This window comes from Flavobacterium hydrophilum, from assembly GCF_003202405.1.
In the GTDB taxonomy this organism is placed as follows: Bacteria; Bacteroidota; Bacteroidia; order Flavobacteriales; family Flavobacteriaceae; genus Flavobacterium; species Flavobacterium hydrophilum.
On sequence record NZ_QJHL01000006.1, the window covers coordinates 57,672 to 173,014 of the forward strand.

Annotated in this window: 109 protein-coding genes (2 of these 109 cut by a window edge); 69 read left to right on the forward strand and 40 right to left on the reverse strand. The window is 33.2% G+C overall.

The features are described 5' to 3' along the window. The 25 genes from gltB to DMB68_RS20295 all read left to right on the forward strand — a co-directional run. Positions 1-514, forward strand: partial view of a glutamate synthase large subunit gene (gene gltB, locus DMB68_RS20175; RefSeq protein ID WP_110348443.1) — the end only. It extends 4,001 nt beyond the left edge of the window; only the last 514 of its 4,515 coding nucleotides appear in the window; its start codon lies off the left edge, out of view; the stop codon is at positions 512-514. A gap of 4 nt (positions 515-518) precedes the next feature. Next, the gene (locus DMB68_RS20180) at positions 519-1,979 is read left to right on the forward strand and encodes a glutamate synthase subunit beta (protein ID WP_110348444.1); all 1,461 of its coding nucleotides are present in this window, start codon (positions 519-521) and stop codon (positions 1,977-1,979) included. Between the two features lie 212 nt (positions 1,980-2,191). After that, a complete protein-coding gene (gene lysA, locus DMB68_RS20185) occupies positions 2,192-3,409 on the forward strand; it encodes a diaminopimelate decarboxylase (RefSeq protein ID WP_110348445.1) in 1,218 nt (405 codons plus the stop codon). Between the two features lie 258 nt (positions 3,410-3,667). Continuing rightward, on the forward strand, positions 3,668-4,894 hold the full coding sequence (locus tag DMB68_RS20190) for an autotransporter outer membrane beta-barrel domain-containing protein (protein WP_110348446.1): 1,227 nt from the start codon (positions 3,668-3,670) through the stop codon (positions 4,892-4,894). A gap of 445 nt (positions 4,895-5,339) precedes the next feature. Next, positions 5,340-6,287 carry a phosphatase PAP2 family protein gene (locus DMB68_RS20195; protein WP_110348447.1) on the forward strand — a complete coding sequence of 316 codons (948 nt, stop codon included), beginning with the start codon at positions 5,340-5,342 and terminating at the stop codon, positions 6,285-6,287. A 748-nt stretch (positions 6,288-7,035) separates the two neighbouring features. Further along, positions 7,036-7,485, forward strand: coding sequence for a hypothetical protein (locus DMB68_RS20200; protein WP_110348448.1), 450 nt, complete (start codon positions 7,036-7,038; stop codon positions 7,483-7,485). Positions 7,486-7,550: 65 nt separating this feature from the next. Beyond that, complete coding sequence (locus DMB68_RS20205; RefSeq protein WP_110348449.1) at positions 7,551-8,036, forward strand: DUF1572 family protein; 486 nt, start codon at positions 7,551-7,553, stop codon at positions 8,034-8,036. A gap of 169 nt (positions 8,037-8,205) precedes the next feature. Continuing rightward, entirely contained in the window at positions 8,206-9,387 is a 1,182-nt protein-coding gene (locus DMB68_RS20210; protein ID WP_110348450.1) for a hypothetical protein, read from the forward strand. A 140-nt stretch (positions 9,388-9,527) separates the two neighbouring features. Continuing rightward, positions 9,528-9,854 (forward strand): ArsR/SmtB family transcription factor, encoded by a 327-nt coding sequence (locus tag DMB68_RS20215; protein ID WP_110348451.1) that lies wholly within the window; start codon positions 9,528-9,530, stop codon positions 9,852-9,854. Next, the gene (locus DMB68_RS20220; protein ID WP_110348452.1) at positions 9,844-10,347 is read left to right on the forward strand and encodes an SRPBCC family protein; all 504 of its coding nucleotides are present in this window, start codon (positions 9,844-9,846) and stop codon (positions 10,345-10,347) included. The genes DMB68_RS20215 and DMB68_RS20220 overlap by 11 nt, the downstream gene beginning before the upstream one ends. A 217-nt stretch (positions 10,348-10,564) precedes the next feature. Next, the gene (locus tag DMB68_RS20225) at positions 10,565-12,943 is read left to right on the forward strand and encodes a TonB-dependent receptor (protein ID WP_110348453.1); all 2,379 of its coding nucleotides are present in this window, start codon (positions 10,565-10,567) and stop codon (positions 12,941-12,943) included. Positions 12,944-12,980: 37 nt separating this feature from the next. Then, on the forward strand, positions 12,981-13,799 hold the full coding sequence (locus DMB68_RS20230) for a DUF4249 domain-containing protein (RefSeq protein ID WP_110348454.1): 819 nt from the start codon (positions 12,981-12,983) through the stop codon (positions 13,797-13,799). A 9-nt stretch (positions 13,800-13,808) separates the two neighbouring features. Then, a complete protein-coding gene (locus DMB68_RS20235) occupies positions 13,809-14,288 on the forward strand; it encodes a GyrI-like domain-containing protein (RefSeq protein WP_110348455.1) in 480 nt (159 codons plus the stop codon). Between the two features lie 3 nt (positions 14,289-14,291). After that, positions 14,292-14,735, forward strand: coding sequence for a DinB family protein (locus DMB68_RS20240; RefSeq protein ID WP_110348456.1), 444 nt, complete (start codon positions 14,292-14,294; stop codon positions 14,733-14,735). Between the two features lie 115 nt (positions 14,736-14,850). Continuing rightward, a complete protein-coding gene (locus tag DMB68_RS20245; protein WP_110348457.1) occupies positions 14,851-15,513 on the forward strand; it encodes a thiamine diphosphokinase in 663 nt (220 codons plus the stop codon). 112 nt (positions 15,514-15,625) lie between these two features. Continuing rightward, positions 15,626-16,300: a tRNA (guanosine(37)-N1)-methyltransferase TrmD gene (trmD, locus tag DMB68_RS20250; protein WP_110348458.1), complete on the forward strand. Its 675-nt coding sequence runs from the start codon at positions 15,626-15,628 to the stop codon at positions 16,298-16,300. A gap of 220 nt (positions 16,301-16,520) precedes the next feature. Continuing rightward, positions 16,521-16,871: a 50S ribosomal protein L19 gene (rplS, locus tag DMB68_RS20255; protein ID WP_110348459.1), complete on the forward strand. Its 351-nt coding sequence runs from the start codon at positions 16,521-16,523 to the stop codon at positions 16,869-16,871. A gap of 276 nt (positions 16,872-17,147) precedes the next feature. Beyond that, entirely contained in the window at positions 17,148-19,370 is a 2,223-nt protein-coding gene (locus DMB68_RS20260) for an NADP-dependent isocitrate dehydrogenase (protein WP_110348460.1), read from the forward strand. Between the two features lie 284 nt (positions 19,371-19,654). Next, entirely contained in the window at positions 19,655-20,554 is a 900-nt protein-coding gene (locus DMB68_RS20265; protein ID WP_110348584.1) for an SDR family oxidoreductase, read from the forward strand. 46 nt (positions 20,555-20,600) lie between these two features. Then, positions 20,601-21,521 (forward strand): helix-turn-helix domain-containing protein, encoded by a 921-nt coding sequence (locus tag DMB68_RS20270; RefSeq protein ID WP_196783713.1) that lies wholly within the window; start codon positions 20,601-20,603, stop codon positions 21,519-21,521. Between the two features lie 103 nt (positions 21,522-21,624). Further along, positions 21,625-22,638: an aldo/keto reductase gene (locus tag DMB68_RS20275; protein WP_110348461.1), complete on the forward strand. Its 1,014-nt coding sequence runs from the start codon at positions 21,625-21,627 to the stop codon at positions 22,636-22,638. Positions 22,639-22,653: 15 nt separating this feature from the next. Continuing rightward, positions 22,654-23,550, forward strand: a complete 897-nt coding sequence (locus DMB68_RS20280) for a helix-turn-helix domain-containing protein (RefSeq protein ID WP_110348462.1) — start codon at positions 22,654-22,656, stop codon at positions 23,548-23,550. A gap of 113 nt (positions 23,551-23,663) precedes the next feature. Beyond that, complete coding sequence (locus tag DMB68_RS20285) at positions 23,664-24,254, forward strand: TetR/AcrR family transcriptional regulator (RefSeq protein ID WP_110348463.1); 591 nt, start codon at positions 23,664-23,666, stop codon at positions 24,252-24,254. A 12-nt stretch (positions 24,255-24,266) separates the two neighbouring features. Then, complete coding sequence (locus tag DMB68_RS20290; RefSeq protein ID WP_110348464.1) at positions 24,267-24,491, forward strand: hypothetical protein; 225 nt, start codon at positions 24,267-24,269, stop codon at positions 24,489-24,491. A 6-nt stretch (positions 24,492-24,497) separates the two neighbouring features. Next, the gene (locus DMB68_RS20295) at positions 24,498-25,766 is read left to right on the forward strand and encodes an MFS transporter (protein WP_110348465.1); all 1,269 of its coding nucleotides are present in this window, start codon (positions 24,498-24,500) and stop codon (positions 25,764-25,766) included. Between the two features lie 137 nt (positions 25,767-25,903). On the opposite strand, the gene DMB68_RS20300 is transcribed toward DMB68_RS20295, so the two are convergent. The 3 genes from DMB68_RS20300 to DMB68_RS20310 form a co-directional block, all read right to left on the reverse strand. Then, the gene (locus tag DMB68_RS20300; RefSeq protein WP_110348466.1) at positions 25,904-26,215 is read right to left on the reverse strand and encodes a hypothetical protein; all 312 of its coding nucleotides are present in this window, start codon (positions 26,213-26,215) and stop codon (positions 25,904-25,906) included. A 121-nt stretch (positions 26,216-26,336) separates the two neighbouring features. Further along, entirely contained in the window at positions 26,337-27,872 is a 1,536-nt protein-coding gene (locus DMB68_RS20305) for a YifB family Mg chelatase-like AAA ATPase (RefSeq protein WP_110348467.1), read from the reverse strand. A 96-nt stretch (positions 27,873-27,968) separates the two neighbouring features. Next, positions 27,969-28,943 carry a Gfo/Idh/MocA family protein gene (locus DMB68_RS20310; RefSeq protein ID WP_110348468.1) on the reverse strand — a complete coding sequence of 325 codons (975 nt, stop codon included), beginning with the start codon at positions 28,941-28,943 and terminating at the stop codon, positions 27,969-27,971. Positions 28,944-29,250: 307 nt separating this feature from the next. Here DMB68_RS20310 and DMB68_RS20315 point away from each other — a divergent pair, with 307 nt between their 5' ends. Then, positions 29,251-30,576, forward strand: coding sequence for an ammonium transporter (locus tag DMB68_RS20315; RefSeq protein WP_110348469.1), 1,326 nt, complete (start codon positions 29,251-29,253; stop codon positions 30,574-30,576). Positions 30,577-30,821: 245 nt separating this feature from the next. Here DMB68_RS20315 and DMB68_RS20320 read toward each other — a convergent pair whose 3' ends face one another. From DMB68_RS20320 to rlmF, 5 genes are all read right to left on the reverse strand, one after another. Then, positions 30,822-32,900, reverse strand: a complete 2,079-nt coding sequence (locus DMB68_RS20320; protein ID WP_110348470.1) for a protein-disulfide reductase DsbD family protein — start codon at positions 32,898-32,900, stop codon at positions 30,822-30,824. Beyond that, positions 32,897-34,210, reverse strand: coding sequence for a tRNA lysidine(34) synthetase TilS (gene tilS / locus DMB68_RS20325; RefSeq protein WP_110348471.1), 1,314 nt, complete (start codon positions 34,208-34,210; stop codon positions 32,897-32,899). Before tilS ends, DMB68_RS20320 begins: the two co-directional genes overlap by 4 nt. A 66-nt stretch (positions 34,211-34,276) precedes the next feature. Beyond that, a complete protein-coding gene (gene uvrB, locus DMB68_RS20330) occupies positions 34,277-36,268 on the reverse strand; it encodes an excinuclease ABC subunit UvrB (RefSeq protein ID WP_110348472.1) in 1,992 nt (663 codons plus the stop codon). A gap of 65 nt (positions 36,269-36,333) precedes the next feature. Then, positions 36,334-37,272, reverse strand: a complete 939-nt coding sequence (locus DMB68_RS20335) for an alpha/beta fold hydrolase (protein WP_110348473.1) — start codon at positions 37,270-37,272, stop codon at positions 36,334-36,336. Positions 37,273-37,381: 109 nt separating this feature from the next. Continuing rightward, on the reverse strand, positions 37,382-38,332 hold the full coding sequence (gene rlmF / locus DMB68_RS20340; RefSeq protein WP_110348474.1) for a 23S rRNA (adenine(1618)-N(6))-methyltransferase RlmF: 951 nt from the start codon (positions 38,330-38,332) through the stop codon (positions 37,382-37,384). 187 nt (positions 38,333-38,519) lie between these two features. Here rlmF and DMB68_RS20345 point away from each other — a divergent pair, with 187 nt between their 5' ends. Then, on the forward strand, positions 38,520-39,389 hold the full coding sequence (locus DMB68_RS20345; protein WP_110348475.1) for an archaemetzincin: 870 nt from the start codon (positions 38,520-38,522) through the stop codon (positions 39,387-39,389). A gap of 27 nt (positions 39,390-39,416) precedes the next feature. Continuing rightward, on the forward strand, positions 39,417-39,938 hold the full coding sequence (locus DMB68_RS20350) for an NADPH-dependent FMN reductase (RefSeq protein ID WP_165830178.1): 522 nt from the start codon (positions 39,417-39,419) through the stop codon (positions 39,936-39,938). A 3-nt stretch (positions 39,939-39,941) separates the two neighbouring features. On the opposite strand, the gene DMB68_RS20355 is transcribed toward DMB68_RS20350, so the two are convergent. Next, a complete protein-coding gene (locus DMB68_RS20355) occupies positions 39,942-40,970 on the reverse strand; it encodes a hypothetical protein (RefSeq protein WP_110348476.1) in 1,029 nt (342 codons plus the stop codon). A 278-nt stretch (positions 40,971-41,248) separates the two neighbouring features. Between DMB68_RS20355 and DMB68_RS20360 the strand changes: the two genes are divergently transcribed. The 12 genes from DMB68_RS20360 to DMB68_RS20415 all read left to right on the forward strand — a co-directional run bounded on the left by DMB68_RS20360 (position 41,249) and on the right by DMB68_RS20415 (position 51,709). Further along, positions 41,249-41,764: an RNA polymerase sigma factor gene (locus DMB68_RS20360; protein ID WP_110348477.1), complete on the forward strand. Its 516-nt coding sequence runs from the start codon at positions 41,249-41,251 to the stop codon at positions 41,762-41,764. 49 nt (positions 41,765-41,813) lie between these two features. Next, positions 41,814-42,713: a FecR family protein gene (locus DMB68_RS20365; protein ID WP_110348478.1), complete on the forward strand. Its 900-nt coding sequence runs from the start codon at positions 41,814-41,816 to the stop codon at positions 42,711-42,713. A gap of 90 nt (positions 42,714-42,803) precedes the next feature. Next, positions 42,804-45,248 (forward strand): TonB-dependent receptor plug domain-containing protein, encoded by a 2,445-nt coding sequence (locus DMB68_RS20370; protein WP_231131702.1) that lies wholly within the window; start codon positions 42,804-42,806, stop codon positions 45,246-45,248. A 129-nt stretch (positions 45,249-45,377) separates the two neighbouring features. Beyond that, the gene (locus DMB68_RS20375) at positions 45,378-45,767 is read left to right on the forward strand and encodes an OB-fold protein (protein ID WP_110348480.1); all 390 of its coding nucleotides are present in this window, start codon (positions 45,378-45,380) and stop codon (positions 45,765-45,767) included. A gap of 10 nt (positions 45,768-45,777) precedes the next feature. Next, the gene (locus tag DMB68_RS20380) at positions 45,778-46,641 is read left to right on the forward strand and encodes a DUF5777 family beta-barrel protein (RefSeq protein WP_110348586.1); all 864 of its coding nucleotides are present in this window, start codon (positions 45,778-45,780) and stop codon (positions 46,639-46,641) included. Between the two features lie 27 nt (positions 46,642-46,668). Next, a complete protein-coding gene (locus tag DMB68_RS20385) occupies positions 46,669-47,016 on the forward strand; it encodes a hypothetical protein (RefSeq protein ID WP_110348481.1) in 348 nt (115 codons plus the stop codon). Between the two features lie 12 nt (positions 47,017-47,028). Further along, positions 47,029-47,574 (forward strand): YceI family protein, encoded by a 546-nt coding sequence (locus DMB68_RS20390; RefSeq protein ID WP_110348482.1) that lies wholly within the window; start codon positions 47,029-47,031, stop codon positions 47,572-47,574. A gap of 63 nt (positions 47,575-47,637) precedes the next feature. After that, on the forward strand, positions 47,638-48,108 hold the full coding sequence (locus tag DMB68_RS20395) for an ankyrin repeat domain-containing protein (protein ID WP_231131703.1): 471 nt from the start codon (positions 47,638-47,640) through the stop codon (positions 48,106-48,108). Positions 48,109-48,114: 6 nt separating this feature from the next. Beyond that, the gene (locus DMB68_RS20400) at positions 48,115-48,894 is read left to right on the forward strand and encodes a T9SS type A sorting domain-containing protein (RefSeq protein ID WP_110348484.1); all 780 of its coding nucleotides are present in this window, start codon (positions 48,115-48,117) and stop codon (positions 48,892-48,894) included. Between the two features lie 201 nt (positions 48,895-49,095). Beyond that, positions 49,096-49,446 (forward strand): cupin domain-containing protein, encoded by a 351-nt coding sequence (locus DMB68_RS20405; RefSeq protein WP_110348485.1) that lies wholly within the window; start codon positions 49,096-49,098, stop codon positions 49,444-49,446. Between the two features lie 133 nt (positions 49,447-49,579). Continuing rightward, the gene (locus DMB68_RS20410) at positions 49,580-50,716 is read left to right on the forward strand and encodes an MFS transporter (RefSeq protein ID WP_231131705.1); all 1,137 of its coding nucleotides are present in this window, start codon (positions 49,580-49,582) and stop codon (positions 50,714-50,716) included. A gap of 60 nt (positions 50,717-50,776) precedes the next feature. Continuing rightward, positions 50,777-51,709 (forward strand): peptidylprolyl isomerase, encoded by a 933-nt coding sequence (locus tag DMB68_RS20415; protein WP_110348487.1) that lies wholly within the window; start codon positions 50,777-50,779, stop codon positions 51,707-51,709. A gap of 118 nt (positions 51,710-51,827) precedes the next feature. Here the strand turns inward: DMB68_RS20415 and DMB68_RS20420 are convergent, their stop codons facing one another. The 3 genes from DMB68_RS20420 to DMB68_RS20430 all read right to left on the reverse strand — a co-directional run bounded on the left by DMB68_RS20420 (position 51,828) and on the right by DMB68_RS20430 (position 54,155). Continuing rightward, positions 51,828-52,223, reverse strand: a complete 396-nt coding sequence (locus DMB68_RS20420) for a GreA/GreB family elongation factor (RefSeq protein ID WP_110348488.1) — start codon at positions 52,221-52,223, stop codon at positions 51,828-51,830. Positions 52,224-52,587: 364 nt separating this feature from the next. After that, positions 52,588-53,142, reverse strand: a complete 555-nt coding sequence (locus DMB68_RS20425) for a thioredoxin family protein (RefSeq protein WP_110348489.1) — start codon at positions 53,140-53,142, stop codon at positions 52,588-52,590. A 119-nt stretch (positions 53,143-53,261) separates the two neighbouring features. Next, entirely contained in the window at positions 53,262-54,155 is an 894-nt protein-coding gene (locus DMB68_RS20430; protein WP_110348490.1) for an alpha/beta fold hydrolase, read from the reverse strand. A 125-nt stretch (positions 54,156-54,280) separates the two neighbouring features. On the opposite strand from DMB68_RS20430, the gene DMB68_RS20435 reads away from it, so the two are divergent. Continuing rightward, entirely contained in the window at positions 54,281-54,616 is a 336-nt protein-coding gene (locus tag DMB68_RS20435) for a tRNA-binding protein (protein ID WP_110348491.1), read from the forward strand. A gap of 47 nt (positions 54,617-54,663) precedes the next feature. On the opposite strand, the gene DMB68_RS20440 is transcribed toward DMB68_RS20435, so the two are convergent. The 5 genes from DMB68_RS20440 to DMB68_RS20460 all read right to left on the reverse strand — a co-directional run bounded on the left by DMB68_RS20440 (position 54,664) and on the right by DMB68_RS20460 (position 60,643). After that, complete coding sequence (locus tag DMB68_RS20440; RefSeq protein ID WP_110348492.1) at positions 54,664-55,209, reverse strand: RBBP9/YdeN family alpha/beta hydrolase; 546 nt, start codon at positions 55,207-55,209, stop codon at positions 54,664-54,666. Positions 55,210-55,230: 21 nt separating this feature from the next. Next, positions 55,231-56,061, reverse strand: a complete 831-nt coding sequence (locus DMB68_RS20445) for an alpha/beta hydrolase (protein WP_110348493.1) — start codon at positions 56,059-56,061, stop codon at positions 55,231-55,233. Positions 56,062-56,073: 12 nt separating this feature from the next. Further along, on the reverse strand, positions 56,074-58,215 hold the full coding sequence (locus DMB68_RS20450) for a glycoside hydrolase family 3 N-terminal domain-containing protein (RefSeq protein WP_196783714.1): 2,142 nt from the start codon (positions 58,213-58,215) through the stop codon (positions 56,074-56,076). 213 nt (positions 58,216-58,428) lie between these two features. Beyond that, positions 58,429-58,797: a PUR family DNA/RNA-binding protein gene (locus DMB68_RS20455; protein ID WP_110348587.1), complete on the reverse strand. Its 369-nt coding sequence runs from the start codon at positions 58,795-58,797 to the stop codon at positions 58,429-58,431. Positions 58,798-58,864: 67 nt separating this feature from the next. After that, the gene (locus DMB68_RS20460; protein WP_110348495.1) at positions 58,865-60,643 is read right to left on the reverse strand and encodes an ABC transporter ATP-binding protein; all 1,779 of its coding nucleotides are present in this window, start codon (positions 60,641-60,643) and stop codon (positions 58,865-58,867) included. A 203-nt stretch (positions 60,644-60,846) separates the two neighbouring features. Here DMB68_RS20460 and DMB68_RS20465 point away from each other — a divergent pair, with 203 nt between their 5' ends. The 3 genes from DMB68_RS20465 to yajC all read left to right on the forward strand — a co-directional run bounded on the left by DMB68_RS20465 (position 60,847) and on the right by yajC (position 63,405). Next, positions 60,847-61,953, forward strand: a complete 1,107-nt coding sequence (locus DMB68_RS20465) for a Glu/Leu/Phe/Val family dehydrogenase (protein WP_110348496.1) — start codon at positions 60,847-60,849, stop codon at positions 61,951-61,953. A gap of 217 nt (positions 61,954-62,170) precedes the next feature. Next, positions 62,171-63,082 (forward strand): transcription antitermination factor NusB, encoded by a 912-nt coding sequence (nusB, locus tag DMB68_RS20470; RefSeq protein WP_110348497.1) that lies wholly within the window; start codon positions 62,171-62,173, stop codon positions 63,080-63,082. 44 nt (positions 63,083-63,126) lie between these two features. After that, entirely contained in the window at positions 63,127-63,405 is a 279-nt protein-coding gene (gene yajC, locus DMB68_RS20475; RefSeq protein WP_110348498.1) for a preprotein translocase subunit YajC, read from the forward strand. 304 nt (positions 63,406-63,709) lie between these two features. Here the strand turns inward: yajC and DMB68_RS20480 are convergent, their stop codons facing one another. The 3 genes from DMB68_RS20480 to DMB68_RS20490 all read right to left on the reverse strand — a co-directional run bounded on the left by DMB68_RS20480 (position 63,710) and on the right by DMB68_RS20490 (position 66,835). Next, a complete protein-coding gene (locus DMB68_RS20480) occupies positions 63,710-64,297 on the reverse strand; it encodes a YdeI/OmpD-associated family protein (RefSeq protein ID WP_110348499.1) in 588 nt (195 codons plus the stop codon). Beyond that, positions 64,298-65,575 carry a peptidase T gene (gene pepT / locus DMB68_RS20485; protein ID WP_110348500.1) on the reverse strand — a complete coding sequence of 426 codons (1,278 nt, stop codon included), beginning with the start codon at positions 65,573-65,575 and terminating at the stop codon, positions 64,298-64,300. Positions 65,576-65,695: 120 nt separating this feature from the next. Beyond that, the gene (locus DMB68_RS20490) at positions 65,696-66,835 is read right to left on the reverse strand and encodes a formylglycine-generating enzyme family protein (RefSeq protein ID WP_110348501.1); all 1,140 of its coding nucleotides are present in this window, start codon (positions 66,833-66,835) and stop codon (positions 65,696-65,698) included. Positions 66,836-67,170: 335 nt separating this feature from the next. Here DMB68_RS20490 and DMB68_RS20495 point away from each other — a divergent pair, with 335 nt between their 5' ends. After that, positions 67,171-68,205 (forward strand): quinone-dependent dihydroorotate dehydrogenase, encoded by a 1,035-nt coding sequence (locus DMB68_RS20495; RefSeq protein WP_110348502.1) that lies wholly within the window; start codon positions 67,171-67,173, stop codon positions 68,203-68,205. On the opposite strand, the gene DMB68_RS20500 is transcribed toward DMB68_RS20495, so the two are convergent. Together DMB68_RS20500 and DMB68_RS20505 are read right to left on the reverse strand one after the other, a co-directional pair. Beyond that, a complete protein-coding gene (locus DMB68_RS20500; protein WP_110348503.1) occupies positions 68,191-68,907 on the reverse strand; it encodes a DUF3307 domain-containing protein in 717 nt (238 codons plus the stop codon). The two genes, DMB68_RS20495 and DMB68_RS20500, sit on opposite strands and share 15 nt — an antisense overlap. Further along, a complete protein-coding gene (locus DMB68_RS20505; RefSeq protein WP_110348504.1) occupies positions 68,904-69,518 on the reverse strand; it encodes a SatD family protein in 615 nt (204 codons plus the stop codon). The genes DMB68_RS20500 and DMB68_RS20505 overlap by 4 nt, the downstream gene beginning before the upstream one ends. Before the next feature lie 326 nt (positions 69,519-69,844). Here DMB68_RS20505 and DMB68_RS20510 point away from each other — a divergent pair, with 326 nt between their 5' ends. From DMB68_RS20510 to guaB, 4 genes are all read left to right on the forward strand, one after another. Continuing rightward, a complete protein-coding gene (locus DMB68_RS20510) occupies positions 69,845-70,711 on the forward strand; it encodes a hydroxymethylglutaryl-CoA lyase (RefSeq protein ID WP_110348588.1) in 867 nt (288 codons plus the stop codon). 82 nt (positions 70,712-70,793) lie between these two features. Next, a complete protein-coding gene (locus DMB68_RS20515) occupies positions 70,794-71,354 on the forward strand; it encodes an AccI family restriction endonuclease (RefSeq protein WP_110348505.1) in 561 nt (186 codons plus the stop codon). A 1-nt stretch (position 71,355) separates the two neighbouring features. Next, positions 71,356-72,756 carry a DUF5723 family protein gene (locus DMB68_RS20520; RefSeq protein ID WP_110348506.1) on the forward strand — a complete coding sequence of 467 codons (1,401 nt, stop codon included), beginning with the start codon at positions 71,356-71,358 and terminating at the stop codon, positions 72,754-72,756. Between the two features lie 206 nt (positions 72,757-72,962). After that, a complete protein-coding gene (guaB, locus tag DMB68_RS20525) occupies positions 72,963-74,435 on the forward strand; it encodes an IMP dehydrogenase (RefSeq protein WP_110348507.1) in 1,473 nt (490 codons plus the stop codon). Between the two features lie 65 nt (positions 74,436-74,500). Here guaB and DMB68_RS20530 read toward each other — a convergent pair whose 3' ends face one another. The 14 genes from DMB68_RS20530 to DMB68_RS20600 form a co-directional block, all read right to left on the reverse strand. After that, complete coding sequence (locus DMB68_RS20530; protein WP_110348508.1) at positions 74,501-75,382, reverse strand: L,D-transpeptidase; 882 nt, start codon at positions 75,380-75,382, stop codon at positions 74,501-74,503. A 72-nt stretch (positions 75,383-75,454) separates the two neighbouring features. Further along, positions 75,455-76,402, reverse strand: a complete 948-nt coding sequence (locus tag DMB68_RS20535) for an alpha/beta hydrolase (protein ID WP_110348509.1) — start codon at positions 76,400-76,402, stop codon at positions 75,455-75,457. Between the two features lie 58 nt (positions 76,403-76,460). Continuing rightward, entirely contained in the window at positions 76,461-77,045 is a 585-nt protein-coding gene (locus tag DMB68_RS20540; RefSeq protein WP_110348510.1) for an NUDIX domain-containing protein, read from the reverse strand. A 49-nt stretch (positions 77,046-77,094) separates the two neighbouring features. Further along, a complete protein-coding gene (locus DMB68_RS20545) occupies positions 77,095-78,366 on the reverse strand; it encodes an adenylosuccinate synthase (protein WP_110348511.1) in 1,272 nt (423 codons plus the stop codon). A gap of 97 nt (positions 78,367-78,463) precedes the next feature. Next, a complete protein-coding gene (locus DMB68_RS20550) occupies positions 78,464-78,922 on the reverse strand; it encodes a Fur family transcriptional regulator (RefSeq protein ID WP_110348512.1) in 459 nt (152 codons plus the stop codon). 88 nt (positions 78,923-79,010) lie between these two features. Further along, positions 79,011-81,230, reverse strand: coding sequence for a RelA/SpoT family protein (locus tag DMB68_RS20555; protein WP_110348513.1), 2,220 nt, complete (start codon positions 81,228-81,230; stop codon positions 79,011-79,013). Positions 81,231-81,460: 230 nt separating this feature from the next. After that, positions 81,461-82,249 (reverse strand): TrmH family RNA methyltransferase, encoded by a 789-nt coding sequence (locus tag DMB68_RS20560; protein WP_110348514.1) that lies wholly within the window; start codon positions 82,247-82,249, stop codon positions 81,461-81,463. 108 nt (positions 82,250-82,357) lie between these two features. Continuing rightward, positions 82,358-82,708 carry a hypothetical protein gene (locus DMB68_RS20565; RefSeq protein WP_110348515.1) on the reverse strand — a complete coding sequence of 117 codons (351 nt, stop codon included), beginning with the start codon at positions 82,706-82,708 and terminating at the stop codon, positions 82,358-82,360. A gap of 37 nt (positions 82,709-82,745) precedes the next feature. Continuing rightward, entirely contained in the window at positions 82,746-84,077 is a 1,332-nt protein-coding gene (locus DMB68_RS20570) for a DUF58 domain-containing protein (protein ID WP_110348516.1), read from the reverse strand. Between the two features lie 23 nt (positions 84,078-84,100). Beyond that, positions 84,101-84,877 carry an SPFH domain-containing protein gene (locus DMB68_RS20575; RefSeq protein ID WP_110348517.1) on the reverse strand — a complete coding sequence of 259 codons (777 nt, stop codon included), beginning with the start codon at positions 84,875-84,877 and terminating at the stop codon, positions 84,101-84,103. Between the two features lie 214 nt (positions 84,878-85,091). Beyond that, positions 85,092-86,105 carry an AAA family ATPase gene (locus DMB68_RS20585; RefSeq protein ID WP_110348519.1) on the reverse strand — a complete coding sequence of 338 codons (1,014 nt, stop codon included), beginning with the start codon at positions 86,103-86,105 and terminating at the stop codon, positions 85,092-85,094. 37 nt (positions 86,106-86,142) lie between these two features. Further along, on the reverse strand, positions 86,143-87,351 hold the full coding sequence (locus DMB68_RS20590; protein ID WP_110348520.1) for a DUF4350 domain-containing protein: 1,209 nt from the start codon (positions 87,349-87,351) through the stop codon (positions 86,143-86,145). Further along, positions 87,344-88,117 (reverse strand): DUF4129 domain-containing protein, encoded by a 774-nt coding sequence (locus tag DMB68_RS20595; protein WP_110348521.1) that lies wholly within the window; start codon positions 88,115-88,117, stop codon positions 87,344-87,346. Before DMB68_RS20595 ends, DMB68_RS20590 begins: the two co-directional genes overlap by 8 nt. A gap of 26 nt (positions 88,118-88,143) precedes the next feature. Then, positions 88,144-89,109 carry a stage II sporulation protein M gene (locus DMB68_RS20600; RefSeq protein ID WP_110348522.1) on the reverse strand — a complete coding sequence of 322 codons (966 nt, stop codon included), beginning with the start codon at positions 89,107-89,109 and terminating at the stop codon, positions 88,144-88,146. A gap of 20 nt (positions 89,110-89,129) precedes the next feature. Between DMB68_RS20600 and DMB68_RS20605 the strand changes: the two genes are divergently transcribed. From DMB68_RS20605 to DMB68_RS20645, 9 genes are all read left to right on the forward strand, one after another. Next, positions 89,130-89,876, forward strand: coding sequence for an RDD family protein (locus DMB68_RS20605; protein ID WP_110348523.1), 747 nt, complete (start codon positions 89,130-89,132; stop codon positions 89,874-89,876). A 20-nt stretch (positions 89,877-89,896) separates the two neighbouring features. Further along, entirely contained in the window at positions 89,897-90,322 is a 426-nt protein-coding gene (locus DMB68_RS20610; protein WP_110348524.1) for a PH domain-containing protein, read from the forward strand. 28 nt (positions 90,323-90,350) lie between these two features. Then, positions 90,351-90,953 (forward strand): trimeric intracellular cation channel family protein, encoded by a 603-nt coding sequence (locus DMB68_RS20615; protein ID WP_110348525.1) that lies wholly within the window; start codon positions 90,351-90,353, stop codon positions 90,951-90,953. Between the two features lie 8 nt (positions 90,954-90,961). Then, positions 90,962-91,909, forward strand: a complete 948-nt coding sequence (locus tag DMB68_RS20620) for a GNAT family N-acetyltransferase (protein ID WP_110348526.1) — start codon at positions 90,962-90,964, stop codon at positions 91,907-91,909. Then, the gene (locus DMB68_RS20625) at positions 91,909-93,000 is read left to right on the forward strand and encodes a DegT/DnrJ/EryC1/StrS family aminotransferase (RefSeq protein WP_110348527.1); all 1,092 of its coding nucleotides are present in this window, start codon (positions 91,909-91,911) and stop codon (positions 92,998-93,000) included. Before DMB68_RS20620 ends, DMB68_RS20625 begins: the two co-directional genes overlap by 1 nt. Before the next feature lies 1 nt (position 93,001). Further along, entirely contained in the window at positions 93,002-94,276 is a 1,275-nt protein-coding gene (locus DMB68_RS20630) for an O-antigen translocase (protein WP_110348528.1), read from the forward strand. 100 nt (positions 94,277-94,376) lie between these two features. Then, on the forward strand, positions 94,377-94,562 hold the full coding sequence (locus DMB68_RS20635; RefSeq protein ID WP_110348529.1) for a hypothetical protein: 186 nt from the start codon (positions 94,377-94,379) through the stop codon (positions 94,560-94,562). Continuing rightward, positions 94,563-95,936: a class I SAM-dependent methyltransferase gene (locus tag DMB68_RS20640; RefSeq protein WP_231131707.1), complete on the forward strand. Its 1,374-nt coding sequence runs from the start codon at positions 94,563-94,565 to the stop codon at positions 95,934-95,936. A 392-nt stretch (positions 95,937-96,328) separates the two neighbouring features. Next, complete coding sequence (locus DMB68_RS20645) at positions 96,329-97,381, forward strand: hypothetical protein (RefSeq protein WP_124019458.1); 1,053 nt, start codon at positions 96,329-96,331, stop codon at positions 97,379-97,381. Between the two features lie 97 nt (positions 97,382-97,478). Here DMB68_RS20645 and DMB68_RS20650 read toward each other — a convergent pair whose 3' ends face one another. Next, positions 97,479-98,621: a glycosyltransferase gene (locus DMB68_RS20650; protein WP_110348531.1), complete on the reverse strand. Its 1,143-nt coding sequence runs from the start codon at positions 98,619-98,621 to the stop codon at positions 97,479-97,481. Between the two features lie 45 nt (positions 98,622-98,666). Between DMB68_RS20650 and DMB68_RS20655 the strand changes: the two genes are divergently transcribed. The 3 genes from DMB68_RS20655 to DMB68_RS20665 are packed head-to-tail and all read left to right on the forward strand — an operon-like array spanning position 98,667 to position 100,991. Next, on the forward strand, positions 98,667-99,503 hold the full coding sequence (locus tag DMB68_RS20655; RefSeq protein ID WP_110348532.1) for a glycosyltransferase: 837 nt from the start codon (positions 98,667-98,669) through the stop codon (positions 99,501-99,503). Next, complete coding sequence (locus DMB68_RS20660; RefSeq protein WP_110348533.1) at positions 99,496-99,894, forward strand: sugar 3,4-ketoisomerase; 399 nt, start codon at positions 99,496-99,498, stop codon at positions 99,892-99,894. Before DMB68_RS20655 ends, DMB68_RS20660 begins: the two co-directional genes overlap by 8 nt. Beyond that, positions 99,891-100,991: a glycosyltransferase family 4 protein gene (locus DMB68_RS20665; protein ID WP_110348534.1), complete on the forward strand. Its 1,101-nt coding sequence runs from the start codon at positions 99,891-99,893 to the stop codon at positions 100,989-100,991. The genes DMB68_RS20660 and DMB68_RS20665 overlap by 4 nt, the downstream gene beginning before the upstream one ends. On the opposite strand, the gene DMB68_RS20670 is transcribed toward DMB68_RS20665, so the two are convergent. Next, on the reverse strand, positions 100,965-101,873 hold the full coding sequence (locus DMB68_RS20670) for a glycosyltransferase family 2 protein (RefSeq protein WP_110348535.1): 909 nt from the start codon (positions 101,871-101,873) through the stop codon (positions 100,965-100,967). The genes DMB68_RS20665 and DMB68_RS20670 overlap by 27 nt on opposite strands. A gap of 103 nt (positions 101,874-101,976) precedes the next feature. On the opposite strand from DMB68_RS20670, the gene DMB68_RS20675 reads away from it, so the two are divergent. Continuing rightward, the gene (locus tag DMB68_RS20675) at positions 101,977-102,813 is read left to right on the forward strand and encodes a class I SAM-dependent methyltransferase (protein WP_110348536.1); all 837 of its coding nucleotides are present in this window, start codon (positions 101,977-101,979) and stop codon (positions 102,811-102,813) included. Positions 102,814-102,818: 5 nt separating this feature from the next. Here DMB68_RS20675 and DMB68_RS20680 read toward each other — a convergent pair whose 3' ends face one another. Further along, on the reverse strand, positions 102,819-103,502 hold the full coding sequence (locus tag DMB68_RS20680) for a cell division ATP-binding protein FtsE (RefSeq protein ID WP_110348537.1): 684 nt from the start codon (positions 103,500-103,502) through the stop codon (positions 102,819-102,821). Between the two features lie 286 nt (positions 103,503-103,788). On the opposite strand from DMB68_RS20680, the gene DMB68_RS20685 reads away from it, so the two are divergent. From DMB68_RS20685 to DMB68_RS20695, 3 genes are all read left to right on the forward strand, one after another. After that, positions 103,789-106,803 carry a tetratricopeptide repeat protein gene (locus DMB68_RS20685; RefSeq protein ID WP_110348538.1) on the forward strand — a complete coding sequence of 1,005 codons (3,015 nt, stop codon included), beginning with the start codon at positions 103,789-103,791 and terminating at the stop codon, positions 106,801-106,803. Between the two features lie 87 nt (positions 106,804-106,890). After that, positions 106,891-107,754 carry a PhzF family phenazine biosynthesis protein gene (locus DMB68_RS20690; RefSeq protein ID WP_110348539.1) on the forward strand — a complete coding sequence of 288 codons (864 nt, stop codon included), beginning with the start codon at positions 106,891-106,893 and terminating at the stop codon, positions 107,752-107,754. Positions 107,755-107,898: 144 nt separating this feature from the next. Next, positions 107,899-109,653 (forward strand): TonB-dependent receptor, encoded by a 1,755-nt coding sequence (locus DMB68_RS20695; protein ID WP_110348540.1) that lies wholly within the window; start codon positions 107,899-107,901, stop codon positions 109,651-109,653. A 63-nt stretch (positions 109,654-109,716) separates the two neighbouring features. Here DMB68_RS20695 and DMB68_RS20700 read toward each other — a convergent pair whose 3' ends face one another. Beyond that, the gene (locus DMB68_RS20700) at positions 109,717-110,262 is read right to left on the reverse strand and encodes a DUF2911 domain-containing protein (RefSeq protein ID WP_110348541.1); all 546 of its coding nucleotides are present in this window, start codon (positions 110,260-110,262) and stop codon (positions 109,717-109,719) included. A gap of 178 nt (positions 110,263-110,440) precedes the next feature. Here DMB68_RS20700 and DMB68_RS20705 point away from each other — a divergent pair, with 178 nt between their 5' ends. From DMB68_RS20705 to gyrB, 4 genes are all read left to right on the forward strand, one after another. Then, entirely contained in the window at positions 110,441-110,890 is a 450-nt protein-coding gene (locus DMB68_RS20705; protein WP_110348542.1) for a hypothetical protein, read from the forward strand. Positions 110,891-111,424: 534 nt separating this feature from the next. Continuing rightward, the gene (asnB, locus tag DMB68_RS20715; protein WP_110348544.1) at positions 111,425-113,101 is read left to right on the forward strand and encodes an asparagine synthase B; all 1,677 of its coding nucleotides are present in this window, start codon (positions 111,425-111,427) and stop codon (positions 113,099-113,101) included. A gap of 203 nt (positions 113,102-113,304) precedes the next feature. Beyond that, positions 113,305-114,921 (forward strand): asparagine synthase B, encoded by a 1,617-nt coding sequence (asnB, locus tag DMB68_RS20720; RefSeq protein ID WP_110348545.1) that lies wholly within the window; start codon positions 113,305-113,307, stop codon positions 114,919-114,921. 262 nt (positions 114,922-115,183) lie between these two features. Further along, a protein-coding gene (gyrB, locus tag DMB68_RS20725; protein WP_110348546.1) for a DNA topoisomerase (ATP-hydrolyzing) subunit B crosses the window boundary here: on the forward strand, positions 115,184-115,343 show its beginning. 1,781 nt of this gene lie beyond the right edge of the window; the window shows 160 of its 1,941 coding nt (coding positions 1-160); the start codon lies at positions 115,184-115,186; its stop codon lies beyond the right edge, outside the window.

The following is a 115,343-nucleotide window of genomic DNA, read 5'->3' on the forward strand; positions in this document are numbered from 1 at the left end:
AAAAGCAACTTTTGTAGCTGAGAATAATATCATTGTTGGAAACGTTTGTTTATTTGGTGCAATCGAAGGAGAAGCTTATATCAACGGTATAGCCGGAGAGCGATTTGCAGTACGTAATTCTGGAGCGATTGCTGTAGTGGAAGGTGTGGGAGATCACGGTTGTGAGTACATGACCGGAGGTAAAGTTGTAGTACTGGGTAGTACAGGACGTAACTTTGCTGCAGGTATGAGTGGTGGTATCGCTTATGTCTATGATCCAGAACACAAGTTTAAAAACGGATTGTGTAATACTGAAACGATTGAATTTGAAACGGTAGAAGGCGCTGATGCTGACGACTTAAGAAGTTTAATTGAAAGACACGTTCTGTACACGAACAGCAGCAGAGGGACAGCATTATTAAACGATTGGTCAACTAGCTTGGACAATTTTGTAAAAGTAATGCCTACAGAGTACAAAAAAGCGTTGAAACGTCTGGAAACAGAAGAACAAATGGTAGAAGAATTAACAGCATAATACAATGGGAAAAGTAACAGGTTTTAAAGAATTCGAAAGACAAGACGAATCATATCTAGCGGTTAAAGAACGTGTAGAAAATTATAATGAATTTACGATTCCTTTGAGTGAAGCTGAAATTACTACTCAGGGTTCTCGTTGTATGGATTGTGGTATTCCTTTTTGTCACAGTGGTTGCCCTCTTGGGAATTTGATTCCCGATTTCAATCACATGGTATATCAGGAAGAATGGCAAAAAGCCTCATGGATTTTGCATTCAACCAACAATTTTCCAGAATTCACAGGACGTTTATGTCCGGCACCATGCGAAAAAGCATGTGTTTTGGGATTGATTGAAGAGCCAATCGCTATTGAAAATATAGAAAAAAATATTGTTGAACGTGCTTTCAAAGAAGGATGGATTAAACCACAGCCGCCAAAAGTAAGGACTGGTAAAACAGTTGCGGTTGTAGGATCAGGTCCTGCAGGTTTAGCAGCAGCTCAGCAATTAAACAGAGCAGGTCATACTGTAACTGTTTTTGAAAGAGATAATGCAATTGGAGGTTTATTACGTTATGGTATTCCAAATTTCAAATTAGAAAAAGGAATTATCGACAGACGTGTAGCGATTTTAGAGGCAGAAGGAATTACCTTTAAAGTAAATGCAAACGTTGGTGTAAACTATTCAATTGAAGATTTAAAAGCGTTCGATTCTATTGTGCTTTGTGGAGGTGCTACAGAAAGAAGAGGTTTGCCTACTCCTGGAGCTGATGCTGATGGTGTAGTTCAGGCAATGGATTTCTTAACACAGCAGACGAAAGTGGTTTTTGGAGAGAAAATCGAGAATCAGGTTTTAGCTACCGGAAAAGATGTAATTGTAATTGGTGGTGGAGATACAGGTTCTGACTGCGTTGGAACATCAAACCGTCATGGAGCAAAATCGGTAACTAATTTTGAAATCATGCCTAAGCCAACAGTTGGCAGAAGCCCGTCGACTCCTTGGCCTTATTGGCCACTGCAGTTAAAGACTTCTACTTCTCACAAAGAAGGTTGTGACAGGAACTGGCTTATTAATACAAAAGAATTTGTTAAAGATGCTAATGGTAAATTAATCGCTTTAAAAACGGTTAATGTAGAATGGAAACTGGTTCCGGGAAAAGCGCCTCAATTAATTGAGGTTGAGGGTTCTGAAAAAACATGGCCATGTGATTTAGCCTTATTAGCTTTAGGTTTTACCGGACCTGAAAAAACATTAAGCAGTCAATTAGGTATTGAGCTTGATTTCAGAAGCAACTATAAGGCAGAATATGGTAAATACCAAACTAATGTTCCTAATATCTTTACAGCTGGTGATATGAGAAGAGGGCAATCATTGATTGTCTGGGCTATTTCTGAAGGTAGAGAGGCTGCTCGTCAGGTTGATATCTACCTAATGGGTAAATCAGATTTGCCTACAAAAGAAGGAGGAGATTTACCAGGCGTATAATTATATGCATAAAATTATAAAACGGCTGTCAATATAGACAGCCGTTTTGCTTTTTCTATATGTAATATTTAATAAATTTTGAAAATGTTTAAAATTTAAATAAAACTAATAAAAAGTTCAAAAAACAAACAATTTGTTATAATTTGTTATTTTTCTGTAATTTATTTGTAGAGTATCAAAAGTGTAATACATTTGCTCAAAATAGTTTAATAATGCAAGCAAAAGATTTACTGCAGTTAGCAGACCAATTTGGAAGTCCATTATATGTTTATGATGCCGAAAAAATCCAATCACAGTACAACAGATTAACTAAAGCTTTCTCTAAGGTAGAAAACTTAAGAGTTAATTATGCCATGAAGGCATTGTCTAACGTTGCGATTCTTCAGTTATTAAAGAACATGGGGTCAGGCTTAGATACTGTATCAATTCAGGAAGTTTTATTAGGACTTCATGCTGGCTATGATCCTGACAAAATTTTCTTTACACCAAACGGCGTTTCTCTTGAAGAAATCGAAGAAGTTGCTGCAATGGGTGTACAAATCAATATTGATAACTTATCAATTTTAGAGCAATTCGGAACAAAATATCCTCAAATACCAGTATGTATTCGTATTAACCCACACGTAATGGCGGGTGGAAATGCAAATATTTCTGTTGGGCATATTGATAGTAAATTTGGAATCTCTGTTCATCAATTACCGCATTTATTGCGAATTGTTGAAAATACAAAAATGAATATCGTAGGTATTCACATGCATACAGGATCTGATATTTTGGATATCGAAGTATTCTTGTATGCAGCTGAGATACTTTTTGATACAGCTAAACATTTCAAAGATTTACAATTCTTAGATTTCGGAAGCGGATTCAAAGTTCCTTACAAAAAAGACGATATCGAAACAGATATTGAAGAATTAGGTAAAAAATTATCTAAAAGATTCAATGCCTTCTGTACAGAATACGGTAGAGATTTAACGTTGATTTTCGAACCAGGAAAATTCCTGGTAAGTGAAGCAGGTCATTTTTTAGTAAAAGTAAACGTAGTAAAACAAACAACTTCTACAGTTTTTGCTGGAGTTGACAGTGGTTTCAATCACTTAATTCGCCCGATGTTATACGGATCTTCACACCATATTGAAAACATCTCTAATCCAAAAGGAAAAGAGCGTTTTTACTCTGTTGTAGGATACATTTGTGAAACGGATACGTTTGCAAATAACCGCAGAATTCCGGAAATTACCGAGGGGGATATTTTAGCGTTCAGAAACGCAGGAGCTTACTGTTTCTCTATGTCTTCAAACTACAATTCAAGATACAAACCTGCTGAGGTTTTATGGATGAACGGTCAGGGAATCCTGATTCGTCAACACGAAACATTTGAAGATTTGCTTAAAAATCAAATTCCGTTGCCTGTTGAAGCAACAGTTTAAAAATAAAAAAAAAGAGAATATCAATGAAGAAGTCCCATTCCTGAAAGGTGAATGGGATTTTTTTGTCTAAATTTTCAGACAATTAAAAGTCAAATTCCAAATGTATAAATAAATTTATTATATATTTGAACACTCACTTGTAACAATTAATTCTTTTTAGTGTAAGTTTTTTTTCCAATTATATCTACTGGAAACTCAGCCTAAAATAATTGTTACCAAACTCAATAAATAAAAACCAATATCCCCAAATTAATTTTAATGAAAAAACACGTTTTATTTTTAACCATTGCTTTTGTTTTAAGTATTAATTCTTACTCGCAAATCGTTTTTGAAAATGGATATTTTGTCACTGATAATGATAAAAGGACAGATTGCTTAATTGAAAATATTGACTGGAAAAATACACCCGTTGAATTTAAATATAAATTATCTCAAGGTGAGGATGCTGTAACTGAAAATACTAGTACTGTAAAAGAATTTGCAATAAATGGTCAGAGTAAATTTATTCGTTCAGTAGTAAAAATAGACAGATCCAGTAAGATTATTGAGTATATGAGTAAGGAAAAAAATCCTGTTTTTAATGAGGAAAAATTATTCCTTCAAGTGCTTATAGAAGGAAAAGCAAAATTGTTTTTGTTTGACGGTGCAGGCGTAAGACGTTTTTTTTATAAAATTGATGATTCTGAAATAAAGCAATTGGTTTATAAACCTTATTTGGCACATGAGGATTCTATTGCTCATAATAATTATTTCAGAGAGCAGCTTTATATTGATTTAAAATGTGAAAATATAGAGCAGAATGAATATGAGAAACTAAATTATAAGAAAAACGATTTAACTCGCTTTTTTTTGAAATATAATAAATGTAATAATTCTGAAGTTGTTGATTTTGAGAATAAGGAAAAGAAAGATTTGTTTAATTTGACTATTAGGCCAAGATTAAATAACAGCTCATTGACAATAGAGAATTCAGGTTCAGATTTTCGTGATTTCGATTTTGGATCTAATTCATATTTCACATTAGGGGTCGAGGCCGAATTTATTTTGCCGTTTAATAAAAATAGATGGGCAGTTATAGTAGAACCTACCTATCAGTATTTTAAAGCAGAAAAATCTAAATCTAATTCTAATGTTGTAGGAGGGAAAATCTTGGGAAAAGTAGATTATAAGTCTATTGAATTACCTGTAGGCATACGACGTTATTTTTTTGTGAATAATGCCTTTAAAATTTTTGCAAATACTTCATTGGTACTTGATTTTAGTTCAAGTTCTAAAATTAATTTCACTAGAAATGACGGTTCGGAATTAAGCTCTTTGGATGTTTCATCAGCATTGAGTCTAGGGCTTGGAATAGGCTGTAAATTTAAAGATAAATATTCTGTAGAAATGAGGTATTTAACGGCAAGAGGACTTTTGAGTGATTATTCTTTATGGAATTCTTCATATAAAACGGCTTCATTGATACTTGGATATTCATTCTTTTAAAAAGTTATAAATAGATAGTAATCTTCAAACTCCTTTATAAGAGTATTTTAAAATAATGCCATTCCCGAAATGAAATACCTTTAATAGTGTCTAACTTTTTTTGGTAGTTCAAAGGGGAATGGTTTTTTTGCTTAATCCTACAGTGCGAATTGTTTTTTGATCTTTTTAAAGTCAAAAACATTCTCTTATTTTTTAAACTTGATTTGTATATTTTAAGATGTAATTTTTCAAAGACATTGGATTTCTGTAAAATTTAAAGTTTTAAATGTAAAAATGTAAGATAAATTTTCTATAAATTTATGCAAATGTGGTTTGTTACTTATTTTTCTATTTTGTGTTTGAAGATGATGACCTACTTATTTTGTAGAAAATTAAAAGCCAGCGAATTTAAATATTTTATATTCTCACTATAAGCTGAAATAAAATTTAATTTAAAATTGTTTCTATGAAATTCTACACTATTATTCTTTTGAGCATATTTTCAATTCCCAGCTTTTCTCAACATGACAGCCTAGACGTAAAACATGACAGTATAAAAATAAAAAAAGACAATCGCTTCAAAGTAGCGGGGTCAGTAATTGCAGACAGTTTTCTTAGTGTTCCCGGCGATTTTTCGGCCATGGGACATACAATATCAAGTGACTGGAAAAGAACAGCGCTTTATACCGCAGGAATAATAGGTTTAATAGCTGTTGACAAACAAACTACGGGTTTTCTGCACGATAAGATAGAGCCCAATATTGATTATAGCTTACCGGAAATTAAAAGTGCAATACCTCATGTAATCGGAACAGACTCTTACATTGTTTATCCAATCATTGGGCTATATGCAGGCTCTTTACTTATTAACAACGAAAAAGGACAAGTTGTTGCGGTTAATGCTGCTAAATCTTTAGCGTACTCTTATGTTATAACTCAAATCGTTTTAAAAACATTGTCATCAAGAAACAGACCTCAAAGAAAAATAAATGATGATAAACCTGTCGTAGAGCCCTTTACAAAAAATCCTTGGGATTTTGGAAATTACGACAATGTTCACTTTGGGCATGGAGGTACAGGTACGTCATTTCCTTCTTTTCACGCTACTTCGTATTTTGCTGTTGCAAAAGTATTTCAAATGGAGTACAACAACTATTGGATACCTTATACATTTGTAACCGCAGTATTTCTTTCAGATATAAAAAGCCATGAACATTGGGTTTCAGACTTATTGGTAGGAGGCTTAGTTGGTACAATAATAGGGCGGTCTATAGTAATTAGCAGTCGCAAGCAAAGAGCAAAAAGAGATTCCACTGTTTTTAAAGATGATCCTAAAAAATTCACAATGCAGAAACAATTAATTCCTCAAATTTCAAATTCTATGGTTGGTTTTCATTTTATTGGGACTTTTTAGACTTCAAAAAAATATGAATTTTCCGATTTCCGAAAGCTGAATAGGATTTTTTGGGCATCACCCTCCGGGTCGGGCTTTTGGCTAAATCTTTTGCTACGTTTCACTACACAAAAGGATACCGCCTCTATCCCTGATGCGATTCTCGGAGACTTGTTGGTTATAGTAATTGTAATTGACACAAGAGACATGGAACAATTCTATAAACGATTTGCTTAATGACCATGAGTGAGACATTTATTTTTATCATGCGTTATCCCAATTGCAAAAGTGTAGCAAGAAATAGTATATAAATTTTAAAATTTTGATTTATATGAAATTACGTATCGAAAATACATAACTACAAACTATAAATAGTAAGCATAATGAAATAATAATGAAGCTAATTGTTATAAGTATTATTTCTTTATTTTTTTTGCGGTCTGTTTCTTCATGATTTTGTAATAATTCAAATTCATGTCTTCTTAGGTGATATTTATGAGTCATGATTCAAAAGTATGAGGTTAGTAATAGAGTTATTTACGAAAAAAACGAATACTTGGTTTTTTGTTGTGTATTGATAAACAGTTGTTTAGGTGCTGTTTTTCCAGAGAGAGCAAATTGCATAAGGTGTTTTTTGCTCTTTTAAATCAGATGAATTTCAATAAAACTCAAATAAAATGCTATTTTAGCTTAATTCAAATTTAGTAATTGCAAAAGTAGTTGTTGAAAATTTGCATCAACATAATTCCAAATCTAAACATTCGAATCAATGAAAATTACAATTTCCCTGTCGGTAGTATTAATGTTGCTTACTACTAATTTATTCGGCCAGACTATTGCCGATTTGAAACTCAAAAACAAAGAAGTTCCCAAAGGTTATTCATTAAGCGATGGCAACAATTGTGTTTCTGTTCAGGCTTGTACTTTTTATAATGATATTGAAACATACAGCAACATTGTTGGAACCGTGAAGAGTAAAGCAATGCAAAGTTTTAAAAGTAGACCGGATAGCGGCTCAATTATGTATTTCGAATTTGAACATGTATTTAAAGGAGAACGTTTTCTACAGGGATTACTGTGGGGAAAAGGCGGGCAGCCTACAGATGAGCATCCTGAAGAATATGTTGTAAAAGGAAAGTTTCTAATCATTTGGAGTTTTCGTCCTGACAGTCCTGTCAGGGAAAAATCAGAAGCTAAAATAGATGCGGTTTTGCCCTAAACTAGTAAACAACGATTATGAGGGATTTAGTAGGGTAAAAATTTAATTTCTAAACTATTTTGGCTATGAAAAACACATTAGAAATTGCAAATCGTTTTAGGGAGATTATTTTAAATGGAACGTGGGTTGCCAATACAAATTATAAAGATCAATTAGAGAATCTGGATTGGAAAATAGCTGTTACCCCAATACAAGACTTAAATACAATTGCAGTTCTCGCTCAGCATATTCATTATTATATTAAAGGTATAAATAATGTTTTAAAAGGTGGAACTCTAGATATAAAAGATAAATTTAGTTTTGATTTTCCTATTATTCATTCATCTCAGGAATGGAAAACATTTTTAACCAAATTTTGGACTGATGCCGAAGAATTTGCTCTTTTGATAGAACAAATGAATGATGAAAAATTAAATCAGAGTTTTGTTGATAAGCAGTACGGCACATATAAAAGAAACATTGAATGCATGATTGAGCATAGTTATTATCATTTAGGTCAGATTGTATTAATAAAAAAGCTGATAGTTAATAAAAAAGTTCTGTTTAAATAAAATTAACTGATTTATTAATTCTCCTCTATTATATTTTTAATTTGAAGAGATAAATTGAAAACAGACCATGCGTAGTAAAAGTAGAATATTTGTTCTCAAAATTAAATTTCAGATAGGCATAGTTGTTGAAAGTTAAAAAAGATATATTTACATCTTCAAAACGATTCCTATGCAAAAAATTACTTTATTAGTTTCTATATTATTACTAGCGTTATCGTGTGGCGTAAAAACGACACAATCACTTATCAGTGATGGTAATTATGATGCTGCGATAAACCGTGCTGTCGAGGCATTAAAAACGAATAAGGATTCCAAAGGAAAACAAGATTATGTGTATTTGTTAGAAGAAGCTTTTGCTAAAGCAAAAGACCGGGATTTGAGAAATTTAGAAATGATGCAAAAAGAAAAAAATCCTGCTAATCTGGAGCTAATCTACAATACTTATGTACAGCTAAACAATCGTCAGGAAAAAATCAGGCCAATATTGCCGATTCGGTTATTGAAGCAGGGAAAAGATGCTCAATTTGTTTTTGATAATTATTCGGATCAGATTGTGAGCAGTAAAAATGCTTTGTCTAAGTTTTTATATGAAAACGCGCAGGTTCTCTTAAAATCATCCAATAAACTTGATGCAAGAAAAGCATATGATGATTTAGGTTATATAGAAAGCATTAATCCAAATTATAAAAATGTCAAAAAATTAATGGGTGACGCCCAATTTAAAGGTACAGATTTCGTAAATGTTTACGCTGTTAATGAAACCAATATAATTATTCCGAAGCAATTGCAAAACGATTTATTGGATTTAAGTACTTATGGGTTAAATGATAAATGGACAATTTATCATAATGCAAGACAAAAAAATGTCAATTACGATTACGGTCTGATTTTAAACTTCAGGGAAATTTTCATTTCGCCGGAACAGATAAAAGAAAAGGAATTCATTAAAGAAAAAGAAATTAAGGATGGTGTTAAAACGCTTTTAGACAGTAAGGGCAAACCTGTAAAAGACAGTTTAGGGCGTCCGATAAAAGTTGATAATTTTAAAAAGATCAAAATCAGAATTTTCGAATTCAGGCAATTTAAAGCCTGTCAGGTAACTGCTAAAGTGGATTATGTAGATTTAAAAAGCAATCAGTTATTGCAATCATTTCCTTTGGCAAGCGAATATGTTTTCGAAAATGTTTATGCAACCTATCGGGGTGACAGAAACGCATGCGATGAAAATTATTTAGGTTATTTCAATAAGCGGGCAGTACCTTTTCCAAATAACGAACAAATGGTTTTTGATACAGGAGAAGACCTAAAAGCTAAATTTAAAAATATTATAGTTAGAAACAGGTTCAAGTAACAAGAAATATTTACAATCCTATTTGTCATCATTCGATAAATAGGATTTTTTTTGATTATAAAAAGAACAAAAAGAAAATGCGAAACCAAAAAGTTGTGTATATTTGCAACTAATTGATTGCGTATTTAAATAATGTTATAATGAAACGAGATATTTTTCAGGCAATTGCCGATCCAACCCGAAGAGCGATTTTAGTATTGATCTCATCAACTGCGTTAACACCAAATGCAATAGCCCAAAAATTTAATACAACAAGACAGGCAGTTTCCAAACATATAAAAATTCTTAATGAATGCGAATTATTGGAAGAAAAAAAAGCAGGAAGAGAAATATATTATCAGCTTAAAATTGATAAGATGAAAGAAGTAGATCAATGGCTGGAACAATTTAAACAAATTTGGGAAAAACGTTTCGATCAACTGGATCAGATATTAATTAATTTAAAAGCGAAAGAAAATGAAAACTAATCTTTTAATGAATTTTACAATAGACAAAGAAAATAGCACGGTTAATGTAAAACGTGAATTCAGGGCTACAATTCCCAATGTTTGGGCTGCATGGACAGAGCCTGAAATCCTTGATCAGTGGTGGGCACCAGCTCCTTGGAAATCCAGAACTAAAAGTATGGATTTTAAAGAAGGAGGTCAGAGGATTTATGCAATGATAGGGCCTGCGGGGGAGGAACATTGGGCCTTAGCTGACTATAAATCAATAACACCTAAAACGAATTTTAAATATCTTGATGCTTTTTGCGACAGCGAAGGCAACTTAAATCATGATTTTCCGCGATCAGACTGGGATGTAACTTTTTTAGAGGAAGGTAATTCTACCTTTGTTGAAGTAGTAATTAAGCACGATAAATTATCTGATTTAGAAATGATTATAGAAATGGGCTTTAAAGAAGGATTTACAATTGCAATGGAAGGTCTGGATGAAATCTTTAAATCAAAAGGGCTATAAATTTGTGTGATTATATAATTTAATAATGCAAATAAGAAATCTCTACAGGTTATTTACTGCAGAGATTTCTTTTTATAAGTAAGTATATTAAAGGAGAAAAATAAAAAAATAACAATAAAAAAACCTAAAAGGCACAAATTTAAATTTTTTGAGACAAACAAAATGATTTCTAAAATCTATCTTTGTTAGTTTAATAAACTATATTTAAGTACGGAATATGGCTACAAAAAAAAACAGCACACTTCTTATTTTTCTAATTACTTTAGTTTCATTTTCTCAGGAAAAATTTACATTAAGCGGTACGATTACTGACTTTAGTAATAATGAAACGCTAATAGGGGTTCATGTCTATATTCCAGCTTTGAAGATTGGAACTTATACTAATAAGTATGGGTTTTATTCGCTGACACTTCCTGCTGGTGAGCACCAATTAAAAATAAAAAATTTAGGATATCTGGATGTTGAAAAAAAAATATTTTTAGAAGAGAATACAAAAGACAATTTATCCTTAAACGAAAGCAGTGAAGAGCTACAGGAGGTTCTAATTAAGGAGGTCAGGCATAAAACTAATATTAAATCACCTGAAATGAGTGTGAATAGGCTCTCTATTTCTTCTATCAAAAAAATGCCTGTAGTTTTTGGTGAAGTTGACGTTTTAAAATCTATTTTGCTATTGCCTGGGGTAACAAGTGCTGGAGAAGGTGCATCAGGATTTAATGTCAGAGGAGGAGGTGCTGATCAGAATTTAATTTTATTAGATGAAGCGACCATATTTAATTCATCACATGTTTTTGGTTTTTTCTCTGTTTTTAATCCGGATGCTGTTAAGAACTTAAAATTATATAAAGGAGGAATTCCGGCACGTTATGGAGGAAGGGTATCTTCTGTTTTGGATATATATCAGAAAGACGGAAACAGCAAAGAATTTCATGCAAACGGAGGGATAGGTTTGATTTCTAGCAGAATTCTCGCTGAAGGTCCCATAGTAAAAAATAAAGGTTCATTTTTGATAGGAGGAAGAGCTTCTTATGCTCATTTATTTTTAAAATTATCAGAAGACCAAAAAGACAATGCAGCTTATTTTTATGATCTGAACACGAAATTAAGTTATAAACTAAACGAGAATAACAGTTTATTCTTATCAGGTTATTTTGGTCGCGATGTCTTTAAACTAAATAAAATTTTCATGAATACTTATGGGAATTCTACATTGAATTTACGTTGGAGTCATTTGTATTCAGATAAATTATTTGCAAATTTATCATTAATCTATAGTGATTATTATTACGGGCTTAATTTAAATTTTGTAGGCTTTAAATGGGATTCCGGAATTAAAAATTATACTGCCAAGTATGATTTTGAAAACTTTATTTCAGATAAATTCAAATTAACTTATGGTTTAAACGGAATTTATTATGAGTTCAATCCAGGGATAATTAAGCCTTTAACGGATGAATTTACAATCAATCCTGAGCAATTAGATAAAAAATATGCACTTTCAGTGTCACCTTACATTGGTTCAGAAAGTCAGCTTTCAAAAAGAATCACAGTTTATGCTGGATTAAGATTCAGTATGTTTTATCGTTTAGGAGCTTCGACAATTAATCAATATGAAAATAATAATGCGGTTGTGTTCAATTCAGAAATGCAGATTTATGAGAAAGGGACACCAGTTTCTACAGAATATTATAAAAAAAATAAGGTTATTGAAAGTTATAACAACTTTGAGCCCCGGTTTTCAATTTCTGTTCAACTGAATGATGATACAGCAATAAAAGCAAGTTATAACAGAATGGCACAATATCTCCAGTTAATTTCTAATACTTCGTCACCGACACCTCTCGATATCTGGATGCCAAGTGACAATTATATCAAACCTCAAATTGCTGATCAGGTTGCATTAGGTTATTTTAGAAATTTTAATGATGGGGCTTATTCATTAGAAACAGAGGTTTACTATAAAAAAGTCAAAAACAGGCTGGATTATATTGACGGGGCTGATCTGATTGCAAATGATGCAATTGAGCAGGTAATTTTAAATGGACGGATGCGGGCTTATGGGTTAGAAATTATGTTAAAAAAGAACCAAGGCAAATTCAATGGCTGGATTTCTTATACGCTTTCAAAATCAGAACAGCAAACTCCCGGCAGAACAACAGAAGAAACAGGAATTAATAATGGACAATGGTATAATTCAGCTTATGACAAATTGCATAATTTAGCTATTACTTCAGCTTATAGTTTAAATAAAAGATGGTCATTTGGTGCAAATTTTATTTTACAGTCCGGTCAGCCGGTTTCCTATCCTAATAGCCAGTATGAATATTTAGGGATAACTGTTCCTAATTATGGATTACGAAATGAAAATCGTCTTCCGGCTTATCATCATTTAGATATTTCGGCTACATTAACTCTGGAAAAAAATCAAAACAGAAAGTGGAAAGGTGAATGGATTTTTAGTATATATAATTTGTATAATCGACAGAATGCTGCTTCTATTAACTTCCGTCAAAATGCAGATACTGGTAATAATGAAGCAGTAAGAACTTCTATTTTTGGAATTGTGCCCGCAGTGAGTTATAATTTTAAGTTTTAAAAAACCATTTTCTGATAAAGAGATAAAATATAAAAGTATGAAAAAAGTAATTTTATTAGTGATGTTTTTTATATCATTATTCTTTACGGGTTGTGAAGAAGTTGTAAATGTGGATTTAAATACCGCAGCTCCAAAATTAGTAATTGAAGCGTCTGTCAATTGGAGAAAAGGAACTACGGGCGCTCAGCAAATTATAAAGCTGACCATGACAACTGGATATTTTGAAGGGGAAATTCCAATAGTTTCAGGAGCTGTTGTATATGTTAAAAACGGTGCCAACCAACAATTTAATTTTACAGAAGTGCCAAATACAGGTAGATATGTTTGCAATAACTTCAAACCGGTAATCGATGGAGCTTATACACTGACTGTAATTAGCAATGGCAATACCTACACGGCAAGTGAAACCCTAAAATCAATAACGCCAATTGACTATTTTACACAAAACGATGCAGGAGAACTTGCCGGAATTGTTGTAAGGGCTTTTTATAAAGACCCGGCAGGAGTCGATAATTATTATCTTTATAAATATGCATATTCAAATAAAGTTACGTCGACTTATTATGCTGATGAGGACAAGTTTTATCAGGGCAATGAGTTTTTTAGTTTTTCTGATGACGAGGACTTGAAAACCGGAGATGAAGTAGAGGTTACGCACTATGGTATTTCAAAACAATATTACAATTATATGAATATATTGGTAGATATTGCGGGCAGTGGTGGTGTAGGAGGGCCTTTTCAGACACCCCCGGCAACTGTTAGAGGAAATATTGTTAATACAACAGATAAAAATAACTTTCCTTTAGGTTATTTTTCTTTGAGTGAAACGGTTTCAAAAAAATATACTGTTAAATAATTCAGTCAGATGGAAGCCAGAATTGAAACTCTAACCGAGAAAAAACTCATTGGTAAACATATTACAATGTCTTTTGTTGAGAATAAAACATTTCAGTTATGGAGCAGTTTTATGCCTCAACGAAAAGAAATCAAAAATTCAATTGATTCTAATTTATATTCTCTAGAAGTTTTTTCTGTTGGGTACTTCAATCATTTTGATGCTAAAAATACTTTTCAAAAATGGGCCGCCATCGAAGTTTCTGATTTCAATGAAATTCCATCAGGTATGGAGGCTTTAACGATTCCAGGTGGATTATATGCAGTTTTCGTTCATGAGGGGCCCGCAATAGAAGGTGATAAGACTTATCGTTTTATTTTTACAGAATGGCTGCCAGCTTCAGAATATAGGGTAGACGACAGACCTCATTTTGCTGTTATGTCTGAGAACTACCAACGAGATAACCCAAATTCAGAAGAAATCTGGATTCCCATAAAAAAGAAAGTTTAAACTATGCTGATAGAAAATTTAAGGTCACTTTTTAACCGCGATCTTAACAAATTAAAAGAACAAATTGCATTGTATGAAACCGAAAGTCAGCTTTGGGTAATTGATAAAAATATTTCTAATTCTGCAGGAAATCTTTGTCTTCATTTAATTGGAAATCTCAATACTTATATCGGAGCCGAAATGGGAAAAACAGGTTATATTCGTAATCGTCCTTTGGAATTTTCGGCAAAAGATGTTGAGAAAGATCAGTTAATTAGCAAAATTGAGGAAACTATTTTAATGGTAAATGAAACTCTGGACTCTTTAGTCGAAAATGATTTAGAGACCATTTATCCGCAAATTGTCTTCGAAAAAGAAATGACTACCGGTTTCTTTTTGATGCATCTTTCTACACATTTAGCCTATCATTTAGGACAAATCAATTATCATCGCCGATTAGTGATTTGAGATTTTAGCCTAGAGGTTTTGAAAATATATTCTTATCAGAAATCTAAAATCGTTAATTAACATTCAAAATCCTTTCTTTCGTACATTTGCATCACATTTAAAATAATAATTCAGCATGTCATCACACCATATTGTTCGCGACGATCAGGAACCCGCATTAATTATTGCTAACGGAGCCGCTTGCAACGCTGAGTTATTAGGACAACTGTTGGAATGGTCACCGCTTGTAGTTGTGCTGGATTCTGCTATCGAAAGAGTTATTGAATTAGGTATAAAAGTCGATGTGCTTTTAGGAGATTTCGATCGGGGTTTTGATCCCGAAATCTACAAAACATCACAATATCCAATAGAAATTGTTTACACTCCCGATCAGGATAAAACCGATTTGGAGAAAGCTTTTGATTATCTTATCGACAAAAAAATTCCCGCTGTAAACGTTGTTTGGGCAACAGGAAAGCGTGCAGATCATACCATAACAAACCTCACGCAAATTGTTCGTTACCGCAATTTGCTTAAAATTGTTATCCTTGACGATCATTCTAAAATATTTTTGCTGCCTAATAAATTCGAAAAATGGTACACAGAACGAACTCCAATTTCGCTTATTCCAATTGGGGTGGTAAACGGCATTTCTTCGAACAATCTAAAATACGAACTGCAAGATGATACGCTCACAATGGGCTACAGGACCGGAAGCAGCAATTCCGTTGCAAAAGACGGAATAGTTACTATTACTCACAAAAATGGTGATTTGTTGCTTATGGAATGTATTGATTGATTTTTGTTTTAGATTTATTTTTAAAGTTGAAATTGAATTTTGACATTGAAATTGAATTTAATGAAGCTATTTACTTTGTATCTTTGCGCCTCAGAACTATTGAAGAAATAAAATGCGAATTGACATTATTACGATTTTGCCGGAATTGCTAAAAAGCCCTTTTGAGGCTTCGATTATGAAACGTGCTATTGATAAAGGTCTGGTAGAAGTCCATTTTCATAATTTACGTGATTATACAACCAATAAACAAAAAAGCGTAGACGATTATCCATTTGGAGGAGGTGCCGGAATGGTAATGACGGTTCAGCCAATTGACGACTGTATTGCACATCTGAAAAGCCAGCGAGAATATGATGAAATCATTTATATGTCTCCCGATGGTGAAACGTTGAACCAAAAAATGGCCAATACCATGTCAATGTATGAAAATATTATTATTTTATGTGGGCATTATAAAGGTGTTGATCAGCGTGTAAGGGATCATTTTATTACCAAAGAAATTTCGATTGGTGATTATGTTTTATCAGGAGGAGAATTAGGTGCTTTAGTTCTGTCTGATGCATTAATCCGATTGATTCCGGGAGTTTTAAGCGATGAAACTTCGGCATTAACAGATAGTTTTCAGGATAATTTGCTTTCAGGACCTATATATACAAGACCGGCAGACTACAAAGGATGGAAAGTCCCGGAAGTTTTAACCAGTGGTCATTTTGCAAAAATCGACAAATGGCGAGAAGATATGGCGTATGAACACACGAAGAACAGAAGACCGGATTTGTTGGAATAGTCTTAAAGTTTTTAAAGTCGAAAGTCATAAAGTTAACAATTTAGCATCTTCATTTTTAGATCATTAAGACTTTATAACTTTCAACTTTATGACTTGAAAAATAATTTACAATTTACAATTTATAATTCATAATTATTTTCTACATTTGCACCCGAATTAGACTAACCTCTGGCGAGATCCGTGAATGTTACTCTATCATAAACAATAATATAAAATTATCATGGCAGATTTATTAAAATTCGTTCAGGACGAATTCGTTGCTAGAAAAGATTTCCCTGTTTTTGGAGCTGGAGATACTATCACAGTTTTCTACGAAATTAAAGAGGGTGAAAAAACAAGAACTCAGTTTTTTAAAGGAGTTGTTATTCAAAGAAGAGGTTCTGGTAACACAGAAACTTTTACTATTCGTAAAATGTCTGGAGCTGTTGGTGTTGAGCGTATCTTCCCGGTAAACTTACCAGCTTTACAAAAAATTGAAATCAACAAGAAAGGTGCTGTACGTAGAGCTAGAATTTTCTACTTCAGAGATCTTACTGGTAAAAAAGCTAAGATTAAAGATAAAAGAAGATAATCATTTATCTCTTTGTTATAAAAAACTCGTTTCAGGTAATTTGAAACGAGTTTTTTTTTGGACCTATTTTTCGAAATATTAAAACCGTAATTTTTTTATATCAAAATCATCAATTTAATAATTAAAAGTCACTCAGATGACAATCTGTTAATTTCGGGATTTCTCCTGAAAACTATACCGTTTTCGGACTGTTTTTATTATATTTGCTCCGCTCATTTTGAGCCGAATATACCTTGAAATTGCTGATTTCGGCAATACAATCATAAAAAAAAAAAAATGACACAGAATTCAAAAATTTTTTACACTTTAACTGATGAGGCGCCATTATTAGCGACTTACTCTTTATTGCCTATTGTTCAGGCTTTTACTTCGACAGCAGGTATTGCTATCGAAACAAGAGACATCTCTTTGGCAGGAAGAATTTTATCTAATTTCCCAGAATCATTAACGGATGCTCAAAAAACCGGAGATGCCCTTTCTGAATTAGGACAGCTGGCAACACAACCGGAAGCTAACATTATTAAATTACCAAACGTTTCTGCATCTGTACCGCAATTAAAAGCGGCTATTGCTGAATTACAATCTCATGGTTATAATGTGCCTAATTTTCCTGAAGATCCGCAAAACGATGCTGAAAAGGAAATTAAGGCAAAGTATGCTAAAGTTTTAGGTTCTGCAGTAAACCCTGTTTTACGTGAAGGAAACTCTGATCGTAGAGCGCCAAGAGCAGTAAAGAATTTTGCTAAAGCAAATCCACACTCAATGGGTGCGTGGTCTGCTGACTCAAAAACTAAGGTAGCTTCAATGTCAAACGGTGATTTTTACGGAAGTGAACAATCTCTTACTGTTGCAGAAGCTAATGATGTAAAAATTGAATTCGTTGCTAAGGACGGAACAACAACTGTTCTTAAAGCAAGTACTCCGCTCAAAGCAGGAGAAATCATTGATAGTTCTGTTTTAAACTTAAAAGCTTTAAAATCTTTTGTTGCTGATGCAATTGCTGATGCTAAACAAGCAGGAGTTTTGCTTTCTGTGCATTTAAAAGCGACTATGATGAAAGTTTCAGATCCAATTATCTTTGGCGCTATCGTTGAAGTGTATTTTGCTGATCTTTTCAAAAAATATGAGACTTTATTTAATGAAATAAATGTTGATACAAGAAACGGTTTAGGTGATATTTATGCAAAAATTGCAGGAAGACCTGAGCAGGCAGAAGTTGAAGCTGCAATCAATCAGGCTATTGAAAACGGACCAGCTTTAGCAATGGTTAATTCTGATAAAGGAATTACAAACTTACACGTTCCTTCTGATGTAATTGTTGATGCTTCTATGCCGGCAATGATTCGTACTTCAGGTCAAATGTGGAACAAAGAAGGAAAATCACAAGATACTTTTGCTGTTATTCCGGATCGTTCTTACGCTGGAGTTTATACTGCAACAATTGATTTCTGTAAAAAACACGGTGCTTTTGATCCTAAAACAATGGGAAGTGTTCCTAATGTTGGATTAATGGCTCAAAAAGCAGAAGAATACGGATCTCACGATAAAACTTTCCAAATGAAAGCAGATGGAGTTGTTCGTGTTGTTGATAAAAACGGAACTGTTTTGATGGAGCAAAATGTTGAGACAAACGATATCTTCAGAATGTGTCAGGCTAAGGACGCTCCAATTCAGGACTGGGTAAAACTGGCTGTAAACAGAGCTCGTTTATCAAGTACTCCTGCTGTTTTCTGGTTAGATGAAAACAGAGCACACGATAGAGAATTGATTGTAAAAGTTCAAAAATATCTTAAAGATTTCGATACAACAGGTTTGGATATTCGTATTCTGAATCCTATTGCTGCTACTGAATTTACTTTAGACAGAATTATCAAAGGAGAAGATACTATTTCTGTAACCGGAAACGTGTTACGTGATTACCTGACAGATTTATTCCCAATTTTAGAATTAGGAACTTCTGCAAAAATGTTATCTATTGTTCCTTTAATGAATGGTGGTGGATTGTTCGAAACAGGTGCCGGAGGTTCTGCTCCTAAACATGTTGAGCAATTTACTGAAGAAGGATATTTACGTTGGGATTCATTAGGAGAGTTTTTGGCTCTTGGTGCTTCATTGGAGCATTTAGGTCAGACTTTAGATAATTCTAAAGCTATTGTTTTATCTGAAACTTTAGATCAGGCAAACGATAAATTCCTGGCAAATGATAAATCTCCAGCTCGTAAAGTAGGTCAGATCGACAACCGTGGATCTCACTTTTATTTAGCTTTCTATTGGGCACAGGCTTTGGCTGCTCAGACTAAAGATGCTGAATTAAAAGCAATCTTTACTCCAATTGCTGCTGAATTTGAAGCTAATGAATCTAAAATAGATGCTGAATTAATTGGTGCGCAAGGTAAAGCTCAAAATATTGGTGGTTACTACCAGCCAACGCCTGAGTTAGTAAGCAAAGCGATGCGTCCTAGTGAAACTTTCAATGCGATTATTGCCAAAATTGCATAATTAAAAGTTATCTTATTTATATATTCAAAAAAAAGACAATCAGAAATGGTTGTCTTTTTTTTATCTTATCGAATGCAAAATTGAATTAGCTACAGTAAAATGATTTCTAATTTAGGTTTTAAAGAATCTGTATCATTTAGCAAATTATTCAAAAGTAAGGCTGATATTTCTCCTTTAAAGTTTAGAAAGCCTTTTAATTAAATTTTTAGGCTACAAGAAAATACTTTTCGGCTACAAGAGTACAAAAGCTAAATCTGAACTTTGCTTTACTAAATTATATGAAAATGAAAGTATTTGTAACAGGTGCTACAGGTTTCGTTGGAACAGCTGTAGTACAGGAATTATTAGGCTCAGGTCACCAGGTTTTGGGGTTAGCACGTTCGGAAGAATCAGCAAAAAAATTAATTGCTGTCGGAGCAGAAGTGCATCGCGGCGATTTAAACGATTTTGAAAGTCTGAAATCAGGAACCGTTTCATCGGATGCGGTAATCCATTTAGGTTTTGTTCATGATTTTACACGATTTGAAGAAATGTGTATACTAGACGGGAAAGTAATTGAAACGATAGGCGAAGCTTTACTCGGAACTGACAAATCTTTTATCATCACTTCCGGAACTGCACTTTTTTCAAAAGACGGAATCACAACAGAAAAAGATCTTTCTGCTGATAATCCACATCCAAGAATAGCTACAGAAAATGCTGCCGATGCTGTAGCTGCTAAAGGTGTCAAGGTTGCTGTTGTGAGATTGTCTCCATCAGTTCACGGTCAAGGCGATATTATTGGTTTTGTACCAACATCAATAAATATTGCAAAAGAAAAAGGAAAATCTGCTATAATTAATGATGGTAATAATTTTTGGCCGGCAGTTCACCGATTGGATGCTGCAAAATTGTATCGATTAGCTTTGGAAAAACCTTTTGTGAGCGGAACAAGATATCACGCAGTTGCAGAACAAGGAATTCCGTTTAAAAATATTGCAACAGCTATCGCTGAAAGATTGCAAATTCCGGTTACTTCCCTAACAACCGATGAAGCAGCTGAGCATTTTGGCTGGTTTGCTCATTTTGCAAAACTTAACAATTTAACTTCAAGCGAAGAAACTAAAAAAGCTTTGAATTGGACACCGGAGCATCCAACATTGATGGAAGATCTGCAAGGTGCTGTTTATTTTTCTGAACTTTAATTATTTGTATCTTTAGAATATTAAAATCATTTATCAAACTTATGCTATGATACCTGAAAATAACCCAATAAGAATAAAAACCATATCTCAATTCCATACTTTACGAGGATTGCAAAAACCAAAACATCCGCTGATAAGTGTGATTAATTTTGACGATATGGAACAACCTTCAGAAAGTCTTACACAGAGTTTGATATTTGATTTTTATATGATTTCTGTAAAAAGGGATATGGATCACAAATACAAATACGGACAACAGGATTATGATTTTGATGAAGGTATTATGTTTGGAATGGCGCCTCATCAGGTATTAAGCGTGACAAGAGAAATAAACGGCAAGAATCCTTCCGGATGGATGATCATGATTCATCCGGATTTTCTTTGGAATACGCCAATGGCAACTTCCATCAGGAAATATGATTTTTTTGATTATTCTGTGAATGAAGCTTTGTTTTTATCAGAAGATGAGGAAATAAAACTACAGCAAATCATTGAAAATATTAAACAGGAATATCAAACAAACATTGATAAATTCAGTCAGAATATCATCATTTCTCAGTTAGAAACACTTCTCAATTATTCCGAAAGGTTTTATCAGCGACAATTCATTACCCGCCACAAAGCGCATCATCAATTTTTAGAACGACTGGAAATCTTGCTCGATACTTATTTTGAAGGAAATAATCTTGAAAAACAAGGATTGCCGAGCGTACAATTTCTTTCAGATGAATTTAATATGTCACCTCAATATATGCGGAACTTACTGAAATCTTTGACCGGACAAACCACGCAACAGCACATTCATGACAAACTGATCGAAAAGGCAAAAGAAAAACTTTCTACCACCAATTTATCCATCAGTGAAATTGCTTTCGAATTGGGTTTTGAGCATTCGCAGTCCTTTAGTAAATTATTTAAAACAAAAACTTTAGTTTCTCCGTTGCAATTTAGGGAATCATTTAATTGATAAAACAAAAATTACCTATCCGTAATTTGCATACAATAATCATCATTTTGCAAACATGAGATTCCTGATTTCTCTTCAACTTTGTACTATTAAAATCAATATTATGAATAAGAATAAGAATCAGGTAAAATTAGGAAGTCAGGGTTTAATCATTCCGAATATCGGTTTGGGATGTATGGGAATGACAGGTTTTGGAGATGCAGATATGTATGGTAAAAGCGATGAGAAAGAAGCCATCGCAACTATTCATCGCTCTTTGGAATTGGGTGGAAATTTCCTCGATACGGCAGATTTGTATGGTCCTTTTAAAAATGAGCAACTCATTGCAAAAGCCATCGAAGGAAATCGTGACGAATATAGTATCGCCACGAAATTCGGTTGGGAAATCGACGAAAAGGAGCAAGTAACATGGAAAATAAATGGAAAGAAAGATTATGTAAAAAAATCAGTAGAACGTTCCCTTAAAAATCTAAAAACCGATTACATTGACCTTTATTATATGCATCGTCTAGATAAAAACACACCTATTGAAGAAACAGTTGAAGCGATGTCTGAGCTAGTAAAAGAAGGAAAAGTTGGTTACATAGGATTATCCGAAGTATCTTCAGAAACTGTAAAAAGAGCCCACGCTGTTCATCCCATTACAGCTGTTCAAAGTGAATATTCTTTGTTTGAAAGAACGGTTGAGGAAAAAGGTGTCATCAAAACTTTGAATGAGTTAGGAATTGGTTTTGTCGCTTATTCACCTTTGGGAAGAGGTTTTTTATCCGGACAAATCCGTACAATTGATGATTTACCCGAAAATGATTTTCGAAGAGCAATTCCGCGTTTTCAGAAACAGTATTTCTATAAAAACATTGAACTCGTAGAAGCTGTGGAAGAATTAGCAAAAGAAAAAAATATCACCTCCTCTCAATTAGCTTTGGCGTGGATTATTAGCAAAGGAATAGTTCCAATTCCGGGAACGAAACGCAGAAAATATATTGAACAAAATATCGAAGCAAGCAAAATCGTATTGAGCGAATCTGAATTACAAAAACTGGAAAACATCGTACCTTTAGGAACTGATACCGGTGCGCCATATGACGAATTCAGTATGGGACTTTTAGATTATTAATTTAAATTTACAGTAATGAATACAATTGCCTCCATTTCCAAATTTCACAGATTGTTGTCACTTCCCGAACCGAAACATCCGTTGGTAAGCGTCATCAATCTGTCCGAAAGTATTTTTCTGGAAGATGAGATTTGGAAAGGTTTTGTAAACAGATTTTACTGTGTAGCATTGAAAAGAAATGCGACAGGAAAAATAAGATACGGACAACAGCATTATGACTACGACAAAGGTGTGCTGAGTTTTACGGCACCGAATCAGGTTCAGTATCTTGATCTGCAAAATGTGCAATGTGATTCCAATGGTTATTTACTGATTTTTCATCAAGATTTTTTATTGAAACATTCTTTAGCAAATACTATTTCTTCATATGGGTTTTTCTCTTACGCAGTGAATGAAGCTTTGCATTTATCCGAAGATGAAGAAAACGATCTGCTGGAAATACTCCATAAAATAGATAAAGAATGTCAGCATATAGACCAGCATACTCAGGAAATTATTTTGTCTCAGATTGAATTGTTGCTAAATTATTCCAAACGTTTTTACGAAAGACAATTCATTACCCGAAAAAGTGGAAGTCATCAGCTTCTGACCAAATTTGAAACGTATCTGAATGATTATTTTGAAAAATCATCATCTGGAAAAGGACTTTTAACTGTTCATCAAATTGCCGAAGGGATGAATATCTCTCCTAATTACCTGAGTGACCTTTTGAGAATCCAAACCGGACAAAACACGCAGCAACATATACACGAAAAGCTCATCAGCAAAGCGAAAGAGAAACTTTCGCTAACTGAACTTTCGGTAAGCGAAATTGCTTATGAACTCGGATTTGAACATGCGCAATCGTTTAGTACCTTATTCAAAAAGAAAACGAAATTGTCACCGTTAGAATTTAGGCAATCGTTTAACTAAATATTTATCTTTTTCATTTTTTAAAATAATCCATTTTTATGTGGGTTATTTTTTTTATAAATAAGCGAACATTCATTTATATTTAATACATTTGCTTCGTTAAAATACAAATAATGCGAACCAGAGATACAAATAAAGAGGATGTCGTAAAACAGAAAGCTATTGAAATGCTTGTAAAATATGGTATTGAAGGCTTTGGAATGAATCGACTGGCAAAAGAAAGCGGCGTTTCTGTTGCCACTTTATATATTTATTATACAGACAAAGATGATTTAATAAAGAAGATTGGAACAGAAATCGGACAGGCCTTTTTTAGTGAAATGATTAAGGATTTCTCTCCAACTATGTCTTTTAAAGAAGGATTACGAAAGCAGTGGGAAAACAGGGCTCGTTTTGCTTTAAAAAATCCATTGAAAGTTGCCTGTTGGGAAGCATTAAGTCATTCTAGTTATCGGGACTCTCTTTTAGAAGAGAGCCTTGCCGAATTTAAATCGGCAATGTGGCACTTTATAGAAAATGCTTTTGAAAGAAAAGAACTGCTTCCGATTTCTATCGAAGTATTTTGGAGTGTTGCTTATGGCCCACTATATGCTTTACTGCGTTTTGAAAATGAAGGGAAAAGCTTTAATGGTATGCCTTTTAAACTGACACAGGAAAAAATGGATGAGGCATTTGAATTAGTAATAAAAGCACTGACACCTTAATAATATCAAGATATGGAAAATACACAAAACATATTGGTATTTGCAACCAACATTAGAACCAATAACGACAAACAATTAATAAGTCAAACACTTAATGAAATTTCAGAAATTCATCAATGGAATATTGATCAGGAAGATATTGATTGCGTTTTAAGAATTGTAAGCAAAACACTTTCTGAAGAACAAATAATCAATATTGTTAAAAGACACAATTTCAATTGCACACCATTAGATTAAACTAAAATGAAAGAACAAAATCAAACGATACCTTTTACTGGTTATCAAAAATTTGCAGTTTTTATACTCGCCATTACTCAATTTACAGTAATTCTGGATTTTATGGTGATGTCTCCGTTAGGCGATATCCTGATGAAGGATTTAGATTTAAAACCCACACGATTTGGTTTGGTGGTTTCGGCATATGCTTTCAGTGCAGGAATTTCAGGGCTTCTTACCGCTGGTTTTGCGGATAAATTCGACAGAAAAAAATTATTACTATTCTTTTACATTGGTTTCATAGGCGGTACAATATTATGCGGTGTTGTGAATTCTTATCCTTTACTTGTTGCTGCCAGAATAGTTACAGGTTTATTTGGTGGTGTGATAGGTTCTATTTCTATGGCAATTGTAGCTGATTTGTTTGCTCTTCAACAGCGTGGCCGTGTTATGGGATTTCTCCAAATGGGTTTTGGGGCAAGTCAAATTCTTGGGATTCCAATTGGATTATATCTTGCAAATGCCTGGGGCTGGCACGCACCTTTTTTATGGGTAGCTGGAATGGCGGCTATAGTAGCAGGATCAATTGCTGTTAAACTGAAACCAATTAATGCACATTTGAGCTTTCAACATGATAAATCTGCTTTTACCCATTTAATACATACTATCCAAAAGAAGGAATACAGAATTGGGTTTACAGCTACGGCGTTACTTTCAATAGGCGGATTTATGATGATGCCTTTTGGAAGTGCTTTTGCTATTAATAATTTAAAAATTACTCAGGAAGAATTACCAATTGTATTTATGATTGCCGGTCTGTCTACTTTGTTGATTATGCCTATAATGGGGAAATTAAGCGATAAAATAGATAAATTTAAAATATTTACTTATGCTTCCGTATGGACAATTATTATGATTGGAGTTTATACAAATCTTAGCGTAACACCGCTTTGGTTAGTTGCAATTTTAAATGTATTAATGATGATGGGAATTATGGGTCGAATGGTTCCTTCAACCGCTTTGGTAACTTCAATACCGGCAATGCAGGACAGGGGAGCGTTTATGAGTATAAACTCTTCATTGCAGCAAATAGCGGGTGGTATTGCAGCCGCTTTTGCCGGAACAATTGTGTTGCAAAAAGATAAATTTAGTCCATTGGAACATTACAATACATTAGGATTTATCATTATTGCCATTTCGATCGTATCAATATTATTAATGTATCGTGTGAGCAAGCTTATAAAAAGAAAAACTGGAGAAAGCACAGAACCTGTTTCGGTAATTCATGAAATTTAAGAAATGTATACATTATATTTTAAGACAACTTTTTGAGTTGTCTTTTTTTTTGGATTCCAATCTTCATAGATATCAGTTGTGAACGTGTTAATTGTTTTATTTTTATGTGATTAATTGTGAAATCTAGTTTGTGTAGTTTATATCTTGTTTACGTTTAAGATATCTATTTTATAATATTCCTTATCATCAACTCTGGTTAACTCAATTGTATTGTTGTTGATTTCAAAAGTAAAATTCTCATCAAAATCTACAATAAAATATTTAAAGCAGGCAAGAACATTGTTGATAATATTATCAACATTATAAGTTGGAAGTTTTATTACACAAATATCATCTAATCTGAGATTATTTTTTATTACTGTAAGTGTTGATATATTCCAATTTGCTCTTGCTCCGTCAAAATTCCAAATGTCATCATTGGTACCATCAATTTCTATTGTGTTTTTCATTTTATTGGTTATTTAATATTATACAAAAATACAATCTCTATCAATTTTCTCCAATTATATGAAAACTATTGTAATGCTGCTTCTGTAATATTGAGTATTTTTTTTAAAACTCTTTAAATGCTTATCCCAACCACCCATCACGATCCAAACTTCTATATTGAATCGCTTCCGCAATATGCGATGAAACTATTTGAGGAGCAGTATCTAAATCAGCAATAGTTCTGGCGACTTTTAAAATTCGATCATAAGCTCTGGCTGAAAGGTTTAATCGTTCCATTGCAGTTTTTAGTAATTCTTTGGATTGTGAATCAAGGGTGCAATATTCACGGATTAATTTACTACTCATTTGTGCATTATAATGAATATTAGATAACTCTTCAAATCGAACAGACTGGATTTCACGTGCCGCTGTAACTCTTTCTCTGATTGAAACGCTGCTCTCAGCTTTATTATCGTCTGATAATTTTTCGAAAGGGACAGGGGTAACTTCAATATGAATATCAATTCGGTCTAATAAAGGGCCTGAAATTTTACTCATATACCTTTGCATTTCATGGGGAGATGAGGTATTAGGCATAGAAGGATCATTAAAAAATCCACTCGGACTCGGGTTCATACTTGCTACGAGCATAAATGAAGAAGGATAGGTCACTGTAAATTTAGCTCTGGAGATTGTTACTTCCCTGTCTTCCAATGGTTGTCGCATAACTTCTAAAACATCTCTTTTAAATTCCGGCAATTCATCCAGAAATAAAACGCCGTTATGTGCCATAGAGATTTCTCCCGGCTGAGGATAACTTCCCCCGCCAACAAGTGCTACATTCGAAATAGTATGATGCGGACTACGAAATGGCCTCTGATTCATCAAACCAACTTCTTTTAATTTTCCGGCAACGCTATGAATTTTTGTCGTTTCTAAGGCTTCTCTCAAGGTCATTGGAGGCAAAATACTTGGTAATCTTTTGGCCAGCATTGTTTTTCCTGCTCCCGGCGGACCAATCAAAATGATATTATGCCCTCCGGCTGCTGCAATTTCCATACAGCGTTTAATGCTTTCCTGCCCACGGACATCAGAGAAATCAAATTCGGGAAAATCCAGGGTTTTGTAAAATTCTGCACGGGTATCAATAATGGTTGGTTCTAAAGTTCCTTTTCCTTCAAAGAAATCAATGACTTCCTGAACATTTTCTACCCCGTAAACATCTAGCCCTGCAACAATGGCCGCTTCTTTTGCATTTTGCTTAGGAAGGAAAAAGCCTTTATAGCCTTCTTCTTTAGCTTTAATAGCAATTGAAAGTGCACCATTTATGGATTGTAAACTTCCATCCAATGAAAGTTCGCCCATAATAATATAGCGATCAATTTCGGCTGCCTTTATCTGGTCTGAAGCTACTAAAATTCCAATGGCTAAAGTCAAATCATAAGCAGAGCCTTCTTTGCGCAAATCAGCAGGTGCCATATTTATGGTTATCTTTTTACCTGGCATAGCATAACCATTATTCTTAAGGGCTGCAGCTATGCGATAACTGCTTTCTTTTATGGCATTGTCCGGCAAGCCTACCAAATGGTAACCAATTCCTTTATCCATATTCACTTCTACAGTTATAGTAGTAGCTTCAACCCCAAAAACAGCACTTCCAAAAACTTTAATCAGCATACTTTATGTCTTAATTTGTAAATATTTTTTTACTTCAGCAAAATAAAGAAATATTTTAATAAATAAAGTATTACAATTAATAAATTTTGTTGTGATTTAATCGAATTCTAAGCCAATCTCATTTTTCACTTTTTCAACTATACTGCTTAATTCTAAACTGTTTTGATGTGACCAAAGTTTGCTTTCAATTTGATTCTGTCTGATACAAAGATGACATTCAATTGCTTCATGTGCATACCCTTTTCCAATATTTGGAATCTTAAAATTTTTTTCCTGTTCTTTTTCAATAATGGAATATCCGTCTGTCATAAACCAAGGGGAATCAATGTCAATTCTTCCCCGGGTTCCACTAATAGTAGCTTTCATATCAGAAGCAGAAACTAAACCGGCATGTAAAACTGCCTGAGCCGCCGCATATTGTAAAATCATAGTTGTCTGCAAATCGACCCCGGTTGTATAATAAGTTGATTTTGCTATGATTTCTTCCGGAATTCCGAGTATAATATAAGATAGAAACAGAGGATAAACTCCGATATCATAAAGAGCTCCGCCTCCTAATTTTTTGTCTGTCAGTCTAAGTCCTAATTCATTATTATAATAAGCGAAATCAGCCTTAAGATATTTAACTTCACCTATCTCACCATTTTCCACTTTAGACAGCAGTTCTCGAATTGACGGAATAAATCGCGTCCAAAAAGCTTCCATGAAAAATTTATTATATTTTTTTGAAGCTTCAATCATTTGCACAGCATCATTATAGGATAAGGATAAAGGCTTTTCGCACAATACATGTTTTCCGTTTTTCATTGCCAGAATTGACAATTCTGCGTGTGAATCGTGAGGTGTTGCTATGTAGACAATATCAACATTATGGTCTTCAAAGAGATCATTATAGGAACCGTAAAATTTATCGCAATCATACTTTTTTGCAAATTCATTTGCTTTAGCAATACTCCTTGAAGCTACAGCATACAATTCGGCTTCTTCAATTAATTCTAAGTCGTCAGCAAACTGATTGGCTATATTTCCTAAACCAACAATACCCCATCTTATTTTTTGATCTTTATTCATCTTAAATTATAATTATAAAAAATGTTAAAACAATCAAAGATAAAGCAACCCAATCAAATATTAGATATATTTTTCACACACTATGTCCTATTTCTTACATATTATATGCAGAGAAAACGACAAAAACTTGATTTTTTTTTAAGTCAGGATTAATATTTTGTAAATTTTAGATATGTTTTAACAAATAGGTGCAAAACAAAGGGGTGTAAAATGAAAAATTAACAAAAATCAAACATTAGGTGCTATTTTTTATGGGGTGTATGTAATGATTTTATATTTTTATCAAAAATTTTAAAACTAAATAACGATGCGAAAAATTATTTTAAGTGTGATTCTTATCACAATTTTGTTACTGTCCATTTTTTCTATTTCATTTGTTACTGAATCAAAAACATTAGGAGCTCATGTTGTCGAATTGAAAATGGACACAGGGGATACCGCATGGATGGTTGTTGCAACTGCTTTTGTATTATTAATGACACCAGGTTTAGGTTTCTTCTACGGAGGTATGGTTGGTAAGAAAAACGTAATTAGTACCATGCTGCAAAGTTTTATGGCCATGGTAATTGTTACTATTCTATGGGTAGTTATTGCTTTTGGATTATGTTTTGGTCCATCAATAGGCGGTTTCATAGGAGATCCTACTTCAAATATCTTTTTTCAGGGTGTCAGTGCCAATACTGCCTGGGAGTTAGCACCAACAATTCCTTTCATCCTTTTTGCATTGTTTCAGGCAAAATTTGCAATCATTACCCCGGCCTTAATTACAGGAGCTTTTGCAGAGCGTGTACGTTTCTGGGCTTACTTGTTATTTATGGTTTTATTCATATTATTTATTTACGCTCCATTATGTCACATGACATGGCATCCTGATGGATTATTCTTCGGATGGGGAGTTTTAGATTTTGCAGGTGGAACAGTAGTACACATGAGTGCTGGTTGGGCTGCATTAGCAGGAGCTATCTTCTTAGGAAAACGTAAAGTTCAAAAAGTAAATCCAGCGAGAATTACTTATGTATTATTAGGTACAGGTTTATTATGGTTTGGATGGTTTGGTTTCAATGCAGGTTCTGCAGTTGGAGCAGGAAGTCTTGCTGCTCAGGCTTTAGGAACTACAACTGTTGCAGCTGCTTCTGCAGCAATGGCTTGGGTTTTCCTTGATAAAATATTAGGCCACAAATTATCTGCAATGGGAGCATGTATTGGTGCTGTTGTAGGTTTGGTAGCTATCACGCCAGCAGCTGGTTTTGTATCTATCCCTCATGCATTGGCAATCGGTATTATCGCTGCTGTAATTAGTAATCTTGTAGTTAGCAAATTCCCTAAAGGAAAAATTGACGATGCTTTGGATGTTTTTGCTTGTCACGGTGTTGGTGGTATGGTAGGAATGTTATTAACCGGAGTTTTTGCATCAAATACAGTTAATTCAGTAGTAGGAGATAACCAAGGGTTAATATTTGGTGATGCTACTTTATTCTTAACGCAATTAAAAGCATTAGTATTGGTTTCAATATTTGCTTTTGCAGCTTCATATGCATTATTCTTTATTGTAAACAAAATTACTCCTCTAAGAGTTACTGAAGAAAAAGAAGAATTAGGATTAGATATCTCTCAACACGGAGAATTCTTATAAGAATCAATATTCTTTGCCATATAAAAATGCCCTCTAAGCTAAACTTAGAGGGCATTTTGTTTTTGAATTTTCAGCTCTATATAATTATTAGAAGCAGTATAATTCGTTATTTTAGAATAATATTCCCTCTTTCTGCTCTTTTGTTTCGTAAACTACGCAAGGATATCGCCTCTATCAAGAATAGAATACAACAATCAGTTTTTCAAGTCTTCTATCAAAAAAACAAAATAGTCAACAAATAAAAATTACTTGAAATTTGAAATCCCTTGTTTTAACCAGGTTGAATATTCCTCAACACCAACATAACTAATAGTAGGTTTTGAATCGTTTAAATTTTTGCCATCCAAATCAGTGATTACATATAAAGGCTGGGTATTGGTTTTATATTTTGAAATCATAAACTCAGTCCATTTATCACCAATAGTTTCAATTTTTTCCCCTGAAGCAGTCATAAATTGTTTATTCTTAGGTAAAGGACGTTTATCATCAACATATAAAGAAATTAAAACCACATCATTTTTTAAGATTGGTAAAATAGTTGGATCAGACCAGACATTGTTTTCCATAAGACGACAATTTTGACAGGCATGTCCTGTAAAATCCAGCATAATAGGCTTATTTACGGATTTTGCATAAGCCAGCCCATTTTCATAATCGTCAAAAACAATGATACCATGAGGTCCTAATTTCGCCCCCCTCGGCAATTTTTTTGTTTTATTTGGAACACCTGAACTACCTATCCCAAACGGACTTTCACTATATGTGGGCGGTGGCGGAAAAGCACTAATCAATTTCAAAGGTGCTCCCCAAAGACCAGGAATTAAATAAACTGTAAAAGCCAAAGTAAGCAATCCTAAATATAATCTTCCCACAGAAATATGTTGTAATGGACTGTCATGAGGCAATGTAATTTTTCCGAATAAATACAATGCCAAAGCTCCAAAAATGGCAATCCAGATTGCTAAGAAAACTTCTCTTTCCAGAAAATGCAATTGTAAAACCAAATCGGCATTCGATAAAAATTTGAAAGCAAATGCTAATTCCAAAAATCCTAAAACTACTTTTACCGTATTCAGCCATCCACCGGATTTTGGTAATGAATTTAACCATCCAGGGAACATCGCAAATAGCATAAAAGGTAAAGCCAATGCTAATGAAAACCCAAACATTCCAACGATAGGACCAATAACTCCATTGGTTGCAGCTTCAACTAAAAGTGAGCCAACAATAGGACCTGTGCAGGAGAAAGAAACAATAGCCAGGGCCAAAGCCATAAACAATATTCCAATTATTCCACCTCTGTCTGCTTGTTGATCGACTTTATTAGCCCATGAATTAGGTAACATAATTTCAAATCCTCCTAAAAAAGAAGTAGCAAAAATGATTAATAAAACAAAGAAACCGATATTAAACCAAACATTTGTTGCCAAAGAATTTAAAGCATCTGCACCAAAAATCCAGGAAACCAAAAATCCTAATGAAACATAAATTACAATAATGGAAATTCCATAAATAATTGCATTTCTAATTCCGGAAGCTCTTGTTTTACTTTGCTTAGTGAAAAAACTTACTGTCATAGGAATCATTGGAAAAACACAAGGTGTAAGCAATGCTGTAAATCCAAATAAGAATGCTACCAAAAATACAGACCATAAACTTCTGGCTGAAGCAGGGGCTTGTGCTTTTTCTTTTACATCCAACTTCGTTTGCACTGTTTCAGTTTTAGCGGTCTTTACAGTTGTATTTAAAGTATCCACAACCAAAGCCGGCACTTTTGTTTCATCTAATTTAGCTTCAGTTATTGTCGGAATTGCAGCTTCTACTTTTGATAATGACGGAATAGCAATCGAGAATTTTTTATTCGAATTGATGCAGACTTCTTTACAAACCTGAAAATCAAATTCAGCCTCGACGGTTTTTAAATTAGGATTTATAACTTTAATTTCCTGTTCAATATGCGCTTTTCCTTCAAAAAAGGTTTCGTTTACTCCAAAAATATCATTAAAGGCAGTTTTCGTTTTTCCCTCTTTGGCTTTGCCGATTAATTCATAATTTCCTTTTTGATTTTTAAAAGCAATTTCCAAAGCCAGAGGACCGCCTTCCGGCGTAAATTGCGAATACATGTGCCATTCCTTTTCTATAATTCCGTCAAAAATTAAAACAAAATTGGTTTCAGATTTCTTTTCGATTTTAGATGTCCATTTTACAGGTTCTAAAATCTGAGCGTTTCCTTTTGCAAAAGCAAAAATAAAAACCATTAAAAATACAGTAAGTTTATTCCAAATATTCGAAATTATAACCTGACGATTTGTGTTTGACTTCATTCTTGTAATTCTATTTTAAGTATTTTATTTGAGGTATCTTCTATTTTAAATCTTTCGTCCTGCCTGATTCCAACAACCCATACAATCTGATCATTCGAACATAAAAGCCAGCTGTTTTCTTTTTCTATCAGGGATAACTTTTCATCTTTAAAAAGTTTGCTAATTTTTTTTGACTTTCCGTTCATGCCAAAAGGCTGAAAAGAATCGCCTTCCTGCCATTTTCGTAAAATCAACGGGTACTGAATTTTTTCAGCATCCACAAATATAACTTTATTTGAATCTATAGTTATGTGACTAACGTTACAAAGACTCAACTTTAAGGGAAAATTAACTTCCTGGTCACTTTCGTTGATTTCAAATTCTTCTTTTTCAGGTATCTCTGCAATCGGACTTAAAATCAATGTATCTCTGTTTTTTAGCAATCGAAATTCTGCTGAAAAAATCTGTTTACCGGATTGTCCGTCTACTAAATCATAAATATCATTCCATGCCAGAAATCCAAATTCATTAAGCCACTGGTACAAATACGGTTTATAGTTAGGTAATTTTTTAAGCTGGTTTAAATTGAAATGGATTTCTTCACCGGCTTCTTTTGCTACCTGCTGGTAAATCATAATCGAAGCGTCTTCAGCCATCTCGTTTGATTCCTGAAGATAGGATTGCGTTTTTTGAAAAGCTTTCAAAAAGTTTGGATTGATCTCTTTTAAGACCGGAACCAAATCATGACGGATTTTATTTCGGAGATATTTATTAGAAGCATTGCTGCTGTCTTCCCGCCATTCGATATTATTTTCTTCAGCATATTTTAGGATTTCTTCTCTTGAAAAAGGTAAAAGAGGTCGGATAATTTTATCATTTTCTTCCGGAATTCCCACCAAACCGTCCAATCCTGTACCACGGCTGAGATTGATAATAAAAGTTTCTAAATTATCGTCTGCGTGATGTGCTGTCAGAATATAATCGAAATTATGGGTTTCCAAAAGTTCGTAAAACCAGCTATAGCGAAGTTCACGGGCTGCTATTTGGATAGAAAGTTTATAATCTTTTGCAAAAGCTTCGGTGTCAAATTGAGTTGTAAAAATGGAGATATTATTTTCTTCACAGTAATTTCGAATGAAATCCTGATCACCAAAACTTTCCAATCCGCGAAGCTGAAAATTACAATGCAAAACGGCAATTTTATATTCTAATTGCTGAAATAAATGCAGCAAAACCATACTGTCCAATCCGCCACTAACAGCAAGAAACAGTTTTTTGTTTTCCATAAACGGAAATCTTGCCGAAATATGATTTTTAAAATTTGAAAGCATCTGTAAAATTAAAAGATGAATATTTTAAGAACTCCAAAATTAAGGCTTTTGAAATAAATAAGAAGGTTAAGAAAGTTGCTCTTGTAATTTTTTAATATCGTCACGTAATTTTGCAGCCTGTAAAAAGTCTAGTTCTTTGGCCGCTTTTTCCATCGATTTACGTTTTTCACGAATTAATTTCTCTAATTCAGGTTTTGATAAATAGGCTGTTTCAGGTTCTGCAGCAGCTGGCAACGTATGTCCCAATTCATATTCAACCAATGGATTTTTGGTAAAAGCGCTTTCAATTTTTTTGTTTAATGCCTGTGGTGTTAAACCATTCTCGGTATTAAAATTAATTTGTTTGGTTCTTCGATAATTAGTTTCATCGATTGTTTTTTGCATACTGGCAGTAATTTTATCAGCATACATAATCGCTTTTCCGTTTATGTTTCTGGCTGCACGACCAATAGTCTGAGTTAAAGATCTGTGATTACGAAGAAAACCTTCCTTATCAGCATCTAAAATAGCAACTAGCGAAACCTCCGGTAAATCCAGTCCCTCACGAAGCAGATTGACTCCGATTAATACATCAAAAATCCCTTTTCGTAAATCCTGCATAATTTCGATACGTTCCAAAGTGTCTACTTCTGAGTGGATGTAACGACAGCGCACACCTACTTTAGTCAAATATTTAGCTAACTCTTCGGCCATTCTTTTGGTTAGAGTAGTTACTAAAACCCTTTCATCCAATTCACAACGTACCTGAATTTCCTCAATTAAGTCATCAATCTGGTTTAAACTAGGTCTTACCTCAATAATAGGATCCAATAATCCGGTTGGACGAATAATCTGTTCGACATAAATACCATCTGATTTTTGTAATTCATAATCGGCAGGAGTGGCAGAAACATAGACTACCTGATTTTGCATGGCTTCGAATTCTTCAAATTTTAAGGGTCGGTTGTCCATTGCTGCGGGCAGACGGAAACCATATTCTACCAGATTTTCTTTTCGGCTGCGATCACCTCCGTACATGGCATGAACCTGTGAAACGGTTACATGACTTTCATCAATCACCATTAAATAATCACTTGGAAAATAATCCAACAGACAGAAAGGCCTTGTACCTGCTTCTCTTCCGTCAAGGTAGCGGGAATAATTCTCAATTCCGGAGCAATACCCTAATTCGCGAATCATTTCCAGATCAAAATTGGTTCTTTCTTCAAGACGTTTCGCTTCCAGATGTTTGCCTATTTCTTTAAAATAATCAACTTGTTTTACCAAATCCTGCTGGATTTCCCAAATAGCGCCCTGCAATACATCCGGAGAAGTCACAAACATATTGGCCGGATAAATCGTCAGCCTTTTAAATTTTTCAATAACCTGAGAAGTTTTTACATCAAATGATTCAATTTCCTCGATTTCATCTCCAAAAAAGTGAATTCGATAGGCGTCATCGGCATAACTTGGATATACTTCGACAATATCTCCTTTAATTCGGAAAGTACCGGGATTAAAATCTGCTTCCGTTCTGGCGTATAAACTTTGTACTAAACTGTGTAATAATTTAGTTCGGGAAATAACCTGATCTCTTGATATTTCAATAACATTTTTTTGAAATTCTACAGGGTTTCCGATACCATACAAACAAGAAACCGAAGCAACGACTAAAATATCCCTGCGTCCTGAAAGCAATGAAGAAGTGGTGCTTAAACGCATTTTCTCCAGTTCTTCATTGATAGATAAATCCTTTTCGATAAAAACACCTGTTACGGGCATAAAAGCTTCCGGCTGGTAATAGTCGTAATAGGATACAAAATATTCTACTGCATTATTTGGGAAAAATTGTTTGAATTCAGAATATAACTGTGCTGCCAAAGTTTTGTTATGTGCCAAAACCAAGGTAGGTTTCTGTACTTCCTGAATCACATTGGCCATTGTAAAGGTTTTTCCGGAACCGGTTACACCTAATAGCGTTTGGTATTTTTCACCATCAACAATACCTTGTGAAAGTTTTTGGATTGCCTGAGGCTGATCTCCTTTTGGACTATATTCTGAGGAAACTTGAAAATTCATTTTTGACTGATGAAATTAGTTTTGTAAAGATACAAAGTTTCGATTCTTTTAATGCTAAGTCGTACTTATTCTAAAAAATCAGCCATTACATCATTAACTGCTTTTGTTTGATCAATGCTTAGAAAATGTCCTGCATCTTTAATGATCTTTGTCTTGCTGTTTGGCAGAAATTCTTTTGCTTTTTCCAAACTATCTTCAGAATTAATTACATCCTGATCTCCAATAAGTACCAAAACCGGATTTTTTATGGATTTTAATTCATCATTAGAAAAAGGCGTCATTTTTAACATGCTTGAATTTGATTTGGCATATTTGTTTGCCAAATAAAATTGTCTTTTGTAAACAGGACTAATTTTTTCTGGATGAGTAGAAAAGGTTTTCAGCGTTTTTCCAAATTTCTTTTCACTTGGAAAAAGTTTCAACATTAATGCTGAGGATGTTTTACCAACTTTGTCAATAAATTTAAATGTCTGCGCAGGACTTAACAAGACTATTTTATCAATTGAATTTTTCTCCTGAACAGCCAATAATGTTGCTATCCAGCCTCCGCGTGAAGCAGCGACAATGTCAAACTTTTTTAATTTATAATGTGAAAAAATTTCGTTGTACCAGGTTACAATATCTTCTTTTGAAAGAGGTTTGGCTGTCAAATTAGATTTTCCGGGTTCCATCAAAAAATCGATGGCATATATTCGGTGATTTTTTGCTAAAGCTTTAATGTTAGGATACCACATCGTTGAGCTGGCGTCCATTCCGTGCAGAAGTATAAGGTCTTTACCGTTTTTAGGTCCTGCAACTATGACATGAGCTGTCCCGAAACTGGTTTTGACATTTTCTTCAATATATGAAATATCCCAAAGTTTTAGCGCTTTATCGTAGGAACTCAAATAGCTTTGTTCTTCTTTTTTTGTTTGAAAAACGTAGTCTTCAAATTTTGCTTTTTTAGAAGATGCACAACCAAAAAGCAAAAAGAAAAGTATAAATTTAAGGAGTATTCTTGTCATGATAGTGAAATTCAATTTACTTTTAAAGGTACTTCTAAATTGCACCAATAAAGTATCAGAATTTTAATTTAAACTATCATAATTACAATTTTAGTCATGAAGTATGAACCTAAAGTTTCCACGATTTTTGCTGTACTTCACTTAAAAAAGTCCAGGCTACAATGCGGCTTGTTTTCTGGCCCTGAGCCATATCAATTGTTTTTATCGATGCGGCATTTACTTTGTTTAGGGTTTTGTAAATACTTGACAGATTATCTTTCTTGGAAACCAAAGTAGTAAACCATTGACATTGCATAGCATATTTGGCACTTTCGTAAATCATTTGAGTTACAAAACCAATTTCGCCGCCATCACACCATAATTCAGCATTATGACCGCCAAAATTCAAAACAGGATTTGTTATTTTCTTTTCCTTTGGATTTAAGTTTGAAACTTTACGTACCGTACTTTGATTTGCATCCTGAGCAGACGCGTGAAAAGGCGGATTGCACATTGTGAAAGTAAATCGGTCTTCTGGTGTAATAATGTTTTTGAAAATAAAACGGGATTCCGTTTGTTGCTGTAAGCTGATCGCATCAATCAATTTTGGATTGGCTTCGATTATTTTACTGCAGTTTTCAATTGCTTTTTCATCGATATCTGTACCTACAAAACTCCAATCGTAAATAGCATTTCCTAAAATTGGATAAATACAATTGGCTCCGGTTCCTATGTCTAACCCTAAAACTAATGATCCTAATGGAATAACTCCATTGTTGGCTTCGGCCAATAAATCGGCGAGATAGTGAATATAATCAGTTCTTCCTGGAATAGGCGGGCAAAGGTAATTTTTAGGAATATCCCAATTTGGGATATCGTAATAGGTTTTTAGCAAAGCTTTGTTAAGCATTTTTACAGCAATCGGGTTACTGAAATCAATGGTTTCGATTCTGTGTTTGTTCACAGAAACAAAAGCTTTTAGTTCATGACAATTCGAAATAAGAAGTTCAAAATCGTATCGTGAACGATGAAGATTTCGCGGATGTAAATTATTTTTTTCTGAATTGTCTGGTGTTTTCATTTTGTAAATTTCCTTGCAAAGATAGTCATTCCTTTTAAGCATTTAGGCTACTATCTGCGGAAGTTCTACGTAATATAAATCTGAAAATAATACAATTGACACTTTGTTACTATAAGAAAATTCTATAAGAATCATTAAAATTTTGATTTCGATTATTTATTTTTGGCTTTAATAAGCCCCAAATTATATGAAAAAAATAACGTTTTTGATTATTATACTTCTCTGTACTACATGCGTTAACCAGAATGGGAATGAATATTTTGATCAAATTGAAAAAAATGATGTTGAATTAGCAAAACCTGTTGAAGGAGAGTGGTTATATTCCCATAAAGAAAGAGGACAAACTTATGAGCAATTCATAAATTCAAAACATATTGTTCCAACCAATGAATCTAATATTATTTATATCAGGCCAATTGGAAATTTTAATTCTTTACAAAACAAACAAATAGAATTGCTCAGGGAATATCTGGAAATTTTCTTTCAGTTAAAAAGCAAAACTTTGGAAACAGTATCTAATGATATAATTCCTGAGTCTGCACAAAGGATTGGACATGAAAATAACCAACAGTTTTTAGCGGGATATATTTTAGACAATGTTTTAAAAAAAGATAAGCCTTTAAAAAGAATTGCCCTGATGGGATTGACAGAGGTTGATTTGTATCCTAAACCGGAATGGAATTTTGTTTTTGGATTAGCATCTTATCGCGATAAGGTAGGTGTAAGTTCTATTTATAGATTACAGGACGGAAAACTGACTTCAGATAATTTTAATTTGTGTTTATCTAGGCTTCTTAAAATAAGTTCACATGAAATTGGTCATATGTTTGGTTTACATCATTGTATTCATGCAGATTGTGTAATGAATGGAACTAATAGTATGAGTGAAACTGACGAGAGCTCTATAAGATTATGTTCTGTTTGTCAGAAAAAATTAAATTCGGGTATTAAATACGACAATAAAAAAAGATTATTGGAATTAGAGGAGTATTTTAAAAGGAATAATTTGACAGAAGCACTGAAACTGACGCAGAAAGATGCAGTAGCTATTCAATAAACATTAAAATAAATGTAAATTCGAAGAATGAAAATTTTAGCAATAGCAGGCAGTACCAGACATAATTCAAGTAATTTTAAAATTCTGAAATTTATTTCTGAAAATATAAACAGTCAGTTTAATGTGGAAATATTTGAAGGTTTAGCTGAAATTCCTCATTTTAATCCGGATTTTGATACAGATAATCCACCGGAAAATGTGGTTTCATTCAGAGATAAAATCATGTCTGCAGACGGCATTCTAATCTGTACTCCCGAATATGTTTTTAGTTTGCCAGGAAGTTTAAAAAATGCTCTTGAATGGTGTGTTTCAACAACAATTTTTTCAAAGAAAAAGGTAGGACTCATTACGGCTTCTGCTTCAGGCGAAATGGGGCATGAACAGCTTTTGTTAATCATGAAAACCCTTGAAACTGAATTTGAAAAAGACCAGCAGCTTCTAATATCCGGTATACGGGGAAAAATGGATGCGGATGGAAAAATTATAAACAGTGAAACTGTAATTGCACTTCAAAACTTTATCCAGGACTTTGAGAATCAGTTTTTATAATGATTATTTACCGTAAGCATTTATTTTTTCAAAGTAAAGATAGTTGCTGTTACTTACATCCCGCAAGCGTGTCAGGGAATTATTAAATTCAAATAATTTCCAGTTACAGTCTAATTTGTGAAGTAAATTTGAACTAAAACTTATTTTAAATTCATTAATTCCATTCACCATTTTAGTTTCCCATTGACCAGTTTCCGAAACTCCATCTTTTGTAGCTACAACAGATTTATCGCTTTTAAAAACAAATGAATATCCGGAATATAAAGAAGTCTTATCTGAATCCTCAAAAAGATAAGGAATTCTCCAGGAACCTTTGGTTATTGTTTCAGTAAAATCCAATGATACAAGATTATTTTCAGAACAATTATCCATTGCATATTTAATTGCGTTTTCGAACTCTAAATTATTTGTAATTGATTTTGTTTGATAGTTATAATCTGTAATCGAAATAGGATAATTTAATGAGATATATTGACTTGAATTCAGATTTTTTATAAAATTAAAAAAGGCCTGATCATTAGCAATAGAAACAGAACTTGCAATCTGATTGTAACTGTTGTAAATATTAATGGTTATGGGATAATGGATGTTTAAACCATTTATTTTAGATAAAAGATCAGGGTAAAGATTCCAGTAATCAATCAATTGATCGAAATCGGCTTCATTTGGAATCAATTTTTCTGTGTAGTTATAATAAACCATGGTCACCGGAAAATCAATTTTTACGATATCATCATCGGTAGTATTTGCATTGATATTATCCAGCACTTTTTGGTAATCTGAAGTCGTATTTATAGCAATATTAACGGAATTAACGGTAACAGTATAAGGCAATTTAATGGTGCAATAGCTGGATCCGTCAATAACATTATCCTGTACCGTTTTTACCATAGCAACCCTTTGTAAATAGGAGGTAAGGGGAGAAGCATTAGTAACGGTCTGGGTATTTTGGCGCTGTTCGTCTATCTCGCTTTGACAGGAGAAAAAGAACAGTAAACACGCTATTGATAAATATTTTTGGAAGCGAAACATATTTATATTTTTACAAAGGTAATTATTTTTAGGAATTGTTGTTTTTTTTCAAATCTTATCAATTATTAAATATTTTAAAGTTTTGAGATAAATGGTATTCTTTTTATAAAAGAATGAATCGCATTAAAATTGTTCAGAGTCCAGACAGCATCTGGCTTTATACTCATCGATTATATTCTGTTCTTATACCTGAATAAAAACAATTTACTTCACATTTACCCTACTTGAATTAAAAACAAATACTTTTGTACATTCCAAATTGAAAGATTTTACTGCTAATGCCAAAAATAAACCAGTCCAATACCTGTGATGAAATAGTTTTTTCATCTTTTTTTAAAAGTCATATCAAAGCACTTCGGAATTTTCTTTTTTACAAATTTGGTAATAAAGATCAGGCAGAAGATGTTGCTCAGGAAGCGTTTATGAAACTCTGGCAAAATTGTTCTTCTGTTCCTTTGGAAAAAGCAAAATCGTATATTTATACTATTGCGAATAACAGTACTTTAAATGAAATTGCACATCAAAAAGTCGTTTTGCGCTATGAAAAAAACTTTACAACTTTAGACAGAACCAATGAAAGTCCCGAATATATTTTGGAGGAAAAACAATTTCAGGACAAACTTTTGAAAGCCATTGGAAATTTAAACGAAAAACATCGCGTTGCTTTTTTGATGCATCGGATCGACAAAAAAAAATATAGTGAGATTGCGCTTGAATTAAATATTAGCGTAAAAGCAGTAGAAAAACGCATTCATCTGGCTTTGTTAAGCTTACGTAAAGAAATTGATTTATAAAAGTAGGGTAAAGGTAACCCTGATTGTTTTAACAATATAGTACAACACAATGAAAAAGAATGATTTGTTAGCCAGATGGCTAAATGATGATTTATCTGAGCAAGAATTAGCCGAATTTCAAGCTAGTCCTGATTTTGAAAAATACCAAAAGATAAAAATCTATACTGCTCATTTAGAGGTAGATGGTTTGGATGAAGATGCAATGTTGTCAAACATTCTTCAGCAGAAAAAAATAGCTCCAAAAGTGATCCCATTATATAAAAAGTGGGCGTTTCGTGCTACAGCTATTTTTGTTTTGGCGCTTGGGATAACTTTTGCAATGAAAAATTTTGTGCCCGAAACCCAAACAGCCAATTTTGGAGAAAGAACCTCTTTTATACTGCCTGATAATTCTGAAGTTGTACTGAATTCAGGATCTGAAATTAACTATAAAAAATGGAACTGGGACAACAACAGACGTCTTGAACTGGAAGGTGAGGCTTATTTCAGGGTTTCGAAAGGCAGACGTTTTGAAGTTCAGACCAACCTTGGAAAAGTAGCTGTTTTAGGAACTCAATTCAATGTCAAAGCCCGAAAAAACAGGTTTGATGTAGTTTGTTATGAAGGCCGCGTAAAAGTAAATTATGCGAATACACAAATCATATTGACCCACGGACAAAGTGTTACTTTTGAAAATGGAAAGCAATTCGATACTCCTGTTAAGTCATCAAAACCGGGATGGATAGACAACCAGATATGTTTTAATAAAGAGAATATCAAAAGTTTGTTAGACGAAGTTCAAAGACAGTATAACATTACGATTGAATTAAATGCAAAAGATGCAACGTCGTTGTTTACAGGAAAATTGCCTGCTAACGATCTGAATGTAGCGTTACAAATTATAAGTACAATCTATCATTTAGAAGCAAAAAAAGTTTCAGAAAATAAAATAATTTTTGACGAAAAATAAATGTTGCGCCCCAAACAATTTCATTTTTCGATTTTTTCATTTTTCCTTTTCCTTAGCCTTTTTGCTCAGGACAAAGGAAAAACAATATCGTTGAAAAAAATTCTGATTGAAATTGAGCAGCGGCATCATGTATATTTTAATTATACAGAGGAGAATGTTGCAGGTGTACAATTAGTTCGTCCCAAAAAGTCACTTTCGTTATCACAAAAACTGGAATATCTTGCTGAAAAAACCAATTTGTCTTTCGAAAATCTGAATCATAAATTTATTAATATTTATAAAAAGGAGAATCATTCAAAAGTAATTTGCGGATATGTTTTTTCAAACACAGATAAAAAGCCTATTGAAAACGCAAACATCCATCTAAATGACAGTACCAGAATTGTAACAGATTTAAATGGTTATTTTGAATTTGAAAAAACCTCTGAAAACATTTTTTCAATTAGCCATATAGGTTTTATGACCAAAACTGCAACAACACGGAATTTAGATTCTAAAAATTGCCTCAAAATAATATTAGAACCTGAAATTACAGAACTTGAAGAAATCAAAACCAATGCAATTCTGGCTTCAGGAATTTCCAAAAAAAGTGATGGTTCCTTTGAAATTAAACCCAAAAAGTTTGGTATCCTGCCGGGACTTATCGAACCGGATGCTTTGCAGGCCATGCAGCAGATTCCGGGCGTAAACAGTCTGGACGAAAGTGTATCAAGCATCAATGTTCGTGGTGGTACACATGATCAAAATTTGTTTTTATGGAATGGAATACGGATGTACCAGACGGGACATTTTTTTGGTTTAATATCAGTCTTCAATCCTAATTTGGCACACACCATTTCTATTTATAAAAACGGAAGTTCTGCTTTTTACGGAGAAAGTGTCTCAAGTGTAGTGGCTATTTCTTCTACTCCGGAAAACACTGAAAAAAATACTTTTAGTGCCGGAATCAACATGATCAATGCCGATATCTATGCTAAATATAATCTTTCGAAAAAGAGTTATATTGAAGTTTCAGGACGAAAATCAATTACCGATTTTGTAGAAACTCCCACTTACAAGGAATATTTTAATAAAGTGTTTCAAAACACAACCATTACTGATTTTTCTAAAACCCAAAATATCAATTATCAAAGCGATAAAGAATTTGATTTCTACGATGCAACTTTTAAATACGTGCAAAAAATAGGTCTCAAAGATCAGCTGATACTAGATTTCATAACTATAAAAGACAACCTGAAGGTTTTCCAGAGTGCCTCTGTAAACAACATAAACAAATCGGAGGACAATATTTTGCGTCAACAAAATTATGGTGGAAATGTATCATGGAAACGAAACTGGAATAGCTTCAATACGACTAAAATCAATATTTACAATTCTTCTTATGAGCTTTTAGGTAATCAAAAAACAACTAATGAAAATCAGAGGGTTATTCAGGAAAATACAGTTGACAATAGTGGAATTAATTTAGAAAATAATCATATAATTAATTCAAAAATTAGTTTTAATAATGGCTATCAGTTTAGTGAAACAGGTGTTGCTAATTTGGAGAAAGTCAGTAATCCTGATTTCTATCGAAAAACTAAAGATGTTTTAAGAACACATGCTTTGATTTTAGAAGGAAAATACAATGATACACTTTCGGGAATCCTGTTGAATGCCGGAATGAGATTAAATTATATTGAAAAATTCAAAAAGTATATTGCCGAACCCCGTATACAATTTAATTATGGGTTCAATAAAAATTTGAATTTAGAGCTATTGGGAGAATTGAAAAGTCAAAATTCCCAACAAATTATTGATTTGCAAAAAGATTATTTCGGTATCGAAAAAAGGCGTTGGATTATTTCGAATAATTCGACAATCCCAATTCAGAGAAGCAGGCAATTATCTCTAAATTTATTCTATAAAAAGAACGACTGGCTGCTGGATATCGAAAATTTTTATAAAAAAGTAAGCGGAATTACAACTGCCAGTCAGGGTTTTCAGAACCAGTTAGAATTTGTACGAACAACCGGTGATTATGAAATTGTAGGAACAGAATTTCTGATTCAAAAAAGAATGAATCATTTTCTGACCTGGCTTAGCTATACTTATAATAATAATAATTATCATTTTGCCAATTATGAATACCCGGGTTTTCCAAATAATTTTGAGTTGACGCATACTGTATCGTGGGCTGGTATTTTTGAAAAAAACAATTTCAAAATTGCATTAGGAACAAAATGGTCCTCTGGCAGGCCAAAAACTTCTCCGGATTTATCAAGAATTGATCTTTCAGATCCAGTATTGGTTTACAACAAGCCAAACAATACAAATTTGAATGTTTTTTCGCAGGTTAATTTTTCTTCAACTTATAAATGGGAAACTGCAAAAGGAATTCAGTACAAATTAGGAATATCTATCCTGAACATTCTGAACAGGAAAAATGAAATCAGTGAATATTACAGAATAAGTTCGCTGTCAAATTCTATTGAAGAAGTTGATACTTTTTCATTGCAAAGAACTCCAAATCTGAGTTTTAGGGTTTCTCTTTAATTCAAACTTTTTTCAGGGTTTAAATTCCTAAGCATTTCTTTCAATTTTTTTTTAAAAATAATAATTCTTTGGTAGGGTAATTCGTATCAAGGCTGTTTTACTATTGAACGTTTTTAAAAAGAATAAAAAATGAAAAGAAAAATAATAGCAACAGCTTTGATAATCACTGTTTTTGGAGTTTTTGGTTACTGCTACGTATGGTATGGCGGTGCCAGAAACGTATCATCAGAAGAAGCTGTTTTTAATGTCTCCTCAAAAAGTATTATAGCTGAGTTCGATTCTGATATCGATAAGTCAAATACCAAATACCTCGAAAAAGCCATTGCCGTCAAAGGAATTGTGAGCAAAATAACCCAAAAACAAGTCATTATAGACAATACAATTGTTTGTGATCTGAAAGAATCAGACTCTTCAATTAAAAAAGACCAACAGTTAACACTGAAAGGGAGAGTAGTGGGATATGATGATCTGATGGGAGAGATAAAGCTGGACGAGTGTTCAGTAGTATATAATGATTAATAAAATTAAAATGAGGAATTTTTTAGGCTTTGTGCTTGTGTTTTTTTTAACGGGGAATCTATTTGCGCAGGACGATTTGCTGAGTCAGTTAGACACCATTAAATCAGATGAAAAACAGATTGAAATTGCAGCTTTCAAAGGGCTGCAGATAGCGAATATGCAATCTACAAAACTACCTGCAAAAGGAGAGTGGTACATGCTTGTTTCACACCGTTTCGGTGATTTGTCTGAAGGATTCAATAATTTCTTTGGTTTAGATAATGCCCTTACAAAATTTGGGGGAATTTATGGTGTAACAAACTGGTTAAGTTTTGGAGCTACACGGCACACGTACAACAAAATCTATGAAGTAACCGCCAAGTACAAAATGGCCAATCAGGAAATAAATGGGTTTCCGGTTACAATTGTAGGGTACAACACTATGGATATTAATAGTGCTTTGGAAAAAGAAATTTATCCAAACATAAGATTTTCTGATCGTTTAGCCTTTTCTACCCAATTATTGGTTTCCAGAAAGGTAAACGAAAAATTATCAGTCGAATTGGGACTGATTAATGTCTATAAAAACTTATATGACGATTCGACTGAACAGCAAAATGTATTTTCAACAGCAGCAGGATTGCGATACAAAATTGCAAAAAGAATGAGTGTTAATCTTGAATATGCCGCGCGTATCATTACTGAAGAAAAAGACATAGACCCTTACCATAATCCGCTTACAGTTGGTTTAGATATCGAAACCGGCGGTCATGTTTTTCAACTTGTGTTTTCAAACAGCCAGCCTATGAATGATGTGGCAGTATTTTCGACTGCTTCAGGAGACTGGAACAAAGGCAAGGTTTATTTTGGATTTAATATGTACAGATCCTTTTAAAAAAGAGAATTATTTAAGTAAAAAAACATGAAAAAGAGTATACTAACAGTGTTATTTATCTGTGCAGCATTTATAACATCCTGCACAACCAGAACTTACGAAGAAATTTCAGAATCGGAATCATCAAATTCACCTACGTACACAGCAAATGTTGGACCTGTCATAAAGGCTTGTGTGGGTTGCCATGCAGCAGGAAGACGATTCCCAACGTTAGAAACGTATGAGCAGGTAAGGGATGCTGCACAAAACGGGAACCTGATTTGCAGGATAGACCAGACTCAATCGTGTGGAAGCGTTATGCCTCCTGGTGAGCCTCTGCCGAGAACAACAATCGACATGATTATACTTTGGCAAAAAGAAGGATATAAAAATTAAAACAAATACAAAATGAAAGAATTAATAGTATCAGCATTGTTTTTATTGGCGGGAAATCTCGTTTTTTCGCAAAAAATGATAACCCGAACCGGAGAGGTGAAATTTGAAGCATCAATGCCTGCTTTTGAAGAAGTAGCAGCAACAAACAAAACAACTTCCTGTATTCTTGAGAAAAGTACAGGAGATTTTGTGGCATTGACTTTAATAAAATCATTCAAATTCAAAGCGCCGTTAATGGAAGAGCATTTTAATGAAAATTATATGGAATCTTCACAGTTTCCAAAAGCCACTTTTAAAGGGAAGATTTTAAATTTTGATGCCAAAAAATTATCAGCCACAAAAACTGCTTATGACTTAGAAGGTGATTTAACCATTCACGGTGTTACTAAAAAGATAAAAACTAAAATCAATCTTGTGCTAAGCGGAGCAAAAATTCTGGCAACAAGTGCAATTTCAGTTAAACCACAGGATTATAAAATTGAAATTCCAGGTTTGGTTAAAGGAAAAATTGCCGAGAATGTAAAAGTTTCAATGAATTTTATTCTTGAAGCTAATTAAGCCTATAACTTTTGAATGATGAAAAAACTATTAGTGTTAACCTTATTGTTATGCTTTTTTAATATGAAAGCACAAGACAAAAATGTTTTTGATATTGCCCGAAGCGGGACTTTAGATGAGATTCAGGATTTGAATAAGTCAAACCCGGGTTTAATTAATTCTGTAAACGAAAATAAAACAACCCCTTTGATTTTAGCCTGTTACAGAGGAAATATTGAGGTTGCCAAATTTTTGATAGAAAGCGTAAAAGATCTTAATTATAATTCTGATATGGGTACGGCACTTATGGCGGCAACTTACAAAAACCATCCTGAATTAGTAAAATTATTATTAGAGAAAAAAGCCAATCCAAATGCAACAGATGCCAATGGAACAACGGCATTGTCATTGGCTGTACAATTCAAAAACAGCTTTTTAGTGGAATTGCTTTTAGCGTATAAAGCCGACAAAACAATTAAAGATAATAAAGGAAAAACAGCATTTGAATATGCTGTTTTTTCTCAAAATGAACAAATCATCAACCTTTTAAAATAATTGATTATGAAGAAAATTACTCTTTTAGGACTTTTAGTAATTAGTCTAAGCAGCTTTGCCCAGCAAAAATCTACCGGAGATGTTACTTTGTCTACGAATATGACAGCGAATTTAACATTAAACAATACCACATCAAAAGCGACTTTAAAGCTTACCGGACCTTCAGACAGGTGGTTTGCTTTGCAATTTGGAAATTTTGGAGCAGGTGGCGGAATGGAAACCGGGGAAGATTTTGTTTATGCTAATGGAACCACATTAATAGACGGAAATCACGCCGGATATGCTCAATTTCCCAATACAGATGCCTCACAAAGCTGGACGGTGACTTCAAATACAGTAACTTCAGGAATTAGAACTATAATAGCTGAACGAAATTTATCAACCGGAGACGCAAATGATTATACCTTTAATTATGCTAATACGACTATTGATTTTGCCTGGTCACGAAGAAGTAATGCAGGATATGCGTTAAATAATCACGGAAGTGGTAATCGTGGTTATAATGTAAGTGTACCTTTGTCCGCTTCTTTAGGTGTAGATGATTTTAGTTTAAAAACTTCTGCTATTTATCCCAATCCGTCAAACGGCAATTTTAGTATTGAAACCAAAACTGGTTTAGACAAAATAAATGTCTATTCTCAAACAGGCACATTGGTTGAAACCATTAACATTGAAGGTAAATCTAATACTGTGGAAGTATCGTTGAAAAGTTTGCAAACAGGAGTTTATCTAATTGAATTGCAAAATGATCAGGAAAAAACCTGGAAAAAAATTATTATTAGATAGTTGAGAAGCTGTGCAGGAAACAGCTAAAATTAAAGATTGTTTAGTAAACGCCAGATATGTTTTTCGAATGAATAAATATGTTTGGCGTTTTTGTTTTCAGATATTGACTTGGTTTGGAGAAATGCAGTTATTATATTCAAAGTTTAATCTCTAAAAAGCACTATTTTTGCATTGTAATTAATTTTTTTAAAAAAAAACAATATGGAAGATTCAGTTGCAAGTGCCGAATTCCTTTTTGGTGAAGAAATTCAATGGGAAGTAGTTGGAGAAGGTGTAAAACGTAAAATTCTTGCTTTTGATAATCGCGTTATGTTAGTGAATGTATATTTTGAAACAGGAGCTGTAGGTGCTTTACACGAACATTATCATACTCAGGTAACTTATGTAGCAAAAGGCAAATTTGATGTTACCATAAACGGAGTAACAAAATTGTTAAAGGAAGGAGACAGTTTTTATATTCCGCCTCATGCAATTCATGGTGTTTTGTGTGTAGAAGAAGGAATGCTGACAGATGTTTTTAGTCCGATGCGTGAAGATTTCATGAAGTACTAAAATCATAAGAATTCACAAAACTTAAAATATATCGGACTCGAAATTTGAAAAATTTATACATTTTTTAAAGTTTTGATAAAGATTAGATTGGTATTTTTGCAAAATGAATTTATCCAAAACGAATGTCTTATTTATGGCAGTTTGCACTGGACTTATAGTTGCAAATCTGTATTACTGCCAGCCTTTAATTGTTTTAATTGCCAACGAATTTAAAATTCCTGAAGCTAATGCAGGCACAATAACCTACCTAACCCAGGCTGGATATGCCATTGGTTTGTTTTTTATGGTTCCGCTGGGCGATAAAATCGAACGCAAAAAACAAATCTTAATTACCACTTTTGCTTCTGTAATTGCCTTGATAATTGCAGCTACGGCAAAAAGTTTCCTGATATTGCAAATTGCTTCTGTACTTATAGGAGTTACTTCAATAGTACCACAGCTTATTTTACCTTTAGCAGCGTCATTAAGTGGTCATGAACAAAGAGGAAAAGTTATTGGAACTATTATGAGCGGCTTACTGGTTGGTATTTTACTTTCCAGAACTTTAAGCGGTTTTATTGGACAGTTTTTAGGCTGGAGATCTATGTTTTATATTGCTGCCGGAATTTGTCTTTTGATCTTTTTTGTCATTCAGAATAAATTCCCTGTCAATAAACCGCAGTTTCAGGGATCTTACGGCCAGTTAATCCAATCTCTTTTTACATTAATAAAAACGCAGCCTGTCCTGCGCGAAGCCACTTTAATAAATGTATTCAGTTTTGCTCAGTTTGGAGCTTTCTGGACTACTATGGTTTTATTGCTTTCGGGAGAGCCTTTTAATTTTAACAGTGCTACAATAGGTCTGTTCGGAATTGTTGGCGCTTCAGGAGCTTTGGCAGCGCCTTTAGTTGGAAAAATGGGAGACAAAGGAGGTTCAAGAGTAGCAGTTGGTTATGGTTGTTTATTAATACTAATCAGCTTTTTGGTTTTTTATTTTTCAATAGAAAGTGTTATCGGAATTGCTATTGGAATTGTATTTATTGACATCGGAATTCAGGGTGTTCATATTTCAAATCAAACCCGTGTGTATTCGTTACTTCCGGAAGCCAGAAACAGATTAAATACGGTTTTTATGTCGTTTAGCTTTTTAGGAACAGCAGCCGGATCAGCTTACGGGTTGTTATTATGGAAATTAGGAGGCTGGCACGCCGTAACTATCGGATGTGTGGGCTTGTCAATATTAGCCTTAACAGTTTACGGACTTACTTATAAATCAAAATCTAAAAAATAGAAAGCACAAATTGATATAAAATTAATTTGTAAATTTGCGTTCAATTAAAAAATAACAACAATGGAAAACGGAATATACGCTAAATTCAATACTAGTAAAGGTTCGATTTTAGTAAAATTAGCACACGAATTAGCACCAGGAACCGTAGGGAATTTTGTAGCTCTTGCAGAAGGAAATATGGAAAATAAAGTAAAACCTCAGGGACAAAAATTCTATGACGGTTTAACTTTTCACAGAGTTATTCCTGATTTTATGATTCAGGGTGGTTGTCCTAAAGGAACAGGAACTGGTGATCCGGGATATAAATTTGATGATGAATTTCACCCAAGTTTAAAACACGATCGTCCTGGAGTTTTGGCAATGGCAAATTCAGGACCTGCAAGTAACGGTTCTCAGTTTTATATCACACACGTTCCTACTTCATGGTTAGACAATAAACACACTGTTTTTGGACATGTTATCGAAGGTCAGGATGTTGTGGATGCTGTTGCTCAGGGAGATAATTTGGATGCTGTTGAAATTATCAGAGTTGGAGAAGAAGCTCAAAAATGGAATGCTATCGAAGCTTTTATTAGTTTAAAAGGAGCGCGTCTAAAAAGAGAAGCAGCTTTAAAAGCAGAATCTGAAGCAAAAATGGAGCAATTAGCTGCCGGTTTTGATAAAACAGATAGCGGTTTACGTTACAAAATGATTCAAAAAGGAGATGGTAAAAAAGCTGAAGCCGGAAAAACTGTTTCTGTACACTACGAAGGATCTTTAGAAAATGGAAAAGTTTTTGATTCTTCTTACCCAAGAAAAAAACCAATCGAATTCAGATTAGGTCAGGGTCAGGTTATCGAAGGATGGGATGAAGGTATTGCTTTATTACAAGTAGGAGACAAAGCTCGTTTTGTAATTCCGTCTGATTTAGCATATGGACCATCAGGTGCAGGAGGTGTAATTCCTCCACATGCTACTCTAATTTTTGATGTAGAATTAATGGATGTAAAATAAGATTTTTAGATGCATTTATAATAATGTCCCATTCGGTTTCCGGATGGGATTTTTTTTGCTTCTGTAAAAAAAATATAGAAATAAAAAAAACACCTTCATTGATGAGGTGTTTTAAAAATTAAGAATTCGATACAGAAGCATTGTTTACTTCAATGATTTTTAATGTTTTTATTCCGGCAGGTAATTCCCAGTCTACTTGGTCGTTTTCTTTAAAACCAATTATGGCAACACTTAAAGGCGCTAAAATTGATATTTTTCTCTCTTTAACATCGGATAAAGAAGGCAAAACAATTTGAATTTTCATTTGTTTATTTGCTTTTACATCCTCAATTGTTACATGCGAATTGATTCGGATAACAGAATTGTCGAGAAGACTTTCTTCACTGATAATGGCACGGTCTAACTCTTGAGAAAGCAGTCCTGCTTCTTTGGCGTTTGTGTCATTTTTACTTTTTAATATCAATTCCCGTAAGAACTGATAATCTTTTTTGCAGAAAATAGGTGTTGGTTTCATTTTTTTTATTGTTATTAATATTGATAATCAGTTTGTTGTGTAAAAATTAAGATTGCACTAATATGCAAATTGAAATCTGTGTTTCGAGTTTTGGTTGTGTGGAAATAGTTATTTTATTTGAAAGAAGAAATCCCTCAAATAGAAAAACATAATTAAAACTGTGTAAAAATCCTCCGTCTGAAAGAAGAAAATGAAATAGACGGAGGCCTAATTAATAAAGGCCTTATTGTGTGAAATAATTACAGCCGCAATTGGTTTCCTCCTAAGGGGAAACAGTAGTGTATAAGCTATAAATAATATAATATTCACCATTCTATAAAATGTACTGGAATTGTAAAGATAAGAAAACGGAATTAAATAAAATCTATTTCCATTTAATGTTACAGCCGATGCTTGGTTTTTGGGTTTCATTTAAACTTCTGTTGTAAATCAAAGCATCAATAGCACTCCGTAAATCGTTTCCGCTTAAAGGAATTCCGTTTCCGGGTCTTGAATCATCTAATTGACCTCTGTAAGATAAACGGTTTTGATTATCAAACAGATAAAAATCAGGAGTACAGGCTGCATCATAGGCTTTTGCTACTTCCTGTGTTTCATCAAATAAATAAGGAAAATCTATTTTATTTTCAAAAGCAAATTCAGTCATCATTTCTGGTGAATCCTGTGGGAATTTCTCAATATCATTACTCGAAATCGCAATAATACCAATTCCCTGAACCCGATAATCATTAGCAATCATGACAATTTCTTTGATTACATGAAGTACAAAAGGACAATGATTGCACATAAAAATGACAAGTGTACCTTTAGATCCTTTTAAATCTTCAAAAGAATATTCATGATTAGAATTGGTATCTTTTAGATAGAAGTTTGGAGAAATAGTCCCAAGCGGAATCATATTTGAAGGAGTTCGTGCCATTTTTTCTAGAGAATTAGTTATTCAAAAATAACTTTTAATTCTGTAAAAGAAAGTGACGCCTGTAAAAAATATATCCAAAGAAATTATAGAAGTAAAGTTCTTTGGATATAAATTATTTTTTATGCGTTTAAGAAGTTGAGCAGGTCCTGGTTCAAACGGTCTTTTTCTGTGTAGAATAATCCGTGCGGTGCGCCTTCATAAATTACAAAAGTATTGTTAGCTATGGCTTCAGCAGTTTTTTGAGAACTCACTTCAATTGGAACATTCTTATCATCATCTCCATGAATAATCAAGGTAGGAACTTTTATGGCTTGCAGTTCATCCCTAAAATCTGTATTCGATAAAGATTCTGCACATTTTAATGTTGCTCTTGGAGAAGCTAATGAACATAGATTTCTGTAATATTCTAATAAAGGAGTACTTAGTGGTTTGTTGATTATATTAACGCCAAAAAAAGTTTTTCCAAAATTTTCAAGAAACCCTATTCTGTCTTCTCTTATTGCATCCGCAGTTGCTTCGCCTTTTTCTTTTGGGCGCCCTTCGGGATTATCATCTGTTTTTAATAAAAAAGGAATAATTGATGAAATTAAAGCTGCTTTTGTAACGCCTTTTCCAGCATGACGGCTGAAATAGCGTACGACTTCGCCACCTCCCATAGAAAAGCCTACAAGTGTGGCATTTTCTAATTGAAGCTGCTCTATAATTTCTTTTAAATCATCTGACAATGTATCGTAATCATAACCATCCCAAGGTTGTGATGATTTACCAAAACCACGACGATCATATGCGATTACCCTAAAGTTATTCTGAACTAAAAATTCAATTTGATATTCCCACATTTCATTAGAAAGCGGCCATCCATGAATCAAAATTACAGGTTTTCCTTTTCCGTAATCTCTCACATAAAGTTTTACATTTTGGGCAGTTTCAATGTATTTATCTGTGTTTTGGAGTTGAATATCAAATTCTGAATCTCTAAGAGATATATTGGCGTGTGTTAGACTATTTTCCATTTCCGTATTTTTAGTTGGCTAATAATTTGATTTGTAAAATTAAAACCATAGCTAAAAAAAGGGTTATAGAATTAGTATCATTTAATTACAAAATTAATAGGTTTGCAAATAAACTAAGAAATAAAATGGATTTAACCTGGAACGAATTTGAAAGAAGCGACATGCGTGTTGGAACCATAATCGAGATAAATGATTTTCCTGAAGCGAGAAAACCAGCCTATCAGCTTACAATTGATTTTGGATCCGAAATTGGTATTCGAAAATCATCGGCACAAATTACAAAGCGTTATCAAAAAGAAGATTTGCTCAATCGGCAGATTGTGGCTGTTGTAAATTTTCCTAAAAAACAAATAGGAAAATTTATGAGTGAATGTCTGGTATTGGGAGCAGTAGGTGAGGAGGGAGACGTAATTTTATTAGCTCCCGATTTTAAAATAGAAAATGGTTTGCGAATAGGCTAAATAATTTTCAGTCACAGCATAAAAGCTGAGACTGAAAATCTTTAAAATTATTTTAGTTTTTCGATCAGCTTCTGCAAAATTAACTGTCCTTCTTCCCAATATTTTAAATCAGAATCAGAGTTGATATGTCCTTGCTGTCCCACATTTATAAAATCGCTTCCCCACATTTTTGCAAAATATTGTTTTCTTTCGAAAGAAGCATACGGGTCATTTTCGCTCGCCACTACAATTGAAGGAAATGGCAATTGATAAAGTGGCATTGGTGAAAAATTTCGAATAATATCTGGTGTATGTTTTGGCGAATCAACATCTGCGGGAGCTACCAGTAAAGCTCCAATTATATTTTTATTATTATTTGTTTCTGCCCAATGTAATACTAAGGAAACTGCCAGACTATGCGCCACTAAAATCGTTGGGCGTTCCAATTTGCCTATTTCTTCATTTAATCTTTTAAGCCATTCTTCCCGAACTGGTTCATCCCAATTGTCCTGAATCAAACGAATCGAGTTTTTGAATTTTTCGTGCCAAAAGGTTTGCCAGTGTTTCTCACCTGAATTTCCCAGTCCGGGTAAAATTAATAGTTGTGTCTCCATTGCCGTGGATTTTTTAAATAATTATTTTTTAGGTTGCTTTTCTTTTATAATGCGGTTTACTTCGTTTACAAGTAATGGAAAACCAGGTTCAGTCATACCATGGCCATATCCATCTAATTTGTAAAGCTTGGTTTGTTTATGTCCCACAAGTTTCATCATACGTTCCATATAAGCATTTTCTTCATATCTGCCTAACATTTCCAGTTCACGATCTCCGGTAATTAATAAAACAGGGGGAGCATCTGAACGAACATAAAATAAAGGGGCAAAAGTATCAATTGTTGGTTGTTTTTCAGGAATTCCGTTTTCTCTTCTAATTTCAAAATGGGTAATGCATTGGCTGCTAAACGGAATTAATCCTGCAATTTTATTGGCATCAATGTTTTCTTTTTGCAACCATTTTTTATCCAGACCAGTCATTAATGTAAGATAAGCGCCGGCAGAATGCCCTGATACAAAAATTAAGGAAGTATCGCCTCCGTAACCTGCAATGTTATTAAAAGCCCAGGCTACAGCTGCTGCTGCATCTTCAATACATTTTGCGGCTTTTACTTTTGGAGATAACCTGTAATTAACACCAATAATGGCAAAACCTTTATTTTTTAATGCTTCGGGTATTTCTTTGCTTCCGCCAGTTAATCCACCGCCATGAAACCAGACTATGGTGGCAAATCCTTTGATGTTTTTAGGGTAATAAATATCTAAAACGCATCTTTCATTAATGTAGGAGTCAGATTTATTGGTTGCTGCACTGTAATATTGAATGTTTTCTTTTACATCATATTCTGATTTTTGAGCAAAAGAGGAAATTCCAACAATAAACAAACTAAGTAAAAATGCTATTTTCTTCATATATAAATTATTTTATTCAATTTTAAAATCACCTTCCAAACCATTTTCAGCATGAGAAGCGATCCAGACTTTAAAATCACCCGGTTCTGTTTTCAGTTCCATTTTATCATTATAAAAAGCAAGGTCTGAAACAGGAATTGAAAATTGTACAGTCTTAGATTCTTTAGGCTTTAATTCGATTTGTACAAAATCTTTAAGTTCCCTGACAGGTCTGACAATACTTCCTGTAATATCACGAACGTATAATTGAACAGTTTCTGTTCCTGTATGGTTTCCTGTATTGGTAATAACGGCAGAAACGTTCAATTTTTCGTTGTTATTATTTTTTAGGACTGCTTTCTCGATTTTTAAAGTATCATAAGAGAAAGTTGTATAGCTCAATCCAAATCCAAAAGGAAACTGAGGCTCATATCCCGCATCCAGATAATGCGAATTATTGCCTAAAGAACTTTGCCATGCTTCGACAGGAATGTCCTGAATAGCCACAAAAGTTGTGGGATCTGCAGGTCTTCCTGTATTGGGATGATTATAATAAATAGGAATCTGACCGACTTCTTTCGGCCAGGTTACAGGTAGTTTTCCTGAAGGGTTTACAGTTCCCAAAATCACATCAGAAATTGCCGGACCAGCCATAGTTCCAGGATGCCATGCCATAATTAATGCATTTACATTTGGTAAAACAGCTCCCAGAGTTATTGGTCTTCCTGCCATTACAATTACTATTATTGGTTTTCCTGTTTTTTGTAATTCTGCTATTAATTTTTCCTGTAATCCGGGTAAATTAATATTTGCCCGTGAATGTGCTTCTCCCGAAAGAATTGCTTCTTCTCCTGCAAAAAATAAAATAATGTCTGATTTTTTAGCTTCTGCGATTGCGGATGCAAATCCTTCTTCAGATAACGAACGGCTGTGAGAAAGTCCGGAAGCATAAAATACATTATTTTCTCCAAAACTATTTTGCAAGGCTTTAAGAGGAGTTTGTGAATCTGCTTTGTTACCGTCAAAAATCCATGTGCCTAATTGTTCTCTTGCAGCATCTGCCAATGGGCCAATTACTGCTATTTTTTGATTGGTTTTTAGAGGCAAAATTTGATTTTCATTTTTTAATAGCACGCAGCTTTTACTGGCAGCTGTTCTGGCAGTTTGTAAAGCATCTGCATTTAGCAATGAAAATTTTTCACGGTCTTTAAAATAAGGATTATCAAAAACCCCGGCTCTGAATTTTATTCTCAAAATATTGCGTACCATGTCATCTAATTGCTTTTCAGAAATTTTCTTTTCAGCAATCAGCGCTTTTAAATGATTTGCATAGGACAAACTGGTCATTTCCATGTCAAGTCCTGCTGATGCAGATTTAAATGCGGCATCTTTTTCATCGACGGCATAACCATGTGGAATCATTTCAGTAACTGAATTCCAGTCACTCACAACGAAACCATCGTATTTCCATTCTTCACGTAAAATTTTCCTGAGCAAAAAGCTGTTTCCTGAAGCCGGAATTCCGTTAAGATCATTAAAAGAACTCATGAACGTTGCTACCCCTGATTTTGCTGCTGCTTCAAAAGGTTTTAAATATACATTTCGAAGTAATGATTCAGAAATGTTAACAGTGTTGTAATCTCTTCCTCCCTCAGCTGCACCGTAGGCTGCGAAATGTTTTGCACAGGCTAAAATTTGTCCGGGAACAGAAGGATCATTTCCCTGAAATCCTTTAATATATGCAGTTCCTAATCTGGATGCCAATAAAGGATCTTCGCCGGGAGATTCTGCAATTCTTCCCCAGCGGGCATCTCTGGCGATATCGACCATTGGGGCGTATGTCCAGTTAATGCATCTTGAATAGGATTCATTAGCTGCAATTTTTGATGTTTTTTCAACTAATTCTATATCCCAGGATGCAGCCAATCCTAATGGAATCGGAAAAATAGTTTTGTATCCGTGAATGACATCCCTGCCAAACAATAGCGGAATATGATTTGGACTTTCTTCTACGGCAATTTTTTGTATTTCAAGGACAAGATTGGGTTCTGTCAGGTTTAAAATAGCACCAACTAACCCCATTCGGACTTCTTTTTTAAGCTCTTCAGATAATCCTTTACTACGGCTGGAAGTCCCTTTCAGACATCCCTGACCAATTTTTTGTTCCAAAGTCATATTTTTTATGACCTTGTCTATCTTTTTTTCAATATTTAAATCTGATTTTTGGCTGTACGATATTGAACTTATGCAGAGAGAAAATAATAAACAATAAAGTAGTCTTGTGGTTAATGTTTTCAAGGTTAGCGGTTTTAAGAAATTAAATATATAAAAAAAGTCCAAAATGCAGGACATATTGGACTCGTACTTTTTGAAAAGTTTATATATAGATTAAATATCGTCAAAATCAATATCTGTAAAGCTTGATCTGTGCTCTTCCGTTTTATCAGAACTATATTCTTTCTTAAAATCTTTTTGATGTCTTTCAGATATTACTTCTTCACCTTTGTGGTTCAGTACATAAGAAGTCATTTCTTCTAAAATTTCAGCAAAAGAGCTAAAATCTTCCTTGTACAAATAGATTTTGTGTTTTTTAAAATGAAAAGAACCATCCTCTTCTGTAAATTTTTTACTTTCAGTAATCGTGATATAATAATCGTCAGCTTTAGTAGCTCTCACATCAAAGAAATAAGTTCTTCTTCCTGCTCGTAATACTTTAGAAAAAATCTCTTCTTTTTCTAACATGTCGTTTTCTCTCATAATACGTTCTATCATTTTGGAATTAATAGTAACCAAAAATCATAAAAAAATATCTATTACGCAACATTTAAAGTAATTCTTTTTCCGAAAGTTGTTTTAAATATAACGATGAATAGTAGCCTTCCTGATTTATTAATTGATTATGAGAACCTTGTTGTATAATTTTACCATCTTCCAGAATGATTATTTTATCGGCATTTTTGGCTGATGAAACACGATGACTAACTATAATAGTTGTTTTGTCTTTGCAAATTTCAAATAAATTGTTCAAAATTGTTTCTTCGGTTTCGGTGTCAACAGCTGACAGACAATCATCAAAAAGTAAAATAGCAGGATTTTTAATAATCGCCCTTGCAATAGATACACGCTGCTTTTGTCCGCCTGAAAGTGTGATTCCTCTTTCTCCTAAAATGGTATCGTATTGTTTATTAAATGCGATAATGTTGTCATGAACTACTGCATTTTTGGCTGCAGTAATTACTTCTTCATCCGTTGCATTCTGATTACCGAATTTGATATTGTTTTTAATGGTATCCGAAAACAAGAAAGCATCCTGAGGCACTATTCCGATGTTGTTTCTTAAATCGTTAAGATTCAAAGTACGGATTTCATTACCGTCAATTGTGATTGTTCCCTCAGTAACGTCATACAAACGTGAAATTAAAGATAATATAGTTGATTTCCCTGAGCCCGTCTTCCCCAAAATAGCCAGTGTTTCTCCTTTTTTAACAGTGAACGTTACATTTTTTAAAGCCTCAATATTAGTATCCTGATAAGTAAAACTTACATTTTCAAAAGCAATTGAACCCTGAATATCTGATGAATCCGGATTGTTGTTTTTAATTTCTGGTTCAATTTTCAAAAATTCATTTAACCGTTTTTGAGAAGCTTCGGCCTCCTGAACCATTGAGGAAACCCAACCCAAAGAGGCAACTGGCCAGGTAAGCATGTTGACGTATAAAATGAATTCGGCAATTGTTCCAATGTTTGGGATTGTTCCGTTAATGTACATCACACCCCCAAAATAAATAACAACCAGATTACTGATTCCGATAAGGGCAATCATCAAAGGACCAAACAGCGACTGAACTCTCGCCAGACTTAAACTTTTGCTTTTACTTTCATCAGATAAGGCAATCATATTATTCTGATGCTGATTTTCTAGTGAATACGCTTTTATTACCCGTATTCCGGAAAATATTTCTTGGGTAAAACTGGAAACTTTTGATAAATATTGCTGAAAAGTGGTACTTCGTTTATTGATTTCAGAACTCAGTTTGAAAATGCAATAGGATAGAATAGGCAGAGGAAGAAGCGTATATAAAGTTAATAACGGAGAAACATTATACATATATATAATAACAATCGCAAAACGTATAAAAGTGTTGATTGTATACATAACCGCAGGGCCAACGTACATTCTCACTTTTGATACATCTTCACTGATTCGGTTCATTAAATCTCCCGTTCGGTTTTGTTTGTAGAAATTTTGAGAAAGATTCTGGTATTGGCCGAAAACCTCATTTTTTAAATCAAATTCAATGTGCCGAGACATTACAATTAAGGTCTGACGCATTAAAAAAGTTAAAAAACCTGCTACAATTGCACTTCCTATGATTAAGAGGACGTTATGAATTAATTCCTGTCTGTAGTAGCCAATTATTATAGAAGATTTTTGATCGGTATCTGATAATTTTAGAAATTGCTCAATTACATCAAAAGACTCGCTAACTAACTTTGGTGTGAACAGGAAAAATATTTGTGCGATTATAGTGATTAAAATTCCAAAGGAAAAACTGTATTTATACTTAATGAAATATTTGTTTAAATAGCTTAATTCTTTCATTTTTTTAAGAAATGTGATATTGGATTGATTTAAAATTTTGAATTATTATGAATTAAAAGTATAATAAATTGAAATTTAATCAAAATAATTATATTGTAAAATTATTAATTTAAAGTTTAAAAATTAGCACATATGTATTTTTTATGTATGTTTGGGTTGTCTTTTTGACGAATTCATAATTTTAACTAAATAATACTAGCGCTATGGATGCAACTTTCGCAACTGGAAAGGAACTTCAAAAAATGGATCCTGTTTTTGGTCAGTTATCTTTTAACGATCACGAACAAATTGTATTTTGCAATGACAAAGATACAGGTTTAAAAGCAATTATTGGTATTCATAATTCGGTTATGGGACCGGCTTTGGGAGGTACAAGAATGTGGAATTATGCTACCGAATGGGAAGCATTAAACGATGTTTTGCGTCTTTCAAGAGGTATGACATATAAATCTGCTATAACCGGACTTAATATTGGCGGAGGTAAAGCAGTGATTATTGGTGATGCTAAAACCCAAAAAACACCGGAGCTGATGCGTAAGTTTGGTGAGTTTGTTCATTCTCTAAGCGGAAGATATATTACAGCTGAAGATGTTGGAATGGAAACAAAAGACATGGACACTGTAAGAGATGTAACCCCTTATGTTACCGGAATCTCTGAAGAAAGAGGCGGTTCCGGAAATCCTTCGCCTGTTACAGCTTATGGAGTGTATTTAGGGATGAAAGCTGCTGCTAAAAGTCAGTTTGGTTCTGATGTTTTAGAGGGGAAAAAAGTTTTGGTTCAGGGAATTGGACATGTGGGGGAAACTTTGGTTGAATATTTAACGAAAGAAGGAGCGCAGGTAACGATTACTGATATTAATGAAGAAAAATTATATCAGGTTGCTCAAAAATATAACGCAAGTATTTACACTGGCGAAGATTTATATACTGCAGATGTTGATATTTACGCACCATGTGCAATGGGAGCCACAATCAACGACGCTACAATAGAAAAAATTAAGGCAAAAGTGATTGCGGGTGCTGCAAACAACCAGTTGGCAGATGAAAATATTCACGGAGCAAGATTGCAGGAAAGAGGAATTTTATATGCTCCGGATTTCTTAATCAACGCTGGTGGAATTATCAATGTTTATGCAGAATTGGCACATTATGGAAAGGCTGAAATCATGAGTAAAACCGAAAATATCTACAATACTACTTTAGAAATTATCGATTTTGCAGCCAAAAATGGCTTAACAACGCATAAAGCTGCACTTACAATTGCTCAGAATCGTATTGATCAGAGAAAAATAGAAAACAGCAAAAAATAATTTAAACATTAGTTTAATTCTCAATCTCAGTTTTAAGTTTCAGTTTAGGCTGTTGCTTAAAACTGAGATTTTTTTTAGATTGAAACTTAATTAGGTTTTTCAAGACTTTTTTTATCCTATTAAATTTTAATATAACCTCTTTAATTCTTATTTTTGCAGACTAATTTTTAAAAGTTCTTACAAGGTGGTAAATAGAAGACACTTACGCGTTAAAGTCATGCAATCCATTTATGCAATGCATCAAAGCGGTTCTGATAATCTGGAAAAAGAAGAAAAATTTCTTTTTTACAGTATAGATAATATTCAGGATTTATATCTTATAATGCTTTCTTCATTGATTGAAATTTGCAAAAAAGAATCAGTTTTTTTACATCTTTCAAGTAAAAAACATCTTGCAACTGCAGCAGAACGTAATCCGAATGAAAAATTTATCAAAAACAAAATTTTTCAGCTTCTTGCCGAAAGCAACTCCCTTAGCATCGCTTTAGAAAATCGTAAAATCAATAATTGGTCATTGAACGATGATTATATTTTATTGCTTTTAAATGATATTAAGGCAAGTGAATTGTATACGAAATACATGAGTAATAATGTGAATACTTTTGAAGAAGACAGACAATTTGTAATTGATTTGTTTTCCGAAATTATTGTTCCGAATGAAAAATTATATGAGTATCTGGAAGATGATAAGTTAACCTGGGTTGATGATATCCCGGTGGTAAATACGCATATTATTAAACAATTAAAAGCCATTAAAACAGAAAATCCGGATGACTTTAGGGTTCCGAAATTGTACAAGGACGTAGAAGACAGGGATTTTGCTAAAGATTTGTTCAGAAGGACAGTTTTAAACGAATCAGTATTAGCAAAAGAATACGATGATAAAACGCCAAACTGGGATAGTGAAAGAATAGCTGAAATAGATACCATTATCCTGAAAATGGCAATCTGCGAATTTTTAAAGTTTCCTTCAATTCCGGTAAAAGTAACTCTTAACGAATATTTAGAAATTGCCAAAGAGTATTCTACGCCAAAAAGCAGTATTTTTATCAACGGAATTTTAGATAATCTTGTAAAAGAACTTACCGCTAATAAAAAGATGGTTAAGGTTGGAAGAGGTTTAATGTAAGATTTTAAAATATTAAATAATAAATCAAAAACAGAATTTAAATTATGGGACAATTAACTCAATTTGCGCCATTTCTATTGATGTTTGTGGTAATCTATTTCTTTATGATCAGACCACAGCAAAAAAGAGCAAAAAACGAAAAAGAATTTGAAAGCAGCCTAAAGGTTGGTGACAAAATAATTACTAAAAGTGGTTTTCACGGTAAAGTAGTTGAACTTGCAGAGACTACAGTTGTAATCGAAACAATGTCCGGGAAATTAAAATTAGAGCGTTCTGCGATTTCTATGGAAATGAGTGCTGCTTTGAATGCTAAAAAAGCTTAGTTTTTTTTAAATCCCAATAGTATATAAATCCCAAATTCCAATTTTAAAACTGGAGTTTGGGATTTTTTTAGTTTTTCCACAATCTTGTCATTTCGACCTTTTGGGAGAAATCACACTCGTGGATCGACAAAGATTGGCAAATTTCTTTGCGTAGTTTCTTGTGTGATTTCTTCCTTCGGTCGAAATGACAAAAAATAGAAAACCTTTGTCAAGGTTTCAAACTTTGACAAAGGCCTATATTGATTGGAATTTGAACACGGGCGATAGTGAACAGGCGGAGCAATTTAAAAATTTAAAATTTAACTTACCTGTATTTATCATTCAGCCCAATATTATCCAAAATCATCGGAATCACTTTTTCAATTCTTGAAAGTTTAGTTTTTTCCTGTTTCGCTGTTTCAATGTATTCTAAAAACTCATATTGTTTATAAGGAGAGAATTTCTCAAAAGCGTCTTTTAAAGCTAAATTTTGAGCCATTTCTTTTTCTAAAAGTTCAGAAATAATAATTTCTTTCTTAGAAGGTTTAATTATTTTTCCCTGCTTTTCATTCTCAATAGCTTCATAAATGTATTCTAAAACTTCTTTTTCATTTACTTCTTCCTTAGAGGTAAAACGCCACTGTCGTAAAGATTTGGTTATGTCTTCCTGAGCGTTTATCAGTTTCTTTTTTTTATCTTTTAGAAAAACGCCATTGAAAAACCATAAAGTGAAATAATCTTTAAATCCACCAAGGCCAAGAATATTTTTTTTATTGTAAACATACACCGGACCGCCCCATTTTGTGGTTTCGGTCAGTTCGGTTTTATCAATAATAGATTTGAGAAGAAGCAGTTCTTCCTCCCATTGGTCTCCGTATTTCCAAATGCCTTTATTTTCGGATTTTGATTCCAATTACTTCCTTGTTTTTGATTTTTCAGGTTTGTCAAAAGTACCTGGAATCGCAGTTAATTCAGCAATTTTTACAATTACATCAGTTGCTTTTAAAATACTTTCAACCGGAACATATTCATATTTTCCGTGAAAGTTGTGACCACCTGCAAAAATGTTCGGACAGGGCAATCCCATAAATGACAATTGAGATCCGTCCGTTCCGCCACGAATCGGTTTGATAATTGGTTTTATATTCAGTTCCCGCATTGCTTTTTCTGCAATATCCACAATATGTTTTACCGGAAGTACTTTTTCTTTCATATTGTAATACTGGTCTTTAATTTCAGTAATCACAATATCTTCGCCAAATTGCTTAGCAAATTTTTTGTTGAATTTTTTGGCAATCTTTTCAATTAAAGCTTTGCGTTTTTCAAACTTACTCTTATTATGATCACGTATAATCAATTCTAAAACTGTTTCTTCAATATTTCCTTTTATGTGATGAACATGAAAAAAACCTTCATAACCTTTGGTTTCCTGCGGTGTTTCTCCTTTTGGAAGTTCATTGATAAAATCATTTGCAATCAGCATCGAATTAATCATTTTTCCTTTGGCATAACCCGGATGAACACTTTTTCCTTTGAAAGTAATTTTGGCTCCCGCAGCATTAAAGTTTTCATATTCTAATTCACCAATTTGGCTTCCGTCCATTGTATAAGCCCATTGCGCGCCAAATTTTTCAACATCGAAATGATGTGCTCCGCGACCAATTTCTTCATCCGGAGTAAATCCGATTCTGATTTTTCCGTGTTTAATTTCAGGATGCTGAATTAAATATTCCATTGCGGAAACAATTTCAGTTATTCCGGCTTTATCATCTGCCCCTAGCAGGGTTGTTCCATCGGTTGTGATGATCGTTTGTCCTTTATATTGTAATAAATCTTTGAAGTAATTCGGAGATAAAATGATGTTTTTTTCAGCATTTAAAACAATATCTTTTCCATCGTAATTTTCAACAATCTGAGGCTTTACATTCGCTCCGCTAAAATCCGGTGAAGTATCAAAATGTGAAACAAATCCAATTGTTGGAACTTCATGCTCAACATTACTCGGCAAAGTTGCCATGATGTAAGCTTTATCGTCTATAGTGACATTCTGTAAACCAATTATTTTTAGTTCTTCGACTAATTTTTTGGCAAGATCCCATTGTTTTTCTGTACTTGGTGTTGTTTGTGAATTCGGGTCTGATTCCGTATCAATTGTTACATAACTGATAAATCGATCTATGATATGCTGCATTTCTTTTTATTTTTAGCAAATATAGCCATTTTTTCTGCGGAATAATTTAGCTTTAGTAGTATCTGTTAGTAATAAAAAAGAGATCCTAAACAGAATCTCTTTTTTGCTATTATATGATTATTATTTACTTTTTACACATCTAAAACCAACGTGGTTGGCAGCAGATCTTATTTCGCCTTTTCCTCTGGTTCCTACCATATATCTTGTGCAATATTGATCTGTGCATAAAAATGAACCACCTCGGTGTACTCTTTTTACTTCTGATGTATCGTTAGGGTCGTAATAAGCATCAGGTCCTTGTGGGTTTTTTACGGTTTTGCCACTTTCAGCTAACGATTTATAATAATCAACACTGTACCAGTCGTGTACCCATTCCCAGACATTTCCGGCTATATCATACAAACCGTATGCATTTGGTGCGTATTGTTTTGTTGGTGCAATTCCTTTAAATCCGTCTTCTCCGGTGTCACCATCTTTTATAGGGAATTGTCCCTGATAAATATTGGCCTGAAATTTTCCGTTAGGTTTTAAATTATTTCCCCATGCATACAGGTTTCCTGATTTACCGCCGCGGGCTGCGAACTCCCATTCGGCTTCTGTTGGAAGTCTTTTTCCTGCCCATTTTGCGTAAGCTTCAGCATCTTCATATACTACATGAACTACCGGATATTTTTCTTTCCCTTTAATAGTGCTTTGCGGTCCTTCAGGATGTTTCCAATCAGCACCTGGTTCGTAACGCCACCATTGAAGAAAATTATTCAGATTAACAGCAGATGGTGTAGGGGTAAACACTACTGAGCCGGTAATTAAATCTTCATCGTTTGCAGTTGGAAACTCTTCTTTAGTTGGTTTTTGCTCAGCCACCGTTATATATCCGGTTGCTTTTACAAATTTTTCAAACTCTTCGTTAGTTACTTCGGTTTCATCCATGTAATATCCGTCAACATACACACGATGAATAGGAGCGGCGTCTTTTGTAACGCCTTTTATGCTGCACAAACTTTCGTCTTCAACATTTGATCCCATTGAAAATTCACCACCCGGAATCCATACCATGCCTTTTGGAGCTTTTCCTGCAGGTTTGGTCTTGTTTTCAATGGTTGGTTTAAATGCATTTGCTTCAGAAGGGTTTGGAGTTTCATGGCATTCCTGGGCTAGAGCTTCTTTTTTGGGTACATGTACTAATTTAGTGTAACCGTATGCGATTGAAATAATGGAGATTGTAAGTAAACCGAAAATCCAAAAGGTTTTATTTTTCATTGTAATAGTTTTAAGCGTGTTGTAGTTGTAAATCAAGGAAGCAAAAGTAAAAAATTAACTTTTATAATTCTATTTATTTTATAGAATTAGTGAAATATATGATTTTGTTTGTATTTTGTTCATTTTCAATCGATAATGCTTTTCTTGTTTCTGTGTTGCGTAAATTTATTGAAAAAAAATGATTTTAGTACAGGGTTTAATTTGTTGTTTATAAATCGCGGTTACTTTTGTGAAAATCGAATAAACAAAATGAAGAGAATTTGTTTTTTGTAAAAAAGACTCATTTTCAAGTTTAATATTTAAATTTGCATCCAAAAAAATAACAACACACCCTTATGTATAAATTGATAATTCGCCCGATACTTTTTTGTTTTGATCCTGAAGAAGTGCATTATTTTACTTTTTCATTTGTAAAATTCATTTCAAAAATACCGCGAGTTTCATCAATTATCAGGTCAATTTATGAAGTAAAAGATTCCAGATTGGAAAGAGAAGTTTTCGGAATCAAATTTAAAAATCCGGTTGGACTTGCTGCTGGTTTCGATAAAGATGCAAAACTGTACAAAGAACTTGGGGATTTTGGTTTTGGTTTTATCGAAATAGGAACTGTAACTCCGGTTGGTCAGGAAGGAAATCCAAAGAAACGTTTATTCAGATTAAAAGAAGATCAGGCTATTATTAACCGAATGGGTTTCAATAACGGTGGAGTTCTTGAAGCTGTTGAACGCCTGAAAAAGAATTCGGGAGTTTTGATCGGAGGGAACATCGGAAAAAACAAAGTGACTGATAATGAAGATGCTGTTAAGGATTATATCATTTGTTTTGATGCACTTTTTAATCACGTAGATTATTTTGTAGTGAATGTGAGTTCACCAAATACCCCAAATTTAAGAGCTTTACAAGATAAAGAGCCTTTAACGGCTTTGCTTCAGACATTACAAGACAGAAATGTAGAAAAGCAAAAAACAAGTACTCAAAAAATAAAACCAATTCTTTTAAAAATCGCTCCGGACTTAACAGATGAGCAGTTATTAGATATTATTGATATTGTGAAAACGACTCAGATTGCGGGTGTGATTGCAACAAATACGACGATTTCAAGAGAAGGTCTCCAATCTGCCAATCAATCAGAAATGGGAGGTTTGTCCGGGAAACCACTAACAAAGCGTTCTACAGAAGTGATCCGTTTTCTTTCTGAAAAAAGCAATAAATCTTTCCCTATTATTGGAGTAGGAGGAATTCATTCTGCTGATGATGCTATTGAAAAGCTGAATGCAGGTGCGAGTTTAGTGCAATTGTACACTGGTTTTATTTATGAAGGACCGGCATTGATAAAAGCAATCAATAAAAAAGTTTTACAACAGTTGTAAAAGAAGAGACTGCACAATTAAACCGATTAGTATTGCAATTCCAAAGCTGATTAAAGTTCCGATCATTACGTATTCGGTAAGCTTTCGGTCTTTGGCTTCTTTTAAATCACCAAACCTGAAAATAGATTTGGCAGCCAGTAAAAAACCAATGGCTTCGAAGTGTCCCGTTAATATAAAGCAAACTACAAATAGTCGTTCTAAAATGCCAATGTAATTTCCTGCATTGGAAAGCGAATTGTCTTGATGACTGTTTTGACTTTCAGGGCTCCAGATCGAAATAATGGTTTTTATAAAAATAGAAGTAGGTTTAGTTATTATTATAATCCCGGTTGTCAGAATCCAGAATCGGTTATCAAATCCAAGAAAGCTTAAGTTATCTTTTTGATAAAGAAGTACGACACCAATTAGAATTAATAGATGTGCTATTTGATCGATAACAAACCAGATACGTTTGGTTTTGTTTTTCTGAAAGTTCAATTTAATTAGATCTACTATACCATGTGTGACGGCAATCAAAATAGCATAAGGTATGAAACTGATTTCTCCAACTACTATTACTGCCAAAAAAACATGAAGTAAAATATGCAGGTATAAATATATACTTTTATGTCTATTGGCTTCCTTGTGTATTATCCATGAAGTCGGCTGCCAGATAAAATCGCCTAACAAATGTGCCAAAAACAGTTTAATAAATAAAATCATAATGACGTAAGTTGTTTTATTTGTTTTCTAAAATAGCGGTCTAAATTCATAACCAAATCAAATTGGGCACGTTTTTGTCTTCTGCTCACAGCAGCCTGATTAATACCTAATTTTTGCCCTAATTCTTCCTGTGATAAAGTTGGATTTTCTATTGCGACAGCTACAAATTCAGCCGATTGTACCAGCCAGCTATCCATAAAAGTCAGTGCCAGCTGAATCATAAGGTTCAATTTTTCATCTATCTCATCATTACCGGTTCGCATAGCCAAAGTGACTTTTTGCTTTTTTAAAGTTTCAAAAAGTTCTCCTGAATGTATAAAAGCAGATCCGTTACTTTCGGATATTTTTTCGGCATCATGTATTTTATCACCAAAACCAATACTCATACGGGCATCAGATTTTATTGCTCTTAAATGGGCTTTTATTAAAATAACAGTTAATAAAGCTTCTTCCGGATTTTTTACTTCAATTTGAAATTCATCTCCCCTGTAAACTTCCCATTGACTAGGTGTTTCGCCAAACGGGACTAAGATTTTTTTTAAGTCTTCAATCCAATGTTCAGATTCCTGTTGTCTGGAACCTATTATATCACCTGTAATTATACTAGTCATAATCAAATATAATTAAAAATTATACACTTTCTATTACAAATATAAGTAATAATTTTTATTATTACATTTTTTGGTAATAACTTAGTTTATTACGGATTTTGGTAATTTTTTAAATTATTACAGATTTAGGTATTATGTTCTAAAATTACCGATTTTGATAATATTATTCATTATTACAATATTGTGTAATGCGTCAAACCCGTAAAGTGATTTTCTGTTGGTAAATAGATTTGTCAATTGGGTCGTTTCAAAAAATAATTCAGGAAAGAGTTAATTTTTATTTCTTTAAAAAACAAACTAACTTAGCCTTTACAAAAGAGAAAGCTTTGAATAAAGAAATCAAAATCATCGAATGTCCACGTGATGCCATGCAGGGTATCAAAACTTTTATTCCTACTAAAAATAAGGTTTCTTATCTACAGGCTTTGCTTAGGGTTGGTTTTGATACGATAGATTTTGGAAGTTTTGTATCTCCCAAAGCGATTCCTCAAATGCAGGATACGGCAGAGGTTTTGGCACAGCTTGATTTATCTCAGACAACAAGCAAACTTTTGACGATTATAGCCAATACACAAGGGGCGCAAACTGCTGCAGAACATGAAGCCATTCAGTATCTGGGATTTCCTTTTTCGATTTCAGAGAATTTCCAAATGCGAAATACGCATAAAACCATTTCACAGTCTTTGGTTACTCTCGAAGAGATTCTTGAAATCGCAGATAAAAAAAATAAAGAAGTTGTAACCTATCTTTCTATGGGTTTTGGAAATCCTTATGGAGACCCTTGGAATGTTGAAATCGTAGGAGAATGGACAGAAAAATTAGCCAAAATGGGTGTGAAAATCCTGTCGCTTTCTGATACCGTTGGAAGCTCAACGCCGGAAGTGATTACCTATCTTTTTACACATTTAATCCCAAAATATCCTCAAATAGAGTTTGGTGCGCACCTGCATACAACGCCAAACAGCTGGTTCGAAAAAATCGATGCTGCACACAAAGCAGGCTGCACTCGCTTTGACGGAGCTGTTCAGGGATTTGGAGGATGCCCAATGGCTACTGATAAACTGACTGGTAATATGCCTACAGAAAAACTCATTTCTTATTTTACTGCCAACAAAAAAACTACCGGTTTGAATTCTTTAAGTTTTGAAAGTGCTTATAACGAAGCATCAAAATTATTTGGTAAATTCCACTAATATTTTTTGTATATTTATTGTAATTGTCACAATAAGTGATTGTTAAGAGACGTTGTTTTTTAATAACTTAATTTTTTTAGTTATGAAACAAGCAGGTATAAGTAAATTTTCGACACTTTTAGTTTTTGTATTCCTGAGTTTTTCCTGCTCAAGTGATTTAGATTTTGATCAGATTGATGATTTAAAATTAGAGCCTGTTGTAGTAGCAAATCTAACTTACTTTAATATTCCGGCAAAAGATTTTGTAGATAACGGAAATGAACAAAATATAGCTTTTGATGCTCAGGACTTTAATCCGTTCAGGAACTCGCTCATGCGGGAAGACCTGATAAAAGCTGAATTTGGTTTTGAAATAACAAACACAATCAACAGGGCGTACAAAATTGATTTAGTACTTATTGATTCCCAAAATAATACTATTGAAACCTTGAGTTTTAATGTGCCTTCTTATACGGGTACTAATAACGTCCTTAGTTTTACTGAAGTTTTTGAAAATCAGCGTTTAGTTAACCTTAAAAGGCTGCAAAAAATAGGGTTTGTAATAACCATGGCTGCTGGGCCTCCATTAACCGAAAACAGTCCGGGGAACTTAAAACTTCGTTCAGCAGGAATACTAAATTTTGATATCGAAATAGCCGATTGATATGAAAAGAGTATATCTAATCCTATCGGTTCTTGTTCACATCATTTGTTTTTCGCAAAACAAACAAATCCTGTACAATTTTACTTCGATTCCGCAGTCATTACTTGTAAATCCTGGTGCCGATGTATCCTATAAATATTTTTTCGGGATTCCGGTATTGTCCGGTATTTCGGCAAATTTTGGTTCGAGCAGTTTTTCAGCATATGATTTGTTTGCAGATAATGGAGTCGATTTTAATGATAAAGTGAGGGATGTTGTCAATAAATCATCTAACAAAGACAAAATATATACCAACCAGCAACTCGAATTGTTTTCCGGAGGATTCAGGATTGGAGGAGAAGAAAGCAGATCGTACATTTCATTTGGAGGCTATCAGGAATTTGATTTTTTAATGTATGTCCCAAAAGATATGGCAATTTTGGCTTTAGACGGAAATCGGGACCACATCGGAAAATCTTTTAATTTAGCTGATATAAATTTACGTGCCGAAATACTTTCAGTTTTTCATATCGGATTTCATAAAAAAGTAAATGATAAGTTCGTTTTGGGCGGTCGTATCAAATTATATTCCAGTGGCGCCAATGCAAATTCTACTAAAAACTCCGGCTTCATTTATACCACAAACGGAACAGCTGATCAAAATATTTATTATCAATATATTTCTTCTGATTTAGAGTTGCAGACCTCAGGAATTGCTGCTTTTACAAAAGACGAATATGATGGAAACATAGCCAATGATCTTATTCACAATACATTCTTTAACGGAAGCCTGGGACTCGGTTTTGATGCGGGCATAACTTATTATTATAAAAAAAATCTTCAGTTTACGGCAAGTATTATTGATGTTGGTTTTATCAGGCATACAAAGGATATCGAAACACTTACCTATAAAGGGAATTATGAATATAATGGTGTAAACCCAGGTTTTGATTTTACAAATGAACCCGAAAATGTTTTGGATGATTTTCAAAAAGCTATTCCACGCGATACGATTTATAGTAAATACACCACCTGGAGGCCAGCTAAATTCAATGCTTCTGTAGAATATTCATTTGGAGAATCCAGATTCGATGATGATGAATGCAGTTGCAAAGCGCCAGATGAGCGACTATATGTAAATGCGCTGGGGGCACAGCTTTTCGCCATGACCATGCCAAAAGATCCTTTTGTTGCTTTTACAGCGTTTTATAAGCGAAGACTTTTACGAAAGTTAGAACTCAAGACAACTTATACAATTGATTCGTTTTCCTATAAAAACATTGGTTTAGGAGTAGCAGGAACATGGGGAAAGTTAAATATGTATTTCCTTGTCGACAATGTATTAGAGTATAAGGATATCACCAAAGCCAATAGCGCAGCGTTCCAGTTAGGTGTCAATTTTATTTTTCAGGATTCCGACTAGTTTTGGAATTTGACATTGCCATTGAATTTTGGAATTGATATTGAATATTTATTTCGTTTTTACCTCTCATGGCTTTTCATTACGATCGGGGCTAGGGCAGTAAGGTAACGATTTCGTTTTAGGATCAAAAAAAATCTGAATAAGTTAATGAACAAGTTTCCAATTTATTCACTATATTTGCACGCAATTCAACTACAAATTGCAACATGATAGCACACAACTCCAAGATCATCGGCGAAGGTTTAACTTACGATGATGTATTATTAGTACCTAACTACTCGAATGTGCTTCCACGCGAAGTGAGTATCAAATCAAAATTCTCAAGAAACATAACATTAAACGTTCCAATCGTATCTGCTGCTATGGATACAGTGACCGAAAGTGCAATGGCAATCGCTATGGCACAAGAAGGCGGAATTGGTGTTTTACATAAAAATATGACCATCGAACAGCAAGCTGCGAAGGTTAGAAAAGTGAAGCGTGCAGAAGCAGGAATGATTATCGATCCGGTAACATTACCAATGACTTCGACTATTGCAGATGCAAAAACGGCAATGAAAGAATTTGGAATTGGAGGTATTCCAATCGTTGACGAAAACAGAATTCTAAAAGGAATCGTTACCAACCGTGACCTTCGTTTCGAAAAAAACAGCTCAAGACCAATCGCTGAGGTTATGACAAGTACTAATCTTGTTACTGTTGCCGAAGGAACCTCATTAGAACAGGCCGAAGTAGTTTTACAAGGACATAAAATCGAAAAACTACCAGTTGTAAATGCTAAAAACGAATTAGTTGGTTTAATTACGTTTAGAGATATTACAAAACTGACTCAAAAGCCAATTGCAAATAAAGATTCATTTGGACGTTTAAGAGTTGCTGCTGCCATTGGTGTTACTGGTGATGCTGTAGAAAGAGCAGGTGCATTAGTTGCTGCCGGTGTAGATGCGATCATTATTGATACCGCTCACGGACATACTGAAGGTGTAGTAAATACATTAAAAGAAGTAAAATCAAAATTTCCACAAATAGATGTTATTGTTGGAAACATTGCAACTCCTGAAGCTGCTAAATATTTAGTAGAAAATGGTGCTGATGGGGTAAAAGTAGGAATTGGACCTGGTTCTATTTGTACAACCCGTATTGTTGCAGGTGTTGGTTTTCCACAGTTTTCAGCAGTTCTTGAAGTAGCTGCGGCTATTAAAGGAACAGGTGTTCCAGTCATTGCTGATGGTGGAATTCGTTATACAGGTGATATTCCTAAAGCAATCGCTGCTGGTGCTGACTGTGTAATGTTAGGTTCATTATTGGCCGGAACAAAAGAATCTCCGGGTGAAACTATTATTTTTGAAGGAAGAAAATTCAAATCTTACCGCGGAATGGGTTCTGTTGAAGCGATGCAGACAGGTTCAAAAGACCGTTATTTCCAGGATGTTGAAGATGACGTTAAAAAATTAGTTCCGGAAGGAATTGTTGGGCGTGTTCCTTACAAAGGAGAATTAAACGAAAGCATGCTTCAGTTTATTGGAGGTCTTCGTGCCGGAATGGGATACTGTGGTTCAAAAGATATTCCGACTTTACAGGAATCTGGACGCTTCGTGAGAATCACATCAAGCGGAATTACTGAAAGTCACCCGCATAATGTAACTATTACTAAAGAAGCTCCAAATTATTCGAGATAATTTTTAGTTTTTGATATAAAAGAAGAAGGCATAAGATTTATTGTTTCTTATGCCTTTTGTTTATTTTATAATGAAGCAGTATTTTTCTCGGTTTCTCTTAATGTCTGATTTTCTAAAATCTCCTGCATAAAAGGTTTTGTTTGCTTTTCGATTTCAGCTTCAGGAATATCTAACACTTTCGGATTAGAAGCGAGTTGTAGCCATGGTTTTGGCCCGTCAAAATCATAACTTCCGAAAACGACTACAGGAGTGCCTTTTACTTTTACATTTTCCTTATCTTTTAAAATCCATTCGTCGGCGAATTTGTAGAGATATTTAGCATCTTTTTCTAATAAACGCAGACAGGAATGTGAAGCAGGATATCCCGGTAATTCATATTGATGAAAACCAACTCCCAGTTTATTTTCAATATTAAAATTCCATTTTAAATCCCATTCGTCATTAAACGTACTTGTTGTCTTTTCGGCTTTCCAATTAGTAAAAAATAATCCGGTTGGAGTAGGATCAGCTTTTCTTCCCATATTGGTTGGACCGGTATAAACTAATTCTCCGTTTTCATAAGCTGCAAAAGTTTGAGTTGAATAGGAGAAGATAATAATTTTTGAAACTTCTTCCAAAGCATTTATATGTAACGGAAATGGAAGATAATAAACCAAATCACCGGAAAAGTCAGCCGGAATCACAACTGAATCTAGTTTTTTGAAATTGGCTTTATCGGTTCTGTTTAAAGCATAAACAATATTAAGTTTGATACTGTCGGATTCATTGGTTTTAAGCCATTCTTTAGTATTTTGAATTTGGTAAGAAACTGATTTTGGTTTCTTGTATTCTATTGTTTTCTTAGGCTTTTTGTTTTCAGTAATATTGGTGTCAGTTTTTTTACATGAAACCATTAAAGCTAAAATCAATACAAGTAGTGCGTTTGCTATGTAATATAACTTTTTCATAATTTGGTATTTTTGATTATGGTAAAGTTCTATTTTTATTATCAGCTCGCGTTATAGAATTTTTGTGATTATTTATTGGATTTTCATTACAAACGAAGAAATACTTTTAGTCCATTCCTCTTTGTTTTTGATTAAATAATTTTCATGACCAGTGTTTTTGAAAATTTTTAATTCTTTCATTCCTTTTAAGTTCAAATAAATTTCATGTGTTTCATTTCCGCTGACACTTTTGTCGTTTTCGCCGTAGAGCAATAAACTAGGGCAATTTATATTTTTTGCATATTCTGAAGGGTTGTGACCAAATCCCCAGAATCCATTTTGAATTCCACCCCAAAAAAGTAAAATTCCAGCCATAGGAAATGTTGGAGCGTGCATTTTTTTAAATCTGGCACAGACTGTTTGATACATTGAGCCAAATGGGCATTCAATTATAATTCCTTTTGGATGGATTTTAGAATCGTTGATACATTTCATTATGGCAACAGCTCCCATAGAAGTGCCAAATAAATAAATGTTTTTTTCTCCTTTTTGACTCATATAGTCAAAACAGATTTTAACTTCTTCAGCTTCTTTATACCCAATTGTAGTCTGATTTCCTTCTGAGTTACCGCTTCCCATAAAATCAACAAGCATTGTGCTGTAGCCTAATTTTATAAATTCATCTGATTTTTGAATCATTGCAGATTTTTCTGAATTGTACCCGTGAAATAATATAACTGTGCCTTTGGAATTAGGCGTTTTGATTAACCAGCACTCGATTTTTTTATTGCTTTTTAGTTTTAGAGTTTTGTATTTCTGAGATGGAAATTTGGTGTTTTGTGGTTTAGGATTATTAACTCCAAAGCATAATGTTTTTATTTTTTCAAGCGAAGATAACTTATCAGGGCTTTTAGTTTTTTCAGATTGTTTTTCTGTAAAATGAGTAAATTTGTAAGCATGAAAAAAAGCAATCATATTCATAATTATAAAAATGAATAGAATTGCTTTTATGTAATTTTTCCAGTTTTTAAATAATTTCATTTAGCTTTTGAGTTCAATTTTGGTGTAACTATTCCAGAACTAAAATAATAAAACTATTTTAAATCAACTCTTTTATTTTAGCATGCTGTAACAGCATAATTGTTTTTGCATCGGTAATCTCCCCTGACTCAATCATCGCATATGCTTCGTTAAAAGTAAATTCTAAAACTTCTATATTTTCCTGTTCAGCATCCAGTCCGCCACCTTCGCTAACTTTCATGCTTTCATCATATTCACCGACAAAAAGGTATAAAATCTCTGTTACAGAGCCAGGGGACATATATGTTTCGATAACTTTTTGAACTTTGCTTAAACGGAATCCTGTTTCTTCTTCGGTTTCACGAATAATAGCATTTTCAGCATTGTCTTTGTCTAAAAGACCGGCGCAAACCTCAATCATCATTCCGGTTTTGTTTCCGTTAAGATAAGTTGGCAAACGAAATTGCCTAGTCAGTATAACCGTTTTTTTAGATGAATTGTATAATAAAATCCCTGCTCCGTTTCCACGGTCGTATACTTCACGAATATGAGATTCTACAGGTTGATTTTCTTTTTTATAATTAAAGGTAACCTTGTTTAATACATACCAGTTATCAGATAATAATTTGGTTTCTGTTATTTCTATTTCAGGATTTTTTCTCATAATTTTTATGTCAAAAAAAACGCTCTGATTATCAGAGCGTTTAAATGTATTATTTTGTTATTGTTTGTTTTCTGTCTGGTCCAACCGATACAATTTTGATTGGCACTTCGATTTCTTTCTCAATAAACTCAATATATTCTTTTAGCTCAACTGGCAATTCGTCAAAAGTTGTCAATCCTGTTAAGTCTGCTTTCCATCCTTTAAATTCTTTGTAAACCGGAGTTACATTTTCCGGCTCGATGTTATAAGGAAAGTGAGAAATATTTTGTCCTTTATAATTGTATTCAGTACAAACTTTTAAAGTTTCGAATCCGGAAAGTACATCACCTTTCATCATCATTAACTGCGTAACTCCGTTAACCTGAACAGCATACTTTAGAGCAACAAGGTCTAACCATCCACAACGTCTTTGTCTTCCTGTAACAGAACCAAATTCGTTACCAACTCTTGCCATTGTTGCACCCACTTCGTCAAAAAGTTCAGTAGGGAAAGGTCCGCTACCTACACGCGTAACGTAAGCTTTGAAAATTCCGTAAACTTCTTTGATTTTGTTAGGAGCAATTCCTAAACCTGTACAAGCTCCGGCAGCAGTAGTGTTTGATGAAGTTACGAAAGGATAAGTTCCGAAATCAACATCTAATAAAGATCCCTGAGCGCCTTCACAAAGAATAGATTTACCTGCTTTTTGAGCCTGGTGCATGTATTCTTCACTGTCGATGAAATCTAATTTTTTAAGTTCTTCAATAGCTTCAAAGAATTCTTTTTCTAATTCAGCTAAATTATATTGAATAGCAACATCGTAAAAAGCAATCATTGCTTCATGTTTGTCTGCCAAAGCCCTGTAACGTTCTTTAAAATCTTCAAGTTCAATATCTCCAACTCTTAAACCGTTTCTACCTGTTTTGTCCATGTAAGTTGGTCCAATTCCTTTAAGGGTAGAACCAATTTTTGCTTTGCCTTTAGAAGCTTCAGAAGCTGCGTCAAGTAAACGGTGTGTTGGTAAAATTAAATGTGCTTTTCTTGAAATAATTAATTTACTTTTGATATCAAGGTTGAATTTCTCTAAACCTTCAATTTCTTTTTGAAAAACTACCGGGTCAATTACAACTCCATTTCCGATGATGTTTACTGAATCTTTATGAAAAATTCCGGAAGGAATGGTTCTTAGTACATGTTTGATTCCGTCAAATTCTAATGTATGTCCTGCGTTTGGTCCTCCCTGAAAACGTGCAATAATATCATAATTTGAGGTAAGTACGTCAACAATTTTTCCTTTACCTTCGTCTCCCCATTGTAATCCTAGTAATAAATCTACGGTCATTCTGTTTTAATTTGCGTTGAGGCAATTTAAGTTGCCCTACTGATTAATGTAGTTAATTTTCTTTTTTTATTTTTTATGAATAATACCTTTCAGGGAATTATTGTTGTTGCTTTTTGTTCCCGTAGAAATAAAGTGAATGATTCGTAATTTCGATATCAAATATTTCTTCGATTGTTTTTTTAATGGTTTGAATTCTTGGATCACAAAATTCAATTACTTCTCCCGAATCAGTCATGATAATATGATCGTGCTGTTTGTCGAAATAAGATTTCTCGTAGTAAGCCTGATTTTGACCAAATTGATGTTTTCTAACCAAAGCGCAGTCTAACAATAACTCAATCGTGTTGTACAAAGTTGCTCTACTTACACGATAGTTTTTGTTTTTCATTTTGATATAAAGGTTTTCTATATCAAAATGCTCTTCGCTATCGTAAATTTCCTGAAGTATAGCATAACGCTCAGGAGTTTTGCGATGCCCTTTTTGCTCAAGATACATTGTAAAAACATTTTTTACAATTTCTTGATTTCTAGTGTTGTCAGTTGAAATGAGTGTCATATCCTGCAAAGATAATTTTTTATTTTTAATGAATAAAAGTTTCGGGTTTAAAGTTTCGTTACAAAACCCTTAGAGATAGGTTAAAAAGTTAGGTTCTGTATTCTCTCGTCACTTTGTCAACGCCGTCAATTTTTTTAATGGCACTAATCATTTTTTTCAAAATAGCATTGTTTTTTACAATTACCGCCACCTGACCATGAAAAATCCCAGCATCCGTACTCAACGAAATACTCTGGATATTTACACTCATATTGTTCGAAATTACCTTTGTAAGCTGATTGGTAAGTCCCAAAACATCCATCCCGGTAATGTTGATGATTGCTTTAAATTCTTCCTGAGAAGAGTCAATCCATTTGGCGCTCATGATGCGGTAAGCATAATTTGACTGCATTCCGATAGCATTGGGACAATCTTTTTTATGTACTTTGATTCCTTCGTTTATCGTTACAAAACCAAAAACATCATCCCCTGGAATTGGGTTACAGCATTGTGAAAGTTTGTAATCGAGTTTGTCATGCTCAGTTCCAAAAACCAGCATGTCATAATTACTGCTAATAATTGGTTTATGAATATCTTCGGCAGCTGTATCTTTAGTCCTTTTGATTTTATTTTTGAAGAAATTGATAAAAGTGTTGCTTTTTTGTGCTGCATAATCTTTTAACTGTTGGTTTTCGATAGCGCCGATTCCAACACGATAAAATAAATCTAAACTTGTTTTTAATTTAAAAAAGTTAACTAATTCGTTTGTAACCTGTTCGTTAAGTGTGACTTTTAAATGTCTTAGTTTTCTGGTAAGTAATTCTTTTCCTTCTTCGGCAATTTTTTTGGTGTTCTCGTTAAGAACATTTTTGATTTTATTTTTAGCTCTCGAAGTTGTTACGTAATCAAGCCAGTTTACCGTTGGTTTTTGATTTGCAGAAGTAATTACTTCTACCTGATCACCACTTTTTAATTCGTGATTTAAAGGAACCAGACGACCATTTACACGGGTTCCTCGGGTTTTAATTCCGATTTCAGAGTGAATACTGAAAGCAAAATCAAGCGATGTAGCACCTTTTGGCAATGATTTGATTTCTCCTTTTGGTGTAAAAACGAAGATTTCCTGTGAATAGAGATTCATTTTAAAATCTTCCACAAAATCAACAGCGTTGGTTTCAGGGTTTTCCAATGCTTCACGAAGCAGGTTCAGCCAGGTGTCAAGGCCGCTTTCTTCAGATGCACCGTTTTTGTATTTGTAATGTGCAGCATATCCTTTTTCGGCAATTTCATCCATTCTTTCACTTCGAACCTGGACTTCAACCCAACGGCCTTTTGGTCCCATAACAGTAATGTGCAATGCTTCATAACCGGTTGATTTAGGAGATGAAATCCAGTCACGCAAACGGCTTGGGCTGGGTCTGTAGTGATCTGTTACAATGGAATAGATTTTCCACGCAATAAATTTTTCTTCATGAGAATCACACTTATAGACAATTCGCAATGCAAATTTGTCATAAACTTCATCAAAGCTTACATTTTGGGCACGCATTTTTCTGCGAATTGAATAAATAGATTTCGGACGGCCTTTTATGATGTAGTCAACATTTTCAGCATCCAGAGATTTTTTTAAAACATCTGAAATATCTTTTATGTAAGCATCCTGTTCTTCCTTAGTTTCCCTTATTTTGCTTACGATATCTTCATAAACAGCAGGTTCGGTATATTTTAAGCCTAAATCTTCAAGTTTGGTTTTAATATTGTAAAGTCCCAAACGATGGGCGAGAGGGGCATAAATGTATAAAGTTTCAGAAGCGATTTTGGTCTGTTTGTATTCTACCATAGACTCCATTGTCTGCATATTGTGAAGACGATCAGCCAATTTGATTAAAATAACACGGACATCATCGTTAAGAGTCAAGATCATTTTTCTGAAATTCTCTGCCTGCATAGAAGCATTCAGATCCTTTTGAACCATTGAGATTTTCGTTAAACCTTCAACTAATTGTGCCACTTTCGGATTGAATAATCGCTCAATATCTTCAACCGTAATCGGAGTGTCTTCGACAACATCGTGTAATAAGGCCGCTGCAATAGAGGTAGCTCCTAAACCAATTTCGGAAGCTACAATTTTTGCAACTGCAATAGGATGAAAGATATACGCTTCTCCGGATTTGCGTCTCTGCTCTTTATGGGCATCAACGGCAACATCAAAAGCTTTCCGAATTAGTTTTTTATCGGCAGGGGTTAAAGTTTGATAACTAATTCGAAGTAATTCCTTGTACTCTTGTGCAATTGCTTTGTTTTCTTTTTCTATATCTATTTCTATCATAACGGCATAGTTCAAGTCTTAAAAATAAGGATTTGTTTGAATATACGCAAGGGAATGGATTGCTGATTTTGGATTTTAAACTTTAAGTTTTGGAAGGTAAATTAAATGTAAATCGAGCGGAGTCAGTGATGTCAATTTGCTTAGTTTTATTCTGAAAGTTTTAAAAATGTAATAAAATGGCCTGGAAACAGCAAAAAGAAAGTCACAGACTTTTAATTTTCAACTAACAACTAAAACCCTCTTTGTCTTTTAGCTTCAAAAATCAAAATAGCCGCAGCTACTGAAACATTCATGCTGTCAATTTCGCCCTGCATAGGAATAATGATATTTTGAGTTGCGGCATCACGCCATTCCTGAGTTAATCCGGTAGCTTCTGTTCCTACCACCAAAGCCGTTGGAGTGGTGAAATTTTGTGTATGGTAAGAAGTTGAATTTTGTAATGTGGCGCAGTAAAAATCAATCTTTTTCTCTTTTAAAAAAGTAATAATTTCTGCTGTAGTTCCGGTTGCAATCTGATTGGTAAACAAACAGCCCACACTGGAGCGTACTATATTTGGATTGTATAAATCACTTTTTGGATTGGCAATTAAAACAGCATCCAGATTGGCAGCATCGGCAGTACGCAAAAGTGCACCGATATTTCCCGGTTTTTCAGGAGCTTCAGCTACCAGAATCAATGGGTTTTTAGATAATTTTAAATCTGATAATTGCAGTGATTTGGTTTTGGCTACAGCCAGAATTCCTTCAGTGGTATCGCGATAAGCAAGTTTTTGATAGACTTCTTTATTAATTTCGATTAACTGAACCGATGATGAAACCAGTTTACAAATTTGATTTTCAGTAACCAATTCAGGTAAAAATAAAACCGTTTCGATTTCGTAACCGCCTTTTAAAGCTAATGAAATTTCACGTAATCCTTCAATCAAAAATGTACCGTTCTGTTTTCGGGCTTTTGCTTTTTCCTGCAATAGAACAAGTGATTTTATAAACGGATTTTGTACGGAAGTGATTTGTTTCATTGTTTTTGAGCGACTAAGTTTCTGAGGCGCTAAGGTACTTAGTTTTTTTTTAAAGGAGCAAATCAAATGTTGGGAGAAGCAAAGTTTAAAGGTTTTGATAATCTATTCTTATATTCCAAAAAAATAATCAAAATAACTTTTTTTAGGTTCTATGCTTTTTCCTTTTCCAACTTCAATGTAATCTCCGCTAGAGTTTTGCCTCATTATTGTAATTTCATGGTTACTTTTTCTTAATATATCACCAACAAATAGTTCAGGACCTTCGTAATCGTCTTTATAAAAAAAGTTATCCTTTTCACAATAAATTTCTATTCCTCGGCCTTCTTCAATTTTCTGAATTTCACCATTAAAATATTTACTGTGAAAATCTCTGCTCATCTCGTAATAGTTTCGTTTTGAGTTGTAAGCAACAAATAAGAAAATTGAAATAATCAATCCAATAAAAATTTTTCTTGCCATTTTTGCATTTTACATTTTACAAAAAACATTTCACGGTCTACAAAATTCCCCTCGACTTAATCTCCAAATATTTATTAATAGCATCCAAAGTCAGATTCTCAGGTTGTGTCAGAACCGAATGGATTCCGTATTTCTTCAGTTCATTGGCAATTAAACGTTTTTCGAACATGAATTTTTCGGCAATTACTTTGTCATAAACTTCCTGGATGGTATCGGTTTTTTTATTGATAATTTCGTTGAGTTCGGTATTGCTGAAGAAAACAACCACTAATAAATGACTTTTTGCAATTCCTTTCAAATAAGGTAATTGGCGGTTTAGTCCGTCCATGGTTTCAAAATTGGTATACAAAATAATAAGGCTACGCTGATTGATATTTTTCTTAACATCAACATACAAACGGCTGTAATCGCTTTCAAAAAAATCAGTTTTGATGTTGTACAACGTTTCAAGGATTTTTTGCATTTGTGAACCTCTTTTTTCGGCAAAAACCCTGTTTTCTACTTTTTTGGAGAAAGCAAAAATCCCGGCTTTGTCCTGTTTTTTCAGAATCACATTTGCCAAAACCAGCGTTGAATTTATGGCATAATCCAGTAAACTCAACCCGTTAAAAGGCATTTGCATCACTCGCCCTTTATCAATAGCAAGATAAACCGACTGTGATTTTTCGTCCTGAAACTGGTTTACCATCAAAGCATTTTTCTTTGCAGTAGCTTTCCAGTTTAAAGTTCTAAGATCGTCGCCCTGAACATATTCTTTGATTTGCTCAAACTCCATCGTATGCCCAATTCGACGCATTTTCTTGATTCCATATTGAAACAGATTATTAGAAAAAGCTAATAAGTCATATTTTCTCAACTGAATATAAGACGGATATGTTGGTACCATCTTGTCTTTATCGAAAGTAAATCTTCTTGAAATTAATTTTAGAGGTGAAGAAACATAAATATTCAGATTCCCAAAGTAATATTCCCCACGCTCTGTTGGGCGCAAATCGTACCCAACTTTATCCTGAGCTGATGCTTTAATAGTTCTTTCTATTTTGAAATCACGCACCTGAAACTGAAACGGGATTTCATCAATAATTTTAATTAAAATAGGGAAAGTGTAATAGTTTTTGATCGAAATATTTACCGGATTTAAATCACCATTAGAAAGTTTTTCAGGCATTTCCCTTGAAGCTTCAATTCCGATTCGGGCGATATATAAAATCAAAATATCGAGTGCTACAAAAGTAATTAATACCAAAACGACAAACCAGACGGCATTATATAAATTCGGAAAAATAAAAGCACAGACAAACAGTCCGATGATACCCGAAAGTACATAGAAAAAGAAATTATTGAGGTATAGACTTTTTATGAATTTCATGCCGCTCTGAATAAATTGATAGTTTACTGGCCAATAATTATGGGAGTTTTACCATCTGTAATGATAACTTTGTTGCGTGTGTTTCTAATTGCTTCAATCCATTGCTGCTGTAAAACTTCTTTGGTAAGTCCTGAAGACTGTACACGGTTGGTTTCTGCGTCAATGCGGGCTTTTTCTAACAGCATTTTTGATGTTTCCAATTCATTTCGGACTTCATTTGCTTTTTGGATAGCATTGTTTCGTTTTTCAATCGCATCCGCCATAGATTTTGGAGGTGTAAGTCCGGAAGTCAAGGTGTTTAAAGTGAAAAATTTTGCAGCGAATTTGAGTTTCAGTTTTTCTTCTACATTTCTTTCAAAAGAACCCAGATTATTCATTAACGAATCTGTCGTATAATTTCGGGCCTCTTCACGATAGGCATCAATAGCCAGTTTATCCAATACATTTGCCTCAACATTGTCAAGGAATCCTTCACCTGTTCCCAGATGTTTGTAATTTAAAATGATACTTGGTCCTTTTGTTCTGGTTACCTGATACGTATAGGTTGGATCGACAGTAAACATTCCGGCATCTTTAGCAGAAACCTGTACAGCATCAACATCTGATTTTTGCTCAAACATAGGAACCTGATACAATTCACTTCCTGGCCCTAATGGTCCCTGAGCACCGGTAACAACTGTAAAGGATTCAATTCCGTTTCTTCCATAATCAGTCATTAAGACACCCTCATAATTGGGTTCAGGGCGGTTACAGGAAATTAATGTGCCTATTAAAATTGTTGACAGTAAAATTTTTTTCATTTTATTTTTGATTTTTTTCTTTAAAGAAGGCTTTGTAAGGAAATAAGATTAAGATTAAAATGCTGATAATAAAAGTAATTATCCAAAACAATGGGGCTCTGCTTCTAAACACAATCATGTTTGCAATAACCATTAAGGATATTATAATAGCAAATGCCAAAATTTTTAAAGCAGGTTTTTTCATTGTTTCTAATTTAGCATTTTAATATTTTATTTATCTCGGAATTTCAACTGTTTCAATGATCTGTTTGATGATTTCTGCACTTGTAATTCCTTCCATTTCACGTTCAGGAGCAACAATTACACGGTGTTGTAAAACAGGAACAGCAGCTTCTTTAATATCCTCAGGCGTTACAAAATCTCGTCCACGAATGGCTGCAAAACCTTTCGAAGCATTTAAAATAGCTATTGAGGCACGGGGAGAAGCTCCTAAGTATAAAAAGGCATTTTCCCTTGTGTTTACCACAATTCTGGCAATGTATTCCAGTAAATTTTGCTCTACTCTTATTTGTTTGATCAGGGCCTGATATCCTTTTATTTCTTCTGCAGAAAGTAGTGTTTTGATTGCTTCTAATTTTCCGTGGTCCTGTAATGAATGTTCTCTTTGTATAATTAGGATTTCTTCGTCTAATTTTGGATAATCAATTGAAATTTTGAATAAAAAACGATCCAGTTGCGCTTCAGGCAAACGATAAGTTCCTTCCTGCTCAATTGGGTTTTGTGTAGCGATAACCAAAAACGGGGTTTCAAGCTGGTAGGCAGAACCATCAATGGTAATCTGGCGTTCTTCCATTACTTCAAAAAGTGCTGCCTGAGTCTTGGCAGGGGCACGATTAATCTCGTCAATTAAAATCAGATTAGAAAAGATAGGTCCTTGCTTGAATTCAAATTCTGAACTTTTTAAATTAAAAATGGAAGTTCCTAAAATATCTGAAGGCATTAAATCCGGTGTAAACTGAATTCTGCTAAAGCCAATATTTAAGGTTTTCGACAATAATTTAGCAGTAATGGTTTTGGCAACTCCGGGAACACCTTCCAAAAGAACATGACCGTTGGATAAAATGGCAACCAAAAGCTGGTCAATCATTTTATGTTGTCCGACAATTACCGTTTCAATTTCTTTTTTGATACTGTTAACGTGGTCTAAAAGTGGTGCCAGATTTAACCTGGTTTCAAAATTCACATTCTCGTTAGTGATTTCGGTTTCTGATGTATTGATATCGTCCATGTTTGGTATGTTTTCTTTGATAAATTTCAGTTAAATATTAATGTAAAACTTTTTCTATTGCATTATTGATTCTGATTAAATCTTCTTCAAGACTTCCGTGGTAACTTTTTCGATGTTCGTTAATCAAAAATACAAGTTCCCTAATGTCATTTTCATCTTTCCCGGATTTGTGATGCAGTTTTTTTATAAAATCATCATCCAGTTTTGAAGTGTCCATCAAATATTCATTTCGGATTCTTTCCAGAAAATAAATAATTTTTTTGTCAATAATATTATCGTGATCACCTTCCTGATAATATAAATTCCCGATGGTTTTGGTGAAATCAACAGTTAAATTAGGCAGCGGTTTTAGTATCGGAACAATTCTTTGTTTTCGCTTGGCGTTAAAAAGAATAAAAATCAAAATTGCAATTAAAGCCAGGTAAAATGCCGCTTTTAAAGCCGGCTGACTTAAAATATAGCGCAACGGAGAATCAGAAATTGACTCGCTGTTTTGTCCTTTTGTGTACCAATAAACATCTCCTTTTGGAATATAAGAAAGAACACTTTGGGCATATTGATAATGATCGTCTTTTAATAAATGAAAATTAGAAAAAGCGGCGGGTTGGGTATGCAAATAAAAGTAACCGTTTACGTATGGAATCTTTATGAAATTGATGCGTTTCTGATTTTCTTTATTACCCTGATAACCTAAAACAGTAGTGTTTAAAGTATCAATTTTCGAAAAATAATAATTACCCATCCCCTCAGTCAGATGAAACTTTTTGGTGTTTACATTTTTATTAGCCAGCCAGACAGAGGTACTGTCGGAATACTCAAAATCAGTTCTGAAATCGATTTTCAAACTGTCTAAAATCGGTTGAGGAAAGGTTTTCATGCTTAGAAAAGCACTATTTCCATGCGAAACAAAATAAAAAAGTTCCTTCATGGACTGATCGTCAATAGAAGCAAATTCGGTAATGTTAAGGAAAGTTCCTTTTATATTGTAAGTACCCACAATTGTGTCAGGTACATATTTAGAATCTAAAAACTCGTAAGGTGTCAGTGCTGAGACTCTTTCAAGTTTTTGCTTTTTTAAAAGTCCGTCAATTTCTTTATTAAATACAAATAATCCAAACGGAATTTTGTCGTTTACCGAATAGGTTGGAGTCCAGTCAATTTTTTTTGGTGAATTGCTCCCTGCCAGTAAAATTATGGCAAAAACCAGAACCAGTATAGCGATATAAATTTTCATCGATTTACCCATGGCTAAAGGTTTTTAGGGATTTTTTAAATTGGTTTTCGGCTTTTATGAAAGCAGTTTCGTCGATTTCAAATTCGCCATACCAGATATAATTGTATAAGTATGACAAATAGGTAAATTCTTCTTTGTGAGCAGGATTTTTAATTTCGTATAAATAATCGGTATTGGTTTTTTCGATGTCCCATTCGATATAATGATTTTTGGCCATCACTTTTAATAGCCACAGATAATAGTACCGAACAGCAATTCTTTTTTCTCCGGTTTCGATGCTTTCTTTAATCAGTTTTTCAAAATCCAGAAGGTGGATGTTTTTTTCAATATCGGAATAATGAACCACTTTTTGTTTTGCTTCTTTGCTGAAAATCCAATGACCTTCTTTGCTAATCAAAGCCTTGACAATTAGATAGATTACAAAAATAACAATAAGTGCAGCTAATATTTTTAATAGAAGTGTCACAAAATTAAGTGAAGCCTGCGGATTTTTAAAAGAGAATATATTTCTGAAAATTCCTGCCAGCCATTCTTTAAAATAATCCCACCAATTTTTTTCCGGAGTTTTTTGTTCATATACAAAATCACTGTCGGTATATTCTTTTTTGAAATTTTTCTGAAATGTTTTTTTAGCAATGGTATCCTCATCGATGTAAATATCTGCTTCCGTATATTTTACAGAAACAACTTTTGGAGGTTCGGTTTTAACCAAAGAATCCTGCGCATTCGAGATACTGCAGTAAAAAACAAAGGATAAAACGAGTAAAAGTCTATTCATTATTGGTTAAGGTTAATTCAATTGGCTTATAGCTGTTGTGTTTTTTTGTGAACAATAGAAGGATAAACCAAATAATAGAAAGAGATAACACCCAAAGTAAAAAGAATGATAAAACTGCTAAGCCAATTGGGCATATCAATAGAGTATCGGGTAATGAAACCTTCAAGAAATCCGGCGCTGATTGTAAAAGGAAATGTGCTCAGGAATATCTTGAAACTGTTTTTAAAACCTATTTTAAAAGAATTTGCCCTTGAAAATGTTTTAGGAAATAAAATAGATGCCCCTAAAATAAATCCGGCAGCGGTTTCAATGACAATGGCAAATATTTCCATAGAACCGTGAATCCAGATTCCTCGAACACTTTTCCAGAATACATTTTGTTCATAAAAAAAATATTGAAACGCCCCCAACATAATACAGTTTTGCAAGGAGATATATAGTGTGCCAATACCGGCAAAAAGACCCCAGATATAACATCTTGCACCAACATAAAGGTTGTTCATGGTAATGCCTACAAAACTGCCCCAGTTACTTCCGGAAGCATAAACTGCTACGGGATTTCCTTTTTTAATATTGTCTAAAGTCATATTGACATACGCATCACCCAAAATCAACCTGACAAAATCCTGATCGTATCTGGCAGAGACTACGCCAATAGCAACTGTAACAAAAAATAAGGTAAATGCATACAGCAAATATCTTCTGTAGTCATAAACCAATAAGGGTACTTCAGTTTTAAAAAATTCCAGAAACCTGTTTTTTTCTGCTCGTTTGGTTTTGTAAATCTTTTGATAAATCTGTGATGCAAGATGATTTAAGTAAATAACGGTTTTACTTTTTGGATAATAGGTTTGCGCATACGACAGATCATTCATCATTTGAATGTACAAATTAGCTAACTCATCAGGATTTTTTTTAGCTTTACCAAAAATAGCCAGTTCAAATTCCAGCCATTTTTCTTTATTTTGTTTTATGAATGCAACTTCTCTCATTGAGGGCTAAAATATAAAATATGTCAGAATTATCTATTAACACAACACAAAATGTTAAAATAAATTTTATAGCCGCTTCTGCAGGCGAGCGAATGGGCTCGTATTTTATCGATTTGATTATTAAAATTGCCTATGGAATAATGGTTTATCTGATTTTTTTCAAGTGGCTGGATCTGGATCGTTTATTCCAAAAATTAGATCAATGGTCAGTTGGTACAATTATTTTAGGGTTTTATTTTCCGGTTATGATTTATTCGCTTACTCTTGAAAGCGTTTTTGAAGGACAAACGATAGGAAAAAAACTGACCAAAATAAAAGTGGTGAAAATTGACGGTTATCAGGCCGGTTTTGGAGATTATCTGATGCGATGGTTTTTCAGGCTGATCGATATTTCAATTCTTAACGGAATTATAGCACTGATTACTGTAGTTTCAAGTAAAAAAGGACAACGATTGGGGGATATGGTAGCAGGAACTTCAGTAATTACCTTAAAAAACAAAATTGATATAAGCCATACTATTCTGGAAGAAATAGGAGAAACATATACACCAACTTATCCTTTGGTAATAAAATTATCAGACAATGATATGCGAATTATAAAAGAAACATTTTTAAGAGCTGAGGCAAAAAATGATTACGAAATCATTTATAAACTGGTTCATAAAATTGAAAGTGTTGCCGGAATTAAAAATCAGTCAATTGGAGATCCTGCAGGTTTTATTCGAACGGTTTTAAAAGATTATAATTTCTATACTCAGAATATGTAATTTTAAACAAAAACTTTACAGTGGAAAAATTTGAATCTAAAATTGATCTTTGGTTAGTGCTTTTTTTAAGTGTTATATTTGGCGGGATAGCAATAAAATTAGCACTTGACGGAGTCTGGGGAAGTTTAATACCTATAGTTTTTACAATAGCTTTTATTGTCCATATGTTTACTACAACTTTCTATATCATTGAAAGTGAAAATCTGATTATAAAATGTGGTTTTCTTATTAATATTTCAATTTCTGTTACAGCCATAAAAAAGATTTCAGAAACCAATAATGTAATGAGTTCTCCTGCACTTTCTTTAGACCGGCTTGAAATTCTGTATAATAAATTTGATACAGTCATGATTTCTCCAAAAGATAAAACTAAATTTATTGAGGCAATTCAAAAAATAAATCCTCAGGTAGAAATAAAATTAAAGAATAAAACCTTAGTAACTTAGCGTCTCAGCAACTTAGAATCTCAAAAAAATGTTCCATCTGTTAGATATTATCGGTACAATGGCGTTTGCTATGTCAGGTGCATTGACAGCCATGCATAAAAGACTGGACCCGTTTGGTGTTTTTATCATTGCTTTTGTTACAGCAGTTGGTGGCGGAACTCTTCGTGATGTTCTGATCGGGAGAACTCCGGTTGGCTGGATGCTGGATTTAAAATATGTTTATGTGATTATTTTAGGTTTTGGATTGGCAATTCTGTTTAGAAAAAAATTTGATAAGCTTCGTACCTCTTTATTTTTGTTTGACACAATCGGATTAGGGGTTTTTACCTTAATTGGTCTTGAAAAAGGAATTTCTATTGGCCTGCATCCTGTAATTTGTATTGCCTTAGGAACAATGACTGCCTGTTTTGGAGGAGTAATCCGTGATATTTTGTGTACAGAAATTCCAACGATATTCCGAAGAGAAATTTATGCTACAATTTGTATTTTCGGCGGAATTGTATTTTTTGCTTTGCGAAGCCTTGATCTGGATAAAGATATTTTATATTTAACGACTTCAATTGTTATAATTTCGGTACGTTTAATGGCTGTGAAATTCAAATGGTATTTGCCGGCATTTGATCATAAATAAAAAAGAAATTGACTATATATACCGTAAAAAAATATACTGAAACCGATTATAATATCTGGAATGACTTTATTGCTCAGGCCAAAAATGCTACGTTTTTATTTCACAGGGATTTTATGGAATATCATAAGGATCGTTTTGAGGATTATTCTTTATTGGTCTTTGAAGATAAAAAGTTAGTTGCAGTTTTACCGGCAAATAGAAAAGGAATTTCCGTGTATTCTCATCAGGGGCTTACATATGGAGGCTTAGTATATTCTTCTAAAATAAAGGCAGAAAGAGTAGAGTCAATTTTAGATACTATTTTATTCTTTCTCAAACAAAATACAATTGAAACTTTTTTTTATAAACCAATTCCAGGTTTTTATCTTCTTTGGGGCAATAGTGAAACTGACTTTTTCTTAACAAAAAAAGGAGCAATTTTAGAACGCAAAGAAATGAATTTAGCTTTAAATTTAATTGCTCCGCTGCATATTTCGAAAAGTAAACTAAAACATTTCAGACGAATCGAAAATCTTCATTTAGAAATTATTGAAGAAAACAATCTATATCATTTTTGGGAAAAAGTTTTAGAACCCCGATTGTTAGAAAAACACAACACAAAACCGGTTCATACAAAGGAAGAAATCACTAAGCTAAAAAATAGCTTTCCTCAAAATATCAGACAGTTTTCAGTTTATTTTGGCGACACAATCATTGCAGGGATAACTATCTTTGAAATAGAGAATACCGTTAAATCACAATATGGAGCTACAACTGTAAAAGGAGAAGAGCTTAGAGCTCTTGATTATTTATTTATCACCTTAATTGAAAAATATAAAAGGGAAGGCAAATATTTTTTTGATATGGGTATTGTGGGAGACAATAACGAAAAAGGATATAATTCAGGACTCTTAAAGCAAAAAGAAGAGTTAGGCTGCTCCGTTTATAATCAGGACTTTTACAAAATAACTATTTAATGATAAAATTTCTAGACCTTAAAAAAATAAATGAGCCTTACGAAACGACTTTTCAGGAAAAACTGAAATCAGTTTTGGATAATGGCTGGTATATTTTAGGAAAGGAAACAGAAGCATTTGAAAACAATTTCTCGAATTATTGTGGAGCTAAATATTGTATTGGAGTTGGTAATGGTCTTGATGCATTAGTTTTAATTTTTAAAGGTTATATCGAATTAGGAAAACTTCGGAAAGGTGATGAAGTCATCGTTCCGGCAAATACTTATATTGCTAGTATTCTGGCAATTTTGCAGGCAGGGTTAGTTCCGGTTTTGGTAGAACCAAAACTTGAAACTTATATTATTGATCCGGATTTAATCGAATGTAAGATTAATTCAAAAACTAAAGCCATTCTTGTAGTTCATTTATATGGACAATTGGCAGAAATGAGCCAAATCAATGCAATTGCAAATCAGCATAATCTTTTAGTTATAGAAGATGCGGCACAAGCTCATGGTGCTGAAAATAGACAATCTAATAATCCAGAATCTGCAGTTGCCTATAGTTTTTATCCGGGCAAAAATTTAGGGGCCTTGGGAGATGGAGGAGCGATTACCACAAATGATTCTGAACTGGCAAAAGTGATTTTTTCACTTCGGAATTATGGTTCTGAAGTAAAATATCAAAATGAATATGTTGGCATAAATTCAAGATTGGATGAGTTACAGGCGGCTTTCTTAAATTTGAAATTAGTCAATTTAGATGAGGATAACAAAAAACGCCGTGAAGTTGCTAAAAGGTATTTATCTGAAATTAAAAATGAGAAGATAATATTACCCTTTTGGAATTTCTCGCACAATCATGTGTTTCATTTGTTTGTTATCCGAAGCCACAATAGAGATCATTTACAAGATTATTTATCAAAAAACGGAATTCAGGCCATGATTCATTATCCCATTCCGCCACATAAGCAAAAAGCTTTTTCAGACTGGAATCATTTATCTTTTCCGGTTACTGAAAAGATACACAATGAAGTTTTAAGTTTACCAATGAGCCCTGTAATGACAGGTGATGAGGTGAGTTTTGTAATCGAAATTTTAAATAAATATTAAAATGCGGTTTGTGAAAAACATATTGCAAACAGATTTGTTTAAAATTACTTCGCTAAATAGTCTAAGTGTATTATTAAGGATAGGGATTGGTGTGATTACTTCAAAATTATTAGCGGTTTTTGTTGGTGCGAACGGAATGGCTCTGGTAGGTAATCTTAGGAACTTTACATCATTATTGGAAGGAGTATCAACATTAGGATTCCAAAATGGAATTGTAAAATATGTAGCTGAATGCAAAGAGAAAAATGATCAGCTCCAAAAACTTATTTCAACGGTTTTTATCAGCTTGTTGACATCTGCAGTTATTTTGAGTTTTGTCTTGTATTTTTTGTCCGGGTTTTGGAACAGTCAAATTTTTGGGACAGATTTTCGATACCAGATAGTTTTTAAAGCAATAGCAGTGGCTTTGCCATGGTATGCAGTTTCTGTTTTTTTACTTTCGTTAATTAATGGTTTAGGAAGGTTTAAGAAAGTAATTTGGATAAATATCATTGGAAATATAATAGGCTTACTGGTTTCAGTTACTATGATTTTAAATTTTAGAACATTAGGAGCCTTGCTTTCAATAGTTATTTCTCCTGCATTATTGTTTTTTGTTGCTTTTTACTTTGTAAATAAAGAATTCAATTTTTTCAGCACAATCCGATTTCGGTATTTTGATTTTCAAATTATAAAAAGTTTGTCTTCTTATTCGCTTATGGCTTTGGTTTCTTCGATTTTTGGACCATTGATCTACTTAGCCATACGAACAAATGTAATTAAGGTTGTTGGCTTGGAGCATGCAGGTTTCTGGGAAACAATCACCCGGATTTCTACTTATTATATGATGTTTATTACCACCATATTATCGGTTTATTTTTTTCCAAAATTGGCTTCAGCTCAAAGCAGACAAGACACAAAAAAAGTTTTTTGGAGTTTTTACAGAAATATTTTGCCTTTTTTTGCCTTACTTTTATTAGTGATTTATTTGGCACGTTTTTTTATTATAAAATTGCTTTTTACAAGTGAATTTTTGCCGGTTACAACTTTATTCTTTTGGCAATTATTAGGAGACTTTCTAAAGGCAGCATCATGGATTTTAGGATATCAGTTTTTAGCAAAAAAAATGACTAAAGCTTTTATTTTTTCAGAAATTTTATCGCTTGTTGTCTTATATTTTATGAGCAATTATTTGGTTGCCCTTTTAGGAATACAGGGAATCGTTATTGCTCATGCTCTGGAAAATTTTATTTACCTGTTCGTTTTAGGGATTTATTTCAGGAAAATTTTATTTTGATTGCTTTATGAATTTTAAATAAAAACAGATTTTACAGATTAATAAAAATACATATTAGAAATTACTATAATTTAGGTATTTTTGAAAAAAATAGATAAAAATGATTCCATTATATTTCGATCCAGGAACAGGAGCTTTGATAGTTCAGTTTTTGGCTGCAGCAGTGGCTGGTGTTTTACTTTTTTATAAGACAGTTATGTTTAAAATAAAGTCTGTTTTTGGAATTAAAAGCAAGGAAGAAGACGATTTTATGGATCATGACGAGACTAAGGAAGAGCAAAAATAAATGATGTCAAAAAGAACAAGTTCGTCATTTAGAGACCCGTCCGGATATGTTTTTATAGAAGATGACAGCGTTAAAAGGATTATAAATCCAATTTACTTTAACCAATATAGGTCTTTAACAAAAAGCGGTTTTTATAATACCCTTTTTGAGAAAAAATATTTGATTCCACACAAAGTTGTTGAGGAAAATCAAGACCAGATAATTATAGAAGCACAAAAAATTCCTCTTGTAAATTATCCTTACGAATGGAGTTTTTTACAGTATAAACATGCGGCTTTACTGACTTTGAAAATTCAAAAATTATCTTTGAAAAATAATTTCACTTTAAAAGATGCTTCTGCCTTTAATATAACTTTTCACGAAGGAAAACCTGTTTTTATCGATACGCTGTCTTTTGATTTTTATCAGGAAAATAATCCATGGTTGGCCTATAAGCAATTTATAATGCATTTTTTAGGACCTTTGGTTCTTACTAAATATTTTGGACAAGACTATTTAAAAACGCTATCCCAAAATCTTGAAGGTATTTCATTGCAAAAGTTGTCCAGACTATTACCTTTCAAAAGTTATTTCAGCCCTACATTAGTTACTAATATTCATTTATTGGCTAAGTATGATAAAAAATATGAATCAGATAAAAAATCGGTAAGCAATAATTTATCGAAAGCCTCTCAGATAAAATTAATCGACGGCCTGTATGATTATATCCTGAATTTATCAGCTAATGAAAAAACAGAATGGGATCATTATTACAATCAAATCAATTATGATGATGTTGCATATCAATTTAAGAAAAAAGCAGTAAAAGACTGGTTTTTATCCATACAGGGAAAGTCTTTAATTGATATTGGAGGAAATGACGGTACTTTTTCGCGCGAATTAAAAGAACAGGCAGATTTGTTAATTGTGGCAGATGTAGACCCGAATGCAGTCGAACAAAATTACCGACAAATAATTAAAAGTAAGGAAAAAATAATTTTACCTTTAGTAATTGATGTGCTAAATCCGGCAGCAAATTATGGTTTCAATAACGAAGAACGGTTTTCGTTTATTGACAGGATCAAAGAACTAAATCTGGATGGATGCTTAGCTTTGGCTGTTATTCATCATATTACATTGTCAGGGAACATTCCGTTTTCGTTGTCTGCTCAGTTTTTTTCTAAAATGTCTTCAAATCTATTAATTGAATTTCCCACAAGAAAAGATTCCTGGGTTCAATTTTTATTAGACAGTAAAAGAGAATTCAAGAATCATTTTGATTTTTACGATGAAGAAAATTTCGAAAAGGAATATGCTGTATATTTTGAAATACTAAAGAAAGAAAAAATAGATTCTTCTGAAAGAATTTTATATAGATTGAAACGTCGTAATTAAAAGAAATGAATCTAAAAGAAAAATTTAATTACTTTATAAATAACGATAAAGATTATCCGGCTGCGGTTGGTTTTTTATCTGGTTTTTATCCATTAGTTTTTTTTTATTCCAATAATTTTGAGGATATTAATTCATTAAGACATTTAGTTTATTTTTCTTTTTTCTTTTTGATATTGCCCTCACTCAGTATATTTTTACTATATCATTTATTTATCCGTTTTGAAAAGTTATTACCTTACAGAAGACATTTATTATTTGTTATAATTGTCGAGTTAACATCAGTTTATTTCTCACAGGTTTACTTTTTGACCATTAAGAAAAAAATGTTGTTAGGATTATTAATTTTTGTATGTTTTTTTTCTTTTAAGCTTTATAAACATTATAAAAAAGTAATGGTTTTTATTTTACTGCTTTCAATTATTCCGGTTTTTAAGGTTTCAAAAATAATTTATGATAATTTAACAAGTTCTGCTTCCTGGCAACAACAGCCAGATCACATTCTTAATACAAGTTTTAAGAAAAGACCTAATATTTACTACATCGAACCAGATGGGTATGCAAGTGATACAAATCTTAAAGGTGTTTTGTATCGTTTTGACAATTCTGAATTTGATGGATGGTTGAAGGATAAAAAATTTACATTATATAATGATTTTAGAAGCAATTACGAATCTACATTAACTTCAAATAGTTCTTGCTTTTTCATGAAGCATCATTTTTACGATATGAATTCGGATTTTAAATATTCCAGAGATTTAATTACTGGAAATAATCCGGTTTTAAAGATATTTAAAAGGAATAACTATAAAACATTTTTTCTAACAGAAAGACCCTATTTATTAGCTAATTACCCAAATATTGAGTATGATTATTGCAATTTTGAATTGGATCAGGTGCCTTATTTTAATGCTTTTGAAACAAAAAGAAATGTTTTAAGTGATTTAAAACATCAAATAGTAAACAACAAAACATCTAATAATTTTTTCTTTATCGAAAAATTCGGGCCTAATCATATTGCAGTATACAAACAAGGTTCTTCTGGCATTGAAAAAGAAAGGATAAAATACATAAAAAGACTCCAGGAAACTAATATCTGGTTAAAACAAACAATTGGCTTTATTGAAAAAGAGGATCCAAATGCTATTGTAATTATTGGGGCAGACCACGGAGGATTTGTTGGGTTTTCAAATACTTTAGAGGCATCAAAAAAAATATCAGATAAAGTTCTTTTAAAATCAATTTTTGGAGCAAAGCTTGCAATAAAATGGAATGATCCTAAACATTCTCATTATGATTCTAAATTAAAAACATCTGTTAATTTATTTAGGGTTTTGTTTTCTTTTTTAGGTGAGGATAAAAGCTTGCTTAAAAAACTTCAACAAAACAACAGTTATAATTTATCTGAACCAAATGACTTTTCTAAAATATATCTTGCTATAGAATAATATTGGTATGTTTCTATTTAATAAAAAAGTACTGTTAGTTCTTTATTCAGTTTTGGTTAAAGTAAACAGATGAAGTAGTATAAAAAGAATTCTTATTTTAATTTTTATTCCAAATATCCAGATACTTTTGAGCAATTTTTATATAATTATGCTCTTTATCTATAAAAGCTTTAGCTTGTTTACCAATTTTAATTATTTCTTGGGGGTTTTCAATTAAAAAAGATATTTCGCTTACTAAATATTCAACGTCTGGTAAGGCATTTACAGCTACGCGTTCAGTGAGATTATAATATTCTGTAAATTCGGCTTCAGCTCCGGTAAAAACTACTTTTCCTTTCGCCATGGCTTCTAATGCGTTATAACCCTGGTCGAAACCATATACTTGGTCCAAAAGGATGTGTGCTTTATTGTAAATATTTATGTATGTACTGTAAGGGATATTTCGGGTAATAATAATTTCTACTTGTTCAGGGTATTTTTTAGAAATGATTTCCAAAGCATTTTCAAAATAAATAGTTCCTTTTTTTATACAGCTTCCTGTATTTATGCCTAAAAAAAGGATTATTTTTTCTGAAATTTCTAAAGGCTCAAATAGTGTTTTTTCTACATTAACCGGGTTTGGAATTAAAGTTGTCTGGAAACCTGTTCTTTCCATCGGAATTTTATAATCCAAATCAGATGTAATTATTGCGGAAGTGTTTTTTAAGACAAATTCAAACAGGCTTCGGTAATTTTTCTGAGTGTATTTTAAAGGAAATTGAAACTCTTTTTTCAAATTTGGGTTATTTAAAAATGGAGTCAAAATGGAATATTGTAATTCATCTCTTAGTAAGAAATCAATAATAGGCGTTTCATCTCCACAAACTAAAAGTATCTTTTTTTTATTCTGTGAAAATATTTTTTTTAGTAAATATTTCGAAAAAATTGGGTAAGTTTCAATTGCATCCGAGTTAATTAATTGTACGGCATCAAAATTCTTCAATTGTGGAAGAAACGAATAAAAGCGGTATGCTCTTTCTAATTTTATAAGATCTATTTTGAAAACTTTGTAGCAAAATCCAGCCAGTTTTCTGGTTAGTAAATTATCAGAAAAAAAAGCAGGTCTTATAGAAAAATCAACATCAAATTTTTTGAAATGATCTCCATCAGCAATAATGATAACATGATGCCCCAGAATCTGGAGACCTTCTTTTAAAGAGTTATGTAATCGGCTGTATTCCCCAATCAAAAGTATTTTCATATAAGAACCATAAATTTTTATATTTGTGTAAATATACTATCAAAATTGGCAAAAGAATTTAAAAAAGAAGATTTAGAGATTGTAGTTTCGACAATGAACAGAAAAAATCTTGATTTTCTGATTCCAATGTTTCCTTTCAGTCATTTTTCTGAGTTTTCTATTTTAATAATTAATCAAACCACAGAGAATGATTTATTGAGTTCTGATTTTTCTTGTGTCAGAGTGATAAATTCATTTGAAAAGGGACTCTCTAAGAGCAGAAATTTAGGCTTAAGAAACACTACAGGTAAAATTATTTTAATAGCAGATGATGATATAATTTATAAGGTAAATTTTGATGAAAAAATTATACAGGCACATAATGAATTCTCAAAAGCAACAATCCTGAGTTTTTGTATTGAAAAGCCGAATGGTTCGTTGTTTAAAAAGTATTTCTTAAAACCTAAAAAAAAATTAAGCTTGCTGGAATTGTTTGGTGTTTTATCTGTTGAAATTACCATTAATACAAAAAATATAGATAGATCAGAGCTTATTTTTGATGAAAAATTTGGATTGGGAAGCTCATTTCAGATGGGAGAAGAGGCTATCTTTTTGGCTGATATTAAAGAGAAAAAAAAATCAATAGGTTTTTTCCCGAGTGTAATTGCGATTCATCCGGAAATTTCCTCAAATGAAAAAATTAATATTGCTGAAAAATATTATATTCAAGGAGCATTTTTAGCCAGAGTTTTAAAAGGAAATTATAATATTCATTTGGCAATGAAACTTTTTTTCGATTTAAAACAGCGGAAATTACAAATAAATCAAATTCCTATGGCACTTAAAAAAGCAAAATTAGGCAGAATAGATTTTTATCAATTAGAAAACCAAAACAATGCTTAATAATATTCAATTAATAAAACTGCCTGTTATAGAAGATTATCGTGGTAATCTAGCATTCCTCCAAAATGACGTTTTGCCATTTGAATTAAAGCGGGTATATTATCTTTTTGATGTGCCTAGCAATGCTTTTAGAGGAGGACATTCACATATTGATCAGCAATCAATTATAATAGCACTTAGCGGCAGTTTTGAGGTTGTCCTTGATGATGGTTTTGAAAGAAAGACTTTTTTTCTCAATAAACCAAATTTGGGACTGTTGGTTCCAACTGGAATCTGGAGGGAGTTGCAAAATTTTTCATCAGGGGCCGTTTGCCTTGTGGTGGCTTCGGATGTTTTTGCAGAAGAAGATTATATCCGCGACTATGACGCTTTTTTAGCCACTAAAAAATGAAAATTCTATATATAACTTCCGTAGTTTCAACTTCCGGCGGTGTGGAAAAAATACTCGCTCAAAAATCGGATTTTTTTGTAGAAAATTATAATTACCAAATTTCTATTATTTACAATGAAGTATTGGAAAGGCATACTTTCTATAAATTTAATGAGAAAGCAAAACTTAATAATTTAGGACTTAATAAGAAGTCGTTGTTTTATATATTTAAATTTAGAAAGAAAGTTGAGGAACTAATTGATAATTATTGTCCGGACATAATTGTCGTTTCAGATAATGGATTAAAAGGCTTTCTGGTTCCTTTATTAATAAAAACTAAAGCCCCTGTTTTGTTGGAAGTTCATGGTTCTAAAGCTGAAATCATTAATAGAAAACATTCTTTACTGCGATTTTTAAAAAGAAAAATGCATTTACTAATTAAGTCTTTTACAATTACCAAATTCGATCAGGTAATATTTCTAAGTGAAAAAAGTGCTGCCGAATGGAATTTTTATAAAGCTAAAATTATTCCCAATTCATTGTGTTTTGAACCGAATGTGCAAAGTCTTCTAACTGCGAAAGTTGCCATTGCAATAGGAAGGCATTCTTATGAGAAAGGTTTAGACAGACTATTGCCAATTTGGAAAGAAGTCAGTACACAAAATCCGGAATGGAAATTAAAAATTTACGGAGATTTTACGGAAGACACTACGTTTTTAAAAAATGAAATAGATAAACTGAAGCTTCAGGACACAGTTGATTTGTTATTGCCTGTTAAAGATATTGAAAAAGTATACGAGGAGGCCTCCGTTTTTTTGATGACTTCAAGATTTGAAGGTTTTGGAATGGCACTTTTGGAAGCAATGTCTTTCGGCTTACCAGTAGTTTCCTTTGATTGTCCGATTGGTCCTGGCAACCTTATTGAGAATAATGTAGATGGAATTCTGATTCCGGATAATGATTCAGAATTATATATAAAAAGGCTTGATTTTTTAATTCAAAATAAAGAATTGCAAAATCAGTTAGCCGAAAATGCAGTTAAAAAAGCGTCTGCTTTTTCAAAAACCGAAATTATGAATCTCTGGGAAGAGTTATTTAAAGAAGTTCTGTCCAAGTGATTTTAAATGGCAATAATAACCCAATTTATAAATATCGAACCAAAATAAAGAAGGTTTTTCAGAAAGTAAATTAGATTCTATTTTTGATTTTATTTTTGAAAATATATAAGCTGTAATGCTTGTTAGTTTTAGGTTTTCAAGTTTTTGCTGAACAGCAATTATCTTACTTTCTGTTGCTGATATTTTATTTGATTTTTCTAAAAACACAAGATTTTCAAGAGCTGTTCTTGTTTTGTTCAAAAATAATAAAGAGCTTTCTAAATTTAAATGAAAAGCAGGGTTTTCGATATGGGTTACTAAAATGTTATTGACTTCTAATTTCATCAGAAAAGATAAGTCTTCATAGCCATATTTTGTTATAGTGGAGTCAAAAGGATGTTGCAGGAGCAGTTCTTTTTTTACTAATAAATTAGAAGTTAATGCTCTGATATTAGGTTTTTTTCTTCTGTTTTCTAAAGAAACGGATTCTTTGTTATGACCATAAATCCAGCGTAAGAGTTGCTCTTTTTGTGGTTTTTTGCTTTCATAAAGTATGCCTCCAAAAATAATGGTGTCGTTGTTTTTTTGAACATTTAAAAGGTAATTTTCTATAAAATTGGAGCCTCTGGGAAACATATCACAATCTAAAAATAATAACCAGGAAAATTTAGCTTTCGATGCAAGATAATTTCTGTTTTGTCCCCTTCCTAAGTTTGTTGTATTCGAAGAAAAGTAGCAGTATTTTAAAGAGTTTATTTGATTGTTTTCTGTTAAAAAATCATTGGAACAATCATCCTGGCATAAGATTTCAAATTTTATATCACAATCAACACACTGTTTTTGAAGTTCAAAAACAAGAGGAAAAGAATTGTAATTATAAGTAGGAATAAGGATGGAAAGCATCAAAAACCGATTTTTTAAATATATTTGTAAAGAAAATGTTTTTTATTAAAACATCCCATAAGATAGCTTCAAATTTGATTGCAAATTTCTGAAAATAATTAAAATGAATTTACGGTCTCTATATTATTCCCTTTCACCTACATCAAGATTTTTAGTTAGAAAATTATATTATTATCCCGTTGATATTCTTGATAATATTAAAGGAAGAAAAAATAAATATGTCCCTAATAAAGGGGATATTTTTATAGGTTCAGGTGATTTTTTAGCGCAGGGTAAACACCATCTTCAGCTTTTAAAGCAATATGCGGGCTTAGAAGAAAATCATAAAGTACTGGATATTGGCTGTGGGATAGGAAGAGCAGCTGTTGCACTAACTCAATATTTGTCAGTAGAAGGTAAATATGAAGGATTTGATGTTGTTGAAAAAGGGATAATCTGGTGTAAAAAACATATTTCTACAGACTACCCTAATTTTAATTTTCGATACATTCCTTTAAATAATGATTTGTATCATTTTACTGAAGATAAAGCTGAGGATTTTGTTTTTCCTTATGAAGATAATTATTTTGAAACCATTTTTTTATTTTCAGTTTTTACACACATGCAGCCTTTAGAAGTACAAAATTATTTTAACGAAATTCACAGAGTCTTAAAGCCTGGGGGGAAATGTCTTGGGACTTTCTTTTTGTATGATGACGAAATTGAAAAGATGATTTCAAACAAAAACAATAAAATTAATTTCCCTTATCAAAGAGAAAATTACAGGTTAATGAATGAAAAGGTACCTTCTGCCAATATAGCTTTCAGGGAAATCTATATAGACAAAATGATAGAAGGTAGTGGTCTAAAAATAGAAAATAAAATATATGGAAATTGGTCAAAAAGAACCTGCGAAGGCTTATTTGATTTTCAGGATATTTTAGTATTTAAAAAAGATTAGTGAAATTATACACTTCTCTGTACCACTTCAAAAATTCTCTCATCTTCACATTTCAATGTTTTGGATGGGAATTTCATCAGCAATGCATAATCGTGGGTAGCCATGATAATGGTTTTTCCGTTAGAGTTGATTTTTTTCAACACTTCCAAAACTTCAGAACTTGTTTGAGGATCAAGGTTTCCGGTTGGCTCATCGGCAAGGATAAATTCAGGATCGTTTAGCAAAGCTCTTGCAATTGCAACACGCTGCTGTTCACCACCCGAAAGCTGGTGAGGCATTTTATTTAAAAAATCTTTCATGCCCACTTTGTCCAGAACTTCATCGATTTTGTGCTGCATGGCTTCTTTTTCTACCCAGCCCGTTGCTTTAAGAACAAACAACATATTGTCTTTTACGGTTCTGTCCGGCAATAGTTTGAAATCCTGAAAAACGATTCCAATTTTACGTCTTAAGTATGGAATCTGAGCTTCTTTCAGGTTAGCCAAATCAAATTCAACAATATGTCCTTCACCTTCAGAAAGAGGTAAATCACCATACAAAGTTTTCATGAAACTACTTTTTCCTGAACCGGTTTTTCCAATGATATAGATAAACTCTCCGTGTTCAACTTCTAAATTGATATGTGATAAAATTTTTCTTCCTTCCTGAAATATAGTGACATCTTTAAGAGATAGTACGGTTTCTGACATAATAAAATTGATTTGAATGTAAAAGTAATAAGTTAACGGTTGGATTCAAAATAAAATTTAATCATTTGAACAGAAAAATTTTAGCGATGTAAAACAGATGCAATTTGTTTATATCGTGAAACTATCTTATTATAAATTAATTGTTTTTGGAATTTTACGGCACGTGTTTTGAGGTCTGTGAAGCTGTAAAATAACAGTGTTTAAATTTTTTGTTCATAATAAATGCCTGAAACGTTTCGTTATAAACGGTATAAAATGATACATTTGAATACTAAATAATATTAAAATGCATAAACTTTTCTTGTTCTTTTTACTTCCGGTTCTTCTTATTTCGACTACTGTGTCGGCACAAAAATCGGCTATTTATACCTACGATCTGAAAGAATTTGATAAAGCGCTGGCTTTATATAACGATAAGCAATACGCTTCTGCCCAGTTAATTTTTCAACATGTAAAAGACAACGCAACTACTGAAGAAGTTCAGTCAGATTGTGCTTATTACATTGCAAATTGCGCTGTTAGGACGAATCAGGCAAATGCCGATGAATTGATCGAAAAATTTGTTAGTGATTATCCAACAAGCACCAAACAAAACCAGGCTTATATTGAGGCTGCTCATTTTTTCTTTGAACAGGGAAATTATCCAAAAGCACTGCAATGGTTTGATAAAGTCGATGAAAGTTATATGAGTAAATCTGAACAGGATAAATTTAATTTTCAGAAGGGATATAGTTATTTTAACGCTAAAAAGAAAAAAGAGGCAACAACCTATTTTAATAAAGTGGTGAATTCTCCTGAATTTGGTTCTCAGGCCAAATATTACCTTGGATTCATGGCGTATGAAGGCGATGATTACAAAGAAGCGACTAAATATTTTGATGAAGTTTCGGGTGAAGAAAAGTACAAAGAGAAGCTTTCCTATTTTCAGGCTGATATGAACTTTAAATTAGGAAATTTTCAAAAAGCAATCGATTTGGGACAGGCAGCAATGGCTAAATCAAATGCTATTGAAAAATCAGAATTGAATAAAATTATCGGTGAAAGTTATTTTAACTTAAAACAATATGGTAAAGCGATTCCGTATTTAGAGCAATACGCAGGAAGAAAAGGAAAATGGAACAACACCGATTTTTATCAGCTGGGTTATGCGTATTACGAACAAAAAGAATACGAAAAAGCGATTTCACAATTCAATAAAATTATTGAAGGAAAAGATTTCGTTGCACAAAATGCCTATTATCATTTAGGTTTAGCTTATCTGAACACAGGTAAAAAACAAGAAGCTTTGAATGCGTTTAAGAATGCTTCAGAAATGGATTTTAATGCACAGATTCAGGAAGATGCGGCTTTAAATTACGCCAAACTGAGTTATGATATCGGAAATGCTTATCAGACTGTCCCTGGAATTTTACTTGATTTCCTGAAAAAATATCCAAACAATTCAAGCCGATCTGAAGTTGAAAAATTATTGGTAGATTCTTATATTTCTACTAAAAATTATAAGGAAGCCTTGGTTTTATTAGAAAAAAACAGAACTCCTGAAAATAAATCAGCCTATCAAAAAGTACTTTTTTACAGAGGTTTAGAATTATACAATGAGTCTAATTATACTGAAGCACTAAAAATGTTTAATGGAGCTGTCAAAGAACAGAAAAATCCTGAATTTACAGCCCGTGCTACTTTCTGGAAGGCAGAATCGGAGTATGTAACAGACGATTTTAAGAATGCATTATTGAGCTACAAACAATTCGCAGGTTTATCAGGAGCGAAAACAACAGACGAATATAAAAATATCAATTATAATATCGGTTATGCCTATTTCAAACTGAAAGAATACGATCAGGCCGGAAATTCATTTCAGGCTCAGATTGATAATGCTCCGGGAGATAAAGTGCGTCTGAACGATTCGTATTTGCGTTTAGGAGATTGCCGATTTGTAACTTCGAAATATGCTCAGGCAATGGAAGCTTACGGAAAAGCAATCAATGCAAAAGGTGTAGATGCTGATTATGCACAATTTCAAAAAGCGATTTCGTATGGATTTATGTCCAGAAACGACAAGAAAATTGATGAGCTGAATAATTTTCTTCAGATGTATAAAAAATCAGAGTATCGTGATGATGTTTTATTTGAATTGGCAAACACTTATGTGGCTGATAAAAAGAATGATCAGGCGATTAAAACCTACGATCAGTTAATTGCTGAATATAAAAATGGTTCTTTTACTTCAAAATCAATTTTAAGACAAGGTTTGATTTATTACAACTCAGATCGAGACGAACAGGCTTTAACAAAATTCAAAAAAGTGGCAGCTGAATTCCCAAAAACTCCTGAAGCTTTGGAAGCAGTTTCTACAGCCAGATTGATTTATGTAGATTCAGGAAAAGTAGATGAATATGCTACTTGGGTTAGAACGTTGGATTTTGTTTCGGTTACAGATGCAGAATTGGATAATGATACCTATGATGCCGCTTTTAAACAATACAGCCAAAGCAATAATAAGCAGGCAATTATAGGTTTTACAGGTTACGTTAGCAAATTTCCTTCAGGATTACATTCATTGGAAGCAAATTTTTATCTGGCGCAATTGCTTTATGGGGAAGGTTCAGAAACGAAGTCAGTTGCAAATTATCAGTTCGTAATCGATCAGCCAAGAAATGAATTTACAGAACAATCACTAAATAAATTGGCTCAAATTTTTCTGAAAGCAAAAGATTGTGATAAGGCAATTCCGGTTTTAGTTCGTTTAAGCGAAGAATCTGATTCTGCTCAGAATCAAAATTTTGCTCAGGCCAATTTAATGAAATGTTATTATGATAAAAAAGATTACAGCAATTCTGTAATATATGCTGATAAGGTATTGCAAAACCCTAAAGCAGATGCGAATGTAAAAGCAGATGCCCAAATTATTGTAGCACGCGCGGCAATGCAAACCGGAGATGAAGATAAAGCCAAAGCAGCATACGCTAAATTATCGACAACATCAAAAGGAGAACTGGCAGCTGAGGCTTTGTATTATGATGCCTATTTCAAAACCAAGGAAGGCAAGTTTGATGCTTCAAATGTATCCGTTCAAAAATTAGCAAAAAACTACTCTGCTTATAAATATTACGGAGCGAAGAGTTTGGTTTTGATGGCTAAAAATTTCTACGGCTTAAAAGACAGTTATCAGGCAACTTATATTTTAGATAATGTAATCAATAATTTTACAGATTATCCGGATGTAGTTGAAGAAGCCAAAAGAGAATTAGGCGCAATCAAATTAGAAGAGTCAAAAACAAATTCGTCAATTAATAAGTAAGTTAAGCGTTAAATGTGAGAAGTAAAATGAATAAACAAACATTTTATAAATCACATTTTGCATCTCACAAAACACATTTTACAAATTATGAGTTTACCTTTTTTTATAGTTGATGTTTTTACAGATAAAAAATATGCCGGAAATCAATTGGCTGTTTTTTTAGGCGCCGGAAATCTCAGTTCAGAAGAAATGCAAAAGATTGCCCGCGAAATTAATTTTGCAGAAAGCACTTTTGTGACTAAACTGGATAAAGAAAATAATAAGGCAGAAATTAAAATATTTACACCCTCTCAGGAAATGCAGTTTGCGGGCCATCCAATAATTGGGACTTCATGGGTTTTAATGAATAAAATATTTGATAATTCACCTGGTGAAATTAAGCTGAATGTTCCAATCGGGCCAATTGCAATTCATCAGGAAGAAGATTTGATTTGGCTGAAAGCTGCACAGCCGAAATTTTGGGATGTTTTTTCGAAAGAAGATTTTACATTGTTCAGTAATTTAAAAGTCAGTGATTTTGAAAATCAATATCTAATTCAGGAAGTTTCTACCGGAAGCGCTTTTGTAATTGTGCCTTTAAATAGTAAAAGAGCGTTGGAAAATTTAGTTTTAGATAAAGATAAAACGGATGAATGGTTGAAAAAAAATTGCAAAACCAGTCATAGAGGCTTATATTTTTATTGTATTGAAGATTCAAAAATCATAAGCAGAATGTTGTGTATCGAACACAATCAATTGGTTGAAGATGCAGCTACTGGCAGTGCAAGCACCTGTTTGCAAGCCTTTATTTTAAAGTATCATGCATCAGAAATTGAAGCTATAAATTATCAGGGAGCTTATATTGACAGGCCTTCGCAAATTCATTTTAAAGGAAAATTATCCGGAAATGATTTTGATATTAAAATAGGAGGAAAAACCCAGTTTGTTGCTAAAGGCGAGTGGGAAGCTTAGTTGAATTAGAAAATAGAATAAACAGTCAAGAATAAAGATTTTAAGTTAAGAATAAAAAACAAAGAGGTATTGCAAAAAGAGTCAAGCTATAGAAATAAGTCTATCTTCTTTCTTCTTTAATCTTTGTTCTCAAAAAAATAAAATATGAAAATTAATTTCAAGAATAAAGCCGTCATAATAATATTGTTGTTTGTTTTTCAGCTTTCATTTTCGCAAAAGAAAAATGAAAACATTGGAACAGAAACTGTAAACGTAGTAAAGCCATATTCGCCAACAATATCAGATGCAGATAAAGTAAAAGAAACTCCTTCGCTGGATGACAGTGGGAATCAGCCCAAAGAAACGATTAAATACAGTATTTTGTCTGTTCCCGTTGCTTCTACTTTTACGCCCTCAAAAGGAAATGCCCAGGGAGTCGAAAAATCAAAACAGGAGCGTTTGTTTAATAATTATGCGACTGTTGGAGTTGGAAATTATAGTACGCTGAACGCAGAATTGTTTGTGAATCAGGATTTAGGAAATAACGATTTTGTATCTGCAATGTTGCGTCACCATTCATCGCAAGGCGGAATTAAAGATGTTCTGTTGAATGATGAATTTTATGATACGGCATTAAATGTCGGTTATGGTCAAAATAATCGTGATATGAGATGGAATATTGAATTAGGATATCAGAATCAGATATACAATTGGTATGGTCTGCCTTCAGATTTTGGATCCAATTTGATTCCTCAGGATCGTATAGATTTAATAAACAAAATCAGTCCGGGACATACTTATAATACAATTTCTTTAGGAGGAAATCTTGAATTTAATGAAAGTATTTTTAGTAAAATAGCAACAAAATTTACGCACTTTTCGGATAGTTTTTCTTCATCAGAAAATCGTTTTTATTTGAAACCGACTTTTAAAGTAGATGTAATGGATCAGTCAATTAATACGAATGTGATTATTGACCATGTAAGCGGGAGTTTCGAAAATAATTATTTTAACACAAATACTGATCCTGTAAAATATAGTCTGACAAATTTTGGAATTGAACCAAGTTTTGTAGTGAATGAAAATGACTGGACTTTAGAGTTAGGGGCAGGATTATATTATGCTTTAGATTCTGAAAATAGTGGAAACAAGTTTTATGTCTATCCAAAAGTAAATGCTTCGTACAAATTAGTTGGAGATTTGATGATTTTCTACACGGGAGTAAATGGAACTTTAACCCAGAATTCATATGCCGATTTTGTAACCGAAAATCCGTTTTTATCGCCAATATTAAATATGACGCCATCAAGTACCCAATATAATGTTTTTGCAGGTTTGAAAGGGAAACTGGCTAATAATGTAAATTATAATGTAACGGGTTCTTACCTAAATGAAAAGAACAAAGCTTTGTTTAAAAGTAATGATTACACAGAGGGGGCTTCAAACGAAAATTATGCTTACGGAAATTCTTTTGGAGTGGTTTATGAAGACATCAGAACATTTCGTTTCTATGCAGAATTAAAAGCTGATTTTTCTGAAAATGTTACTTTTGGAATTAACGGAACATTCAATAGTTATAAAACTGATGAGCCTGTAGAAGCATGGAATTTACCAACTATCAAATTAAGTTCTAACCTTGATGTAAACATTACCAAAAAATGGTATGCTGGTTTAAATGTTTTTTATGTGGGAGAACGAAAGGATATGCAGAGAGATTTATTAAGTGCCACTGTCAATGGTCCCGTAACCCTAAAAAGCTATTTCGATGCCAATGCACATTTAGGTTATAAATTTAGTGAACGTTTAACTTTCTTCTTAAAATTAAACAATATAGGAAATCAGGCTTACGAAAAGTGGTTAAATTATCCTGTTCAGGGATTCCAGGTATTAGGCGGTGCGAATTACAAGTTTGATTTTTAAGAAAAACTAATTATAAAAAATAGCTTCCAATTTTGGAAGCTATTTTTTTGAACTCAAAAGCTTTTATTCCGTAAAAGGAACAGCAGCTCTTAGTTTATCCCAGCCTAAGTTTAAAATAACACCTTTATCGCCTTTTGTAAAAACAATTGAAAAAGCTTCAAGAGAATCTGTCGCTTCAGTTACAGGAACTTTTAATCTGGCAACATCATTTGCTTCTTTATACGAATAAGATCCCCATGCATTTAAATCTTTACTGATAATAATGGTGATACCGTCTTTTTCCGGAAGAGTAAATAAGGTATAAGTACCTGCTTTAATTTTCTTGTCACCTAATTTCACGTCTTTGTAGAAAGTGATTTCCGGAGCTTCGTTTGCACCTGTTCTCCATACTTTTCCTTCAGGAACAAGTTCGCTTAAAGCACGACCTTTTAATTGTGGTCTGCTGTAAGTGATTTTTACAATTTTAGCAGCATCTTTATAATCGTTTGGGTATGCTGCTGCATCCATTGGGCTTTTGTCTAAGTCAGGGAATTTTTGAGCATTGACATTTGATGATAAAAGCATTGTAACAGCGAATGCAACTGTGGTAATAATTGTAGATTTTTTCATAATGATAGTTAAAAATTAATGAGTGTTAAAATTATTGATTGTTTGCTGAAAAATCTAAAACATCTTGTTAATTTTTGTTAATGAATATAATATTAGAATTAAAATAAACTATAGGTTTATAAAGTTTTAGCTAAAAGCTTTGCATCTTTGTAACTTAGAACCTTAGTGCTTTATAACAATGACTTTCAAACAAAAAATACATTCCCATTATTTACAAATGGTTCAGGACCGAATTGATGTTTTTAAAGATATGATTTCGGCTTTGACCGAAGATTCTAAAAACGATGCCAAAGGTTCAGCAGGTGATAAACATGAAACAGCTTTGTCCATGATGCATATCGAACAGGAAAAACTAACCAATAAGTTAAAAGAGGCAATTACTCAAAAAGCAGTTTTAGATAAAATTGATTCCTTAAAAACAACTGAAAATATAATTTCTGGAAGTCTTGTTAAAGCAAATGGAATTTATTTGTATCTGAGTGTAGCGCTTCCTAAAATAGCTATTGAAGGAGTCAATGTTATTGCGCTTTCACCACAGTCACCTTTGGGATCTCATCTAATGGGAAATAAAGTTGGGTTTACTTTTGAGATTAACGGAACAAAGTATTTAATTCAAGAAATCAATTAAATGGACTATCTTTTTTTAATATGTAGTTTTTCTTTATTTGTAGCAGCTTTTGCTTTTTACAAAATTCATAAACTTTGGCACAAAGATGTTACTGAAAACAATAAGTTGTATAAATTTCAGATAAAAGCAGGGAATTTTAAAAATTGGATGACAATAATAATGTTAATAATCATTGGAATTGTTTACTTTTTTAAATCACTTCCATGAAATGATTCTAATTACTATAAATGTTATAAAAGCATTTTTTATGAAATTTTGATCGTTGTCTTTAGGAATATTTTAGTTGCTTAAGATATTCCTAAATTTAATTCAAGAATATTTCTTTAACCTTTATGTTTTAATCGTTATTTTGGTTTAAAATTAAAATTTTCAAGTTTAAAGCTATTTTTTATGTCAAAATTTTACATTTAGTATGTAAATTGATTTTTTTGATTGATATTTGTAACTGATATTGTTATTTATGTTTTTCAATTGTAACTAATATTTCATCTTTGCCTTATCAAAATAAAATTAAAAGAAAAAAAATATAAAATTATGTGTGGAATTGTATGTGCCTTTGACCTAAAACAAAAAGCCGAAACCTTAAGACCTCAGGTATTAGAAATGTCTAAAATCATTCGTCACCGCGGACCGGACTGGAGCGGAATTTACAGCAATGATAAAGCAATCCTTTCTCACGAGCGTCTGGCAATTGTTGATCCTGCTTCAGGAAAACAGCCTTTATTTACAGAAGATAAAAAATTGGTTTTAGCTGCAAATGGCGAAATCTACAACCACAGAGAATTGCGTAAACAATTTGAAGGAAAATATAACTTCCAAACAGAAAGTGACTGTGAAGTTATTCTGGCACTTTACAAAGAAAAAGGACCTCATTTTGTGGATGAAATGAACGGAATCTTCGGATTTGCAATTTATGATGTTGATAAAGATGAGTATTTTATCGCTCGTGACCACATGGGAATTATTCCATTGTACATTGGCTGGGATCAAAACGGAACTTTCTACGTTGCTTCAGAATTGAAAGCTTTAGAAGGATATTGTACAAAAATCGAATTATTTCCTCCAGGGCATTACATGACAAGTAAAGATGGTGAATTTGTACAATGGTACAAGAGAGACTGGACAGAATATGACGCAGTAAAAGATAACGAAACAAGTATTCCAGCTATTAAAGAAGCATTGGAAGCTGCGGTTCACAGACAATTGATGAGTGATGTTCCTTACGGAGTTTTACTTTCAGGAGGTTTAGATTCTTCTATTACTTCGGCTGTAGCCAAAAAATTTGCTCAAAAACGTATTGAGTCTGATGATACAACAGATGCGTGGTACCCACAATTACACTCTTTCTCAGTTGGTTTGGAAGGTTCACCTGATTTAGCGGCAGCGAGAAAAGTAGCAGATCATATCGGAACGATTCATCATGAAATTAAATTTACAATTCAGGAAGGTTTAGATGCAGTTCGTGATGTAATTTACAACCTTGAAACTTATGATGTAACAACAGTTAGGGCGTCGACTCCAATGTGGTTAATGGCTAGAGTTATCAAATCTATGGGTATCAAAATGGTACTTTCAGGAGAAGGAGCGGACGAGTTGTTTGGAGGTTATTTATATTTCCACAAAGCACCAAACGCAAGAGAGTTTCATGAAGAAAACGTTCGCAAATTAGGTAAACTTCATATGTACGACTGTTTGCGTGCGAACAAAAGTTTAGCTGCCTGGGGAATCGAAGGGCGTGTACCATTCTTAGATAAAGAATTTATGGATGTTGCCATGCGTATCAACCCACAAGATAAAATGATCAACAAAGAGCACCCGATGGAAAAATGGGTAGTTCGTAAAGCTTTTGAAGACATGCTTCCTGAAAGTGTTGCATGGAGACAAAAAGAGCAATTTTCTGACGGAGTAGGATATAGCTGGATCGATACTTTGAAAGAAGTGGTAGCGAGAGAAGTTTCGGATGAACAATTGGCAAATGCGAGATTCAAATTCCCATTACAGACTCCAACTTCAAAAGAAGAATACTACTATCGTTCAATATTCACTGAACATTTCCCAAGTGATGCAGCAGCATTATGTGTTCCTCAGGAGGCAAGTGTGGCTTGTAGTACAAAAATTGCTTTGGAATGGGATGAAGCTTTCAAAAACATGAACGATCCATCAGGAAGAGCGGTTGCGAGTGTGCATGATGATGCATATCAAAAATCATAATAAAGTTTTAGAACTTATATTTACAGAAAAACGTTCTCTTTGAGGACGTTTTTCTTGGTTTATAAAAGGGTTCAGATTATTTTTATTTTGTGAGTTTAATTGTTGCAAATTAAAAGTTTATTGAATTTTTTTATATTTGGCTTTCGCCGAATGAAAATAGATTTTAGAAAAACAAAGGAGATTAAAATATAATAAAATGTAGTATGGGTGGAATATTAGCTGTTATTGGTAAGGGAAAAGATCCGCAACTTGTAAAAGAACTTTCAGGAAGAGTTTCACATCGTGGTTCAGATGAAAGTGATTTGCATATTATGGAAAATGGGAGCGTTTTAGCCAATCAACGCTTGTGTATTATTGATTTAGATTCAGGTAAACAGCCAATTCAGGGTTCGAAAAACGCCTGGATGATTCACAATGGAGAAATTTATAACCATCAGGAATTAAGGGAAGGTGTTTTAAAACATCACATATTTAGAACAAAAACAGATTCGGAAGTAATAGTGCATCTGTACGAAGAATTTGGCTATGATTTTTGTAATTTACTCGATGGGGATTTTGCCTTTGTAGTTGTTAATGGCGATGATTACATAGCCGGAAGAGATCCGATTGGAGTTAAGCCCTTGTATTATGGTTTAGACGAAAGAGGAAGAATTTATTTCTCTTCTGAAATGAAATCAATTGCCGATCAGTGCAAGTCTTTTTCGACTTTTCCTCCGGGACATTATTATACCGCAAAAACAGGTTTTGTAAAATATTACGAACCTGAATATGAGGAGTACGAAAATGCAAATCAGCCACTTGATTTAGATCTGATCAGAGAGTCTTTGATAGAGGCAACCCGTAAACGTTTAATGAGCGATGTGCCCGTTGGGGTATTGCTTTCAGGAGGCCTGGATTCATCACTGACTTCGGCAATAGCCTCTCGATTATTAGCCGGAAGTGATCAGAAATTAAAATCGTTTTCTATTGGTTTGGATGCTAATTCTCCGGATAATGTTGCAGCTAGAAAAGCAGCGGAATTTTTGGGAACAGAGCATCATGAAATTTATTTTTCTGTTGAAGAAGGAGTTGAGATTTTAGAAAAATTAATTTATCACATTGAAACTTACGATATCATTTCAGTGCGTTCCGGTGTGCCAATGTATTTGCTGGCTAAAGCTGTAAAAGAAAAAGGTATAAAAGTAATTATTTCAGGTGAAGGAGCTGATGAGGTTTTTGGAGGTCATTTGTATTTTAGAAATGCGCCGTCTTCAGAGGAATTTCAGAAAGAAACTATTGAAAGGGTTCAGAAGTTATTTACAGCGGATATATTGCGTGCTGATAAATCGACAATGGCACATAGTTTAGAAGCCAGGGTGCCATTTTTGGATAAAGATTTTCTGGATGTTGCAATTCGAATAAAAACAGAAGAAAAACAGCCGAAAACATATGAGGCTGTTGAAAAGTATATTTTAAGAAAAGCATTTGATACTCCTGAGGATCCATATTTGCCATCAGAAATTTTATGGAGACAAAAAGAACAATTTTCAGACGGTGTAGGTTATAACTGGGTTAATCAATTAATCGAATATTGTACTTCTCAGGTTTCAGATGAGCAATTAGCGGGAGCTTCTGTAGAGTTTCCATACAATTCGCCAACTACCAAAGAAGCTTACTTATACAGGTCAATTTTTCATAAACATTATCCGCAAGTCAGTGCGGCACAAACAGTAAGAAAATGGATTCCAAAATGGCAGGATAATCTTGATCCAAGCGGAAGAGCAAATGCTGCGCACCTGCAGGCAGATACTGAAATTGCAAAACCCGGAGTAGCTGTTTAAATTTCAATTGAAGATTTTATAAATTGAAAAAGCTGAAATCATTTTCAAATTGATTTCAGCTTTTTTTATGCTATTCCTATTTTTGGAATTTGGAATTTAAGAAAATTGGAATTTAAAGCGGACTTTTGGAATAATCTTTTGATTTTTCAGACAATAGTGTTAATAACTTAGGTCTTTAAATAGTATTTTTAGGAGGTATATAAATTGCGTTTTTATATATTTGCGTGTTAGACAATTATTACATTTTTTTAGAATAAAATATATGAGCGAAGAAATCAAGAAGAACAATTATTCAGCAGATAGTATTCAGGCATTAGAAGGAATGGAGCACGTAAGAATGCGTCCGTCGATGTATATTGGAGATGTAGGGGTTCGAGGACTGCACCATTTGGTTTATGAAGTTGTTGATAACTCTATTGATG

Excerpts from the sequence above, each read along its gene's own strand:
- DMB68_RS20285 (WP_110348463.1), top strand. The coding sequence starts at position 23,664 with ATGCGAACCAGAGATACAAATAAAGAGGATGTCGTAAAACAGAAAGCT.
- DMB68_RS20675 (WP_110348536.1), top strand. The coding sequence starts at position 101,977 with ATGAATTTACGGTCTCTATATTATTCCCTTTCACCTACATCAAGATTT.
- DMB68_RS20670 (WP_110348535.1), bottom strand. The coding sequence starts at position 101,873 with ATGCTTTCCATCCTTATTCCTACTTATAATTACAATTCTTTTCCTCTT.
- rlmF (WP_110348474.1), bottom strand. The coding sequence starts at position 38,332 with ATGAAAACACCAGACAATTCAGAAAAAAATAATTTACATCCGCGAAAT.
- DMB68_RS20315 (WP_110348469.1), top strand. The coding sequence starts at position 29,251 with ATGCGAAAAATTATTTTAAGTGTGATTCTTATCACAATTTTGTTACTG.
- DMB68_RS20600 (WP_110348522.1), bottom strand. The coding sequence starts at position 89,109 with ATGAGAGAAGTTGCATTCATAAAACAAAATAAAGAAAAATGGCTGGAA.
- DMB68_RS20280 (WP_110348462.1), top strand. The coding sequence starts at position 22,654 with ATGAATACAATTGCCTCCATTTCCAAATTTCACAGATTGTTGTCACTT.
- DMB68_RS20235 (WP_110348455.1), top strand. The coding sequence starts at position 13,809 with ATGGAAGCCAGAATTGAAACTCTAACCGAGAAAAAACTCATTGGTAAA.
- DMB68_RS20535 (WP_110348509.1), bottom strand. The coding sequence starts at position 76,402 with ATGAAATTATTTAAAAACTGGAAAAATTACATAAAAGCAATTCTATTC.
- DMB68_RS20245 (WP_110348457.1), top strand. The coding sequence starts at position 14,851 with ATGTCATCACACCATATTGTTCGCGACGATCAGGAACCCGCATTAATT.
- DMB68_RS20635 (WP_110348529.1), top strand. The coding sequence starts at position 94,377 with ATGATTCCATTATATTTCGATCCAGGAACAGGAGCTTTGATAGTTCAG.
- DMB68_RS20430 (WP_110348490.1), bottom strand. The coding sequence starts at position 54,155 with ATGGAAAATAGTCTAACACACGCCAATATATCTCTTAGAGATTCAGAA.
- DMB68_RS20495 (WP_110348502.1), top strand. The coding sequence starts at position 67,171 with ATGTATAAATTGATAATTCGCCCGATACTTTTTTGTTTTGATCCTGAA.
- DMB68_RS20455 (WP_110348587.1), bottom strand. The coding sequence starts at position 58,797 with ATGAGAGAAAACGACATGTTAGAAAAAGAAGAGATTTTTTCTAAAGTA.
- DMB68_RS20500 (WP_110348503.1), bottom strand. The coding sequence starts at position 68,907 with ATGATTTTATTTATTAAACTGTTTTTGGCACATTTGTTAGGCGATTTT.
- DMB68_RS20305 (WP_110348467.1), bottom strand. The coding sequence starts at position 27,872 with ATGCTGATTAAAGTTTTTGGAAGTGCTGTTTTTGGGGTTGAAGCTACT.
- DMB68_RS20515 (WP_110348505.1), top strand. The coding sequence starts at position 70,794 with ATGAAACAAGCAGGTATAAGTAAATTTTCGACACTTTTAGTTTTTGTA.
- DMB68_RS20705 (WP_110348542.1), top strand. The coding sequence starts at position 110,441 with ATGACTTTCAAACAAAAAATACATTCCCATTATTTACAAATGGTTCAG.
- DMB68_RS20265 (WP_110348584.1), top strand. The coding sequence starts at position 19,655 with ATGAAAGTATTTGTAACAGGTGCTACAGGTTTCGTTGGAACAGCTGTA.
- DMB68_RS20240 (WP_110348456.1), top strand. The coding sequence starts at position 14,292 with ATGCTGATAGAAAATTTAAGGTCACTTTTTAACCGCGATCTTAACAAA.
- DMB68_RS20585 (WP_110348519.1), bottom strand. The coding sequence starts at position 86,105 with ATGGACGATATCAATACATCAGAAACCGAAATCACTAACGAGAATGTG.
- DMB68_RS20545 (WP_110348511.1), bottom strand. The coding sequence starts at position 78,366 with ATGACCGTAGATTTATTACTAGGATTACAATGGGGAGACGAAGGTAAA.
- pepT (WP_110348500.1), bottom strand. The coding sequence starts at position 65,575 with ATGCAGCATATCATAGATCGATTTATCAGTTATGTAACAATTGATACG.
- DMB68_RS20415 (WP_110348487.1), top strand. The coding sequence starts at position 50,777 with ATGGAAAACGGAATATACGCTAAATTCAATACTAGTAAAGGTTCGATT.
- DMB68_RS20205 (WP_110348449.1), top strand. The coding sequence starts at position 7,551 with ATGAAAAACACATTAGAAATTGCAAATCGTTTTAGGGAGATTATTTTA.
- rplS (WP_110348459.1), top strand. The coding sequence starts at position 16,521 with ATGGCAGATTTATTAAAATTCGTTCAGGACGAATTCGTTGCTAGAAAA.
- DMB68_RS20590 (WP_110348520.1), bottom strand. The coding sequence starts at position 87,351 with ATGGGTAAATCGATGAAAATTTATATCGCTATACTGGTTCTGGTTTTT.
- DMB68_RS20550 (WP_110348512.1), bottom strand. The coding sequence starts at position 78,922 with ATGACACTCATTTCAACTGACAACACTAGAAATCAAGAAATTGTAAAA.
- DMB68_RS20640 (WP_231131707.1), top strand. The coding sequence starts at position 94,563 with ATGATGTCAAAAAGAACAAGTTCGTCATTTAGAGACCCGTCCGGATAT.
- DMB68_RS20390 (WP_110348482.1), top strand. The coding sequence starts at position 47,029 with ATGAAAGAATTAATAGTATCAGCATTGTTTTTATTGGCGGGAAATCTC.
- DMB68_RS20450 (WP_196783714.1), bottom strand. The coding sequence starts at position 58,215 with ATGACTTTGGAACAAAAAATTGGTCAGGGATGTCTGAAAGGGACTTCC.
- DMB68_RS20410 (WP_231131705.1), top strand. The coding sequence starts at position 49,580 with ATGGCAGTTTGCACTGGACTTATAGTTGCAAATCTGTATTACTGCCAG.
- DMB68_RS20660 (WP_110348533.1), top strand. The coding sequence starts at position 99,496 with ATGCTTAATAATATTCAATTAATAAAACTGCCTGTTATAGAAGATTAT.
- DMB68_RS20630 (WP_110348528.1), top strand. The coding sequence starts at position 93,002 with ATGCGGTTTGTGAAAAACATATTGCAAACAGATTTGTTTAAAATTACT.
- DMB68_RS20225 (WP_110348453.1), top strand. The coding sequence starts at position 10,565 with ATGGCTACAAAAAAAAACAGCACACTTCTTATTTTTCTAATTACTTTA.
- DMB68_RS20680 (WP_110348537.1), bottom strand. The coding sequence starts at position 103,502 with ATGTCAGAAACCGTACTATCTCTTAAAGATGTCACTATATTTCAGGAA.
- DMB68_RS20385 (WP_110348481.1), top strand. The coding sequence starts at position 46,669 with ATGAAAAAGAGTATACTAACAGTGTTATTTATCTGTGCAGCATTTATA.
- yajC (WP_110348498.1), top strand. The coding sequence starts at position 63,127 with ATGGGACAATTAACTCAATTTGCGCCATTTCTATTGATGTTTGTGGTA.
- DMB68_RS20665 (WP_110348534.1), top strand. The coding sequence starts at position 99,891 with ATGAAAATTCTATATATAACTTCCGTAGTTTCAACTTCCGGCGGTGTG.
- DMB68_RS20395 (WP_231131703.1), top strand. The coding sequence starts at position 47,638 with ATGAAAGCACAAGACAAAAATGTTTTTGATATTGCCCGAAGCGGGACT.
- DMB68_RS20435 (WP_110348491.1), top strand. The coding sequence starts at position 54,281 with ATGGATTTAACCTGGAACGAATTTGAAAGAAGCGACATGCGTGTTGGA.
- DMB68_RS20555 (WP_110348513.1), bottom strand. The coding sequence starts at position 81,230 with ATGATAGAAATAGATATAGAAAAAGAAAACAAAGCAATTGCACAAGAG.
- DMB68_RS20380 (WP_110348586.1), top strand. The coding sequence starts at position 45,778 with ATGAGGAATTTTTTAGGCTTTGTGCTTGTGTTTTTTTTAACGGGGAAT.
- DMB68_RS20685 (WP_110348538.1), top strand. The coding sequence starts at position 103,789 with ATGCATAAACTTTTCTTGTTCTTTTTACTTCCGGTTCTTCTTATTTCG.
- DMB68_RS20605 (WP_110348523.1), top strand. The coding sequence starts at position 89,130 with ATGTCAGAATTATCTATTAACACAACACAAAATGTTAAAATAAATTTT.
- DMB68_RS20520 (WP_110348506.1), top strand. The coding sequence starts at position 71,356 with ATGAAAAGAGTATATCTAATCCTATCGGTTCTTGTTCACATCATTTGT.
- DMB68_RS20540 (WP_110348510.1), bottom strand. The coding sequence starts at position 77,045 with ATGAGAAAAAATCCTGAAATAGAAATAACAGAAACCAAATTATTATCT.
- DMB68_RS20300 (WP_110348466.1), bottom strand. The coding sequence starts at position 26,215 with ATGAAAAACACAATAGAAATTGATGGTACCAATGATGACATTTGGAAT.
- DMB68_RS20195 (WP_110348447.1), top strand. The coding sequence starts at position 5,340 with ATGAAATTCTACACTATTATTCTTTTGAGCATATTTTCAATTCCCAGC.
- DMB68_RS20275 (WP_110348461.1), top strand. The coding sequence starts at position 21,625 with ATGAATAAGAATAAGAATCAGGTAAAATTAGGAAGTCAGGGTTTAATC.
- DMB68_RS20345 (WP_110348475.1), top strand. The coding sequence starts at position 38,520 with ATGAAAAAAATAACGTTTTTGATTATTATACTTCTCTGTACTACATGC.
- DMB68_RS20690 (WP_110348539.1), top strand. The coding sequence starts at position 106,891 with ATGAGTTTACCTTTTTTTATAGTTGATGTTTTTACAGATAAAAAATAT.
- trmD (WP_110348458.1), top strand. The coding sequence starts at position 15,626 with ATGCGAATTGACATTATTACGATTTTGCCGGAATTGCTAAAAAGCCCT.
- DMB68_RS20570 (WP_110348516.1), bottom strand. The coding sequence starts at position 84,077 with ATGAAATTCATAAAAAGTCTATACCTCAATAATTTCTTTTTCTATGTA.
- uvrB (WP_110348472.1), bottom strand. The coding sequence starts at position 36,268 with ATGAATTTTCAAGTTTCCTCAGAATATAGTCCAAAAGGAGATCAGCCT.
- DMB68_RS20260 (WP_110348460.1), top strand. The coding sequence starts at position 17,148 with ATGACACAGAATTCAAAAATTTTTTACACTTTAACTGATGAGGCGCCA.
- DMB68_RS20295 (WP_110348465.1), top strand. The coding sequence starts at position 24,498 with ATGAAAGAACAAAATCAAACGATACCTTTTACTGGTTATCAAAAATTT.
- DMB68_RS20625 (WP_110348527.1), top strand. The coding sequence starts at position 91,909 with ATGATAAAATTTCTAGACCTTAAAAAAATAAATGAGCCTTACGAAACG.
- DMB68_RS20405 (WP_110348485.1), top strand. The coding sequence starts at position 49,096 with ATGGAAGATTCAGTTGCAAGTGCCGAATTCCTTTTTGGTGAAGAAATT.
- DMB68_RS20505 (WP_110348504.1), bottom strand. The coding sequence starts at position 69,518 with ATGACTAGTATAATTACAGGTGATATAATAGGTTCCAGACAACAGGAA.
- DMB68_RS20400 (WP_110348484.1), top strand. The coding sequence starts at position 48,115 with ATGAAGAAAATTACTCTTTTAGGACTTTTAGTAATTAGTCTAAGCAGC.
- DMB68_RS20190 (WP_110348446.1), top strand. The coding sequence starts at position 3,668 with ATGAAAAAACACGTTTTATTTTTAACCATTGCTTTTGTTTTAAGTATT.
- DMB68_RS20460 (WP_110348495.1), bottom strand. The coding sequence starts at position 60,643 with ATGAAAGAATTAAGCTATTTAAACAAATATTTCATTAAGTATAAATAC.
- DMB68_RS20565 (WP_110348515.1), bottom strand. The coding sequence starts at position 82,708 with ATGGCAAGAAAAATTTTTATTGGATTGATTATTTCAATTTTCTTATTT.
- DMB68_RS20650 (WP_110348531.1), bottom strand. The coding sequence starts at position 98,621 with ATGAAAATACTTTTGATTGGGGAATACAGCCGATTACATAACTCTTTA.
- DMB68_RS20440 (WP_110348492.1), bottom strand. The coding sequence starts at position 55,209 with ATGGAGACACAACTATTAATTTTACCCGGACTGGGAAATTCAGGTGAG.
- DMB68_RS20215 (WP_110348451.1), top strand. The coding sequence starts at position 9,528 with ATGAAACGAGATATTTTTCAGGCAATTGCCGATCCAACCCGAAGAGCG.
- DMB68_RS20290 (WP_110348464.1), top strand. The coding sequence starts at position 24,267 with ATGGAAAATACACAAAACATATTGGTATTTGCAACCAACATTAGAACC.
- DMB68_RS20310 (WP_110348468.1), bottom strand. The coding sequence starts at position 28,943 with ATGAATAAAGATCAAAAAATAAGATGGGGTATTGTTGGTTTAGGAAAT.
- DMB68_RS20320 (WP_110348470.1), bottom strand. The coding sequence starts at position 32,900 with ATGAAGTCAAACACAAATCGTCAGGTTATAATTTCGAATATTTGGAAT.
- DMB68_RS20375 (WP_110348480.1), top strand. The coding sequence starts at position 45,378 with ATGAAAAGAAAAATAATAGCAACAGCTTTGATAATCACTGTTTTTGGA.
- guaB (WP_110348507.1), top strand. The coding sequence starts at position 72,963 with ATGATAGCACACAACTCCAAGATCATCGGCGAAGGTTTAACTTACGAT.
- DMB68_RS20560 (WP_110348514.1), bottom strand. The coding sequence starts at position 82,249 with ATGAAACAAATCACTTCCGTACAAAATCCGTTTATAAAATCACTTGTT.
- nusB (WP_110348497.1), top strand. The coding sequence starts at position 62,171 with ATGCAATCCATTTATGCAATGCATCAAAGCGGTTCTGATAATCTGGAA.
- DMB68_RS20695 (WP_110348540.1), top strand. The coding sequence starts at position 107,899 with ATGAAAATTAATTTCAAGAATAAAGCCGTCATAATAATATTGTTGTTT.
- lysA (WP_110348445.1), top strand. The coding sequence starts at position 2,192 with ATGCAAGCAAAAGATTTACTGCAGTTAGCAGACCAATTTGGAAGTCCA.
- DMB68_RS20220 (WP_110348452.1), top strand. The coding sequence starts at position 9,844 with ATGAAAACTAATCTTTTAATGAATTTTACAATAGACAAAGAAAATAGC.
- DMB68_RS20575 (WP_110348517.1), bottom strand. The coding sequence starts at position 84,877 with ATGAAAAAAATTTTACTGTCAACAATTTTAATAGGCACATTAATTTCC.
- DMB68_RS20270 (WP_196783713.1), top strand. The coding sequence starts at position 20,601 with ATGATACCTGAAAATAACCCAATAAGAATAAAAACCATATCTCAATTC.
- DMB68_RS20425 (WP_110348489.1), bottom strand. The coding sequence starts at position 53,142 with ATGGCACGAACTCCTTCAAATATGATTCCGCTTGGGACTATTTCTCCA.
- DMB68_RS20700 (WP_110348541.1), bottom strand. The coding sequence starts at position 110,262 with ATGAAAAAATCTACAATTATTACCACAGTTGCATTCGCTGTTACAATG.
- DMB68_RS20445 (WP_110348493.1), bottom strand. The coding sequence starts at position 56,061 with ATGAAGAAAATAGCATTTTTACTTAGTTTGTTTATTGTTGGAATTTCC.
- DMB68_RS20365 (WP_110348478.1), top strand. The coding sequence starts at position 41,814 with ATGAAAAAGAATGATTTGTTAGCCAGATGGCTAAATGATGATTTATCT.
- DMB68_RS20355 (WP_110348476.1), bottom strand. The coding sequence starts at position 40,970 with ATGTTTCGCTTCCAAAAATATTTATCAATAGCGTGTTTACTGTTCTTT.
- DMB68_RS20180 (WP_110348444.1), top strand. The coding sequence starts at position 519 with ATGGGAAAAGTAACAGGTTTTAAAGAATTCGAAAGACAAGACGAATCA.
- DMB68_RS20530 (WP_110348508.1), bottom strand. The coding sequence starts at position 75,382 with ATGAAAAAGTTATATTACATAGCAAACGCACTACTTGTATTGATTTTA.
- DMB68_RS20490 (WP_110348501.1), bottom strand. The coding sequence starts at position 66,835 with ATGAAAAATAAAACCTTTTGGATTTTCGGTTTACTTACAATCTCCATT.
- DMB68_RS20615 (WP_110348525.1), top strand. The coding sequence starts at position 90,351 with ATGTTCCATCTGTTAGATATTATCGGTACAATGGCGTTTGCTATGTCA.
- DMB68_RS20465 (WP_110348496.1), top strand. The coding sequence starts at position 60,847 with ATGGATGCAACTTTCGCAACTGGAAAGGAACTTCAAAAAATGGATCCT.
- DMB68_RS20230 (WP_110348454.1), top strand. The coding sequence starts at position 12,981 with ATGAAAAAAGTAATTTTATTAGTGATGTTTTTTATATCATTATTCTTT.
- DMB68_RS20595 (WP_110348521.1), bottom strand. The coding sequence starts at position 88,117 with ATGAATAGACTTTTACTCGTTTTATCCTTTGTTTTTTACTGCAGTATC.
- DMB68_RS20210 (WP_110348450.1), top strand. The coding sequence starts at position 8,206 with ATGCAAAAAATTACTTTATTAGTTTCTATATTATTACTAGCGTTATCG.
- DMB68_RS20335 (WP_110348473.1), bottom strand. The coding sequence starts at position 37,272 with ATGACAAGAATACTCCTTAAATTTATACTTTTCTTTTTGCTTTTTGGT.
- DMB68_RS20645 (WP_124019458.1), top strand. The coding sequence starts at position 96,329 with ATGGTTTTTATTTTACTGCTTTCAATTATTCCGGTTTTTAAGGTTTCA.
- DMB68_RS20200 (WP_110348448.1), top strand. The coding sequence starts at position 7,036 with ATGAAAATTACAATTTCCCTGTCGGTAGTATTAATGTTGCTTACTACT.
- asnB (WP_110348544.1), top strand. The coding sequence starts at position 111,425 with ATGTGTGGAATTGTATGTGCCTTTGACCTAAAACAAAAAGCCGAAACC.
- DMB68_RS20420 (WP_110348488.1), bottom strand. The coding sequence starts at position 52,223 with ATGAAACCAACACCTATTTTCTGCAAAAAAGATTATCAGTTCTTACGG.
- tilS (WP_110348471.1), bottom strand. The coding sequence starts at position 34,210 with ATGCTTTCAAATTTTAAAAATCATATTTCGGCAAGATTTCCGTTTATG.
- DMB68_RS20360 (WP_110348477.1), top strand. The coding sequence starts at position 41,249 with ATGCCAAAAATAAACCAGTCCAATACCTGTGATGAAATAGTTTTTTCA.
- asnB (WP_110348545.1), top strand. The coding sequence starts at position 113,305 with ATGGGTGGAATATTAGCTGTTATTGGTAAGGGAAAAGATCCGCAACTT.
- DMB68_RS20350 (WP_165830178.1), top strand. The coding sequence starts at position 39,417 with ATGAAAATTTTAGCAATAGCAGGCAGTACCAGACATAATTCAAGTAAT.